Origin of the sequence: Acidithiobacillus caldus ATCC 51756, assembly GCF_000175575.2 — a bacterium.
Lineage (GTDB): Bacteria > Pseudomonadota > Gammaproteobacteria > Acidithiobacillales > Acidithiobacillaceae > Acidithiobacillus_A > Acidithiobacillus_A caldus.
On the sequence record NZ_CP005986.1, the window covers coordinates 1,012,325 to 1,127,667 of the forward strand.

At 61.7% G+C, this 115,343-nt stretch carries 87 protein-coding genes, 2 tRNA genes, 1 other RNA gene and 4 pseudogenes (2 of these 94 running past the window's edge); 42 read left to right on the forward strand and 52 right to left on the reverse strand.

What is annotated here, in order from left to right; translation table 11 throughout:
- The 5 genes and pseudogenes from ACAty_RS05110 to ACAty_RS05135 form a co-directional block, all read right to left on the reverse strand.
- A pseudogene (locus ACAty_RS05110) lies at positions 1-731 on the reverse strand (IS3 family transposase) (it extends 472 nt beyond the left edge of the window).
- 173 nt (positions 732-904) lie between these two features.
- Entirely contained in the window at positions 905-2,365 is a 1,461-nt protein-coding gene (locus tag ACAty_RS15795; protein WP_004871523.1) for a glycosyl transferase family 90, read from the reverse strand.
- 34 nt (positions 2,366-2,399) lie between these two features.
- Entirely contained in the window at positions 2,400-3,623 is a 1,224-nt protein-coding gene (locus ACAty_RS05125; RefSeq protein ID WP_038471708.1) for an ISL3 family transposase, read from the reverse strand.
- Positions 3,624-3,840: 217 nt separating this feature from the next.
- Positions 3,841-4,860 carry an IS5 family transposase gene (locus ACAty_RS05130; RefSeq protein ID WP_169737324.1) on the reverse strand — a complete coding sequence of 340 codons (1,020 nt, stop codon included), beginning with the start codon at positions 4,858-4,860 and terminating at the stop codon, positions 3,841-3,843.
- A 1,005-nt stretch (positions 4,861-5,865) separates the two neighbouring features.
- Positions 5,866-9,150 (reverse strand): glycosyltransferase, encoded by a 3,285-nt coding sequence (locus ACAty_RS05135; RefSeq protein ID WP_051620743.1) that lies wholly within the window; start codon positions 9,148-9,150, stop codon positions 5,866-5,868.
- A 150-nt stretch (positions 9,151-9,300) separates the two neighbouring features.
- Between ACAty_RS05135 and ACAty_RS05140 the strand changes: the two genes are divergently transcribed.
- Positions 9,301-10,563 carry an IS256 family transposase gene (locus ACAty_RS05140; RefSeq protein ID WP_004868469.1) on the forward strand — a complete coding sequence of 421 codons (1,263 nt, stop codon included), beginning with the start codon at positions 9,301-9,303 and terminating at the stop codon, positions 10,561-10,563.
- A 6-nt stretch (positions 10,564-10,569) separates the two neighbouring features.
- Here ACAty_RS05140 and ACAty_RS05145 read toward each other — a convergent pair whose 3' ends face one another.
- Entirely contained in the window at positions 10,570-11,070 is a 501-nt protein-coding gene (locus tag ACAty_RS05145; protein ID WP_038471713.1) for a glycosyltransferase, read from the reverse strand.
- Between the two features lie 178 nt (positions 11,071-11,248).
- Between ACAty_RS05145 and ACAty_RS05150 the strand changes: the two genes are divergently transcribed.
- Positions 11,249-12,205, forward strand: coding sequence for an IS5 family transposase (locus ACAty_RS05150; RefSeq protein ID WP_004871535.1), 957 nt, complete (start codon positions 11,249-11,251; stop codon positions 12,203-12,205).
- Positions 12,206-12,325: 120 nt separating this feature from the next.
- Here the strand turns inward: ACAty_RS05150 and ACAty_RS05155 are convergent, their stop codons facing one another.
- The 6 genes from ACAty_RS05155 to ACAty_RS05180 are packed head-to-tail and all read right to left on the reverse strand — an operon-like array spanning position 12,326 to position 17,794.
- Entirely contained in the window at positions 12,326-12,904 is a 579-nt protein-coding gene (locus tag ACAty_RS05155; RefSeq protein ID WP_038471716.1) for a DUF4214 domain-containing protein, read from the reverse strand.
- Positions 12,894-13,709, reverse strand: a complete 816-nt coding sequence (locus ACAty_RS16730; protein ID WP_051620744.1) for a class I SAM-dependent methyltransferase — start codon at positions 13,707-13,709, stop codon at positions 12,894-12,896. Before ACAty_RS16730 ends, ACAty_RS05155 begins: the two co-directional genes overlap by 11 nt.
- Before the next feature lie 10 nt (positions 13,710-13,719).
- Entirely contained in the window at positions 13,720-14,394 is a 675-nt protein-coding gene (locus ACAty_RS05165; RefSeq protein ID WP_038471719.1) for an ABC transporter ATP-binding protein, read from the reverse strand.
- On the reverse strand, positions 14,381-15,202 hold the full coding sequence (locus ACAty_RS05170) for an ABC transporter permease (RefSeq protein ID WP_004871538.1): 822 nt from the start codon (positions 15,200-15,202) through the stop codon (positions 14,381-14,383). The genes ACAty_RS05165 and ACAty_RS05170 overlap by 14 nt, the downstream gene beginning before the upstream one ends.
- Entirely contained in the window at positions 15,192-16,310 is a 1,119-nt protein-coding gene (locus ACAty_RS05175; RefSeq protein WP_004871540.1) for a hypothetical protein, read from the reverse strand. The genes ACAty_RS05170 and ACAty_RS05175 overlap by 11 nt, the downstream gene beginning before the upstream one ends.
- An 11-nt stretch (positions 16,311-16,321) precedes the next feature.
- Positions 16,322-17,794: a mannose-1-phosphate guanylyltransferase/mannose-6-phosphate isomerase gene (locus tag ACAty_RS05180; RefSeq protein WP_004871542.1), complete on the reverse strand. Its 1,473-nt coding sequence runs from the start codon at positions 17,792-17,794 to the stop codon at positions 16,322-16,324.
- Positions 17,795-17,916: 122 nt separating this feature from the next.
- Here ACAty_RS05180 and ACAty_RS05185 point away from each other — a divergent pair, with 122 nt between their 5' ends.
- The 3 genes from ACAty_RS05185 to ACAty_RS05195 are packed head-to-tail and all read left to right on the forward strand — an operon-like array spanning position 17,917 to position 27,563.
- Positions 17,917-19,086, forward strand: coding sequence for a polysaccharide biosynthesis/export family protein (locus ACAty_RS05185; RefSeq protein ID WP_226824177.1), 1,170 nt, complete (start codon positions 17,917-17,919; stop codon positions 19,084-19,086).
- Positions 19,087-19,090: 4 nt separating this feature from the next.
- Positions 19,091-26,230: a type I polyketide synthase gene (locus ACAty_RS05190; RefSeq protein ID WP_051620745.1), complete on the forward strand. Its 7,140-nt coding sequence runs from the start codon at positions 19,091-19,093 to the stop codon at positions 26,228-26,230.
- Position 26,231: 1 nt separating this feature from the next.
- The gene (locus ACAty_RS05195; RefSeq protein ID WP_004871549.1) at positions 26,232-27,563 is read left to right on the forward strand and encodes an aminotransferase class I/II-fold pyridoxal phosphate-dependent enzyme; all 1,332 of its coding nucleotides are present in this window, start codon (positions 26,232-26,234) and stop codon (positions 27,561-27,563) included.
- 30 nt (positions 27,564-27,593) lie between these two features.
- Here ACAty_RS05195 and ACAty_RS05200 read toward each other — a convergent pair.
- From ACAty_RS05200 to ACAty_RS05250, 11 genes and pseudogenes are all read right to left on the reverse strand, one after another.
- Positions 27,594-27,773, reverse strand: a pseudogene (locus ACAty_RS05200) (IS3 family transposase); the annotation flags it as partial.
- 135 nt (positions 27,774-27,908) lie between these two features.
- On the reverse strand, positions 27,909-28,316 hold the full coding sequence (locus ACAty_RS05205; RefSeq protein WP_004871553.1) for a type II toxin-antitoxin system VapC family toxin: 408 nt from the start codon (positions 28,314-28,316) through the stop codon (positions 27,909-27,911).
- Positions 28,316-28,558 (reverse strand): type II toxin-antitoxin system Phd/YefM family antitoxin, encoded by a 243-nt coding sequence (locus ACAty_RS05210; protein WP_004871555.1) that lies wholly within the window; start codon positions 28,556-28,558, stop codon positions 28,316-28,318. Before ACAty_RS05210 ends, ACAty_RS05205 begins: the two co-directional genes overlap by 1 nt.
- A 472-nt stretch (positions 28,559-29,030) precedes the next feature.
- A pseudogene (locus ACAty_RS05215) lies at positions 29,031-29,459 on the reverse strand (transposase); the annotation flags it as partial.
- A 53-nt stretch (positions 29,460-29,512) separates the two neighbouring features.
- Positions 29,513-29,977, reverse strand: a pseudogene (locus ACAty_RS05220) (transposase); the annotation flags it as partial.
- A 318-nt stretch (positions 29,978-30,295) separates the two neighbouring features.
- A tRNA-Lys gene (locus ACAty_RS05225) sits at positions 30,296-30,371 on the reverse strand.
- A gap of 91 nt (positions 30,372-30,462) precedes the next feature.
- Positions 30,463-30,906 carry a Fur family transcriptional regulator gene (locus ACAty_RS05230; protein ID WP_004871570.1) on the reverse strand — a complete coding sequence of 148 codons (444 nt, stop codon included), beginning with the start codon at positions 30,904-30,906 and terminating at the stop codon, positions 30,463-30,465.
- A 170-nt stretch (positions 30,907-31,076) separates the two neighbouring features.
- Entirely contained in the window at positions 31,077-33,281 is a 2,205-nt protein-coding gene (locus ACAty_RS05235) for a TonB-dependent receptor plug domain-containing protein (protein WP_004871572.1), read from the reverse strand.
- Positions 33,282-33,549: 268 nt separating this feature from the next.
- Positions 33,550-34,644, reverse strand: coding sequence for an NAD(P)/FAD-dependent oxidoreductase (locus tag ACAty_RS05240; protein ID WP_004871574.1), 1,095 nt, complete (start codon positions 34,642-34,644; stop codon positions 33,550-33,552).
- 13 nt (positions 34,645-34,657) lie between these two features.
- Entirely contained in the window at positions 34,658-38,233 is a 3,576-nt protein-coding gene (locus ACAty_RS05245) for a translocation/assembly module TamB domain-containing protein (protein WP_004871575.1), read from the reverse strand.
- Positions 38,233-40,014, reverse strand: coding sequence for an autotransporter assembly complex protein TamA (locus tag ACAty_RS05250; protein ID WP_004871580.1), 1,782 nt, complete (start codon positions 40,012-40,014; stop codon positions 38,233-38,235). The genes ACAty_RS05245 and ACAty_RS05250 overlap by 1 nt, the downstream gene beginning before the upstream one ends.
- Before the next feature lie 200 nt (positions 40,015-40,214).
- On the opposite strand from ACAty_RS05250, the gene ACAty_RS05255 reads away from it, so the two are divergent.
- From ACAty_RS05255 to ACAty_RS05310, 13 genes are all read left to right on the forward strand, one after another.
- A tRNA-Val gene (locus ACAty_RS05255) sits at positions 40,215-40,289 on the forward strand.
- A gap of 89 nt (positions 40,290-40,378) precedes the next feature.
- Positions 40,379-40,475, forward strand: an RNA gene (ffs, locus tag ACAty_RS15205) — signal recognition particle sRNA small type.
- Entirely contained in the window at positions 40,463-42,181 is a 1,719-nt protein-coding gene (gene dnaX, locus ACAty_RS05260) for a DNA polymerase III subunit gamma/tau (RefSeq protein ID WP_004871582.1), read from the forward strand. The genes ffs and dnaX overlap by 13 nt, the downstream gene beginning before the upstream one ends.
- A 22-nt stretch (positions 42,182-42,203) precedes the next feature.
- Entirely contained in the window at positions 42,204-42,527 is a 324-nt protein-coding gene (locus tag ACAty_RS05265) for a YbaB/EbfC family nucleoid-associated protein (RefSeq protein WP_004871584.1), read from the forward strand.
- 6 nt (positions 42,528-42,533) lie between these two features.
- Positions 42,534-43,133 (forward strand): recombination mediator RecR, encoded by a 600-nt coding sequence (recR, locus tag ACAty_RS05270; RefSeq protein WP_004871591.1) that lies wholly within the window; start codon positions 42,534-42,536, stop codon positions 43,131-43,133.
- Between the two features lie 26 nt (positions 43,134-43,159).
- On the forward strand, positions 43,160-44,377 hold the full coding sequence (locus ACAty_RS05275) for an ammonium transporter (RefSeq protein ID WP_004871593.1): 1,218 nt from the start codon (positions 43,160-43,162) through the stop codon (positions 44,375-44,377).
- A gap of 5 nt (positions 44,378-44,382) precedes the next feature.
- Positions 44,383-45,222: an NAD(P)H-hydrate dehydratase gene (locus ACAty_RS05280; protein WP_004871595.1), complete on the forward strand. Its 840-nt coding sequence runs from the start codon at positions 44,383-44,385 to the stop codon at positions 45,220-45,222.
- Between the two features lie 2 nt (positions 45,223-45,224).
- Positions 45,225-46,568, forward strand: coding sequence for an adenosylmethionine--8-amino-7-oxononanoate transaminase (bioA, locus tag ACAty_RS05285; protein ID WP_004871597.1), 1,344 nt, complete (start codon positions 45,225-45,227; stop codon positions 46,566-46,568).
- Positions 46,565-47,050 (forward strand): CBS domain-containing protein, encoded by a 486-nt coding sequence (locus tag ACAty_RS05290; RefSeq protein ID WP_004871598.1) that lies wholly within the window; start codon positions 46,565-46,567, stop codon positions 47,048-47,050. Before bioA ends, ACAty_RS05290 begins: the two co-directional genes overlap by 4 nt.
- Positions 47,047-47,535 (forward strand): tRNA (adenosine(37)-N6)-threonylcarbamoyltransferase complex ATPase subunit type 1 TsaE, encoded by a 489-nt coding sequence (tsaE, locus tag ACAty_RS05295; protein ID WP_004871600.1) that lies wholly within the window; start codon positions 47,047-47,049, stop codon positions 47,533-47,535. The genes ACAty_RS05290 and tsaE overlap by 4 nt, the downstream gene beginning before the upstream one ends.
- Positions 47,532-49,364, forward strand: a complete 1,833-nt coding sequence (gene mutL, locus ACAty_RS05300; protein WP_038471727.1) for a DNA mismatch repair endonuclease MutL — start codon at positions 47,532-47,534, stop codon at positions 49,362-49,364. The genes tsaE and mutL overlap by 4 nt, the downstream gene beginning before the upstream one ends.
- Positions 49,361-50,275 carry a tRNA (adenosine(37)-N6)-dimethylallyltransferase MiaA gene (gene miaA / locus ACAty_RS05305; RefSeq protein ID WP_004871602.1) on the forward strand — a complete coding sequence of 305 codons (915 nt, stop codon included), beginning with the start codon at positions 49,361-49,363 and terminating at the stop codon, positions 50,273-50,275. Before mutL ends, miaA begins: the two co-directional genes overlap by 4 nt.
- A 106-nt stretch (positions 50,276-50,381) precedes the next feature.
- Complete coding sequence (locus tag ACAty_RS05310) at positions 50,382-50,606, forward strand: hypothetical protein (protein WP_014002819.1); 225 nt, start codon at positions 50,382-50,384, stop codon at positions 50,604-50,606.
- A gap of 1,208 nt (positions 50,607-51,814) precedes the next feature.
- Here the strand turns inward: ACAty_RS05310 and ACAty_RS05315 are convergent.
- From ACAty_RS05315 to ACAty_RS05325, 3 genes are all read right to left on the reverse strand, one after another.
- Positions 51,815-53,170: a hypothetical protein gene (locus ACAty_RS05315; RefSeq protein ID WP_004871607.1), complete on the reverse strand. Its 1,356-nt coding sequence runs from the start codon at positions 53,168-53,170 to the stop codon at positions 51,815-51,817.
- Positions 53,171-53,259: 89 nt separating this feature from the next.
- Positions 53,260-53,520: a GlsB/YeaQ/YmgE family stress response membrane protein gene (locus ACAty_RS05320; protein WP_004871609.1), complete on the reverse strand. Its 261-nt coding sequence runs from the start codon at positions 53,518-53,520 to the stop codon at positions 53,260-53,262.
- Positions 53,521-53,617: 97 nt separating this feature from the next.
- On the reverse strand, positions 53,618-53,968 hold the full coding sequence (locus ACAty_RS05325; protein ID WP_004871611.1) for a YbjQ family protein: 351 nt from the start codon (positions 53,966-53,968) through the stop codon (positions 53,618-53,620).
- A gap of 143 nt (positions 53,969-54,111) precedes the next feature.
- Between ACAty_RS05325 and ACAty_RS05330 the strand changes: the two genes are divergently transcribed.
- From ACAty_RS05330 to ACAty_RS05340, 3 genes are read left to right on the forward strand one after another with little or no spacing between them, the layout of a single operon-like run.
- Positions 54,112-54,351, forward strand: coding sequence for a DUF3311 domain-containing protein (locus ACAty_RS05330; protein ID WP_004871612.1), 240 nt, complete (start codon positions 54,112-54,114; stop codon positions 54,349-54,351).
- Position 54,352: 1 nt separating this feature from the next.
- Positions 54,353-55,894, forward strand: a complete 1,542-nt coding sequence (mctP, locus tag ACAty_RS05335) for a monocarboxylate uptake permease MctP (protein ID WP_038471731.1) — start codon at positions 54,353-54,355, stop codon at positions 55,892-55,894.
- A gap of 57 nt (positions 55,895-55,951) precedes the next feature.
- Entirely contained in the window at positions 55,952-56,359 is a 408-nt protein-coding gene (locus ACAty_RS05340) for a group III truncated hemoglobin (protein WP_004871615.1), read from the forward strand.
- Here ACAty_RS05340 and ilvA read toward each other — a convergent pair.
- Genes ilvA through ACAty_RS05360 form a run of 4 tightly spaced genes read right to left on the reverse strand, consistent with a single transcriptional unit; the run spans position 56,330 to position 59,490 of the window.
- Positions 56,330-57,922: a threonine ammonia-lyase, biosynthetic gene (gene ilvA, locus ACAty_RS05345; RefSeq protein ID WP_004871617.1), complete on the reverse strand. Its 1,593-nt coding sequence runs from the start codon at positions 57,920-57,922 to the stop codon at positions 56,330-56,332. The two genes, ACAty_RS05340 and ilvA, sit on opposite strands and share 30 nt — an antisense overlap.
- Positions 57,919-58,320, reverse strand: coding sequence for a winged helix-turn-helix domain-containing protein (locus ACAty_RS05350; RefSeq protein ID WP_004871620.1), 402 nt, complete (start codon positions 58,318-58,320; stop codon positions 57,919-57,921). Before ACAty_RS05350 ends, ilvA begins: the two co-directional genes overlap by 4 nt.
- The gene (locus ACAty_RS05355) at positions 58,313-59,278 is read right to left on the reverse strand and encodes a YheT family hydrolase (protein WP_004871623.1); all 966 of its coding nucleotides are present in this window, start codon (positions 59,276-59,278) and stop codon (positions 58,313-58,315) included. The genes ACAty_RS05350 and ACAty_RS05355 overlap by 8 nt, the downstream gene beginning before the upstream one ends.
- The gene (locus tag ACAty_RS05360) at positions 59,275-59,490 is read right to left on the reverse strand and encodes a hypothetical protein (RefSeq protein ID WP_004871625.1); all 216 of its coding nucleotides are present in this window, start codon (positions 59,488-59,490) and stop codon (positions 59,275-59,277) included. Before ACAty_RS05360 ends, ACAty_RS05355 begins: the two co-directional genes overlap by 4 nt.
- Positions 59,491-60,048: 558 nt before the next feature.
- Between ACAty_RS05360 and ACAty_RS05365 the strand changes: the two genes are divergently transcribed.
- Together ACAty_RS05365 and pbpC are read left to right on the forward strand one after the other, a co-directional pair.
- Complete coding sequence (locus tag ACAty_RS05365) at positions 60,049-66,003, forward strand: alpha-2-macroglobulin family protein (protein WP_238323817.1); 5,955 nt, start codon at positions 60,049-60,051, stop codon at positions 66,001-66,003.
- A 36-nt stretch (positions 66,004-66,039) separates the two neighbouring features.
- Positions 66,040-68,424: a penicillin-binding protein 1C gene (gene pbpC / locus ACAty_RS05370; RefSeq protein WP_014002824.1), complete on the forward strand. Its 2,385-nt coding sequence runs from the start codon at positions 66,040-66,042 to the stop codon at positions 68,422-68,424.
- Positions 68,425-68,481: 57 nt separating this feature from the next.
- Here pbpC and ACAty_RS05375 read toward each other — a convergent pair whose 3' ends face one another.
- The 12 genes from ACAty_RS05375 to dapC all read right to left on the reverse strand — a co-directional run bounded on the left by ACAty_RS05375 (position 68,482) and on the right by dapC (position 82,463).
- Positions 68,482-69,660, reverse strand: coding sequence for an acetate/propionate family kinase (locus ACAty_RS05375; protein ID WP_004871634.1), 1,179 nt, complete (start codon positions 69,658-69,660; stop codon positions 68,482-68,484).
- On the reverse strand, positions 69,648-70,934 hold the full coding sequence (locus tag ACAty_RS05380; protein WP_004871637.1) for a dihydrolipoamide acetyltransferase family protein: 1,287 nt from the start codon (positions 70,932-70,934) through the stop codon (positions 69,648-69,650). Before ACAty_RS05380 ends, ACAty_RS05375 begins: the two co-directional genes overlap by 13 nt.
- Positions 70,935-70,946: 12 nt before the next feature.
- Positions 70,947-71,927, reverse strand: a complete 981-nt coding sequence (locus ACAty_RS05385) for an alpha-ketoacid dehydrogenase subunit beta (protein ID WP_004871639.1) — start codon at positions 71,925-71,927, stop codon at positions 70,947-70,949.
- A complete protein-coding gene (locus tag ACAty_RS05390) occupies positions 71,924-72,991 on the reverse strand; it encodes a thiamine pyrophosphate-dependent enzyme (RefSeq protein ID WP_004871643.1) in 1,068 nt (355 codons plus the stop codon). Before ACAty_RS05390 ends, ACAty_RS05385 begins: the two co-directional genes overlap by 4 nt.
- A gap of 1 nt (position 72,992) precedes the next feature.
- Positions 72,993-73,349: a carboxymuconolactone decarboxylase family protein gene (locus tag ACAty_RS05395; RefSeq protein WP_004871645.1), complete on the reverse strand. Its 357-nt coding sequence runs from the start codon at positions 73,347-73,349 to the stop codon at positions 72,993-72,995.
- A 26-nt stretch (positions 73,350-73,375) separates the two neighbouring features.
- Positions 73,376-74,902 carry a 2,3-bisphosphoglycerate-independent phosphoglycerate mutase gene (gene gpmI, locus ACAty_RS05400; protein WP_014002826.1) on the reverse strand — a complete coding sequence of 509 codons (1,527 nt, stop codon included), beginning with the start codon at positions 74,900-74,902 and terminating at the stop codon, positions 73,376-73,378.
- A 75-nt stretch (positions 74,903-74,977) separates the two neighbouring features.
- Entirely contained in the window at positions 74,978-77,407 is a 2,430-nt protein-coding gene (gene ppsA / locus ACAty_RS05405) for a phosphoenolpyruvate synthase (protein ID WP_004871651.1), read from the reverse strand.
- Between the two features lie 77 nt (positions 77,408-77,484).
- Positions 77,485-78,480: a sulfotransferase family protein gene (locus tag ACAty_RS05410; RefSeq protein WP_004871655.1), complete on the reverse strand. Its 996-nt coding sequence runs from the start codon at positions 78,478-78,480 to the stop codon at positions 77,485-77,487.
- A gap of 13 nt (positions 78,481-78,493) precedes the next feature.
- Positions 78,494-79,279 carry a septal ring lytic transglycosylase RlpA family protein gene (locus ACAty_RS05415; RefSeq protein ID WP_004871656.1) on the reverse strand — a complete coding sequence of 262 codons (786 nt, stop codon included), beginning with the start codon at positions 79,277-79,279 and terminating at the stop codon, positions 78,494-78,496.
- A complete protein-coding gene (dapE, locus tag ACAty_RS05420) occupies positions 79,276-80,424 on the reverse strand; it encodes a succinyl-diaminopimelate desuccinylase (protein WP_004871658.1) in 1,149 nt (382 codons plus the stop codon). The genes ACAty_RS05415 and dapE overlap by 4 nt, the downstream gene beginning before the upstream one ends.
- 3 nt (positions 80,425-80,427) lie before the next feature.
- A complete protein-coding gene (dapD, locus tag ACAty_RS05425; protein WP_004871662.1) occupies positions 80,428-81,249 on the reverse strand; it encodes a 2,3,4,5-tetrahydropyridine-2,6-dicarboxylate N-succinyltransferase in 822 nt (273 codons plus the stop codon).
- Entirely contained in the window at positions 81,237-82,463 is a 1,227-nt protein-coding gene (gene dapC, locus ACAty_RS05430; RefSeq protein ID WP_014002831.1) for a succinyldiaminopimelate transaminase, read from the reverse strand. The genes dapD and dapC overlap by 13 nt, the downstream gene beginning before the upstream one ends.
- Positions 82,464-82,551: 88 nt before the next feature.
- Between dapC and ACAty_RS05435 the strand changes: the two genes are divergently transcribed.
- Complete coding sequence (locus tag ACAty_RS05435; RefSeq protein WP_004871668.1) at positions 82,552-83,475, forward strand: DMT family transporter; 924 nt, start codon at positions 82,552-82,554, stop codon at positions 83,473-83,475.
- Here ACAty_RS05435 and gph read toward each other — a convergent pair.
- The 6 genes from gph to ACAty_RS05465 form a co-directional block, all read right to left on the reverse strand.
- The gene (gph, locus tag ACAty_RS05440) at positions 83,425-84,108 is read right to left on the reverse strand and encodes a phosphoglycolate phosphatase (RefSeq protein WP_004871672.1); all 684 of its coding nucleotides are present in this window, start codon (positions 84,106-84,108) and stop codon (positions 83,425-83,427) included. The two genes, ACAty_RS05435 and gph, sit on opposite strands and share 51 nt — an antisense overlap.
- Positions 84,105-84,824 carry a bifunctional 2-polyprenyl-6-hydroxyphenol methylase/3-demethylubiquinol 3-O-methyltransferase UbiG gene (gene ubiG / locus ACAty_RS05445; RefSeq protein WP_004871675.1) on the reverse strand — a complete coding sequence of 240 codons (720 nt, stop codon included), beginning with the start codon at positions 84,822-84,824 and terminating at the stop codon, positions 84,105-84,107. The genes gph and ubiG overlap by 4 nt, the downstream gene beginning before the upstream one ends.
- Positions 84,821-86,155 (reverse strand): TRZ/ATZ family hydrolase, encoded by a 1,335-nt coding sequence (locus ACAty_RS05450; RefSeq protein ID WP_004871679.1) that lies wholly within the window; start codon positions 86,153-86,155, stop codon positions 84,821-84,823. The genes ubiG and ACAty_RS05450 overlap by 4 nt, the downstream gene beginning before the upstream one ends.
- Before the next feature lie 53 nt (positions 86,156-86,208).
- Complete coding sequence (locus ACAty_RS05455) at positions 86,209-87,420, reverse strand: lytic murein transglycosylase (RefSeq protein ID WP_004871683.1); 1,212 nt, start codon at positions 87,418-87,420, stop codon at positions 86,209-86,211.
- Complete coding sequence (locus ACAty_RS05460; RefSeq protein WP_004871685.1) at positions 87,404-88,039, reverse strand: C40 family peptidase; 636 nt, start codon at positions 88,037-88,039, stop codon at positions 87,404-87,406. The genes ACAty_RS05455 and ACAty_RS05460 overlap by 17 nt, the downstream gene beginning before the upstream one ends.
- A gap of 121 nt (positions 88,040-88,160) precedes the next feature.
- Positions 88,161-88,910, reverse strand: a complete 750-nt coding sequence (locus ACAty_RS05465; protein ID WP_004871689.1) for a sulfite exporter TauE/SafE family protein — start codon at positions 88,908-88,910, stop codon at positions 88,161-88,163.
- 109 nt (positions 88,911-89,019) lie between these two features.
- Here ACAty_RS05465 and ACAty_RS05470 point away from each other — a divergent pair, with 109 nt between their 5' ends.
- On the forward strand, positions 89,020-89,892 hold the full coding sequence (locus tag ACAty_RS05470) for a pirin family protein (protein ID WP_226047567.1): 873 nt from the start codon (positions 89,020-89,022) through the stop codon (positions 89,890-89,892).
- A gap of 123 nt (positions 89,893-90,015) precedes the next feature.
- Here the strand turns inward: ACAty_RS05470 and ACAty_RS05475 are convergent, their stop codons facing one another.
- Positions 90,016-91,071, reverse strand: a complete 1,056-nt coding sequence (locus ACAty_RS05475; RefSeq protein ID WP_014002833.1) for an IS5 family transposase — start codon at positions 91,069-91,071, stop codon at positions 90,016-90,018.
- 170 nt (positions 91,072-91,241) lie between these two features.
- On the opposite strand from ACAty_RS05475, the gene ppk2 reads away from it, so the two are divergent.
- Positions 91,242-92,459: a polyphosphate kinase 2 gene (ppk2, locus tag ACAty_RS05480; RefSeq protein WP_004871697.1), complete on the forward strand. Its 1,218-nt coding sequence runs from the start codon at positions 91,242-91,244 to the stop codon at positions 92,457-92,459.
- On the opposite strand, the gene ACAty_RS05485 is transcribed toward ppk2, so the two are convergent.
- Positions 92,347-93,600 carry an NAD-dependent epimerase/dehydratase family protein gene (locus tag ACAty_RS05485; RefSeq protein WP_004871700.1) on the reverse strand — a complete coding sequence of 418 codons (1,254 nt, stop codon included), beginning with the start codon at positions 93,598-93,600 and terminating at the stop codon, positions 92,347-92,349. The genes ppk2 and ACAty_RS05485 overlap by 113 nt on opposite strands.
- Positions 93,601-93,822: 222 nt before the next feature.
- Between ACAty_RS05485 and ACAty_RS05490 the strand changes: the two genes are divergently transcribed.
- The 4 genes from ACAty_RS05490 to ACAty_RS05505 all read left to right on the forward strand — a co-directional run bounded on the left by ACAty_RS05490 (position 93,823) and on the right by ACAty_RS05505 (position 101,649).
- Complete coding sequence (locus ACAty_RS05490) at positions 93,823-96,126, forward strand: TonB-dependent receptor (RefSeq protein ID WP_004871702.1); 2,304 nt, start codon at positions 93,823-93,825, stop codon at positions 96,124-96,126.
- Positions 96,127-96,235: 109 nt separating this feature from the next.
- Entirely contained in the window at positions 96,236-99,157 is a 2,922-nt protein-coding gene (locus ACAty_RS05495) for a bifunctional YncE family protein/alkaline phosphatase family protein (protein ID WP_038471740.1), read from the forward strand.
- A 108-nt stretch (positions 99,158-99,265) separates the two neighbouring features.
- On the forward strand, positions 99,266-100,165 hold the full coding sequence (locus ACAty_RS05500; protein WP_014002140.1) for an IS1595 family transposase: 900 nt from the start codon (positions 99,266-99,268) through the stop codon (positions 100,163-100,165).
- Positions 100,166-100,278: 113 nt separating this feature from the next.
- Positions 100,279-101,649 carry an MFS transporter gene (locus ACAty_RS05505; RefSeq protein ID WP_004871708.1) on the forward strand — a complete coding sequence of 457 codons (1,371 nt, stop codon included), beginning with the start codon at positions 100,279-100,281 and terminating at the stop codon, positions 101,647-101,649.
- Between the two features lie 3 nt (positions 101,650-101,652).
- Here ACAty_RS05505 and ACAty_RS05510 read toward each other — a convergent pair whose 3' ends face one another.
- Both ACAty_RS05510 and ACAty_RS05515 read right to left on the reverse strand, forming a co-directional pair.
- A complete protein-coding gene (locus tag ACAty_RS05510; RefSeq protein ID WP_004871713.1) occupies positions 101,653-102,672 on the reverse strand; it encodes a glycosyltransferase family 4 protein in 1,020 nt (339 codons plus the stop codon).
- Positions 102,669-103,508 carry a UDP-2,3-diacylglucosamine diphosphatase gene (locus tag ACAty_RS05515; protein ID WP_004871716.1) on the reverse strand — a complete coding sequence of 280 codons (840 nt, stop codon included), beginning with the start codon at positions 103,506-103,508 and terminating at the stop codon, positions 102,669-102,671. Before ACAty_RS05515 ends, ACAty_RS05510 begins: the two co-directional genes overlap by 4 nt.
- Positions 103,509-103,756: 248 nt before the next feature.
- On the opposite strand from ACAty_RS05515, the gene ACAty_RS05520 reads away from it, so the two are divergent.
- The 12 genes from ACAty_RS05520 to ACAty_RS05575 all read left to right on the forward strand — a co-directional run.
- Entirely contained in the window at positions 103,757-104,539 is a 783-nt protein-coding gene (locus ACAty_RS05520; RefSeq protein WP_004871718.1) for a winged helix-turn-helix transcriptional regulator, read from the forward strand.
- Between the two features lie 111 nt (positions 104,540-104,650).
- Positions 104,651-105,337, forward strand: coding sequence for a MotA/TolQ/ExbB proton channel family protein (locus tag ACAty_RS05525; RefSeq protein WP_004871719.1), 687 nt, complete (start codon positions 104,651-104,653; stop codon positions 105,335-105,337).
- Positions 105,337-105,738 carry an ExbD/TolR family protein gene (locus tag ACAty_RS05530; protein ID WP_004871723.1) on the forward strand — a complete coding sequence of 134 codons (402 nt, stop codon included), beginning with the start codon at positions 105,337-105,339 and terminating at the stop codon, positions 105,736-105,738. The genes ACAty_RS05525 and ACAty_RS05530 overlap by 1 nt, the downstream gene beginning before the upstream one ends.
- A 44-nt stretch (positions 105,739-105,782) precedes the next feature.
- A complete protein-coding gene (locus ACAty_RS05535; protein ID WP_153801805.1) occupies positions 105,783-108,182 on the forward strand; it encodes a TonB-dependent receptor in 2,400 nt (799 codons plus the stop codon).
- Positions 108,183-108,282: 100 nt separating this feature from the next.
- A complete protein-coding gene (locus ACAty_RS15215) occupies positions 108,283-109,212 on the forward strand; it encodes an energy transducer TonB (protein ID WP_238323818.1) in 930 nt (309 codons plus the stop codon).
- Positions 109,098-110,063 carry an ABC transporter substrate-binding protein gene (locus ACAty_RS05550; RefSeq protein WP_238323826.1) on the forward strand — a complete coding sequence of 322 codons (966 nt, stop codon included), beginning with the start codon at positions 109,098-109,100 and terminating at the stop codon, positions 110,061-110,063. The genes ACAty_RS15215 and ACAty_RS05550 overlap by 115 nt, the downstream gene beginning before the upstream one ends.
- Before the next feature lie 2 nt (positions 110,064-110,065).
- Positions 110,066-111,664, forward strand: coding sequence for an ABC transporter permease (locus ACAty_RS05555; RefSeq protein WP_051620746.1), 1,599 nt, complete (start codon positions 110,066-110,068; stop codon positions 111,662-111,664).
- A gap of 12 nt (positions 111,665-111,676) precedes the next feature.
- Positions 111,677-112,780, forward strand: coding sequence for an ABC transporter ATP-binding protein (locus ACAty_RS05560; protein ID WP_004871734.1), 1,104 nt, complete (start codon positions 111,677-111,679; stop codon positions 112,778-112,780).
- Between the two features lie 3 nt (positions 112,781-112,783).
- Entirely contained in the window at positions 112,784-113,503 is a 720-nt protein-coding gene (locus ACAty_RS05565) for a COG4280 domain-containing protein (protein ID WP_004871737.1), read from the forward strand.
- Positions 113,500-113,676 carry a hypothetical protein gene (locus ACAty_RS16100; protein ID WP_014002844.1) on the forward strand — a complete coding sequence of 59 codons (177 nt, stop codon included), beginning with the start codon at positions 113,500-113,502 and terminating at the stop codon, positions 113,674-113,676. The genes ACAty_RS05565 and ACAty_RS16100 overlap by 4 nt, the downstream gene beginning before the upstream one ends.
- 28 nt (positions 113,677-113,704) lie before the next feature.
- A complete protein-coding gene (locus ACAty_RS05570) occupies positions 113,705-114,505 on the forward strand; it encodes a ribonuclease T2 family protein (protein WP_004871743.1) in 801 nt (266 codons plus the stop codon).
- A gap of 435 nt (positions 114,506-114,940) precedes the next feature.
- Positions 114,941-115,343 carry the beginning of an efflux transporter outer membrane subunit gene (locus ACAty_RS05575; RefSeq protein WP_193787416.1) on the forward strand. Its footprint extends 1,067 nt past the window's final position, so only the first 403 of its 1,470 coding nucleotides appear in the window; the start codon lies at positions 114,941-114,943; the stop codon falls past the right edge of the window.

Sequence of the window (115,343 nt, forward strand, 5' to 3'; positions counted from 1 at the left end):
CTTCCGGCTGAACCAGTCCACGACGGCGACGAGGTACTGAAATCCCCGGGCCATGGGCAGATAGGTCACGTCTGCGGACCAGACCTGGTTCGGGCGATCGATGGCCACGCCGCGCAGCAGGTAGGGGTACTTGGGGTGTTGTGGATGGGGCTTGCTCGTGTGCGGCCCAGGGGCTACGGCTGCCATACCGAGGATACGCATGGCACGGTGCACGGTTTTGAGATTGACCACAGCCCCCTCCGCCTTCAGCATCCGATGGATCTGCCGCCTGCCCATGAACGGAAAGGCCGTGTAGACACGGTCGATGGCCCGCAACAGGCGATCGTCCACCGGCCGGGGATGGGCACGGTAATAGATGGTACTGCGAGGCACACCGAGCAGCACGCACTGGCGGTGTACGGATATACGAGAATGGGCCCGATCGCTCATTTGCCGCCTCTCCCGATCCGGGACATGAGACCGGGCCTGGAGGCTAAAAAATCGCGCTCTACCTCCAGCTGGCCGATCTTCCGATACAGCGCCTGCACGTCCACGGACTCCTCAGGCTGGGTCCTTCCCCGCTCGAAGGCCGTAGCCGCGTGTTCCACCAGCTGCCGACGCCAAGCGTTGATCATAGTGGGATGCACCCCAAACTCCTGAGCCAGCTCTGCTATCGTCTTATCGCCCTGCAATGCCGCCAGAGCCACCTGCGCCTTAAACTCCGGCCTGTACTGCTTGCGTTTCCCCTTCATCTCCGACTCCTTGTTCAGAAGCCCAGAGCTTAACTCCCTGCCCAACTTTTGGGTGCCACTTCATTAATCCGCAACGCATCTACCGATGCGAGCGTGATGCAAATGCTTAATTTTAACGCAACAAATCGCACGCGTCAATTTGGTTCGCCGATAATTTTTTGAGCGCCTGCAATTTAAGAAAGCTCAATGGATATTTTAATGATAGGGCTTGATGGGTGCGAAATCCAACAGCCATTGACTGCTGACAAAATGGTCCCATCGAGAAATTCTATTCGGTAAGCCAGGTTTAACCGTGAGTAAGAATTGATTTTCAAACGGAACCCTTTGATATATCTGGATTGATTCCTAGTACCACAGAATTCTCCACCGAAACAGATATCCGAAACATCTCCTTCAATAAACATTACCTGGTATCTAATGTCAGACCATTTTAACGCAGCGCTTGCGGGATATATGCAAATACCCTCGATACAGTTGCCATCTCGAGATGAAATTTCTTGTTCTGGCCAGAACGAAATGTCTCCAATGTTTGAGATGTGAGCATCGATATCTAAATGAGCAGTTTTATTTAGTAATTTGCGATTCGAGTTATAAATATCGTCGGAACCACATATCAATGCTCTAAACTCATTTAAGACTGCCGCATAGTAGCGTTCGACGTTTGATCTTGTTAATAAGGACGAAAACAATGATGCCGAGTTTTCAGCAATTCTATTATATAGGACGTGGTTATGCTCGAACTCTGAAACAACTTTTTCGATGTCTGAATGTTCTTTAATTTCAATATAATTTACTCCTTCTTGTAAGGCTCTGTGGTAATAGCTGATCCAATCAGACCTATATTTTAATAACAATGAATTACTAAGCAAAGCAATAGCAACGCGAGACAGAGTCGGTCCATTTCCATCTACGGAAATGATATATTTGTATGCGAACTGCTCTTGCCACCCTATGTATCGCGGCTTGCAAAAATCAAATGATCTCAAGTATGCTTCTGTTTCGCCATTGTCGCACTGAACAATATTGGGAAGCCTGAAGATTACCTGATCGCTATTAGAAAAGTGCTTTGCTGCGCTTACGCGAACAGATGGATCGTTATCGATATTCTCTCTAGTATTTTGGCAGCCGCGGGTTTCTCTTTGATTGGTGCCCGTAGTGCTGCCAACGAATATTGCCATATTTATCTTTTCGAGAAACGTCAGTGGGTCAATAAACTGTCTTCGGTGATAGTAATTTTGTTCGAAAATCTCGAAATCCGGAACTACTATAACACCGAGCTGTCCAACTCTTTTATGAAAGCTAAAAATCGGAATATCACGATCGTCTGTCATATCTTCAAATTCATAGAATATTTTTAATCCTTGGATATTGATAAATCGCGCAATTCTTTGGAGCTGCGAGTGCACGCTGATAACGCGAGACTCAATGGCATCCCATTTGCACTCTTCTGGCTCTCGAGTCACTTCGTTATTAGCATCGATAGTGAATGCGTAAACGCTCTTAGATTGGAGTTGGGCATTTGCAGCCGCGTTGTAAAAATTTTGTGGCATTGACTTCAATAGTTCACCTGCACCAGCTATATCTTCCTTCATGAAATTAAGAAAGTCATCATAAGTCATAAAATATTTAGACATATAATATTCTCCTTGGTGTTGGTTCTTTGACGTTTCATGTGGGTATCCTGAGATCCAGTTTACCGAGGATCAGGTAGGTCATGTTGATAAAGTTATTGTGAGTGCTGTTGCCACGGGCTCTGGCCTTGGCCTTGGCAGATGGGATGGGGCTATTGAAGCCTTCCAGAATCCTGCGGGTGTCTTGACTCTCGAACCAGCGGAGCACCCCATCCCAGTGATTCATGAGGATGTAGACGACCTTGACCATTGGCGGTAATCCGCTGTCTTTGGCGTTTTCCACCCAGGCCGTGAGCAGGGTGGTGTCCTGGTGGCGATTCCGGACGGTGAAGATTTCTTGGAAGGTCAGGCGAAGCGGATAAGCCTGAGCTGTCTTGAGGTTCTGGTTCTTGAGGATCTCCTGGAGCCTGGCGCTTTGCTTGGCGGAGAGCTTTCCCAGGTTCTTGAGCCGAAGCCAGCGGCTCTTTTTCAGGTCGGGTTGTGAGAGGACTTCCCCCTTGCGCACGGCATCTACGGCCTCATTGACGAGCTTCAAGAGGTGGAAGCGATCGAAGGTGACCTGGGCGTTGGGCAGGTGTTCTGCGGCCCCTTTTTGGAAGGCTGGCGAGAGGTCCATGCTGACCTCCGTAATGGCCTTGGCGCTACCGCCATGGGCCTGCAGATCTTCGGAGAACTGCTCAAAGGTCTTGGCATCCTTGCCGGGTGTGGCAAAGAGCAAGCGCTTGGCCTCCAGGTCCACAAACAGGGTGATGTAATCATGGCCGCGCCGGCCGCTCGTCTCATCGACACCGACGGAATGGACATCGGACATACCTACGGCCTTGCGGGCCTTGGCGACGTAGTGATCGAGCACCCGCCAGAGTCGCTGGTCCGTCTCCCGCACCAGGCGGGAGACCGTGAATACCGGCATCTCCCGGACCATGGCCATGACGAGAGCCTCGAAAAGCAGCGTGAATCCCGAACCCTCCTGCGCCCAAGGGGCGGAAACCAAATGCACGCCGTGTTCCGGGCATCGGACCAGCGGTACCCGGGCATCGAGATAAGCCGCATGCTGGAAGAAGTCGAGGTGGCACCAGACCTTCTCCTGGGTGTCATAGACCGGACAATCCTGGCCGCAGACAGGGCACGGAAAACGACTGCCCTTGAGCAAGTTCACGTGCAGGTCCAGGCGCTTCTCCTCCAACGTGAATCGCACCTCGTCCACAACCCACGGCGGAACCAACCCCAACGCCAGAGCGAACAGTTGATTACCTTGGTCCATCCTCATCCTCAGCTCGCTGCCCTTCTCATAAAGCAATCATACCGCCTTACCCACTCAATGTGTCGAGGAGCCCCCATACCTCTGGGCACCTCGATAAACCCCAAAAATCAGACCACACGGCATGAAGAAACCTGTCGAGGCTCAAAAATGGACTTTTTGAGCCGTTTTCTCATCCTGTTGTAGGATTTTTTCCTCTATTTCCTGACCTCTGGACGCATTACGCCCCCAGAAAGGCCAAACGGCGCATGTTGTAGACCACTACCATCATGCCCATGGCGAAGGTGGCACGGGCCTGGCCGATGGTGCGGATCTGCTTGCCACCCCACTGGTGGATGGCGGCAAAAACATGCTCTACGCGTGCTCGGACCTTCGCGATGCGTCGATTCCGCCGCTCCTGGCAGGCCGAGAGTGGCTTGCCAGGCTTCGCTTTGCGCTGGATCTTTGGGCGATAGCCTTGCTCCCGTAAACGCTCCTCTCGATCGGCCCCAACATACCCTTTGTCGGCATAGATCTCCGCACTGGTGTTCCACTCGTCCAGCGCTGCTTCCAAGTGCTGGGAATCATGGACCTTGGCGGTGTCGGCAATCCAGGTCCGAACCAACTTGTGCTTGCGATCCACGCTCACGGTGAACTTGTAGCCGTGGTGGGACTTGCCATGCTTTTTGGTCCAGCTGGCATCGACGTCCTTCTGCCGCCGCTTGGCGGGCTTCCAGCCGGCGGGCATGGCATCCTGCTCCAAGACTTCTTTCTCTACCCGGGTAAAATGCTGCTTGGGGGCAGGCACCAAGGTGGCATCCACGATCTGCCCCGCACGAGCCTCCAGGCCATGAGCACGAATCTGTCGATCCAACTCGTTGAACAGGGCCGTGACTCCCTCTACCCCAATCCGATTCTCAAAGTTCCAGATTGTGGTCCGATCCGGAATATTGCGGGAATGCTCGAGGCCACAGAAGCGCCGGAAACTGCGACGATCCAGCAGTTGAAACTCGGTCTGCTCGTCAGAAAGGCCGTGCAAACGTTTGACCAACAAGACCCGAACCATCACCTCGGTAGGATAGGGAGGACGCCCACCCTTGGGCTGCTCTGGACGGGGAGCGATCTCCTCTACCGCCTGCGCCAACGCAGAGAAATCGACCACCGCCTCGATCTTCTGCAGCGGATCCCCAATGGTATCCATCTTCTGGACGTAACCGTCATCTGCCAACAGATCATTCGTCACCGCAGTCCTGCGAGCAATCATCCCGTCTATCCTGCTGCCATCTACCTGCCCACCATTTTACCAAAAACTCGGGCAGGATGGGGTTTTTCGAGGCGCCCCTCTATAATCGTTCTAGAAACAGAACTTCCAGGATCAATGCCAAATATTCCGTCATTGAAAGCCAAGTAATCATCTTGTGGGATATTGTGCGCCATCCATAAAATCTTTTATTTTCTCGCATTATAGACAGATTGCCTATAAAATCAAATGAAGTATTTTGAATTACTGAATCTGCAGCTATATAAATAATCCATCCTTTATATTCATCGTCAAAAAAGATCGCGCAAAATTTTTGTTCTGTTGTACGCGGCATGGTGTGCATAGCAGCCTCTTATAATTCCAACATAACCCCTGTAGGCCATGCCAATACTTTTGGCCACTCAAATATGTCTTTGTATTTGTACGGATCGCACGTTTGCACCACTGTGACCGAATTTTGAAATCCATCCTGAAGTTCTCCTGATATGGTAGCGTCAGCTATCCTCTGCCTGATCCATTCATAAAGGCGATCGTTTTTTTCTTTTAAAGATGATGATACTTCTAGCCTCCTATATTAAATAGTTGTTACGCTCAAATCAGTCTGTTTACCGCATACGTTAAGGGGTCATGAATAGATGTCGCCGATCCCAGAATGCGTTGCAATTCAATATACTCTAAGATCAGATTAGTTTCCTCGGAAACAAAAATTCGAATTTCATAATCTTTGCAAGAATCTCTTAATTCAAAGTGCTCATGAAGATCCAATCGGCTGGAGTTTTTAAATGGACTGTCTTTTTTAAAGATAATTGTTCTGGCCTGATCGCAAACAACGTCTAATACCTCTAGTCCGGTCACATTGTTCACTAAAGCCGATACTCGCACTTCATACTGTCCGGGCGGCAACTGAGTATAAGGGCCATGAAGTAAATGGCCAGCTTGTCCGTTCGTGCGAATGCTTTTACCGAAACAGGGGCCGACCTGCGAACGTAGTCTTGGGTCTGCGCCCTAGAAGCGTCGTACTCCATCTGGCAACCAAGATTTGTAGTGCTGCTTTTGTGGATGAATCGCTGAGAGCACCTGTTGTGCGCTTTGATGCCATGTTTGGATGGGCATTTCATCGCTGCGCGGTTGAGCGCCCTTCTTATACAAATCAAGCCAGGTTTGTACTGCCGTGGAAATAGCTTCTGGCGTGCGGTTGTTTTCAAAGATATAAGCGTGGTTTGCTGTCACTTCGCGGAATACGGGTATATCGCGCACGAGGAGCGGCAAGCCGTGTTTGGCGGCCTCGATCAGCGGCAGGCCAAAACCTTCGTCAAAACTCGCGGCAATGAGGCAGCTTGCTGCGGCGTAGACCTTCTCCAAATATTCATCGCTGATGCCATCGAGCCAGAACAGGCGCTGGCCGAGTTCAGGATGAGAGCGCAGAGCTAGCATGGTTTGCGGAATGTCACGGCGCTGCGCATCGGGCAGGGGTTTCCAGCCTTCTTTGCCGACGATGACGAGATTCGCGTCTACACCCTGCGCCCAGACTCGATCAAACGCCTGCAGGGTTTGTAGGTAGCCTTTGCGGGGCTCGATGGTGCCCACCATCAGGAAGGTGGTGCGCTGGGTAAACGCAGACAGCGTTTTTTCCGCATCGGATGGCAGCCCGCGTGTGGGAGCGCTGTTTTCCAGGTCAGCGCCGTGGTGGAACCAATCGATGCAGAATGGCCGCTCGCGCTTCTTTCCAAAAACTTGCAGCCATTCGAATAATTCGTCTGCAACGTGGCGCGATACGCAGATCGCTCCGTCGAATAGAGACATTGTCTCTAGCCACCGTTGCTGGTGTTGCGCGCTGCCCTCAGGAAAAACCTCGGGCAGGGTGACGGGCAAGAGATCGTGCACGACAAAATAAAGCCGAATACCTCGCGCGCTCCAATTCTTGAGAGTGCTCTCCTGGGTGGGAATGATGGATGGGCTGTAGTCAAGCCCTAAAAAGACATCGCCGTGCCATAACTGAATGGGCGCGTCTTCTGCCCAGTCATCGGGAATACCGAGAAACCGGCACATGAATTTTCTGGCATAACGAAACCCTGGCTGATCAGCTACTGCGTAAACCGGTTCGACATGCCAGGGTAAATCTTCGCTTAGCGCAATTTCGCGCAAAAGCGAGCGAGTCACTCGCTCGATACCGCTCCATAAATCCGTTTTTATGAGTGTGGAAACGTCGAGCAGTAACTGCGGCCTGCGCGGCCTGGGTGGAATGTTGTTGGAGAGCGCCGACGCAAAGGCGGGGAGTTCGCCTGGCACTAGATGTGGGGTGAGGCGGGGTAAGGTTTGCACCACGCCTTGCACGCCGAGATTCGCGTTGCGATACATGCGTTCGATCGCTTGAGCGTATTGATCAGCGCACTGACGCGGATTGTGTTTGGACAAGATGTGGGATCGAGCGCGCGCGCCGAGTTCGCTGCGAAGCGCCGGGTCTTTCCAGAGAGCGAGGAGTGCATCACGAAGCTGTGCGTCGGTAAACTCATCCGGCAGCATCCACACGACATCCTCAGGCGAATCGGCCATGGAACCGTGGGCGTTGATGATGGTGGGCAGGCCGTAATTCATACAGTCGAGCACTGTTCCCGAGGTTTCTCCTCGCGACAAGGTACGCAACTGCACCGCCACATCGGCTGCAGCAAGCCAGAGGCGGTAGGCGTCTATATCCACCCAGCCGGTGATGTTAATGCGGTTGTTTGCAGGGTTTTGCTCAATTTGCTCTAAAAGAGTTTTTCCGTAATCACCGCCATCATTTTCGCCAACGAAAACCAGTCGGCAGCGCGTGTCATTTGCGAGCGGCGATGCCAACCAGGCGTCGAGCAAGCGAGTGTTGAGTTTTGAGGGGCCGAGTACCCCAAAGCTACAAAGGATGAAACTCGTTTCAGAAATTCCGAGTTGTTTACGTGCAGACTTTTTGTCGATATGGTCTGCCGATGTTCGCAAATGCGGAATGAGTGCCCAATCGTTAGCAACTCGATCACCATAAAAGTTTTGAGCGAGGCGACGGGAAAAATCGGAGTGAATGATGACGCCAAGCGATTGATTCAAGACAGACAGATTACACGGCCATTCCCAGATTGCTTTTTCATTTTTGAAGCGTTGCAGTAGGGCCGGCCATCCATGAGAATGGTAAATATTCTTCGTCCAGTGCCTTCGATACTCTTGGCTCTCCTCCATGACCCAGCCGTAGACGCCGGACATGAAAAAGTCATGCAACACGATGACACCGGGGATGTCGGCAAGCAGGCCGAACATGAAAACATGTTTATCCGAGTTTCCGATTTGATAGAGAATGCGGTCGAACCCTGCGGCATGTTGGCGAAACCAGGCCACATCACGAATCGGCGCATTGGCCTGCACCCACGCATCAATGACCTCGGCCTGCTGCACAATCACGGTAATCTCGTAATGCCGCGCCAGTTCGGGTAAAAGCTCGGCAGCGTAGTCAGCAATGCCAGTTTTTTCGGGCGGTAGAGGGGATACAAAAGCTAGCCGCGGGCGTTGGGATAGCGGGAGCGTCATTTGTGGTTTTTTGTGAGAGCGGTGCAGCGCCTCAAGGGCTTGCCAAGCGCACTGCGCGCTGGCATTCCAAGAGAATTTTTTGGCCTGCTCTAAGCCGTGGCGCTCAAGTTCTTGACGGAACTCAGGGTTGTTAAGTACCTCTGCCATCTTCGCGCTTAGCGCGACATCGTCGCGTGGGGCGAACAGGGCATCTAAGCGTCCAATCACTTCGGGTAGGCTGGAGCTGTTCGCAGCGATAACAGCTTTTCCGCAGGCCATCGCTTCCAGTACTGGCAGACCAAAGCCTTCGTGCCATGAAGGAAAAACAAATAAGGTACAGGCGTTATACAGAAGTGCCAGATCATCATCCTGGACATAGCCAGTGAAAATCAGTTCGCTTTCGCGCAACCCTGCCTGTTGTGCGATGTTAAGAAGCTGCGGTTTCTGTTCTGCGACTTCCCATCCGACGAGAGTGAGTGCATAGGATTGACGCAACTTCGCAGGCAGAAGCGCGAAAGCGCGGAACAGACCGTCTAGATTTTTGCGATGATCGGCGCCGCCTGCATTCATTACAAAAGGTCGATCGATATTATACTTTCGCTTCAGGTATTCATTCTGCGCGGCGGTGAGTTTGATTGGTTGGAATCGATTGTCGCAGGCATTTTGAACGCACGCGATTTGCGTTGGCGGGAAATCGAGATAATCTATTGCCTCTTGCTTAGACGCCTCAGACACAGATAAAAGCAGTTCGGCGCGACGCAAATATTTAATTTTGCTATAGTACCATCGCGATACGGCTGAGCTATGCTCGAATCTGGTGTACGGGAGGTCTACAACTAGCTTGAGGAGGGTGGCGCACTGTTGCTAGAAAAGGGTTTCTGGATCCGATTCGCAACGAATGAGGAGTGCGCCATGCAAGAGAGTACTGGTTTCGACGGAGGAATGGGAGAGTTGGGCCTGAACATCGAGGGCTTATTGCGGCGGTCCGCGCGCCAGCTGATCCAACAGGCCATCGAGGGCGAGGTGCAGGTGCTGCTGGAGGAGTATGCCGCGGTACGCATGGTCGATGGTCGCCGGGCCGTCGTGCGGAATGGATATCTGCCGGAGCGGGAGATCCTGACAGCGGTCGGCCCCGTGCCTGTACAGGTCCCCAAGGTGCGAGACCGCTCCGGTTCGGGCGTGGTCTTCCGTTCTTCCCTGGTACCGCCCTACGTGCGCAAGTCGCGGACCGTGGCCGCAGCGCTCCCCTGGTTGTACCTGCACGGGGTATCGTCGGGACGGATGCACGAGGCGCTGTCTGTTCTCCTGGGCGAGGAGGCCAAGGGGCTTTCTCCGGCCGTGCTGGGACGCTTGAAAGTCGAATGGGCGCAAGAGCATGCCCAATGGCAGCGCCGGTCTCTACAGGGAAAACGCTACGCCTATTGGTGGGCCGACGGGGTCTATACCCAGCTGCGGGCGGAGGACGATCCCCGGATGTGTCTCTTGGTCATTATTGGCGTGACGGCCGAGGGCAAGAAGGAGGTCGTGGCGGTCACCGACGGTTTACGGGAGTCCAAAGCCTCCTGGCTAGAGATCCTGCGGGACTTGCGCGACCGCGGGCTGCAGGAGGCGCCACTACTGGCCATAGGAGATGGGGCGATGGGTTTCTGGGCCGCCCTGGACGAGATTTACCCACAAACCCGTCATCAGCGCTGTTGGGTGCACAAGACGGCCAACATCCTCAACGAGCTACCGAAGCGCCTTCAGGGGAAAGCCAAGGCCGCCCTGCAGGCGATCTGGATGGCCGACACCCGTGAAGCTGCGGAGAAAGCCTGGCAAGCCTTCGTGCGGGACTACCAGGCCAAATATCCCAGAGCGGTCGCAAAGCTCGAGAAGGACCGGGACGTGCTGCTGACCTTCTTCGACTTCCCGGCAGAGCACTGGCGGCATATCCGCAGCAGCAACGCCATCGAATCGACCTTCGCCACCGTACGGCAACGCAGCAGCCGCACTAAAAACTGTGTCTCTCGAGCCACTTTCCTTGGCCTGAGCTACAAGCTCATCCAGCAGGCAGAGAGACACTGGCGCGGGATTCAGCATCCGGAAAGACTGCGCGAGCTCTTTGCCGGGGTGACATTTGTCGATGGGATGCCTGCCAACGAAACCCGGCTGGATCCTCAACAGGACGCCGCCTGAATCGTGTTAGCAAATGCTCATACACCAATCTTGACCATAGCTCGATACGGCTGTGTCTTGGAGGTAAATATCGCGGTGGATTAAAGGGATAAGATCGTGCAGGGTAACTACCGTCGGAATGGTAGTCTGAAATGCATGTACACTAGTTACTGCCGCACCAACTATTCCTTCGAAGAGAGCAGGAATGAAAATCACATCTGGGTCGAAGCTTGCGTAAAACGCTTCGAGCATCACTTCCGCCGCGTTGCGACGGGCATCGTTGGCTGAGTCGTGGCCGCCAACAGGGCCGGCGACTTCGAAGACCCGAATGGCGTCGAAGGGCAGTAAGCCCCCGAACGCGGCGCGGATCGGTTCGATGGTTTCGGGATAGGCCGCGTTAAGCGCGAGGATGATTTCATGTTCGCCCCGCTGCCGCGCCATTTCCTTGACTAGCGCCATGGTATAGCGGCCAATGCCGCGAAAGCGGCTTTCTGTTTGCGCGCCCTGCATGTCAATAACGATAAGCATTTTCTTCCCTGTGGTCTAGTTTGTGGGCTGCCACTTATAGTTTCGGACTATTTGATCAAGAAGTTTGCTCGCATATTCCCCTGGTGCCTTACTACGATACTCGCGGCTTTCCATTAGGGAGTCTCTGATTTAGCCATCTGATACAATGGGCTGACCGAGTAGCGAGGAGATGCTATCCATGTCCGGACAGATAACCTTTGCCGAGGAGCCCAGCCTGTCGCGACGCCGCAAGCAGACCAAGCGAGAACGCTTTCTGGCCGAGATGGATGCCGTGGTTCCCTGGGCCAGGCTTGTGGCCTTGATCGAGCCGCACTACCCCAAGGGGGGCAGCGGCCGCAAACCTATGCCTTTGGAGCGGATGCTGCGGATCCACTTTCTCCAGCAATGGTTCGGCTACTCCGATCCGGGGATGGAAGAGGCCCTGTACGAGGTTCCTCTGCTCCGTCAATTCGTCGGTATCGACTTGGGTCGGGACTTCGTTCCCGATGAGACCACGATCCTGAAGTTCCGCCGCTTACTGGAGCGCCATGCGCTTGCCCAGGCCATCTTTGCCGAGGTGCAGTCCGTGTTGCAGGAGAAAGGGCTCTTGCTGCAGGAAGGCAAGACCGTGGATGCCACCTTGATTCACGCCCCGAGCTCCACCAAGAACCGAGACCGCAAGCGGGATCCAGAGATGAGTTCCACCAAGAAAGGGAATCAGTGGTATTTCGGGATGAAGGCGCATGTGGCAACGGATCTCCAAGGTATCGTACAGGCGGTGGACTTCACGGCGGCCAAGGTACCGGATCATCAGCGGCTGGAGGGGCTCCTTACCGGAGAGGAGTCGGTGGTCCTCGCTGACCGGGGCTATGACTATCCCCAGGTGCATGACACGCTGGTGGCCCGAGGCATACGGAACGCGGTAGCGCGGCGACGCTATCCTGGGCAGAAAACCGGCTTGGCGGCCCTCAAGCGCTACAACCGCGCCATTGCCCGGATCCGTGCCCGGGGAGAACACGCCTTCCGGGTGCTGAAGTGCCAATTCGGTTATCAGCGAACCAGATATCGGGGTCTGGCCAAGAACGGTGCTCAACTGACCACGCTCTTTGCCTTGGCCAATCTGTACATGCTGAGGAGATATCTCCTGGCCGCGTAGGGAGTGGTGTGCCCAATATCCAATAATTCTCCAGAAAATGGGGGAATTTGACGGATAAGTGACCTGATAGCAACGTGCTTAGGTCAATACTGGGGACAAGGCGCACCTTTTTAGGCTAGGTCAGAGCTTCCTTAGTGCTATTCGTAGCGCTTCTAGGGTTGGTAGTCGCGCGTGATGGGCAACAACCTCTTCGTTCTCTGGCTCACGCCCTAGAACGTCCAGAAAAGCATTGCACACGTCCTCTCGAGAGAGACGATGGTCAGCGCTTCCCTCGTGTGAGAGCTTAACTGACATTTCGCGAACATATTCCGAAAGCTTTAAGATTATCTCTTGCAAAGAGGTACAGATAGGAATCAAGCCAATCACGTTCTGGCGATGAGCAGCTTGTTCCATGCCGATCGATCGAATCGTACGTTCCAGTCGGCTCGCACGGCCAAAGCGTCCCCAAAGCCAATGATTCGATTTCCGAACTTGATTCACCAGTGATTTTAGACCCTGGACTTTATCGAATTGCTTACACTCAGTCGATAAGGCCAACTGGGTAACAACTTCTTCTTTGCTGTAGCCAACGGCTAATCTCCCCAAATAATACGCGAGGCCATGTTCATCCGGGTCGCGTCCGAGCAAGCAGCGATAGGCCTCTACGACAAACGTTTCACTATCCAGAATAAACAGCTCGTAGATGTTTTCAATCGCCATCTTTAGATCTATCTCTCTTCATAACTCGAGACTTTCTGGGAGCGTGTTCCAGGAGACTTCTGAGAGACTGATCGTAGCGCGACGCAAGTTCCCCCAAGGTTAGTCCCCATCGCCGTGTGAAGGCCTCATTGAATACAGACATTACTGCAGCTGGAGCTTCCTTTTGAGCGATAACTGCGTAATCGGGGCTAACTCCGGAGAGCACCTGCAAAAGCGAAGGAGAAGGCTCTTCTTGCAGTTTGGGATCTTCTTGGAGACGCGCGATATGCCATCGAGCGAATCCCACATACTCGACAAGAAACTCAAGCAAAGCTGGCGGGAGAGGTCGCCGATGGGTTGGATCCAGATAGAAGTTGCCACTGCCTAGCACGATGTTCTCGGGATTCGGTGTCTCGTAAATCAATAGACCCCCTGGCTGAAGCACGCGCAACACTTCCTCAGTCCAACGATGAAGCTCCTCGAAACCAATATGCTCGACCACATGAAAAGCCGTTACCAAGGAAAGACTCTCGTCTGTGCATTCTTGTAAGACATGAAGACCATCCTGCAACCGGACGGCTAGTCCCCTTTCTTTGCAAGCGGCGAGCATACCGCGGTCCAAATCCACGCCGCGAGCGCCAATCCCGAGGGTTCCGAGATATTCCAACCACTCACCCCGCCCGCAGCCCAAATCCAGAGCCCGAGGTTCCGAAGTAACCGCCATTATGGATTCCAGGAAAGGAGCGTATTGCTTCAAGCGCTCGATAATAAGCTCTCTCGAACCTCGGTGACGGTCCTCAAAGGCGCGGTAGAAAGATCTCGTCATCGACTAACGCTCATTGGAGGGCCTGATAGGCATCAATAGCCCCGTCCACGGTGTCAAAATGTTGCAATCTGCCGTTCTCCAGGAGTGCTGCCCGGTCGCAGTGGGCACGAATGATGTCCACACTGTGGGAGACGATGATCATGGCGCGGTCACCGCGGTTTTCGAACAGATCCCGATTGCACTTTTCTGTAAAGCGATGATCCCCGACGGCCATCACTTCGTCAATGAGATAGCAATCGAACTCTATGGCCATGGAGATGGCGAAGGCGAGTCTCGCCTGCATACCGTGGGAGTAGGACTTTACCGGTTCCCCAATATATGGACCAAGTTCGGCAAAGTCTTTCACGTACTCCAACATCTGGTGATAGTCAACGCCATAAACCCGGGCGATGAGTCGGGTGTTGTCCTTGCCCGTCAGGCTGCCGATAAACGCGCCACCAAAGGCCAAGGGCCAGGACAAGGACATCCCCCGCACAATCTCTCCGCTATTGGCCGACTCTGAACCGCTGATGATCCGCACCAGGGTCGATTTACCCGCACCATTACGTCCCAGGATGCCCAGTTTCTCTCCGGGGCGCAAGGTAAACGATATTCCGTCCAGAATCACACGCTCGTTGCGCCCATGGTTTATGGGGTAGCGTTTGACGATGTTGCACACCTCCAGATTCCCTTTAGCCGCCGCCATGCACCTTGACCCGCTTGATGGCTATCTCCGTCAGTGTGTATCCCAACAAGGTCATCGCAATGATGGCCGCGATGGTGTACGGAATATGGTAATACGTCGGCATCTGACTACCAAAGTAACCGTGATGAAAGTACTCCACCGCATCGATGAGGGGGAAATAGAGCAAATAATGACGATAGGGCTCCGGTACCAAGTACATAGGTATAAAAACCCCAGAGAAAGGCAGCATGAGGTAGAGGATGATGTGAGAGGTTTTCTCGATGGTTTCCGATAGTTCCGCCAGCGCCGCCATGATGAGCACGAAGGCAAAGGAAAACCAGATTACCAACAGGTAACCCATACCAAAGGCATACCAATTGGCCGGTAGATGGGTAACCCCGATAAAGGTAAAGATGGGATAGAGCACCATGAATGCGGCCGCACCACTGGCAAAGGTGAGGATGATGCGCGCGTAAATGATGTCCATTGGGCGAATGAGCTGGTGGTGGAGTAAGGATCGATTGATGTCGATGGCTTTAGTCACTCGGCCCGTGCCGTTACGCCAGAACAGTAGGGTGGGGTAACTCACCGCCAGATACTCCGCTGGGCTGATACCGTTGATGTAATCGGCCTCGATGTAGGAAAAGATGATCATCACACCGATGACGAACATGGCCGGCTCGGCAATGATCCAGAGTACGCCCAAGCCTTCGCGACCATACATGGTAATGGTTTCGCGCATCACCAATGCCCAAATGACGCGACGTTGGATGGCGAACTGTTTCCACAAGGATGCCTTGTGCTCGCGCCCTTGCAGCTCAGCGCTCATGGTGCTCCTTGATACCGCCAATGACTACGACCAGCACGCCCCAAATCATGAGGGATATCACCAGAGTCGCCAAGATCCCCTCCAGGCGCCGTGGTAACTGTGGAGCATCCGGCGCGTTGGGTGCACTGATGGTTTCCAGGTACAACTCCTGTTTTTGCGCCGTGATTCGCGCCTGTTCCAGGGCCGTCACCGCCGCTTCCAAGAGCTTCTGGGCGATGGCCTGATTCACCTGCAGGGTTTCATATTCTGTATCTTTGCTCGCCAACGATTGATGATCGCCGGTGATCTGGGCGTTGGCCGCTGCAATCTGGGTCTCCAGGGCCTGCACACCAGAGCGCAGGACGGGAATATTGGGGTTCTGCGGGGCGTGCGCAAGAATGGCCGCGAGCTGGGTCTTTTCCTGAATCAGCTGGTCCTGCAGCTTGTTTACCAGAGCCAGCTGCAACTGGGACTGCTGCAGTGGGCTGATTACCTGCTGGCCATTGCGGTAGCGAGTGAGGGCGACGGTGGCGGCGGCCAGGTTGGCCCGGGCTTGCTCGACGTCCTGACGGGCAAACTTGACCGCCTCCTCCCGGGCCCCGGCGTTGAGTTGGTTGACGATGGCTTGCCCCTTGGCCAGGAGGAAGCGGTTCATTTCCTGGGCCGCCTGGGGACTGTAGGCCTTGACCTTGAGGGTGCTGATGCCGCTGGTGGGATCCACGGAATCCGTGGTCATGCTCTGGTAGTAGCGCCACAGCCGCACCTGGTTTTTGAAGGGATGAAAGAGCCCACCGTAGCGGTCCAGCCAATCCACCCCCTGGGAATAGAGTTTGGCCAGATCAAAACGGCGATTGAGCGTCATCATGGCATCCCAGGAGGAGATATAGGCCATGATGGTTTGGGATGCGCTGCTGGAATAGCTTCCCTCCAGCCCGCTGATGAGGCTGGCCAGCCCGCCAGAACTGCTGAAATGCTCACCGGGGCTGTAGACCACATAGCGCGATTCGCTGATGTAGACGGGCGAGGCGATGAAGCCAAAGTACAAAATGGACAGACCCGTGGGGACGACGACCACCCAGACGAACAATTTGCTCAGGTTGCGAAACCAGTTCCAAATCGAGGACAGCAAACGGCTTTTCCTTATGGTGTGGGGGCCGAGGCCTCGACCCTCCCGTAAATGTCCTCAAAGCGGACGATGTCGTCCTCACCCAGGTAGGCGCCACTTTGCACTTCGATGAGCACCAAGGGGATGACCCCCGGATTCTCCAGGCGATGGGCCGTGCCGGCGGCGATGAAGGTGGACTCGTTGGTCATTACCAGGCGTTCATCCTTCCCGACAACCACCTTAGCCGTACCCGATACCACGATCCAGTGTTCGCTGCGGTGGTAGTGCATCTGCAAAGAAAGCTTTTCTCTGGGCTTGACCAGGATCCGTTTGATTTTGAAGTGTTCGCCTTCCTCGAGGACCGTATACGTGCCCCAAGGCCGATGCACGGTGATGTGGGTATCCGCCAGAGGGTGGCTGGACCCCTTCAGGCGCTCCACGATCCGCTTGACGTCCTGGTCTCGATCGCGGCGGGCGATGAGCAGGGCATCGGGTGTATCCACCACCAAAAGGTCCTCCACCCCCAGTAGCGCGGTCAAGCGCTCGGGGCTGTACACCACGCACTGGCGGCTGTCTTCCCACAGCAGCTCACCATGGCCGCGGTTGCCCTCGGAATCAGCGGGCAGGAGCTCACCCATGGCTTCCCAGGCACCCAGGTCGTTCCAGTCGAAAGTGGCGGGGACGACGGCGACCCGGTCGTGGGATTCCATCACGGCGTAGTCGATGGAGATATCCGGACTCTGGGAAAAGGCCTTGCCCAGCCACCAGGTATCGCCGTTGGCCTGTCCTTGCGCCCAGGCGGCAAGGGTGGCCTCGTGGACGGCGGGAGCATGTTCGGACATGGCCTGCAGAAGGTTTTTGGCAGTAAAGCAGAAAATCCCAGCATTCCAGAGGTACTGACCACCGGCTAGGTAGGCCTCTGCCGTCTCCCGATTGGGTTTTTCCAGAAAACGGTCCACCACAAAGCCGCCTTCCAGCGCCGCGCCTTGCGCGATATACCCATAACCCGTCTCGGGACGGGAAGGGACGACCCCAAAGGTGACCAAGTAGCCTTGTTGCGCAAGGCGTGCCGCCTTGCCCACGGCTGCACAGAAACCTGCCGCATCCTCGATGAGGTGATCGCTGGGCAAGACCAACAGTACTGCTTCCGGGCCCACTTGATCCTGTGCCCAGAGCGCCGCCGCCGCGATGGCTGCAGCCGTGTTGCGGGCTTTGGGCTCCAGTAGGTACTCCACGCGGTCCTCGTGATCCGCGCCCAGGGCCGACGCTATGGTGTCCCGTGATAGAAAATAGTAATCCCGATTGGTGACCATGAGTAGCCGGCCGCCGTGGGGTAGTGCCTGCACGCGCTTGAGGGTTTTGCCGAGGAGATTCTCGCCATCCGGAAGAGGAATGAAGGGCTTGGGTTGTTGAGTGCGCGACAGGGGCCACAGACGACTGCCGGTACCTCCCGACAGTATGACGGGGACGACCTGCGGCGAATGGCAATCTGACCCAGAAAAATGCATTGTGAAGTACCCGATCCGGCCATGTGCCTTGTAATGTCTGGGGTAGGACGGTACCATCGGCCATAAAATTGGTCAATATGCAAGACACTCTACGAACACCTACCGCCAAGGATAGACTGCGCTTGTCGAACATCAAGATCTGCTTCATCGCTCTCGGATTCGCACCCCTGTTGCTTAGCGGTTGCAGTGCTTACCTGCCGTACTCTGGTCCCCGCGCCGCACGCGTCGACAACGTCGAGCACAATCAAGAGTTGCGGGGCATTCGCCTGGTGGATGTGGATTATGGCCTTGCGCATCTGCTGCGTACCCGGATGGATAGTCCGGATATGGAGCTCCTGCAGGACTTCTCCAATCCCACGCCTTCTCTCTACACCGTGGGTCCTGGCGATGTGCTGGAGGTGCACATCTGGGAAGCGCCTCCGGCCATGCTCTTCGCTACAGGCTTGACGTCCACGAGCACGCCTTCGGGTTCCATGATGACCACCATTCCACCGCAGATGGTCAATGCCGGTGGCACTATTTTTGTACCCTTTGCTGGCCGTGTCCCCTGCGCGGGCAAGAGCACACAGGAAATCGCCGAAGAGATTCGCAGGGATCTCCAGGGTAAAGCCCATGACCCGCAGGTGGTGGTGAGCTTGGTCCGCAATCGGGCGCAAAGTATCTCGGTGGTGGGTAACGTCAAGGACAGCAAACAAGTACCCCTTGAGCCAGGTGGTGTGAGTATCCTCCAGGCCTTGGCGGCGGCGGGTGGCGTGGTCCAGCCCGTGAGTAAGGTGACCATACAGATATCCCGGGCCGGCCGGGTGCTGCGCCTGCCGCTGGAAAAGGTGATCAGTGACCCCGCAGCCAATATCTCCCTGCGCGCGGGGGATGTGGTCACGGCGCTCTACCGGCCTTTGCATGTGACGGTGATGGGTGCCACCCGCGAGACCAAGGAGATCGACTTTGAGGCCACCGGTATCAGTCTTGCCCGGGCGCTGGCGCGGGCGGGCGGGCTCAATGGTAATGAGGCCGATGCGCGGGCGGTGTACGTGTTTCGCATGGAGCCCCCGGAGCTGCTGCCCGACCTCGCCCGAAGAGGCAATCTGGTGGATGGCAAGGTCCCGGTGGTTTTTCGCTTCAACTTCAGCAATCCAGCCACCCTCTTTGCGGCTCAGCAATTTCCGGTCCAGAACGGGGATCTCATCTACGTGGCCAGTGCTCCGGTCACCGATTTGCAAAAGTTCCTGGGCCTGATCGTGCAGATCGTTTATCCCATTCAGGGCCTCACCACTGCTGGCGTCATCAAATAAATCCATGCCGCGTTTGCCATCCATTGCTATCATTGGGTACGCGACACGCTTACCCAAAACCTCCGACCCGCATTTTTGGGAAGATCTCCGCCAGGGTAAAAACCTACTCTCACAGGTGGAGCCCGACCGTTGGGCGCAATCCGCCTTTTGGCACCCGCGGCGCAGCCACCCGGGGACGTCCGTCACCTTCGCGGCGGGGAGTCTGGGCGACGTAGCGGGTTTTGATGCGGGCTTCTTTCGGATCTCGCCCCGTGAGGCGGTGGCCATGGACCCGCAGCAGCGCCTCCTGCTGGAAATGTCCTGGGAGGCGCTGGAGCGGGCTGGCTTGCGGCCCCGACGCCTGCGTGGCAGCAATACGGGAGTTTTTGTGGGGCTGGCGAGCACAGATTACGCCTACCGCAACGCCGATGATTTTGCCGCCATCGGCCCGAATTCTGCGACGGGAGCGACGGCCAGCATTGCCGCCAACCGCATTTCCTTTGTATACGATTGGCGTGGGCCAAGCTTTGTGGTGGACACCGCATGTTCTTCGGGCATGGTGGCTTTTCACCTTGCCTGTATGGCCCTGGCGCGCGGCGACTGCGATCTGGCGCTGGCCGGGGCCATCAATCTGCACCTCCATCCCTATGGCTTCCTGATTTTTTCCAAGGCCTCGATGCTCTCGCCTCAAGGCTTGAGCCGTCCTTTTGCAGCGGGTGCAGACGGTTATGTGCGTTCTGAAGGCGGCGGCGTTTTCGTCCTGAAACCCTTGGATCGGGCCCGCCGCGACGGCGACAGGATACTTGCGGTGGTGGTGGCCACGGGCATGAATACCGACGGCAACAAAAGTGGCATTACCGTGCCGCGGGCAGAAACGCAAGCGGCCTTGCTGGAGAAGGTCTACGCCCAGGCTGGTCTCGCGCCGGAAGATCTGCATTACCTGGAGGCCCATGGTACCGGTACGGCGGTGGGAGATCCCATCGAACTCGAAGCTATTGGTCTGGCCCTCGCGCGCCATCGCCGCCAGGCGCTGCCCGTGGGCTCCGTCAAGAGCAATCTTGGGCATTTGGAGACCGCCTCGGCCGTTCCGGGCTTGCTCAAGGCCATCCACTGCCTGCGGGAGCGGGAGATTCCACCCAGCATTGGCGCTGAGGAAATCAACCCCAAGTTGCCCTTGGATCGTTATCCCTTGGACATCGTTCGGGAACGGCGATCCTTACCCCAGGATGGGGTGCTGCACATCGGCGTCAATTCCTTTGGTTTCGGCGGCGCCAATGCGCACGCCTTGCTGCAGAGTCCGCCCCGGTGGCGGCGGCCTCAGCGAGTTGTTTGGAACCCGTCGCCCACGCCTACAGATGGCTGGCGTCCTCTCCTGCTGACGGGGGCGGAGGCCCAGGGCTTGCGGGCTTTGGCGGCGGAGCTTGCCGACTTTCTGGAGACCTTGAGTCGCCGGGACTTCGAGCGCGCTATTTACCAGCAGAATTTCCGGCGCGAGGCTTTGGGCTTTGGTGTTGCCTTCTGGTTCCGCAACCGCGATGACCTTGGCCTGCAACTGCGCCAGTTTGCCGATGGAGCGGAGGTGCCGGTCGTGGTGCGTCGCCCCGATTGGCGGGATGCGCGGGCTGCGGTACGCGGTGTGGTCCTCATCTATTCCGGAAACGGCTGTCAGTGGCCGGGCATGGGGCGCGCACTCCTGTCTCATCCCGTCGCCCGCGCGGTCGTAGAGGAAATCGACACCACCTTTGCTCCCCTTGCGGGCTATCGGCTGGTGGACGAGCTGCTCCGCGAAGATTCTCTCGATCTGTACGATTCCACTGCCCGGGCACAACCGGCACTTTTTGCCTTGCAGGTGGCGCAGACGCAATTGGCAGTGTCGTTCGGCGCGGAACCGTTAGCCGTCGTGGGCCACAGTGTAGGCGAGGTCGCGGCAGCATGGGCTTGCGGCGCGCTGACTCTCGCCGAAGCAGCGCGGGTAATTTACTACCGTAGCATTGCCCAGGAGCGCACCCGTGGCTTGGGGCAGATGACTGCCGTGGCCGTCTCTCCCGAGGTGCTGCCGGACCTGCTGCGGGCGGAGGGGTTGGACTCCGAGCTGCATCTGGCCGCCATCAACAGTCCGCGGGGGGTGACGGTGGTGGGGGCCGCGCAGGCCCTGGATCGACTGGAGCGTGTGCTCAAGACCCAAGGTATCGCCTGCAAGCGCCTGGGCTTGGACTACCCCTTTCACGGTCCCGCCATGGATTCCCTACGCGACGAACTGCGAAACCATCTCGCCAGCCTGCAGCCTAGAGCCGAGCGTATTCCGTTTTTGTCCACCGTGACGGGAAAATCGCTGCCTGGAACGTCCCTGGACGGCGAGTACTGGTGGCACAACGTCCGGGAACCAGTGCGCTTTGCGGAGGCGGCAGAGCGGAGTCTGGAGCAATCGCCCTATTTCTTGGAGTTGGGCGGTCATCCAGTGCTCCGTGGCTATCTGCGCGAGATTTTCGAACATCGGCAGTGCGAAGGACACGTCGTTGGCGCCTTGCGGCGCGGGCAAGGCGACGCAGTAGCGGCGCTGCGTCAGGCCGTGGGCGAGCTCTGGGCGGCAGGTCTCGATAAGGATCTGCAACGCTATTATCCCCAAGAGTTGCCACCGCTGGATCTGCCACCGTATCCCTGGCAGCGACAACGCTTTTGGCAGGAGCCCACCGCGGAATCCTATCGCTTGCTTCAGCGCGACCCCGTCCACGAACTCCTGGGCCATGCGCTTGCCCAGCATCCCCACACCTGGGAGCAAGTGCTGGATCTTGCCACGCAGTCCTGGCTCCGGGACCATCGCGTGGGAGACAGCGTGCTCCTGGCGGGCGCCGCATTCCTGGAAATCGTTCTCGCTGCGGGTCATGAAATTTTTCCCGAGAGCGAGGGGCTCTGTGTCGAGAACTTCGAGATTCTGGCTCCTTTGGTCCTGGAGGAAGAGCACAGCCGTATCTTGCGCACCCACTGGGCCGAGGGGTTGTTGCACCTGCGCTCCCGGGCCCAGATGGGCGATGGCTGGGTGGAGCATGTGCGTGCGGAGATCCGCCCCTTGGGGCACCAGCGTCCGCAGGCCTGGCCAAGCCTCACAGGTGGTGTGGACGTGGTGGACGCGCAGACCCATTACGTCCGCACCGCGCAACTCGGTTTGCACTATGGGCCGGCCTTCCGCACGGTGCGGGCGGGGAGCCGCCTGGGCGACCGGCTCGACGGTGCGTTGGAACGCCCGATGGACCAGTCTACTGGCCCCTTTTACCTGGATCCCAGGGTGCTGGACGGAGCTTTTCAGCTCTTCGTCGATCTTTTGGCCGACGACACGCAGCGCGAGGCCCTTCCCTATGTCCCGGTACGTATCGATCGCGTGGACTGGTGGGGAAGCGCGGAGCCTTTATCCTCGGCGCGACTGCATCTCTTGCGGCGTTCTCCCCACTCAGTGCTGGCGGACCTGCAGATGGTGAATACCAGCGGGCTGCTCTGCGTCCGCTGTGTGGGTTTACGCCTGCAGCAGGCCCGGCTGGCCGTCGAGCACGGACGACCACTCCCCCGTTATTTTGTCTCTCACCTGGAGCGCGTTCGCGCCCCCGATGCGCCCAGTGCGCTGGATGCGTCGGCACTGCACGAGGCTTTGGAGCATTTCTGGCGGTCCGATGCTCTCCTGTCACGTTGGCGTGAGGAATTCCTTCCCCTCCTGCAAAGCTATCTGGAGATGGGTGACGATCCGAACCGGACGCGTCTTTGGCGCACGCTTTTGGAGGACTACCCAGAGCACCTGGCATGGACGTTGGCCGTCGGGCGCGGCGCCAGCAAGGCTTGCGGCCTCGAAGTGGAAGCCGCTGGTTCAGTTTTCCTGGAGGATTGGCAAGCGCGGGATCTACAGTTATGGGCGCCGCGGATAGCGGCCTTTTTGGCCCAAACCCTAACGCAGCAGTTGGGCGAGGGATTCGCCTTTGACGATCTTGCGGTGGCGGAGTTCTGCGATGGCGGGTGGACGCTCCTGCCGCCCTTGGGCGCGGGGCATCCCCACTTGTCCCTCTGGGGGTTGCTGTCGGAGGCCTTGGAGGATGAGGCGTCGTGGCCCAGGGCGTTACTGGGTGAGATTCCGCAGGGTTTCCCCAAGCTGGATCTGCTCTGGGCGCAGCTGGCAAGCGAGCCGAGCGACCCCGGCGGCTTTCTCGATCGGATTGCCCCACTGCTGCGCCCGGGAGCTCTTCTGCTGTGCCTGGGTGTGGAGGCCGGATGGCTTGCTAAATGTTCAGGTATGGGGATAGCTCCGAGCGCCATGGATGCCTTGGGCGAATTGGCCCAGACCCGGGCGTGGACGGTGCATAGTCTTGGTGAGGGCTTGGGGCCGCGCATAATGATCCTCCAGGCTCCCGCGGCTGAGCGAGGGCAGACGCAGGACGATCGGCGGCGCATTCTGTACCTAGGGCGAGGGCAGGGTGCCTTGTTGTCGGCGCTGCAACGTCGCAGCCGGGTTCTGGTGGCCGAGTCGGGTGATTTGATCGATACCTCAGATGTCCCGTCGGCTGAAATCTGGATCCATGCGCCTGTTCTCGAATGCAGAACGGGATCCTGGACGGCGCATCTCGCGACGCAAACGATGCGCCTGCGGGACATCGCTCGCGTGTGCCGGAAGCAGGTTGGTGGATCGCGTCTCGACCTGCTGCTTCCCGGCGCCTTGCGCCCGCGAGGCAGACCTGAAGACCTGGCGGCGGCCGCCCTGGCCGCTTTTGCGCGCAGTCTCATCAACGAGTGGTCCGACCTCAGCCTACGCATTCTGGATCTCGATCTGGAACAGCCGGCAGCGGTCGAGGCGGCGCTTGCGGCCCTGCTTGACCCTGAGCCTTCGCGCCGGGAGCTCACTTGGGACGATGCAGGACGGTGTTGGATTCCGCGTACGACGGTCTATGGGTACTCCGAACCGGTGCAGGGTGATGGAGCACGCTTGATCACGACTCAGTCGGGGCAGTTGAAGTATTTGGCCTGGGAGACTTGCCCCGCCGACGCCCAATTGGCCTCTGAAAGTGTCGAGGTGGAGGTGGAGGCAGCGGGCCTCAACTTCCGGGACGTCATGTACGCTCTGGGTTTGCTCGGAGACGAGGCGCTGGAAGCGGGCTTTGCTGGCCCTGGCCTTGGTCTTGAGTTTGCCGGCACCATTCGCCGCGTTGGTGCCAACGTAACGGATTTTCGCCCTGGAGATCGGGTCTTGGGCTTTGGTCCCTACAGTCTGGCCAGCCGGGTGGTCACGCCGACCTTCGCCGTTGCCCCGCTTCCCGACGGTCTGGATATGGTGGCGGCGGCGGGCTTGCCCGTCGCCTTTTTCACGGCCTGGTATGCCCTGAAAACCCTGGGACGGCTCCAAGCCGGTGAGCGGGTGCTCGTCCACGGCGGAACGGGTGCGGTGGGCATGGCCGCCATCCAGATTGCCGAACTCCTTGGGGCGGAAATCTGGGCAACGGCGGGCTCCCCAGCCAAGCGCGATTTGTTGCGTTTGCTGGGCGTTGACCACGTCCACGACTCCCGCACTTTGGACTTTGCCGACGCGATCCTTGCGGAGACGTCGGGAGAGGGCGTGGATGTGGTGCTCAACAGCCTCGCCGGGCTGGCGATGGACCAGAGCTTGCGCCTGCTCCGCCCCTTCGGCCGCTTTCTGGAGCTCGGAAAACGCGATTTTTATGGTAATACCCGTTTGGGTTTGCGGCCCATGCGCCAGAATCTGCAATATTTTGGGATCGACGCGGATCAACTTTTGGCACAGTGTCCAGAGCGCGCCCGCGAGATTTTTAGCGAATGTCTTGCGCACTTTCACCGTGGTGAGTTACGTCCCTTACCGGCGTCCCGCTTCCCCAGTTTTGCCGTGCAGGACGCCTTCCGGTTTATGCAGCGCTCCCGACAGCTGGGAAAAATCGTCATCGATACGCGCGGGCCGCACCTGCCGCAACGCTCGCCTTTACGACCCGCGTCGCAACCCCTGCGGCTGGATCCCGAGGCGATCTATCTGGTCACCGGTGGAAATCGCGGTCTGGGCTGGCGCAGCGCACGACGCTTGATCGAACGTGGTGCACGTAAGCTGGCGCTCTTGAGTCGCAGCGGCGTACTTGCGCCGGAGGCCGGCGAATTTCTCGCGACCAATGCGCTCGAGGATTTGGAATACCGTAGTCTTGCCGTAGATGTGACCGATGCCTCGGCCCTGGAGAACTGCCTGCAGGACCTGGAGGCTTGGGGACGCATCGGTGGGATCGTACATGCCGCCGCCGTGATCGAAGACCAACTTGCCGAGGATTTGGACGCGGAGACGCTGCGCCGGGTGCTGGCCCCCAAAGTTGAGGGAGCCTGGGTGCTTCACCGTTGGAGTCTGCAGCGGGAGCCCGACTTTTTTGTGCTCCTTTCTTCTATCTCCAATCTCCTGGGTAATATCGGACAGGGCGCCTATCTCGCCGCCAACGGCTTTTTGGAGGCGCTGGCCGCGTTGCGCCGGTCCCAAGGCATGCCGGCGACGGTATTGCAGTTGGGTCCAGTTTCTGACGCGGGCTTTCTGACGCAGAACAATGAAACGCTGTCGCTCTTGGAGCGACGCTTGGGAGGCAGCGCCATTCGTGCCGAACAGGCTTTGGACGCGCTGGAGTTGGCCATCCACCGGGATATTCCAGTGCTTGCCTTAGCCGATGTGCGCTGGAATGGGTTGCGTGCCGCGCTCCCGTATGTGGATTCAGCCCGTTTTGTAGCGCTGGATACGGATATCGACGGCCATCAGGGACATTCCGATACGGATCTTGATTGGCGTGCCCGGCTCCATGGGATGGCCGCCGATGCCGCTCAACAGGAACTTGCCCAATGGATCGCTGAGGAAGTCGCCCAGATCTTGCGTCTCCACGCTGCCGACCTCGACCAGCGTAAAAAGCTCAGCGAATTGGGCTTTGACTCCCTCATGGGCATGGAACTGGCCCTTGCCCTGGAGGAGCGCCTCGGCATGCGTATTCCCAGTTTCATTCTCAGTGAAGCGCCCACGATCCATAGCCTGGCGAGTCGACTCTGGCACAGCCTGCAGGAGCAGCATCCTGCAGACGTGGAGGGTCAGGCGAAGGAGGCCCTCGCGCAAACCCACGGCGCGCTCGAGGAATATCGACGCACTGCAGCGCAGGTCCGTTGAGATGGCTTCCTCATCGCGATTGAGTTCCGAGGAGAAGCACTCGCTCCTGCAGCGAGGCAAGGCCTTGCTCCAGGGTCGGGTAGCCCCCGAAGATCCGGAGAACGATAATAATCCACTGGGGATTGCCGAGGACTTGGTGGACTTTCGCAAGCATCCGGGTTACCTGCAGGTTGCGCGGCTGCGGGAGGGGGGACGTCTCCTGGGGGTACAGAGCCCTTTCTTTCGCGTGCACGATGGGATAGCCGGGGCGCATAGCCGCATCGAGGGGCGCGAGGTCGTCAACTATGCGAGCTATAACTACCTGGATCTCGCCGGACATCCGGCGGTGATGAACGCCGCTCAGGCCGCCGTCGCGGAGTTTGGCACGACGGTATCGGCCAGTCGTATTGTGTCCGGCGAGCGTCCCTTTCACCGTCGGCTCGAGAAGGCTCTGGCAGAGCACTACGGGGTAGAGGATGCCGTTGCCTTTGTCAGTGGTCACGCTACCAATGTAAGCCTTCTGGGCCAGCTGCTCGGCCCGCGGGATGTACTGCTCCACGATGAATATGCGCACAACAGCATCGTCGTGGGTGCTCGCCTTTCCGGCGCGCAGCGCCTGCCTTTTCCTCATAACGATCTGGCACAGCTGGAGCATCTGCTGCGTACCCACCGTCGCCAGGCGGAGCGCTGCATAATTGCCGTCGAAGGGATCTACAGCATGGACGGGGATTACCCAGATCTCCCACGTCTGTTGGAGATCAAGACTCGTTACCGTTCTTGGCTCATGGTGGACGAGGCCCACAGTTTGGGGGTGCTGGGTGCAACCGGCCGAGGCGTGGCGGAGCATTTCCACGTCGATGCTCGCGACGTGGACATCTGGATGGGAACGCTGAGCAAGACCTTAGCCAGCTGCGGAGGCTACGTTGCCGGAAGCGCGGCGTTGGTGGAGCAAATTCGCTATCTGGCTCCTGGGTTTTTGTATAGTGTCGGCCTCGCTCCGCCCCTAGCTGCCGCAGCGGAGGCCGCCATGGCTGTACTCCACCGTGAACCGCAGCGGGTCCGAGTGCTCCACGACAACGGTGCCTACTTTCGAGAGGGCCTGCAGAGATTGGGCCTCGATACGGGTAGCGCCGTAGGCTATGCGGTTATTCCGTGGATCGTAGGAAGCTCCCTCAAGGCCGTGCGCTACTCCGCGCAACTTCTGGAGCGAAACATTAACGTCCAGCCCATACTATACCCCGCCGTCCCCGAGCAACGAGCCCGACTGCGCTTTTTTGTGAGTAGCGCCCACAGCCGCGGAGATTTGGACCAGACCATCGCGGCCATCCAGGATATCCAGAACGCGATGTCCTGAGGTGTCCTGGCAATAATAGACACTATCGTTTCAAGCGGCTGATCTCCAGTAGGACTGGGCGAAGACAGCCGGCGCCAAGTAACCAAGCCGTGAGTGGCGACGCTGGCGGTTGTAAAAAATCTCGATGTACTCCCGGATGGCCGCCTCGGCCTCTGTACGGGTTGCAAAGGGGCGATGATGCACCATTTCGTTCTTGAGGTTCCCCCAGAAGGGCGTGCTCCCCATCATAAAGGGCATCGTTGGGGCTGATGGTGCTGCCTTGGGGTGGCGTGTAGAGCCAGCCTCGAGATGCCAGGTCCGTGCAGATTTCGGTTTCTAGGGCAAATTCGTTGTGGATGGCCATAGTCAGGATTCCCAGGCGATGCAATCGACGAGAGGGGAATAGGGAACCAGGGCGGCGTCCGTGGTGAGTAAGCGGGAAGGCAGGGTCACGGCTTGGGCAACCAGAAGCCGGTCGAAGGGGTCCTTGTGGTGCCACGGAAGGCTGGCCAAAAGAAAGGTGTGGATGCTTTCCATGGGGAGTTCCGTAAAGCCCGTTTCCTGAGCCAATTGATAAATATCTTGGGGCTCGAAGTCAAAATCGGGGCGGCGGAGGGAAGATTTGATGGCAATCTCCCAGAGGCTGACGGCACTGAAAAGTATCGTGTGGTTGGGATCCGTCAGGATGGTCTGGGTGGTCTTGGGTAGGCGGTCTGGGGACAGCAGGCTGGCTAGCAGGACGTTGGTGTCCAGCAGCAGACGAGATGAGGGCATCAATCCGCAGATCCGGAAAACATGCGCAGAATTTCTTCCTGAGCCATTTGGTCCAAATCTTTGGGTAGGTGAAAACGTCCGGCACCCAAGCCCAACGTGCGGGGCTTGGTGGGTGTAGCAAGGGACACCAACCGGGCTACGGGTTTGCCGGAGCGGGCAATGATGATTTCCTCCCCAGCCGCCGCCTGATCCACATAGCGGGAGAGCTGGGTTTTGGCTTCGTGGATATTGACAATGGTCACGGTGGCGGTCTCCGATAGCGTAACTTGGTCTAGTTTAGTCAACCAGGGCAATAGTTGGCAATCAGACTTCCAGCAACTCTGTCATGCCACCGCTACCGCAGAGGAACTGGCGGTGCTACCTCAGCGTTGAGGCGGCCTGCACTTTGCTCGACGGAACGGCGGGCACGAGCTACCTTTTGCTGCAGGTAATCCCGGTAGCCTTGCTCAGCCCGCTGCTGGGCAATGTATTCCCGCAGCACCTCAGAGGCAGGTCGGTAGGCAGCATCGGCGGCGGCAAAAAACTCAGAGCTCTGGCTCCAGTTCCGAAGTGAAGCCAGAATGTTGGGCCATGTTCAGATCTACCGCCCTACAGAATATGGGAGCAGCATGTATCAGGTCGTGCAGGATGTCGGTCTGGCCACTTCACCGCACTCTACCATCGGAGCAATCAAATGAGCATCTCCCTCTGACTTGGTTACGCAACCAACTGACTTTCGGCGCTGGTGACCTGCTCTGCGGCAATGAGTCCTTGGCGATTGTCCATGAGCACATGCCCAAGATAGGCCAAGCGGGAAGCTTCGCCGGGCGCCTTTTTGTAGAGCCGAGCATCGGGGTCGGTCACCGAGGCGTGCGTCGTATTACGGCGCGACTGGCCGCGGAAATCGGAACCATCGCCCTCACGGTCCTCAGGATCTTTCGGCTGGAAGGATTTCTGCGAAGCCCAAGCTTCCAGCAGGGTGCCATCGACGGAGAAATGCTCTTCGGAAAGCAGATCACGATAGCGGGCCTGTTCCAACACGGAGCGGAAGCATTCCCGCACTGTCCCTTTATCCAGCAGCCGATCCCGATGCTTGCTGAAGACCGTGGACACCCAGACGTCGTCGTCCATTCCCAAACCCACAAACCAACGGAACAGCAGGTGTTCCGTTGGTGAGCTATGGTCAAGATTGGTGTATGAGCATTTGCTAACACGATTCAGGCGGCGTCCTGTTGGGGATCCTGCCGGGTTTCGTTGGCAGGAAGTCCATCGATAAATATCACCCTGGCAAAGAGCTCGCGCAGTCTTTCCGGATGCTGAATCCCGCGCCAGTGTCTCTCTGCCTGCTGGATGAGCTTGTAGCTCAGGCCAAGGAAGCTGTTGCGCGAGACGCAGTTCTTGGTACGGCTGCTGCGATGCCGTACGGTGGCGAAGGTCGATTCGATGGCGTTGCTGCTGCGGATATGCCGCCAGTGCTCTGCCGGGAAGTCGAAGAAGGTCAGCAGCACGTCCCGGTCCTTCTCGAGTTTTTCGACCGCTCTGGGATATTTGGCCTGGTAGTCCCGCACGAAGGCTTGCCAGCTCTTCTACGCCGCTTCTCGGGTATCGGCCATCCAGATGGCCTGCAAAGCGGCCTTGGCCCTCCCCTGGAGCCGCTTCGGTAGCTCGTTGAGGATATTGGCAAAACCAAGGAAAAGAACGCCGTCTGGCGGTCGCTTACTTAGCAAATGCTGATACACCCATCTTGACCATAGCTCGGTCCATCCCATGGAGATCTATTACGTGTCCAATTCGTGCAGAAACTAGAGCCAGCAAGGGTTAGAAAAGTTTTTGTCATGTTATGCCATATGATGTCATCCACAGCGCCAGCGCGCGAAAACTAGAGCCAGATGGGAATATTGTAGCCAGCATCTGGCGGGAGGCGTTGGCAGAACTAGAGCCAGACTAGAGCCAGATAAGCAAAAGGCACTTAGGTGATATTCCTAAGTGCCTGTTTTATTTGGTGGGTTGTGAGGGGATCGAACCCACGACCCGCTGATTAAGAGTCAGCTGCTCTACCAACTGAGCTAACAACCCGAGGCGTGAAATTATAAACGGCTGCCAGCAAAAATCAACACGGCCACCCCAGGAGCGCGCCCGCGGGCACCGACGCGCGTGCGCTGGGGTTTCAGGCGCGCGCAACGGTGCTGGAGTTCGTCTTACGCCGCAGACGGATGACGATGTCCACTTGCTGCAGTTCGGTGTCCTCGGGGAGATCCGGGAGGCTGCGCACCTGTAGATCGTGGGCCGGGATGTCCACCAACTCGCCGCTGTCCACGTAGTAGAAGTGGTGATGCGGGGAGACGTTGGGGTCATAAAAGACCTTGCCCGGTTCGACGATGACCTCACGTACGAGCCCATGTTCGGCGAAGATACCCAAGGTGTTGTAGACCGTAGCCTTGGAGACTACCGGGTAATCCGCGTTGACGCGTTGCATGATCTCTTCGGCGGACAGGTGAGCACAGGCGGAGAACAGCACGAAGCCGATCTCGACGCGCTGACTGGTGGGGTTGACCCCGGCGTCGCGGAGCACCTCAAGAACCTGCTGTTTGCTCGTAGCTGGATTCTGCATAGCTGTTCTCTCTTTACTTTTAAACCGATTGTAAGGCCAACCTTAACGAGACGCGCAGAAAAGATCAAGGGAAAGCGACGACGGCTGCGGGCAGGTCACCTTCCTCAGGACGCAGGACGCGACGGGGGAGGGTACACCTGGTGGCCGCACCCATCCCGCGTGCAGCGGCCCTAGAAGGTGTAGGAGACGGCCAATTGCACCGAGCGCCCCGGCCCGGGTACGGGCGTGCCGGCCATGAAGGGCCGCTGTCCCAGATAGGTACTGCCCAAGGGATCAAAATACAGGCGGTTGAGCAGATTCTGCAGGCGCAGGCTCGCCTGCCAGGGGCCGCGGCCATATTCCGTTGCCAGATCCAGCAGCGCATAGGCTCCTGTCCGTGGTTCGTTGCGGGTGGGATCCACTCGATTCTGGGCGGCCACCAGGGTTTCCTCCATGCGGTTGGTAAAGGCACCCCAGTGCTGTACCAGCGCCAGACGCAGGGTGGGCGGCGCAATCTCATACAGAGGTGTGTGCAGGGCAAGGTTGTCGCCCCGGGTGTAGGATCCTGCCGTCTCCAGGTCCCAATCCCCAGCGGTGCTGTGGTGCAGAACGGGCATCCTCGCACGGAAATCGACGCCATAGAGCGCGGCGCGCTGGTTTTGGAACTGCAGATAGACAAAACCGCTGGTCGCTGTGAGGTTGGCTGGCGTACAGGCACCACCCAGGGTAACCGGACAGCGCTGTACCCCAATGTAGTGCTCGATGTAGCTGTAGTGGGGCTGAATACGTAGTTCCCAGCCTTTGTTCGCACTCTGCCATTGCAGGGACAGGCTGGCCGTATTGGCGGTTTGGGGCTGTAAGGCGAGGTTGCCGATGTAGCCGTTACCATCGCCAAACCAACCGTTCATGAGCATGGCCATAGCTTGGCTCGACCAGGCATAGCGCTCGTAAAGGCCAGGGGCCTGACTGCGCCGCGATAGACCCAATTCCAGTTCCCACTGCGCATTGGGCCGGTAATCGGTGACGAAGCTCAGGGATCCCAGTGCAAAAAGCTCCCGGCGATGGGCGGCGTTGAATACACCGGGCTGGGACGTGGCCAGATCGGGATTTCCGTACATCATGGCGTTGTAGCCCTGCACGGGGCCGGTGCCTTGCTCGACGAAGTCGCCGCGCAGTCCCACCAGGCTGCTCCAATGGGCTGACCAATCCCGGTGCCATTGGGCATAGACGTGGTAATCGTCCTGCCGGGCGTGGTTCAGATTGACAAAGGTCAGCGGACCCATGGACTGCATCGCCATGGGCATGGAGGTGAGGTTGCGGGCGGGTGGCCAGCGGTCGTCCAGGTCCTCATGATCGTAGCCTGCCCCCACCTCCAGGGTGTCCTCCGGGTCCAGGTTCAGGCGCAGCTCCGAGCGCAGACCATTGTGCACGGCATTGGTCTGCATGGGCATATCCATGCTAGCACCGATCATTTTATCGGCGAGGAAATTCATGCGATGTAGGATGTGCTCTTGGTAGGCGCGGATGGACCATTTGCCCCAACCGTAATCGTGGGTGAAGTGCAGGTTTATGCCGACGCTCTCATTCTTGGTCATGTCCATGCGCGCGTTGGGAAAGGCTTGATAGGGGATATATTGGTAATTTAGGTGCAGGTCCAAAAAATTTGCGCCGCTTTTATGGGCTAATTGTAGACTTTGGTTACTGCTCAGGTACTGTGTCGATCCCACGATGTTCCCGGGAATACCGGGAATCGTTGGCTTGAACGGAGCTGCAGCGCGGTAATCGGATCCAGCGGAAACCGCGCCATCGTAGCGTACATAGGTCGTGCGGGTGGCGGCGTAGATGGCAGCGGAGCCACCGTGGATATTGCCGTTGCTCTGATAAAAGCTCCCCACGCGGCCACCCACGACGGGATTTTGACCGCTGGCGAAAAGCGCTTTCGGACTTTCCACCGCGATAGCGCCACCCATGGCATTGCCGCCAACGCTCACGGGTGCCACGGTCGGGTAGACGTGAATCTGGCCAATCTGGTTGGGGGATACGTAGGACAGTGGCGGATTCATGCCGTTGGCGCAAGCCGTGGGTGTGCGGACACCGTCCACACTCTGGACGATATCGCTGGCCGCAAAACCGTCGAGAACCGGAAGGCCAGATGCACCACCGCCCCGCAGAGCAGCAAAACCGGGCAGTTGGTTCAGGATGTCGAGGGTATTGCCGCCCGTGGCAAGCTCCGGGTGGAGGGTCTGGCCTCCGGGTGTCGAACTGGGGCGGTTCTGCACGTGCACTTCCACGACCAAGGGAGTGGATTCCTCCAGATCGCCGGCGGGCACTTCCTGCGCTCCCATGGTCAATACTCCGATCCCCATGGCCAGATACGTACGTCGTTTTAGGTTCATTGTTGGGCTCCCTGTTTTTTTTCAAACCTAAACTATTTTCAGGATGGTTTCAAATTAATAAATAACTACTATGAAATATACTATAATTATTTTTGGGATGTTCCGGCGAAAGATGAATGACTTCTTCGCGATCGCTGCGCTTGCATCGCGCGCGATGAGGAGTCTGCGAGTACCCAGTTTCTGGACAACGGCGAGGCGGACGATGCCGAACGGACGATCAACCTTTGCCGGAAATGGAGTTTTGTCGGGTGTGGTGACGGCGCCGTCCCTAGGACGGCATCACGGCAGGTGCTCTGGTCGGTTCCCCGAGGATCTGTTCCCGGAGAATGCTTGCGGTGGCGGGCGCCATGGTCAGACCGTAGCGGAAGTGGCCACTGGCGATATAGAGGCCAGAACCGTCGAAAACGGCGCCGATGAAGGGGCGGTTTTCCGGGCTCCCCGGCCGTAGTCCTGCCCACTGGCGCAGCACGGGGTAGTCTCGGGCGGGAGGAAAGAATTCGTGGATAAAAGCCAGGAGTTCCTCACGAATGGCTACGGTGCTGGATTTGTCGAAGCCCACATCCTCCGTGCTGCTGCCCACCAGGAGCAGCCCATCGCGACGTTGCACCAGATAATGCGGGCCGTGCAGCAGCAGGCTGGGAAGGGCGCCCGGTTCACCCTGCAGAAGCAGCATCTGACCACGCATGGGTTTGATGGGGAATTCAAGACCGGCATCCACAAGCAGTTGTCTGCTCCAGGCACCCGCCGTGACGATGGCGCGGGTAGAGGAAATCTCTCCCTGGTCGGTGACGATGGTACGCAGTTTGCCTGCGTCGTCGCGAACAAAGGCGCGGACTTCTGTTCCCGGGAAGAAGCGCACCCCGAGCTGTTGGCAGCGCCGATGCAATGCCTTCAGCAGGCGGGGGTTACGGACCTGCGCCACTTCCGGGCACCACAGCGCCCGTTGTCCGTGGCGCAGGCGAAAGTCGGGAAACTGGGCCGCGGCGGTCACACCGTCCCATAGGTGCCAGGTCTGCCCCTCGCCGGCGCCAAAGCCCACGGGGTCCGTGGGGAAGGGATGATCCGTGGACTCCAGGATCAGCAGACCGCTGGCCTGCCATTCGGGATCGATCCCGGTGTGTTCCAGCAGGCTCCTGGCCAGTTCGGGGTAGGCCGCCATCCCCGCCGCCGCCAGACGGCGCACTTCAGGGAGGTAGCGCCAGGGGTGGAGCGGGCTCAAGATGCCCCCACCAGCCCAGGATGCTTCCTGTCCAATCTGCCCGCGTTCCAGCACGCGCACAGCCAGTCCCGACTCCGCCAGAAACAGGGCGGAGACCAGACCGATAACGCCGGCGCCCACGATCACGACATCGTCGGTACGCACGCTGCCCTACCCACTAGAAATCGATCCGGTAGAAGATATTGGCGCCATTCTGGGTGCCGCTTTCGGTCTGCAGCTCGATGTTGCGCGTCAGACGGTAGCGTAGGCGGGCTACCGTACCCTGGCCGATGATGGACTGTCCCACACTCAGATAGAGGTCGGGGGTTATATAGCGACCCAGGGTGACCATGGCGCCCGACAGGGTGTTGCTGCCATTGGAGGTGACACCGAAGTCGAAGCCGCCCGGCCCGCCGTTGCCGTGGTTACCGAAAAGCGCAGAGCTGCCCGCCGAGAAGAGCTGGCCGGCAGCGGCGGAGAGCAGCGCGTTCTGGCTCTGGAGACCGGTACTGGGGGTGCCCAGCACCAGGTACGAGAGGATATCGCTCTGGGCCATGCTGGGGTCGGAGTACAGGCTGACCTGAGGATGGGTGAGGGTACCATTGACCTCGACACCGGCCTGAATGGGTCGGTTGTCCACGGCAAAGCTGTTGGAATTCTTGATGGTGCGCACGGCCAGGACATCCAGGGTCGCGGCATTGGGCGGGCCACGAAAGAGAATTGCGCCGCGTTCGAAGGTGAGGGAGTTGCCGTAGATGTCGTAGTGGCCATCCACCATGCGCAGGGTTCCGTCCATGCTCGGCGGCCCGCCGTTTTCCATGCGCACTTGTAGGTCGCCGGCAAGGCCCGCGCGCAGGCCACCGATGAGCACCTTGGCATCGTGGCCCAGGGACACGCGAATGTCCGCCGAGAGCGCTGGCCCGACACTGGGCTTCTTGGCATTCTTGACGTAGACCACGTCGCTGGAAGGCTGCGGTCCGCCGAAATCCGTGCCCAATATGCGGAGACGGTCGGTGTGCACCGAGCCCGCGATATCGATACGCTTGCTGTCGCCGCGTACCGTGAGATCCGGACTCACCGCTGCCTGCACTTGCGGCAGGTTCACTGCCGTGAAGCGGTTACCGCGAATACCCAGCTGAAAATGTAAGGCAGGTTGCCAGTGTACGGAGCCGGAACCCTCTATCTGGCCGTCGCCGGAATCCGCCTGAAGTCCATCGATGACCAGTTCCTGGCCATTTCCGCGCAGATCTGCCGCGATCTTGTGCACGAAAAGTCCGGCCTGGGGGGCGTAGAAAGCGAGATCACGGATCCTGCCGCTACCACTCCACTGCGGCTTGGCTACTTCGCCGCCGATGGTGAGATCAAGGTGCGCCGAGCCTTGGTCCTTGAATTGCAGGGGTTTCAGGGGGAGGGCGGCGAAGAGCGGGCCGGCGAGATCCGTGCGCAGAGTGCCCTGCAACGGCGCCTGTTTCTGCAAGGTGAAAGGTAAACGCAGGACCATGGGGCTTGCCAGGTGCAGGTGCATATTGCCGAAGCCGTGACCAAGCTCCAGGTCGCTCTGCAGCTGGAGTCCATCCGTCTGCCAGCTCAACTTGCCGACGAAGCGCTGGATGGGTAGAGACTTGGCGACGCGGTCCTGGTGCCAATGGAGCACGGTATCCTGCACCCGCCAGTCTGCCGTCAATGTGCAGCTGCCTTGGCATTGTCCCTTCAATGCGGCATCCCAGCGCCCGCGCACGCCGCCGTTCATACTGTCGTCGTGAAAGTCCAGAGGGATTTCGTGCAGCCGCAGATCCACCTTTGCCGGTCCCTTGGGGCCGGAATACTGGCCGTCGGCGTCGATGCGCGCGCCGTGGGCCCCATTCAGGCGGAAATTCTGGATGCTCGCCTGACCGCTGTTCTGCCAGAGCACTTGCGCTGGCTGGGCGAGTCGCCAGGGACCGATCTCGGGACCGTCCAGAGCCAGTGTCTGCAACTGCAGCCGCCAGGAAGCTGGGGTCTTTCGCAGTTCACCCGCAAGGTCGACGCGGTTGCCGGCGGAGCGGGCTTTCAATTCGGTGTGCAATGCCTGGAGGGGCCCCGTCGCCGCAAGCTCCAGATCCACCTGCCTTTTACCAATGTACAGATCTTCGACCTGCGCGTCGGCAGAGAGGATCTGGGCTGGCGATAGCGTGGCATGCAGCTGCGCCCGACGCAGGGATTCGCTGCGGTAATGCAGATCTTCGGCAAGCAGCTGGACCGAGCCATGCCAGGCCTTGCCCGTCCGGGCGAGCGTGGCCTGCAGTGAGCTGTGTCCGCGCGCACCCGGCACAAGACCCTGCCACTGTTGCACGTAAGCCGCAAGACGCAGGCCTTGCTGCAGGTTGCCAGAGCCGGTGAGTTTCACTCCGGGGCCGTAGAATCGGGCATCCCTGAGATCGAAGCCCGCGGCGCTGAACTGCACCCGTGCCTGTCCCTGGAGACTCTGGCGATGAATCTGGCTGGGCAGTAGCCGCAGCGTGCTCTGTCCCTGCCAGCCCGCTTTTGCCTTCACCGCATCCACGTGGAGCTCGGCGGAGATCTGGCCGGGGAGGGCGGGGTCGAGGCGCTGCGTGGGTAATTCCTGCAGCCGCAGGTCGCCGTGCAGGGCCAGGTGGGGTTTGAACTGTAGCTGCAGCTGCGCTCGCAAGAGCGTTCCGCCAAGAATCGCTCCCTTGTAGCGCACGTCGAGTTGTTGCGCCGTACCCTGCAACTCCGTCTGCAACCGGGCGATGCCGGGAGCGGCAATGAGTTGTACGCTACCTGCGTAGTGCTGCGGCGTTCCACGCAGGTGCAGGGAGAGAGCAACGTCCGCACCCTTCAGGGGTTTTCCCTTCAGGGGCGGGCGAATTCCGGTGAATTGCCCGGCAATCTGGTAGTCGCCGTGCAGCGTCTGCGGCAGGTCCACACGCAGCTCGCCGTGGACAGGACTGGTCAGAGCGGGGGTGTGCAGCAGAATGTGGCCGAGTTCGAGTCGCGTGGGGGCCATGAGCAACGTGCTGGTCAAGCTTTCCGTAAGCTTGCCGCGGCGGTAGGCGACTTCTAGAGGTCCACCGATCCCGCGCCTGCCTTGGGACTTCCAGTGAGTCTTCAGGACGATTTCGGTCGTGCCGGCAGCGCGGCTAGCTGGTGGAGAAAAATGCGCCATCAGGGACAACCGGCGCGCCCAGATGCCGACGCTGGCATCGGCTTGCAGCTGTCCCTGGGGCAGTGTTGCGGCGAGTTTGTCCGCCAGCAGCCAGCCGTGATCCCAGCGCAATTCACGCCAGGAGGCGGAATCCAGCCGAAAGGGGGCGGCACTGCCCTGGATCACGCTGAGCTGATGAATGGCGGCATCGGGGAGGGACAGGGTAAAGAGCCTGGTCCACAGCGGCAGGACGGGCCAGTCGAGGCGCAGCGCAGTGTTACTCGCCGCTGGTGGTGGGAGTTCCACCTGCGCGGTCTCCAGCCGCAGGTGGGAAAGGCGCAACTCCCCGGTCAGCAGATCCATGGGGTGACCGCGCCAGGACAGACGCTTGGCGGCGATGTGCAGATTCGCGCTCGCGTAGCGCAGATCGTGGGCGTCGAGGCCCGTCATGAGGGTCCCCCGCAGGCTGCTGTAGTGTAACCCCGGGACCTGCTGCAAGGCCCAACGGGCACCACTCGGTGTGAACAAGAGCCAGAACAGGAGTGCCAGGAGGGTCGCCAGAGGGAGCAGGAATCCCGCGAGCAGCCACTGGAGCAGGCGTGCCCGCATCAGAGTCCGAACCCCACGGAAAAGGCGATGCGTACGGCGGGCGCCTTGGGGTTGACCAGAGGGTGGGCCAGTTCCAGGCGGATGGGGCCAACGGGAGAAAACCAGCGTACTCCCAGACCGACATCCTGGAGTACCCGAAAATCCGCGGGGCTGTCAAAGGCGTTGCCGGCATCGTAAAAGGCAATGATGGCGATGTCCTTGGTAATGAAGCGCTGCAGATTCGCGCCCACCACAGCGAGATAACGACCACCCTCCACCTGACCGTTGCCGGCGCGGGGTCCCTGCGAAAGGTAGGCGTAGCCCGGCAGACTGTCCTGTCCGCCGGCAAAGAAGCGGAGGTTGGGGGGCAGATCGCCAATGGGTCCGGAGACCTGCAAGGCCCCGATACGGGCACGCAGCCCGGCGGCCCACAGGGGAGCCAGACGGGTATCCCATCGTCCACGCGCAGAAAAGCGCAGAAAATTGGTGGTACTTCCCAGAACCTTGCTGCTGCCCTCTACTGTCGCCGTGAGGGAATAACCGGAAATGGGACGAAGGATATTGTCGTAGTCGCTCAGGGCGAAATTGATGGAGGGATAGATGTAATGTGAGTTGTTGGACTGGCTGGCAACGGTATAGTTGGCCTGTTCCAGATTCATCAGGATACGCACGGTTTCCGTGCGGTTGGGGTTGGCGCCGTGGCCGATCGTCCATTGCCGACCAATGTTTGCCGTCAGGGCATTGTTGGTGTAGACATTGAGCACCTCATTTTGAAAGGCGGCATTGGCGAGGTATTCCGATCCCAGCGTTTTGCCCACAGGCCAAGTATAGGCAAAGCCGATGTTGCGGGTTTTCTGTGCTACCGTGGCGTCGATCTTGAGGTGCTGGGCGGCATCGAACATATCGTAGTTGTCGTAGCCCAGCACCCCATTGACGCCGATATCGGTGCTGTAGCCGACCCCCACCTTGAAATGCTGGGCAGGAAGGCTCTTCAGGCGCACGGCAATGGGGACCTTGCCGTTGGCCGCCTCCTTGGTCAGGCCGGTTACCGATACCGCCGAGAAGCGGTCGGCATTGCGCAGATTGCTTTGGGACACGGCCAAGGCCTCGGGCGAATACCAGTCCCCCGGGGCAATACTCAGATAACGGGTGATGAACCAGCGTGGATAACGATCGGCTCCTTCTATGCGGATATCGCCCACCTTGAAGCGCTCCCCGCTATTGAGCCAGAGGTAGATATCGGCCCAATAGGCATCGCGGTCCATCAGAATTTCGTGACGCTGATATTGTGCTTGGACATAACCGCGGGCGTGGAGCAGTTCCAGCGATTTATCTTTCCATTCCTCGTAGAGGACTTGATCGAGCACCGCGCCTCGCTTGAGCGGGAACTCGTTCCAGCGCTTTTTGAAAGCCGGGTCTTCTGCGGCTGGACCCTGTAGACGAAGGTCGATGTCACGCAGAACGATGGGGCGGCCGGCGTGGACGTCGTAGACCACCTCATAGGAATCCCCCTCCAGCGCTATTTCCCTGCGGGTCCAGGTGGCGGCGTAATACCCATAGGCCTCGAGGGCCGACTTCAGGCGCAGATCTTCGGAAAGCAGCAACTCTTCGCGGCGTGCGCCCTTGCCGTCGTAGGGGATGGCGGGGAGCGCCTTGTTGAGCAACTCGCGCAGGTGCGCATCGACCCCGATCACCCGAAAATGCAGACGATCGTCAGCGCTGGCCGTCGCCGAAAACCCCAGTAACAGGAGCAGTAGTCCCAGTCGCGCCCGTCCGAGGCTATCGTGCTTTCGTGTCGCCATCGTTCCCGTTGCCACTCCCCTGCTCGCGCAGAACGCCGCCCAGCGTCTTGGCCGACCTTCATTGTCACCAAAAGCGCGCGCTCAAGTCCAGCCGAGGGGCTGGGCAAGCCACGGGGTCTGGACCACCGGAAGATTCGTCGGGCGATTGACCCTCCGCAGTGCTGCTGGTAGATTACTGCCCTTGCGCACAGACGACGATCGGGCGGTTAGCTCAGCGGTAGAGCACTGCCTTCACACGGCAGGGGTCGCAGGTTCGAACCCTGCACCGCCCACCAAATACTCCCCGATTCCTGCGCACTGTGCCTTGCGGTTTTGCCAGGCGCAGGTCTCAACTCTACAGAGTCATGATATCTATGGCGACAAAGATCGGTCCCCTCGCAGTGGTACGTGGTGAACCCCGTCAGGCCCGGAAGGGAGCAGCGGCAGCCGCCGATCCAGGTGCCGGGGTGTGGCTGGTTGGCGTCGCCACCCATTTCCGCCCGTGACGGTTCGTCCCTACCTGGCTCTGGCTCGGCGCTGGCGCCCGCAACGTTTCGAAGATTTCGTCGGGCAAGAAGCCGTTGTCGCGGCCTTGCGGCATGGCCTGGACTCGGGGCGCGTGCACCACGCCTTTCTTTTCACCGGTACCCGCGGCGTGGGCAAGACCACGCTCGCCCGCCTGCTTGCCAAATCCCTCAACTGCGAAGAGGGTGTCAGCAGTAGGCCCTGTGGCGAGTGCAGCGCCTGCCGTAGCATAGCCAACGGTAATTTCGTGGATTTACTCGAGGTGGATGCCGCCAGCCGCACGCGCGTCGACGAAACCCGGGAGCTGCTGGACAACGTCCAGTACGCACCGACGGTGGGCCGCTACAAGGTCTACCTCATCGACGAGGTGCACATGCTCTCCAGTCACAGCTTCAATGCTTTGCTGAAGACTTTGGAAGAGCCGCCGGAGCACGTCAAATTCCTGTTGGCGACCACCGATCCGCAAAAACTTCCCGTCACCATTCTGTCCCGCTGTCTGCAACTCCAGTTGCGGCGGCTGGAACCTGCCCGCATACGCGAGCGTTTGCGCACGATTGTCGACGCCGAGGGGATTGCGGCGGAGGACACGGCTCTGGAGCTGCTTTCCCATGCCGCCGACGGCAGTTTGCGCGATGCCCTCAGCCTTCTCGATCAGGCCATCGTGCATGGCGCCGGCACGGTGGCCGCCCAGGCGGTCCGAGACATGCTGGGAGTGGCGCCAGAGGCGGTCGTCTGGAGTCTGGTGACGGGATTGTTGCGCGACGATGGGCCGACCGTGCTTCGCCTCGTGCAAGAACACATGGATCTGGGACAGGATCCCGCGGGGCTTTTGGATGCGGTCATCGAAGCGCTGCATCGACTGAGCCTTGCCCGCTATGTGGAGGACGTGCGGCGCGCCTTGCCGCCGCCCTGGGATGGGGGTGCGTTACCCGATGCCCTGAGTCTGCAGGCGTTTCACGCGATACTGTTATCGGCACGGAGAGATTTCTATCTGTATCCGGATGGCCGTATGGCTCTGGAGATGGCCGTCCTGCGGGTGCTGGCCTTCCGCGAGGAGGACGGGGATGGCGGCCAACCCGGGGCCCCCAAAGCGCTCGCCCAAGAACCTTCGGCGGCGGCAGAGGAGCTTGGGCGAAGCGCATCCGTATCGCCTCGTTCCGGTACGCAGCCCACGCGGGACGCGGGGCCCATATCCGGGCGACAACCGTCGGAGCAGGCGGCACCTCCGCCAGCGATGGCCGAAAATGCGGCAGCACGCTGGGCAGAGATCTTGCCTCAACTAGCGCTCAGCCCTATGCTCCGGGCGTCCTTTGGCCATACGCGGGCGACGCGTTGCGATGTCGAGCTCGTGGAGCTCTGGGCCGAGGCCGGTCACCTGGAATTCTTGCGTGCCGAGATGGATACGCTCGCCGTCGCGCTGGAGAGTTTCTGGGGGCGGCGCCCGCAGTTGCGCCTGGACCTGCTGGCCGGTGAGGACGCGGTGGATACCGTAGTGGGTGCCCGGGAACGCGCAGCAGCGGCGGATCGGCAACGTCTGCACGAACGGGTGCATCAGGATCCAGAGGTGCGGGAATATCTGGAGACTTTCGGCGCGAAGGTGGTGGCCATTCGCAGGATAGGGGACGCCGACGCGGGTCCGTCGGAGGCGTTCGGGGCATCGTGAGCAATGGGATCGGAGGGGTGAAATGAAGGGTGGTCTCGGCAACATCATGAAGCAGGCGCAGCAGTTGCAGGAGCGCTTGCAGAAGGCGCAGGAAGAGTTGGCTCAGGTAGAGGTACAGGGACACGCCGGTGGTAATCTGGTGGAAGTCACGATGACCTGTCGCAATGACGTGCGCCGGGTGCGCATCGACCCCAGCCTGCTTGCGGAGAACGATCCGGAAATGCTGGAGGATCTCATCGCAGCGGCGGTGAACGATGCGTTGCGCAATGCCGAAAAGACCAGCGCCGAGCGGATGTCGGCTCTGACCGGTGGAATGAACATACCCGGTTTGAATCTACCCTTCTGACACGGCATGTCCGAAAGCCCCAGTTTCACCGCCTTGACCAGGCTGCTGCGCCGTCTACCGGGGGTCGGCCCGCGTTCGTCGCAACGTATCGCCTACGATCTCCTGATGCGCAAGCGCGAGCTCATGCCAGCCCTGGCCATGGCGCTGCAGGCCGCGCACGAGCATATCCGTTCTTGCAGCCGGTGCAACAACCTCTGCGAGGCGGAGCTCTGTGCCATCTGCAGCGATACCCAGCGCCAACGTGAGCTGCTCTGTGTGGTGGAATCGCCCGTGGACCTGGCGGCCATCGAGGAGTCGGGCGCCTATGGGGGCGACTATTTCGTGCTCATGGGGCATCTCTCGCCCCTGGACGGGATCGGGCCGGAAGACCTGCACATCGACCGTTTCACGGCGCGTCTCGCCGAGCCCGGCCTGCGCGAGGTCATTTTTGCCACCAATTCGACCCTGGAGGGAGAAGCCACTGCCCAGTTTCTGGCTGGCTATGTCCCGGCAGGAGTGCGCAGCAGTCGCATCGCCCGCGGGATTCCCATGGGTGGCGAACTGGAATACGTCGATCGCGGTACCCTGGGGCGGGCCCTGCTGGGGCGCCGCGACCTCGAAGAATAATTCCTGACCCATCGGAGCTTTGTCCCATGACCCACGCCGCTGCCAGCCTTCCCGGTGCCAATGTTTTTTTCCTGCTCATGGGAGCCATCCTGGTGCTCGCCATGCACGCGGGCTTTGCCTTCCTGGAGCTTGGCACCGTGCGGCGGCGCAGCCAAGTCAATGCTCTGGTCAAGATACTGAGCGACTTTGGTATCTCGACCATCGTCTATTTCTTCATCGGTTTTCACATTGCCTACGGCATCAGCTTTTTTGGCAATGTGGCCAGTCTTACCGACCATGGGCACGGCTTCGAGATGGTCCGATTCTTTTTCTTGTTGACCTTTGCCGCGGCGGTACCGGCCATCATTTCCGGGGGAATTGCCGAGCGCGCCCGCTTCGTGCCCCAGCTCCTGGCTACGGCCTTTTTGGTCGGTCTGGTCTATCCCCTCTACGAAGGTATCGTCTGGAATGGAAACTTTGGCATCCAGGCCTGGTTCAGTCAGGTTTTTGGCGCTCCCTTTCATGACTTTGCCGGTTCCGTGGTGGTACACGCCATGGGTGGCTGGATGGCGCTCGTGGCCGTTTGGTTGTTGGGGCCACGCCGCGGACGCTATGGCAAGGACGGCAGCATCCATCCCATGCCGCCATCCAACATTCCATTTCTTGCCCTGGGCTCCTGGATCCTCATCATCGGCTGGTTTGGTTTCAATGTGATGAGCGCGCAGCGGCTGGAGGCGGTACAAGGTCTGGTGGCCTTGAATTCCCTCATGGCATTGGTGGGAGGGATGCTCACCGCCCTTGCCTTGGGTCGGGGGGATCCCGGCTTTGCCCATAATGGTGCCCTGGCTGGCCTGGTGGCCATCTGTGCCGGCTCGGACGTGGTGCAGCCCATCGGGGCGCTGGTCATCGGCGGCATTGCCGGTGCTATTTTCGTCTACCTCTTTACCCTGGTACAGCATCGCCTGCGTCTGGATGACGTCTTGGGCGTGTGGCCCCTGCACGGGGTCTGTGGCGTCTGGGGAGGTATCGCGGTGGGAATCTTTGGCCTGCGCGTCTTGGGAGGAGCCGGTGGGGTCAGTTTCGGCGCGCAGTGTGCCGGGACGCTGTTGGGCGTGCTCATTGCCCTGCTCGGCAGTGCCATCGTCTACGGTGCCATCCGCCGTTTCATCGGTATCCGGCTGGATCCCGAGGCGGAATTCATGGGCCCGGACCTTGCCATTCACCATGTGGGTGCCTATCCTGAGGCCGACATCGAGAGAGCCTGAGTTTGGTGGAACCACCGGCAGTATCTACCCTGCGCTGGCCGGATCTGGCGCCTTTGCCAAAACGCCCGTCGGCGGCCCACAAGGGCGACTTTGGTCACGTCTTTGTGGTGGGCGGCAGCCGTACCATGGGTGGTGCCCTGGCGCTGGCGAGTCTGGCGGCCTATCGTGCTGGCGCCGGTCTGGTCACCGCAGTAGGGCAGGCGCAGAGCCAGATCTACCTTGCCGCTCAGCTACCGGAAGCCACCTGGTGGGACTGGCCGGCCCACTTTCGTGACCTGCCCGCCAAGGCGGTCCTGGCCGTCGGCCCCGGTCTGGGTCAGGGGCTCGCCAGTCACGACCTGGTTCGCGAAATCGGAAGCCTGACGGTACCAGCGGTGTGGGATGCCGATGCCCTGAATATTCTGGCGCGCCTCGGCCCGAAGCTGTGGTCGCAACCCGCCCAACGCCTGGCCACACCCCATCCCGGGGAGGCCGCCCGGCTGCTGCAGACCAGCACAGCCGCGGTGCAACGGGACCGGGTCGGCGCCATTCGTGCCCTGGCAGCATGCTACGGCGGCATCTGGATCCTGAAGGGCGAGGGCACCCTGATCCTGGGAGCGCAGGGTCTATGGCGGTGTCCCCTGGGTAATCCCGGCATGGCCACGGGGGGCAGTGGGGACGTGCTTACCGGCCTCTGTGCCGGTCTGCTGGCCCAGGGGATACCGGCGGAGGAGGCGGCCCGGCTGGCCGTCTGCGTACACGCCCGCGCTGGCGACCTGGCCGCGCACAAGCTGGGTGAGGCGAGCGTCTTGGCCGCCGACATCCTCGCACATATTCCCGATGCCTTGCGAGAGCTTGCGGCGTGACGATGGACCTCGAGACCCTACGCGCCTGGGATCGGCGCTACTTCTGGCATCCTTTCACGCAGATGGCGTGCTGGGGCGATGACGATCCCTGGATCATCGTCGAAGGTCGCGGCAACTACGTCTACGATGCCCAGGGGAGGCGCGCCCTGGATGCCATTGCCAGCCTGTGGTGCAATGTCCATGGACACCGGCATCCGCGTCTGGACGCGGCCCTCGTGGAGCAACTCGGCCGCATCGCCCACAGCACCGTTCTGGGTGCCAGTCACCCCGGTGGTATCCGTCTTGCCAGTGCTTTGGTGGAGTGCACGCCGGCCTCCCTGCAACACGTGTTTTTCTCGGAGGACGGCGCCGAGGCGGTGGAGATCGCCATCAAGATGGCGGCCCAATACTGGATCAATCGCGGTCGCCCGGAAAAGAGCCTGTTTCTGACCTTGGACAACGCCTATCATGGCGACACCGTGGGAGCGAGTTCCTTGGGCGGATTCCCGCTTTTTCACGCGGTCTATGGCCGTCTGCATTTTCCCACCCGGCGTTTGCCGAGCCCTTACGCACTCACGCAGGCCGAGGGCGATGCCGGACGCGGGCTCGACGCCTGGCTCCAGGCGCTGGATGCGCTCATGGAGGAGGAAGGCGGGCGCACTGCGGCACTCATCCTCGAAGGGGGGGTACAGGGAGCGGCGGGGATACTACCCTATCCGCCGGGTCTGCTGGCGGCGGCAGCACAGCGTTGTCGGGCGCACGAGGTTTTGCTCATCGTCGATGAGGTGGCCACGGGCTTTGGACGCAGCGGAACCCTCTTCGCCTGCGAACAAGAAGGGGTGGAGCCCGATCTGCTGGCGCTGGGTAAGGGCATCAGCGGCGGTTACCTGCCTCTGGCGGCCACGCTGGCCAGCGAGGATATCTATCAGGCCTTTCTCGCACCCTTTGCCGAGGCCAAGCAGTTCTACTATGGCCACACCTACACCGCCAATCCCTTGGCCTGCGCCGTTGCCTTGGCGAGCCTCGAGCTTTTTGCCGAACCGCAGCTGCTTGCCGGTGTGCGCGAGCGCATCGCCACCCTGTCCGCAGGTCTCGCGCGTTTTGCCGAGCTTCCCTACGCGGCGCCCGCGCGTCAGTTTGGGCTCATGGCGGCCGTACCGCTGCGCGATCCGCACAGCGGTCAGGCTTTTCCCTACGGTGACCGGCGTGAGTATGCGGTATGCCGCCGTGCGCGGGATCTGGGCGTCTACCTGAGGCCCTTGGGCGACAGCATCGTCATCGTGCCGCCACTGTCGGTGACAGCCGAGGAGATTCACACTATCCTCAGGGTATTGGATAACGCCATGGCCGAGGAATGCGCCCGATGACTGCTGCCCCTGGAACCGCTGCCCCGAAGACCGCCGCAACCATCATGACCCGCGAGGTCGTCCACGTGGCCGAGGGCGACGACGTCCAGGTCGTCGCCAAGCGTTTGCTGGAGTCGGGACATCACAGCCTGCCGGTATTGGACCAGGACGGCAGGGTGGTGGGGATGATCGGCGAGCGCGATCTCATCGATGCCCACCGCCAGATCCATCTGCCCACCGTGTTGTCGCTGCTGGACAGCGTCATCCCCATCTCGGGTTGGCGCGAATACGAAGAAGAACTGCGCAAGGCGACGGCCGTGACGGCGCTGCAGCTGGCCACCCCCAAACCCGAGGTCGCCCACCTCGGCGATAGTGTCGAGAGCCTCGCCGACCGGATACTCAAGCGTAATCTCCACGCCCTCCCGGTGGTGGACGACGGCGGTCATCTGCTGGGTATCGTCAGCCGTTCCGATATTCTGAGGGCCCTCATCCAAGGATCATGAGCCGCTGGCGTTGGTCCTGCCTCGAGGATACCGGCGCCTTTGCCGCCGCTCTGGTGGCGGCTGGGCCCATTCCTGCCGTCGTTTACCTTCATGGTGACCTGGGCGCCGGCAAGACTACTCTGGCTCGGGAAATAGTGCGTGCGGCGGGCTACCGTGGCGTGGTCAAAAGTCCCACCTACACCCTCCTGGAGGTTTATCCCACGCCTCTTGGGCGCATCCTGCACCTGGATCTCTACCGCCTGGGCAGTGACGATGAACTGGAATTTCTGGGCCTGCGCGATTACCTGGACCAGCCAGCCTTGTGGTTGATCGAATGGCCTCGTCCGGGGGCAGCGGTCCTGCCGCCGGCGGATCTCGAGTGTTTCTTGTGTCTGGAGCCCGATGCGCGTCATACCCTGACGGCGCGCGCCGCCAGTCCTTCGGGGGAGGGCCTACTGGGGGCGCTGACGCGGGCGTTACCACCGGAACCTGGAGGTCGAAATTGACGAGAAATCGCATCCGCGTGCTGGAGGCGACGGTGGCCAATCAGATAGCCGCCGGTGAAGTGGTGGAGCGACCGGCCTCGGTACTCAAGGAGCTTCTGGAAAACAGTCTGGATGCCGACGCCCAGCACCTGCGCATTCGTCTGGAGGAGGGTGGCCTGAGCCTGCTCGCGGTGGAGGACGATGGCATCGGCATCCCCGCGGAGGAACTGCCCTTGGCCCTCGAGCGTCATGCCACGAGCAAGCTCCGCTGTGCTGAGGATCTGCAACGGATCGCGAGTTTTGGCTTTCGCGGGGAGGCACTGCCGGCCATCGCCTCGGTGGCTCGTCTGCGCATCCAGTCGCGACCAGCCGAGGCGGGGGCTGCCGTGCAGATCGAGGTCGAGGGCGGACGAGTGCTCTCGTCGCAGGTTTGCCCGCGAGCGCCGGGAACGACGGTGGAGGTGCGGGATCTCTTCTTCAATGTTCCGGCGCGACGCAAATTTCTTCGCAGCCCGACGACGGAGTTGGGGCGGATGCAAAAGGTGCTGCGCCAGACGGCGCTCGCGCATTTTGCCGTGGGTTTCGAGCTGATTCAGGGAAGCCGGATTCTGGCGCACTATGCTCCCGCGGCATCCGAAGCGGCGCAGGATGCGCGGGTAGGGGAGATCCTGGGCACGGATTTTCTGGCCAACTCCCTGCGTTTTGCCGAGGAGGACGGTGAACTGAGAATACGGGGCTGGCTGGGTCTGCCCACCTACAACCGCCCGCGCGCCGACGAGCAGCATTTTTTTGTGAACGGCCGCCCCGTGCGCGATTCTGCGCTGAATCATGCCCTGCGTGCCGCCTATGCCGACGTACTCTACCAGGATCGCCACCCGGTGGCGGTCCTGTATCTGTCCATGCCGCCGCACTGGGTGGATGTCAACGTGCATCCTGCCAAGACCGAGCTGCGTTTTGCCGATAGCCGCCGGATTCACGATTTTCTTCGCCACGCCATCCGTAGCGTCATTGCCCACGAAGCCAAGCCGAGCCGACCCTTGGCGGGAGCGACAATCGTCCCTGAGGGGCAGGCGGTGGCGAGTCGTGGTCCCGGCGCCAATGCTGGTATGGCACCTGGTGGTGAAAGCAACGCGGCGCAGTGGCGCCTCTCCGGCCGTTCTGCGGCCAGCACCCTGGCAGAGCAGGCCGGGCGTTATTGGGAGCAGGTCGTAGCCCCTGCATACGCAAGCGAGAGTGACGCGCGGACGAAAACGGTAGTACCGACGGACCAGGAGCAGATGGAGGTCACCGCGCCGCCACTGGGTTACGCCATTGGTCAGGTGCATCAGCGCTTTATCGTTGCCGTCAATGCCCAGGGCCTGATCCTGGTGGACCAGCACGCGGCCCATGAACGTATTCTCTATGAGCGGCTCAAGGCCAGACGGCCCGACGAGCGCAGCCAGACGCTGCTGCTGCCCCAGGTGCTGTCCCTGACCGCCACGGATGTCACCCGCCTCGACGAGCGCGCGGCATGGCTGGAGGCCGCGGGTTTCCAATGGACTGTAACGGGACCACAGCACATCCATATCCAGGCGGGTCCGGCGGACATTCCCAGCGCGCAGTATCCAGAACTTTTTCAGAGCTACCTGACGACCAGCTTCGCCGAGTTTCGGGACAGTGACGCCTTCCTCGCCGAGCGCGCCTGCAAAATGGCCATCAAGACCAATCACCCGCTGAGTCTGGCCGAGATGAACGCACTCTTGCGTCAGCTCGAGGCCTGCCCACGCTACAGCCAGTGCAATCATGGGCGACCTACCGTCGTGGAGATGCAGCTGGCAGAGCTAGACAGGCTTTTTCTGCGCGGTCGATGATACCCACGCTTTTCCTCATGGGTCCCACGGCCAGCGGCAAGACCGATCTTGCCTTGGCTCTGGCGGATCTTTTGCCCGTGAGCATCATCAGTGTCGACTCCCTACTGGTCTATCGCCACTTTGATTGCGGCAGTGCCAAGCCGTCTTTGGCGTTGCGTGCGCGCTATCCCCACGCCCTCATCGACATCCGTGAGCCGGAGTCCGTCTACTCCGCCGGCGATTTCTGCCGCGATGCCCGGATTGCCATCGACCTGGCCCGGGCGCAGGGGCGAATACCCGTACTGGTGGGCGGCACGGGCCTTTATTTCCGGGCCTTGGAGCGGGGCATTGCCGAGCTTCCTGGGGCGTCCGCCGAGTTTCGCGCAGGGCTCTCGGCGCGCGCTGAACGGGAGGGCTGGCCCGCCTTGCACGCCGAGCTCGAAGCGCTGGATCCGGCGCGGGCAAGACGCATAGATCCCCACGACCGTCAGCGTATTCAGCGGGCCCTGGAGATCCACCGGCTCGGTGGCTCAACGCAGTCTGGCTGGAGCCGCGGACTGGACGGGCCGATCCTCAAGGTGGCTCTGTGCCCACCCCGGGCCGTGCTGCACCAACGCATCGCGATGCGCCTCGATGCCATGCTGGCATCGGGTTTTCTGGAGGAAGTGGAAAGGCTCTACCACCGCTATGGAGAGCAGGATCTGCCCGCCATGCGTGCTGTGGGTTATCGCCAATTCTTTTCTTGGCGGCGCGGCGAAATAGATCTGGAAGCAGCGAAACGGCAGGCGCTTGCCGCAACGCGCCAGCTTGCCAAACGCCAGGAAACCTGGCTACGCGCGGAAGTTCTGCAGGCGCGGGTCGATCCGCGCTCGAGCGACGCGGCGGCGCAGATACTGAAGCTCCTGAAGGAGGCCGGCACCGAGGGTGTCTGAGGATGTCATCAAAACGCACCGGCGAACCTTGTCAATCGACGATCTTTGCGCGAATCTGCGCGCTTAACCTGCAAGGCAGATCACGCAACCGTATCGGGACACGCCCATGGCAAGAATATCGGATGGACTGGAATTAAAGGAAATTCTTCGCACCATCGGCACCGCGCGCACGCCCTTGGGTGGAAGCATGAAGATGATAGCGCTGTACCTGGCATTCATCGTCTCGCTCCTCGTACCCATGGGCGTTCTCCTGATCTATTGGCTGTGGAGGCATGGGTCGAAGATACAGGAAGAACGCAGAACGCTGGGTCTGAAGGACTGGGTGGTATAAATGGAACGGCCCCGGAAGGGGCCGCTTCATCGGCGTTACGGCGGGCCACCAGGCCCACCAGGGGGAGGTCCGCCGGGTCCCCCAGGAGGAGGCCCACCGGGTCCACCGGGAGGAGGCCCACCAGGCCCACCGGGAGGAGGCCCACCAGGCCCACCGGGAGGAGGCCCACCAGGCCCACCGGGGGGAGGCCCACCAGGCCCACCGGGAGGAGGCCCACCGGGTCCACCGGGAGGAGGCCCACCAGGCCCACCGGGAGGAGGCCCACCAGGCCCACCGGGAGGAGGCCCGCCAGGCCCACCGGGTTGCCCCGGCGGAGGTGGGGGCGGGGCACCCGGTGGAGGCGGAGGCGGCGGTGCCACCCCCAGCGCACTGAAAAAGGCCCCCGGTGGCGGTGGTGGCGGTGCGCCGGGCGGTGGGGCTGGTGGCGGTGGTGCGCCGGGCGGAGGCGGAGGCGGCGGTGCGGGATAGTACTCGTAGTAGACCTGTGGGTAGTAGTACCACAACTCGTATTGTGCGTAGAGCGGCGGCGAGTACCAGGAAACATAGGGCTGTGGCGGCGCGAGGTAGTAATACTGTGGATAATTCGAGAACCCTACGCTGTATCCGGGCCCTCCCAGATTCAAACTGAAATCCAGGGGGTCTGCCTGCGCTGCGGTGCCAACGAGGAAGCCCGTGGACAGCATGGTCGCAATGAGGATTCGGTGTTTGCGGTACACGATTTTTCTCCTTCAGGGAAGGTATCCCCGTTTGTCGGCAGCGTCTGCCCATCGGTGCCAGCAGACCTGCCAATATGCACAAAGCAATTTTTACGCCATAGCCTGGTTGATGGTCCGGACGCGGATTGCGGGTGCTTTTGCGCGGTATGCGGGTGGTAGTCCTGTGGCCAAGTGTCGACAGTTATTCTGCACGGTTCACCATGGATGGTCTCAGCAGACGGCTAAGCATCTGTCCGTAAAGTGAATTATCCGCGGGCGTGCAGTGCGCGACAAGCGACGGTGCGGCAAGGCCAGGCCGAAGTCCAAAGATGCACGCGTAGTGGGTATGCGGGGATGAATGCCCTGCGTGTTCACCTTCCCGCGCTTCTGGCTTTTGCGTGCCATCCGCGTGCAGCACCCGCTTGCCTTATCCCAGGCTCGCGGTTACGGCGTTTGGTAAGGGGCGCGCAGAGACGGCCAAGGGACGTCCTGGCGGTCACCCGAGCGCAGCCCTCAGAGCAGATTGCGTTCCACCACCACCTCAGAGTAGGGATCGCCCATGGCCACACAGCGCGTCTGATGACCCCAAAATCCCTCCTTGGAGCGATTGACCTGGTAGTAGAACTCCAGGGTGAGATCCGGCTTTTGGGTGATGTCGGCGGTGTAGAGCAGGTTCATCAAAGAGGCGGCGATCCCAGTCATCAGGTAATCGATGGGGTGCTCGGAGCGCCCAAAGGCACGCAGGTGTCCGAGGGATTCGTACGGGTACCAGGCCCGCAGCACGAGGCGCTCGTTGGGGATGATCTCGGCAATTCGCCACACGCCCCAGCCCAGGGCATTGATGCAGGCGACGATGCCCGCCAGCCAGTCTTCGCGCTGACGTAGTTGGGGTACCACCAACTGGTACCAGGGGTCGGAGCGCATGATGCCGCCCATGGTGTTGAACCCACAGATGTGGCCGGCCTCGATGAGCAGGGTGCGGGCGAGCGCGTGACCTTGCAGGTGACTGAACTTATCCTTGTAGAAAAAGAGGCTGGGATATTCGTACCAGAGCATCTCGCCCAGGTACTTGTGGGTGCGCAGCGCTTCGGCCAGGGCACGCTCGAAGCGGAAGGACACGAGGTTGTAGTAGTCGGCATAGTGACGGGTCAGGGTCACCCCGAAGGCCGGTACGAGGCCCTGCTCGTCGCCCACCAAGGGCAACGAAGCCACCGCCGCGATGATGGCATCTTCGTCGACGTGCAGGGCAAAGCTGCGCTCGGGCACGGCTTCGGCGCCCTTCGGAAGTTCTGCCGGCGCAGGTTGCCGCGTGTCCAGCGGGAAGCGCTCCGGCGGTTCTGCCGGGAAGAGCAGAAACTGACTCTGAGTGCCACCCATGGAGATAGGCTCTTCCCCGGTGCGGCTCGCGATGCGACCGCGGATGGCGGTATCGAGACTGGCAGCGACGGCACCAACGGCAAAGCCGAGGTCGAAGAATTCCCCGGGTTTACGCCGCGCCCCGTAATTGAGACGCAGTGCGCAACCGTAGTGGGAGTGCTGCTCGGACAGGCGCAGGGGGGCAGGCGTAAGGCCGCCGCTGGCGGGAGCCAGGTCGAGATCACCAAATCCGCAGTAACGGTAACGTTCACTCGCTGCAGCAAGGCGCTGAGCTGTCGTCCAGTCCGGATGCTTCCGAAACAGGGCGCTCATCTGGCGATGGGCGATCTCTGCTGCCGAATCCTGCAGGATAGGCTCGTGTTGGATGTAGTGGCAATCCTCCACCACGAGTTGCAAGAAGCGATTGTAGTGGTTGCAGTGGAAGACCATCGGCTCGCCGTCGAGGTGAACGATGCCGGTGTGGGGGTCGCGTTGGGCTTGGCAGGAATACATGAGCGCTCCACGGCGTGAGATACATCCCTATACATAGAACGCCTTGGGGAAAAGACCAAGCCCCCTTGGCCTTTTCCCGACAGTAAAGCTCAGGCTCGCTTGATGAGCTTGATGATGAAGAGCAGCACGGCCGCGCCGATGGTGGCAACCACGATGGCACCGATGATCCCGGCACCGAAGAGTCCCGCTAGTCCAAGGGCCGTCAGCAGGAAACCACCGACGAAGGCGCCGATGATACCAACCACGATATCACCGATGAGGCCGAAGCCCCGGCCACGGATGAGTAAACCGGCAAGCCAACCAGCAACGGCACCGATCAGCAGAAATACGATAAAGCTTGCAATGCTCATGCTATCATCCTCTACGAGTGCTGGTGGAAAAATAAGCTTACGGGATTGCCCATGTCGAAACAATGTGTTCTCAATGCGTTGCTGGCTTCTCCGTGGATCATGTCGATATGGGAGTAACCACGACGGCGGTGCCGTAGGCGGTAATTTCGTTCATGGCCTGACCTTGTCCCGAGTCGAATTCACCCGAATCGAAACGCATGCCAAGGACAGCGTTCGCCCCCAGACTCCGGGCATGTTCCGCCAGTGCGGCGAGGGCATCGTCACGATTCTGATTGATGAGTTGGGTAAAACCGCTCTGTTTGCCGCCGAATATGGCGCGCACGCCACCGAGGAAATTGCCGACGATGGTACGCGAGCGCACACTGGTACCGTAGACGGGGCCGATGACGCGGGCAATGGTGTGTCCCGGGCAGTCGTTGATGGTGAGGATAAGGACGGAATCGTTCACTTGGACCTCCTTTGCTGTGGGGCTCGCCTATCAGTGTAAAGCCTTTTGTGCGGCAACGCGTCCGTTTTTCCCTTGTCTTGAAAGGGGCAAATGGCCTACCGTAGTCACTGCATACGTATCCGGAACTCTACTGTGGATCACCCATGAACGACACGAAAACATCGCCCCTATCGCGACATCCGCACCGTTTGCGCTGGCTGGATATGGTCCTGCTGGCCATTCCTTGCGTAGCGGTTCTCATGGTTCCTTTTTACAATCGAGTTGAACCAGAGCTCTGGGGAATTCCGTTTTTTTACTGGTGGCAGCTGCTGTGGGTGCCGCTCTGCAGTGTTTTCCTGGGCGCGGTTTATTGGCGCCTGCGCCGTCGCCGCCGCGGATCCTGACATGCACTTTTGGACCATAGGGGTGTTTTTGGCTTGTTTTGCGCTGGTGACCTGGATCGGTTTGCGCGCCGCCCGTTGGCAAAGTGGCGATCTACGGGAGCTGCACGAATGGGGCCTGGGTGGTCGACGCTTTGGTAGGTGGATAACCTGGTTTCTTATCGGTGGAGACCTCTATACCGCGTACACCTTCATAGCCGTTCCGGCCCTGGTTTTTGGTGCCGGTGCCCTGGGTTTCTTCGCCTTGCCCTATACGGTGCTCGTCTATCCCCTGGTTTTTGCCATCCTGCCGCGCTTGTGGGCGGTGGCACATCGGCACGGCTTTGTCACCGCTGCCGATTTCGTCGCTGGCCGCTACGACAGTCCGCTGCTGGCCTTTGCCGTGGCGGCCACGGGCTTTATCGCCACCATGCCCTACATCGCCCTGCAGCTAGTGGGGATTCAGGTGGTTATTGCCGCCTTGGGTTTATCCACGGGGCCGGGCTGGTTGGGGGAGATTCCCTTACTGGTCGCCTTTGCGGTGCTTGCGGTTTTTACCTATCTCAGCGGCTTGCGGGCCCCGGCCATGATCGCTGTTGTCAAGGATGTGCTGGTGTACATCACCATCTTCGCCCTCATCGTCGTGCTGCCCATGAAGCTCGGCGGTTTTGCCGCCATCTTTGCCAAGGTTCCCGTAGATCATCTCCTGCTACCGGCAGCCCACGGTGGGCAATTGGGTTTGCAAAGCTTTTATGTGACGCTCGCGCTCGGTTCGGCCATGGCACTCATGTTCTACCCCCACGCGACCACGGCCGTGCTTTCGGCACGGGGCACCGAGGTTCTCCGCTGGAATTGGGTCTTCCTGCCCGCCTATTCCCTCGTACTTGGCCTCGTCGCGCTGCTGGGCTTCATGGCGCAGGCGGCGGATCTGCCCAAACTGCCGGACCTGGCACCGTACTTTCAGAGTTTTGGCCCGCAATTTGCCATGCCTGGCCTACTCCTGCACTTCTTCCCGCAGTGGTTCGCGGGCTTGGGGCTCGCGGCGGTGGCCATCGGCGCCCTGGTGCCTGCCTCCATCATGTCCATAGCGGCGGCCAATCTTTTCACCCGCAATCTCTACAAGGCGTACCTGCGCCCCCAGTGTTCGCCCCACGAAGAGACCCAGATGGCGAAATGGATGTCTCTGGTGGTGAAGTTCGGGGCGCTCCTGTTCATACTTTTCCTGCCCCTGCAATTTGCCATCCAGCTGCAACTCATGGGGGGTATCCTCATCCTGCAGACCCTGCCCGCCATTGCCGGTGGGCTGTATACGCGCTGGTTCGATCCCCGTGCCCTGCTCGTGGGATGGCTGGTGGGTATGGGTTGGGGTATCTGGGCCTTGTCCCTGACAGGGTTCCAAAAGTCGGTCTATACCCTCCATCTCGGCAACTGGAGTATCCCGGCCTACGTCGGGATTTACGCCCTGCTGTTGAATCTTGGGCTGGCGGTGTTGGTCACCCTTGGCCTGCGCCTGGCTGGGCGTGCCCATCGGCGGGATGCTACGAAGATGCCGGACTACCTGGGCTAGGGCCTTTGCTGCAGACGGCGTAGAATGGAGGGGTCGACTAGCTGGGAGTGCCTTGCCATGGCCAACGATCCTTCCGTCCTGCCCAAACGCCGCCTCGAGCCCCTCTGCGACAAGATCGGGCTGCCCACCATTCGCGCGGTGGTGGACGATTTCTATGAGCGTATCCAGCACCATCCGACGCTGGCGGAGCCCTTTTCCGTGGTCGCCGACTGGGATCTCCACAAGGAGCGCCTCACCCACTACTGGTGGACGGTCATGGGTGGGCTACCCTACCGTGACTTTCGCTATGCCCTGGGCGACAAGCACGCGCCCCTCGGGCTCAGTAACGCGCTGGTGGACGACTGGCTGGCCCTTTTTCAGGAGACCATGACCGACCATCTGGAGCCCGATCTGGCGCGTCGCTGGCAGGGCATGGCTCAAGGCATCGGCGAATCCCTACGCTTGATGTTCGCCCGCGACCACTAGGGACGGGGTAGAGCACGGCTGGGAGTCCGCCGCTTCGCCGTCCGCATCGCCCTGGTCCAGGAAGAATCGATAGGCAAGGTTTTCCGTCTCTTCGGCGTAGGGTAGATTCAGGGATGCGAGCATCCGCGCAAAATCCTCGGCCTCGCTGGGGTCCACCTCGAAACCCGCCAGCACCCGGCCAAAGTCGACACCGTTGTTGCGGTAGTGGAAGAGGCTGATGTTCCAGCGCCCACCGGTCTTCTCCAAAAAATCCATGAGCGCGCCCGGTCGTTCCGGAAATTCGAAGCGAAATACGCGCTCGTGCCGTGCGGCGCGGGCGTGGCCGCCCACCATGTGGCGGATGTGCAGCTTGGCCAATTCGTCGTCCGAAAGATCCGAGGCGCGATGCCCCAAGGCCTGTAGTCCGCGCAGGAGATTTTGGGCATCCTCGCGGTCGCGCACGGCCACGCCCACGAAGATCTGGGCCTCGTCGCGCCGGTGCAGGCGATAATTGAACTCGGTGATGACACGCTCGCGACCGATGGCAGCACAGAAGGCGCGGAACGCACCGGGCTGCTCCGGGATGGTCACGGCAAACAGGGCTTCGCGGTTTTCGCCGATCTCGGTGCGCTCGGCAATGAAGCGCAGTCGGTCGAAGTTCATGTTGGCACCGGAGAGAATGGCCACCCAGGCACCGCGGGATGGCGCTGCCTCGGCGGCTTTGCGCTTGAGGCCAGCAACCGCCAAGGCCCCGGCGGGCTCCATGATGCTCCGCGTTTCTTCGAAGACATCCTTGATGGCGGCACAGATCTCGTCGTTGCTGACCCGGACGATCTCGTCCACATACTGACGGCACAGGGCAAAGGTGTGTTTGCCCACCTGGCGCACGGCAACACCATCGGCAAAGATGCCCACCTGATCCAGAGCAATGCGCGTATCCGCCTGCAGGGAACGGTACATGGCATCGGCCTCGAAGGGCTCGACACCGATGATGCGCAGTTCCGGCACGATGGCCTTGAGATACGCGGCGATACCTGCGATGAGACCTCCGCCGCCGACGGGTACGAAAATGGCGTCCAGACCCTCGCCGTGCTGGCGCAGTATCTCTGCACCCACCGTACCCTGACCGGCGATGACCAGTGGATCGTCGAAGGGGTGGATGAAGACCATGCCGGTCTCTTCGATCAAACGGTTACAGTGCAGCTGGGCGTCGGAATAATTGTCGCCGTGCAGGATCACTTCGGCACCGGCATTGCGCACCGCTTGAATCTTGATGTCGGGGGTGGTGCGCGGCATGACGATGACGGCATCGATCCCGAGGCTGCGGGCTCCCCAGGCGACACCCTGGGCGTGGTTACCGGCACTGGCGGCTATGACCCCCCGTGCACGCTCCTCGGCGCTGAGGTGCGCCATGCGGTTGTAGGCTCCGCGAATCTTGAAGCTGAAGATGGGCTGCAGATCCTCGCGCTTGAAGAGCACCTGCCGCTGCAGTCGTGCCGAGAGCTTGGGTGCGGCCTCCAGGGGGGTCTCCCGAGCGACGTCGTAGACACGACTGCAGAGGATTTCGCGGAGCAGATTTTTCACGCGGACGGGTCCTCCGTGCTGGCCGGAAGTGGCCCATCGGGTCGCAGCAGGCGGCGAAAGTCGTCCATATCCTCCTGCAAGACGGCTTGTGCCTTTTGTTCCATGGCGGCATAGCGACGCAGTACATCCATACCCAGAGGGGTCAGGCGGGCACCACCCCCGCGGCTGCCCCCCGTTGCCGTGCCCACCAAGGGTTCAATGAAGGAGCGATTCATGGTGTCCACCAGAAGCCAGGCACGGCGATAGCTCATGCCCATGGCGCGCGCTGCCGCGGATATGGATCCGTGCTCGCGGATTGCGCGCAGTAGTTCGGCCTTGCCCGGCCCCATGGCGATGGCTTCGGCGAGGAGGATGCGAAGCCGTGGCGCATTGCTGTGACTGTGTTTACCCTTACTCATGGTGCAAGTGTCCCGCAAAAAACGCGATGAGGCTCTCGGCGAGCCAACGGAGGTGACCCGGAAAAGTGCCACTGACGTAGCCCACATGTCCGCCATGATCGGTTATACAGGGCGTAACCGTGGGGCTTTTGGGCCAGGAGCGGACGCTATCCACCGGTACGATAGGATCATTGGCGCTGTGGAGCAACCAAGTGGGTACGGCGATGTCCTGCAGTACCGGTCCGGCAGAAGCTTCGCGCCAGAAGCTCAGGGCATCGGCGAAGCCGTGGACCGGAGCGGTGAAGGCATCGTCGAACTCGCGCAGGCTGCGGGCCTTGCGAACCGCCTGCCAGTCGGCCATCTGTGGAAAACGGCGGCGGTAACGGCCCATACTGGCCTTCAGGGTGCGCAGAAAGAAAGCGGCATAGATCCGGTTCTGTGGCGCATCCAGGTGCATTGCCGTGGCCGTGAGATCGATGGGCGCACAGACGGCGGCGGCGGCGCGCAAGGGCACGGCGGCCCCGTCCTCCCCCAGATACTTGAGGAGCACGTTGCCACCCAGGGAAACACCGGCGGCAAAGCGTATGCGGTCTGGAAAGCGTTCCGCCAGGGTGGCCATGATCCAGCGCAGTTCAGCGCTGTCACCGGCGTGGTAGGCGCGCGGTCGCAGATTGTCGAGGCCACCGCAGCCGCGAAAATTCACCAGAGCGCCATTCCAGCCGCGGCGGCCAAGGCACTCGGCAAAGGCGCGCGCGTAGTGACCACGGCTGCTGCTGGCAAGGCCGTGGAAGAGTGCGACGATGGGTGCGTCTGCGCGACCGTCGATCCAGTCCACGGCGAGGCGGTCGGCGTCGGGCGTAGTCCAGATCTCCCGCCGATACTGCGGCCGGGGTGCGCGAGCCAGGAAGGGCGCCCACAGGGTCTCACCGTGGCCGTTGGGCAGCCACCGGGGAGAGCGGAAGGCGCAGGGAGGATTCAATCCTCGACGTAAGCGTCGTGATCGCGGAGGAAGACTTCCAGCTCTTCGATGCAACTGCCGCAACCGCTTCCGCAGCCGGCATGGACCATCAAGAGCTCCATGAAGGGCAGGGGATTGGCCCGTTGTTTTTCGAGAATCTCGTTGAAGGTGGCCGCCGAGCAGCAGCAATAGGGACTATCGTCCTGCTCCAGAGCCTGAGGATTGGCTGGCATAAGATTAATGAAACCTCTTCACGGACTTTGAGGGTGCAAGCGCGTGGAACACGCGGGCTACCGGCAATGTATACATGCCGTTATTTTGCTTGTCCCGGCGCCCATCCGCAAGGGCGGGGACGGCGGCAGGCCGGCCCTTGACGCCGGAGCAGCGCGTCCATTACGCTACATCGCAAATATATGAGGGAGCGAAGACGTGCCTACCATGGTTGCAAGGTCTGTCCTGTCGGGCCTTCGTGTTTGGCGTTGTGCCGAGGGGCTCCAGTATCGGTGCATACGGGTTATGGGCGATGCGCCTCTTTCTGCCCGATTCTCGGCAGGGCCACCGTCGCTTTGCACTTCGCATGAGTCCCTGTTTTCGATCCTGTATCCAATTTCCGCCCGTGGTCGGCGGAGCACGCGCTCTGCGCGGCCCACTGACCCTGTGCCGCGTTCGTGTTGGCCGTCTGCGGCCGCCTTTGGATTTGCTTAGGGACGAGGAAGGGGGCACCGCGCGTGGACGAACAGCAGAAAAGATCTCCAGATTCCGTAACGCCCGAGGGTCCGCGTAGTGCGGGCGTGGGAAGAATCCTCCGCCGCTTCTGGAATGGGCTGAAAAGCCTGTGGATAATGCTTTTCGGGCAGATCCACTGGATCGGACCGCGGTGGCTCCAGAAGCTCTGGCAGGGGCTTTGCCGTCGGCCCTTTACCGTCGCGGTGGTGGCGTTGCTGTTGCTGGCCATGGGTTTCGGCGCCGAGCGCGGTTATCGTTGGTATAGCCACCGCCCGCAAGTAAAGGGAGTCACCGTCCAGATACAGGCGCCGGAGGTGACGAACTATGGCAAGACGCCCGTGGAAGTCCATCCGCTCATCCTGCGATTCTCGGAGTCGGCGGCGCCCCTCGCCCAGGTAGACAAGGTCGCGGGCCCGGGCCTCGAACTACAGCCGCGCATTGCCGGCCAATGGCGCTGGGAAGGCGATGATCGGCTCAGCTTCACGCCGCAAGCGGACTGGCCCGTCGGACAAAAGTTTCGCCTGCGCATCGACGCGGAAAAGGCCCTGCGCCGTGGTGCGCTCCTGAACAAGACGCGCTACGAGTTCCGCACCGAGCCTTTCGGCTACCGCATAGAGAAGGAGGAGTTCTATCAGGATTCCGAAAATCCCTTGAACAAGTCGGCACTTTTCACGCTGAAGTTCAATTATCCCGTCGCTCCGGAGAGTCTCGCCAAGGCCGTCCACCTGCAACAACAAGTCCCCAGTGCGCGCTGGAAATATCTTTTCCGGCCCGGCGCGAAGGTGCCCGCCGTCATCACCTACGATGCCCGCGGACTCCAGGCCTTCGTGCGCTCGGAACGTCTGCAGACACCGGTGGACAGCCAGAAGCTGCGTTTGACCGTCGACAAGGGAGTGCGCAGCCAGCGCGGTGGGCCAGCGACGACCGAACCGCAGGAGGGTGAGGTCACCATCCCAGGCCTTTACAGTCTGAGCCTGAGCGAGGTGAAGCTTACCCTCGTGGACGACGAGCAGGGTATCCCCCATCAGACGCTGCTGGTGGAGAGTAGTTCGCCGGTGCTGGGCAAGGATCTGCAGAAGCAGACGCGCGTCTGGTTGTTGCCGGCGACGGATGCCGACGGGAGAGAGCACCGATACTGGTCTGCCTCCGAGGTGTCGACGGAGGTGTTGCAGCGTTCGACGTCGCTGAATCTGGATCTGCAGCCCACCGAGCGGGATGCTGACACCCTTCAGGCGTTCCGCCTGCAAGCGCCGCCGAGGCGCAGTCTGTTCGTGGAGATCCACTCCGGCCTGGTGGCTGCGGGTGGCTACCAATTGGGACGCTCCGTGACCCGGACCGTGTCGGTTCCGGATTACCCCAAGCTCCTGAAATTCATGGGCTCCGGCGCCCTGCTGACCCTCGGCGGTGACCGCAAGGTAACGGTGGTGGCGCGTAACCTCCCGGGGGCACAGATGCGCATCGGCCGCCTACAGCCCGAGCAACTCCAGCATCTCGTGGCCCTCAATCGCGGGGATTTCCAGAACCCGCGCCTGGAAATCGGTAGCAAACACCTGGTCGCGCGTTTTCACGAGGAGGTGGCTCTGCCTTCGGATGATCCGGGTCAGCTGCATTACCACGGTTTCGACCTCGGCCCCTACCTTGCCCGGAACGGTCGGGAGCACGGCGTCTTCCTGTTGGAGCTCGCGTCCTGGAATCCCCAGCAACCCAGGGTCTGGCCCGGCGATTCCGATGCCTTCGAAGGCAGCGCCTACCACAGCGAGCGATCGGATGGAGACAGTCGTCTGATCGTCATTACCGATCTTGGCCTGCTGGCCAAGCGTAACGCTGACGGGAGTTGGGAGGTCTTCGTGCAATCCCTGGCGAAGGGTCAGCCAGTGGCAGGGGTGATGGTACAGGTCCTGGCGCTCAACGGCGAGGTATTGCGCAGGGCGACGACGGGCGCGGACGGGCATGTGCATTTCCCGGAACTTTCCGGCTTCTACGACGAGCAACGCGCCGTAGCCTTCACAGCGATGACCGGCGATGGCTCCGATTTCTCCTTTTTGCCCATGGACCGCAGCGATCGCGAGTTGGATTACTCGCGCTTCGACGTGGGTGGTGCGCCCAATGCGCGCGATGGCGGGGAGCTGAGCGCCTTCCTCTTTTCCGATCGCGGACTGTACCGCCCTGGTGAACGCATGCACCTGGGGATCATCCTGCGCACGGCCGATTGGCACGGAGATATGAGCGGCATGCCACTGGAGATACGTCTCAGCGATGCCCGCGGTCGAACCGTCGCCCGCCAGAAGCTCCGCGCTGACGCCGATGGCTTCCTGGAGTGGGACTACCGCACGGTGGACAGTGCGCCGACAGGCACCTGGACGGCCGAGCTCTATCTCACGAAAGAGGACACGGAGCAGCGCCTGGGCTCCACCACCGTGCAGGTCAAGGAATTTGAGCCGGATCGGACGCGGACGCGCCTGGCCTTCGTCCCGGCCCAGGCCAAGGGCTGGGTCAAGCCCGGTGGACTGAAGGCCGAGCTGCAGGCGGACACGCTCTACGGTACTCCTGCCGACCACCGGCGCGTGAGTGCCAGCCTGCAACTGCGGCCGGCGGTGCCGGCCTTTGCGAGCTGGGCGGACTACCGTTTCTCCGATCCGCGCAAGGCCAAGGAGGGCTATTCGGAATCCCTCGCCGACATGCAGACGGACGACTCAGGCCGGGTGATCTTCCCGGTGGACCTATCGGGCTTTGCACCAGCAACCTACACCCTGGATCTCTACACGCAAGTTTTCGAGCCGGGCAGTGGCCGTAGCGTGGCGGCGAGGGCGACCACCCTGGTATCCAGCGCCGACTACCTGGTGGGCATCAAAACCACGGATTCCCTGGATTTCATAGCACGCGGAGCCACCCGTAAGGTGGGGATCGTCGCCGTGAACCCGCAGCTCGAGGCCATTGCCGTGGAGGGCCTGCGGGCAAAGATCGTCGAAGCCCGCTACGTTTCGGTGCTTACCAAGCAGGACTCTGGGGTCTACAAGTACGAGTCCCGACTCAAGGAAACGGAGCTGAGCAGCACGCCATTGAAGTTGCCGAAAGGGCCGCTGGCATTTCCGTTGCCGACGGACAAACCCGGAACCTTCGCCCTGATCCTCGAGGATCGCGATGGTCGCCGTCTCAATCGCGTCGACTACATGGTGGCGGGCAATGCCGATCTGAGCCGCTCCCTGGAACGCAATGCGGAGCTGGAGCTGCGCCTGGACCGCAAGGATTACGCACCGGGCGACCAGATTGCCGTGTCCATTCGCGCCCCCTACGCCGGTAACGGGCTCATCACGATCGAGCGCGACAAGGTGTATGCCTGGACCTGGTTTCATGCCGGTGCGTCTGCGTCCGTTCAGCACATTACCGTGCCCGAGGGGTTGGAGGGCAATGCCTACGTGAATGTGCAGTTCGTCCGTGATCCATCGTCGGCAGAGATCTTCACCAGTCCCCTGAGTTATGGCGTCGAACCGTTTTCCGTGGATCGTTCGGCGCGCACCCAGCCTCTGCAGATCCAGGCAGCGCAGCAGATCAAGCCGGGACAGACCCTGGATTTGACCGTCAAGACCGCTGGTAAGGCTCAGGTGGCGGTCTTTGCCGTGGACGCAGGTATTTTGCAGGTGGCCCACTACCGTCTGGAGAATCCTCTGGATTACTTTCTGCGCAAGCGCATGCTGGACGTGCAGTCGGCGCAGATCCTCGATCTGATCCTGCCGAGTTTCCGCCAGTTCACGGCAGCCAGCCACGTGGGTGGTGACGAGGACGCCAGTCGTGGTCAACTGCTCAATCCTTTCAAAGGGAAACACGAGGTGCCAGTGGCCTGGTGGTCGGGGATCGTCACCGTGGACGGCAGCCGGCGGTTCCAATATACCGTGCCCGACTCTTTCAACGGCGAGCTGAAGCTCATGGCCGTGGCGGTGACGCCGGAGCGCATCGGCATCGCCGAGAACCACACGACGGTCCGCGGCGATTTCATTCTGAGTCCCAACGTTCCACCAGCCCTTGCCCCCGGCGACCGCTTCGACGCCAGTGTGCAGGTGGTGAACAATCTCCCCGCAGGCACACCGGGCGGGAATGACCTGCGGGTAGAGCTGCAGGTCGGGCCGGGCCTTGCCCTCGATGGTGCAAAGATCCAGCAATTGCGTCTTGCGCCGGGACAGTCCAGCCTCGTTCATTTTCCGGTGCAGGCGCTACAGCGCTTGGGGCCCAGCGAACTACTCTACCGGGTATGGACAGGCGAGCGCGCAACCCTGAGAAAGGTAGCCATCTCGGTGCGCCCGGCAGCGGCTCGGCTGACGGAGCTGCGCTCGGGCCGACTCAAGCCGGGGCAGACGGAGATCGTCAGTCCCCTGGAGGAATTTTTTCCAGAGCGCTCTGCGCGTCTCGCGGCCATGTCCTTCTCGCCCATGGTGTTGGCGCGTGGTCTCACCAGCTATCTGGACACCTATTCCCATTACTGTACAGAGCAGTTGATATCGGCGGCGACTCCGGCCCTCATAGCGGCACAGCACCCAGAATTTGCCCTGGATGCGGCTGCGGCCAGCCAGGCACCGCAGCGCATTGCCCGCATGCTCGAGACTCTGGGCAACCGACAGAACGGCGAGGGGGGCTTTGGTGTGTGGACGGCGACGCCGGTGGCCGATCCTTTCGTCTCTACCTACGCCGTGGACTTTCTCCTGCAGGCGCGCCAAAGCGGACTCTCGGTACCCGCCGACATGCTGGACCGTGGCCTCGCCTATCTGCGCCACATGGCGGCCGACGATGGCCTCGGGTCCCTACCCGAGTTACGGGCACGGGCCTATGCCATCTACGTGCTGACGGCTTCGGGACAGGTCACCAGCAACCTCATCGCCGGCGTCCAACAGCGTCTGCAGAGCGCCTATCCGGCGGTCTGGAAACAGGATCTGGCCGCGGCTTACCTGGCGGCGTCTTATCAAATGCTCAAACAGCAGGAGACTGCGGATGATCTCATCCGTGGACCCTGGCAGGCTTTCCTCAAGAATGCCGAGGTGGGCAACGATTGGGGTTATGCCTACTACGACGATCCCCTCATTCGCCGGGCCCAGACCCTTGCCATCGTCGAACGCTACTTCCCGAAACTCGCTGCGGGACTGTCTGTGGAACGTTTGGACGGCATGCTGAAACTCGTCGACGACAATCGCTACAATTCCCTGTCCTCCGCGTTGACGCTGCTGGCGCTGACCAATCTGCCGGCAGGGGCCGTACCGCCCAAGGGCTTGGCCATGGCACAAAGCGCCGAGGCAGGAAAGGATGGACCCTTTAGCGCCTTTGGCGAGATCCAGGGCGTCCTGCTTCGGGGTAGTCTGAGCCCGAGGAGCCGCGCCTTGCGCTTGAGCTACGCCAAGGGCGAAGGGGATAAGCACCCGGCTTGGTTCAGCCTGAGTCAGTCGGGGTATCCCCGGGCGACCCCCACCAAGCCCCTACGGGAAGGCATGGAGATCCTGCGCGAGTATCGCGACGCCCAAGGGCGGCCGGTGCAGAGTCTGGAATTGGGTCAGGAAGTCACCGTGCGCATTCGTTTGCGTAGCCTCAAGGACAGCGTGGACAATGTGGCCATCGTCGACATCCTCCCCGGAGGTTTCGAGGTGGTGAGCGGACCGGCCAAGCCCACGGTCGCCAGCGCGGTAAGAAGCGATGCCCACGAGGCAGACGATGGCGATTCTGGGGACGAGGCTGAAACGCAGGATACGCCAGAGTCCGAGGGCGACGGCCTGGCCCAGCCGGGTACGACCCTGACCCCGGAATATGTCGATATACGTGAGGATCGTGTGCTGCTCTATGCGCGCGCAGAGCCAAAGGCAAAGGAGTACATCTATCGTATCCGACCGACGAGCGTGGGCCGTTTTGCAACGGCCCCCATCTACGCCGAGAGCCTATACAATCGCCGGCAACGGGCGTACGCACCGGCCGGTGCGGTGCTGCAGGTGAAAGCGGTGAGCGTCGGCGCGAAGCCAAAGGCGCCGGCTCCAGCCAAGCCCTGAGGCCCGGCTTGGGCTGGTGTGCGGGAGAGCGCGGTCGTGACTGAGCGGCATGGTCATGGACGCTGGTGGGTGATGCTTTTCCTCGTCGCTGCGCTGCTCTGCGGCGGTTATGTGCTGCGTCACGACCCCCTGCGCGGTACCTCGGACCTGCGGGACTGGCGTGCGCAGTCCACCCTGCTGACCGATCGGCATGGGCGTTGGCTGCGTCTCACCCTCGCTCAGGATGAGCAATACCGACTCTGGACTCCCTTGGAGCGTATCGATCCTCGCCTGCGCGAGGCGATTCTCATGAAGGAAGACCGCTATTTCTATTATGAGCCGGGCTTCAATCCCTGGAGCTTGCTGCGTGGTGCCTACCGCACCTATCTTCGCCATCGGCATCCTCAGGGTGGATCCACGATCACCATGCAGCTCGCCCGTCTCCTGTGGAATATCGACACGCGCGATCCCCGAGGAAAGTTGCGCCAGATTGCCTACGCCCTGGACCTGGAGCTCCATTTCAGCAAGGCACAGATCCTTGAGGCTTATCTCAACTACGCGCCCTTCGGTCGCAACATTCAGGGGGTTGGGGCGGCAAGCCGGATCTATTTCGGTCACGGTGTCGAAGGTCTGAGCTTGCCGGAGCTGTTGACCCTTGCCGTTTTACCCCAGGACCCGGGGCAGCGCGGCCGCATCGACCGGGACGGAAATGCGGCGTTGTTGGCAGCACGTCAGAGACTCTATGCCAAGTGGCGCGAGCATCATCCCGTGACCGCCGCCGAGGACGCAGCGCTGCGTTTGCCCATGGCGTTGTCCAGCGTCGCGCAGTTGCCCTACCATGCGCCTTGGTTTGTGGATCAGGTGCTCCAGGAAGAGCGGACCCGCGCCCTGCTCCGGCAGGGGGGGCTGCCGTCGGAGCTGCACACCAGTCTCGATCTGGCCATGCAGCGGATTGTCGAGGGACAGCTGCACGCGTTCGTGCAGGAGCAGCAAATAAAAGGTATTCGCAACGCCGCTGCCCTTTTGGTAGACACCCGCGATATGGGTATCCGTGCTCTGGTGGGCTCCGCCAATTTCTTCGACGCTGCCATTGCCGGCCAGGTGAACGGCACCCTGGGCAAGCGCTCTCCCGGCTCGACCCTGAAACCTTTCATTTATGCCCTGGCCTTTGATCAGGGCGTGGTGATCCCAGCGACGGTACTGCGCGATGTGCCCACTGCCTTCGGTCCCTACACTCCGGAAAACTTCGACAGCCGCTTCGAGGGGCCCATTACCGTCACCGATGCACTCATCCGCAGCCGCAACATTCCCGCGGTGGATGTGGCCGCGCGTCTGCACCACCCGAGTTTTTACGATTTTCTCCGCGCGGCCGGTATCACCGGGCTGGCACCGGAGTCTCACTACGGCCTAGCATTGGTGCTGGGAGGCGGAGAAGTCACCATGCAGGAACTGGCCACGCTCTACGCCTTACTCAACAACGACGGACGGCTGCGCCCTCTTTCGCTACTGGCGAAGAACGGTACCGACCAGAGCGCGGGACCACGTCTACTCAGTCCTGAGGCCAGTTATCTGGTCCTCGACATACTGCGGCAGAATCCGAGTCCCCTGGTGGCGCCCACGGGCCAGGCCCGGGATCTGCCGGTGGCCTGGAAAACCGGTACCTCCTCGGGCTTTCGCGATGCCTGGAGTGTGGCGGTGTTCGATCACTACGTGCTGGTGGTCTGGGTGGGCAATTTCGACGGTACCGCCAATCCTGCCCTCATCGGTGCCGAGGTGGCGGCACCCTTGCTCTTTCGCACCATTTACGCGCTGCGGGCCAGTGGCGTGGGTCTTGAGCGCGCGGCGACACCCATGCCGCCGCCGCGTCTGCGCCGCGTCGACGTTTGTCTTTCCAGCGGCGCCCTGCCAACGGTCTGGTGTCCGCGCCGGGGTAAGAGCTGGTTCATCCCCGGAGTTTCCCCCATCGCCGTGGACAGCGTGTATCGGCCCATCTGGGTCGACCGTCGCAGCGGCCGCGCCGTCTGTCCTCCCTACGACCCGCGGCGCCACGAACTGCGGGTCTACGCCTATTGGCCCAGTGAGCTTCGCCAGGTGTTTGCCCAGGCCGGTATTCCCCGCGCGCGGCCGCCGGCGCCAGCGGTCTGTGGCAGCGCCGGCGCGGCGGTGGATGGCTCAGCGCCGCAGATTCGCAGTCCACTGCGGGGCTTGACCTATCTTTTGGGCCCCACGGGCGGCGAGCAGACGCCCTTGCATCTCAGCGCCGATGCCGACGGTGACGTCGCCCGTTTGTATTGGTTTGCGGGCAGCACGTATCTGGGCCAGAGCGCCAGTGGGCAGAGTCTGGAGTGGCGACCGCAGCGCCCCGGCACCTACCGTCTGCGGGTGGTGGACGACCGTGGTCGTGCCGATTCGCGTACCGTACAGGTGGCTCTGCGACCTTGAAGGTGCGGCTGACCCCGGCGGCAATTGCCCAGGGCTGCGCTGCACCTTGGCTTTGGATCAGACGATCTGGGCGATATCCTGGGTGTGGCGGGCAATGGTGAGGTCTTCGTTGGTGGGGATCACCAGGACTTCCACGGGGCTGTCCGCCCGGGAGATGCGCCGGCGAGATTCGCCATTGGCCTGTGGGTCGAGGCGGATGCCCAGATCCTCCAGGGGGCGACAGATGGACCAGCGCAGGGGGGCGGCGTGTTCGCCGATACCGCCCGTGAAGACCAGGCGATCGAGACCGCCGAGGACGGCCATGAAGGCACCGATACCCTTGCGCACGCTGTAGGCAAAAATCTCCAAGGCCTGGGCCGCGTGCGCGTTCTGCCCCCGTTCGGCCAGCAAGGTTTGCACGTCGCCGCTGACTCCGGAGATACCCAGCATCCCCGAGAGGCGGTTGAGAAGGCGCTCCAACTGTGGTCCGGTGTAGCCTTTTTCGGCAATGAGGTAAAGTAGGACGCCGGGGTCGAGATCGCCGCTGCGCGTCCCCATGACCAAGCCCCCGGTGGGCGTGAGCCCCATGCTGGTGTCCAGGCAGCGACCGTCGGCAATGGCGGCGAGACTGGCACCATTGCCGAGGTGGGCGACGATGAGGCGTCCGCGACCGCCGTCCGTCAGCTGGGAAAGGATGTACTCGTACGAGAGGCCGTGGAAGCCGTACTTGCGTACGCCTTCGTGCCAGAGGTTGCGGGGTAGGGGGAAACGGGCGGCGAGCTCGGGGATGTCGCGGTGGAAGGCGGTGTCAAAGCAGGCGACCTGGGGGATTTCGGGCCAGTGGCGCCGTACGGCTTCGATGGCGGCGATTTCGGCTGGCAGATGCAAGGGCGCAAAAGGTAAAGCCTCGCGCAGATCCTGGAGGACACGCTCGTCGACACGAATGTGATTCGTGTGCCGGGGTCCGCCGGCGACGATGCGGTGTCCGACGGCCGCCGGTGGCGGGTAGGAGAGGCTTTCCAGGCTGCGGAAGAGCGTGGTCAGGGCAGCATTCGCGTCGGGGAAGGGGGCCTGTTCCTCCCGCCGCTCCTCGTTGGGGGTCTGAATCCAGAGCCGGCCCACACTCTGACCGATGCGCTCGATGGCACCTTCGGCGAGGCACTGGCCCGAGTCGGCGACGGGTACGGCATAGACGGCAAACTTGAGGGAGGACGAGCCGCTATTGATGCACAGGACCGTCGAGCCTAATCCAGCCACTGGACCTGCTCCAAGCGTTCCGCCAGTCTCCCGAGAAAGCGGGCGGCATCGGCACCGAAGATCACCCGGTGGTCACAGCTCAAGGTAAAGTCCGTTTGCCCCTGGGTGTCGCTGGCGGATACCGCCAGGATGGCAGAGGCCCCACTGGGGACTATGGCGTTGAAGTGCGTAATGTGGGGGAAAACGCCCAGATTGGAGAGGTAGAAGGTCGCCCCTTCGTAATCCTCCGGCGCCAGACGTCCTTTGCGGGTCTTGCCGAGGAGAATCCGCCAATCCTCCGCCAGCTCCTGGAGGGGACGACGGGCGGCGTCCCGCAGGACGGGGGTGACCAGCCCGTCGCCCGTATCCACGGCGATGCCGACATCGACGCGCTCGCGCTGGGCGAGCCCCGCCGGCGTCCAGACGTGGTTGAACCAGGGATCTTCGGCGACGGTGAGGGCGCAGGCCCGAGCCAGGGCGAGGGTGAGACTCACTTTGCGTGCTTTGGCCCGCTCGTGGAGGGTTTGCAGGGCGAGGCGGGAGCCGATCTGGAAAGTCGGGGTATGGAGCGTGGCCGTCATGTTGCGCGCGACGGCCGCCCGCATGGGCCGCAGCCTCTCCAGTCGGTGTGGAGGCCCGTAGCGCAGGTCGGGTTCGGATCCGGCCATGGCCGCGGCAAGGACTTCCGCCCCGTGTATTCGACCGTCGGGGCCGGGACGCAGGTGTTCCAGGTCGACACCCAGATCCCGGGCCAGGGCTCGGGCGTAGGGCGAGGCTGGCACCCTGGGGGAGCCCGTGGATCGCGATTCCGCCGGTGCCGATGCGGCGGGGCTGAAATCGTCGGTCCCGGACAGGTTCGTGGCGACTGGGGTGGAAATGGCGGCCGGCGTGCCGTTCTGCACATCGGTGGCGACCTCGGCGGCCGCCTTTGCCGGCGCGGCTCTGGGCGAAGCCGGATTGGTGCTCTCGGCAGCACTGTCCGCCTTTGGCGTGGGCGCAGGAGTTTCGGTTGCGGACGTGGTGCGGGCATCGGTGGCCTCGGTTTTTGCCGCTTCCTGCGAATCGACGATGTAGGCAATGGTCTGGCGTACGGGAATGTCCTCATCCACAGGCGCCAGGGGACCCGCCAGAAAACCGTCGGCAAAGGCTTCGACGTCCAGAATCGCTTTGTCCGTTTCCACCTCGGCGATGGCTTCGCCTTTCTTGACGGGGTCCCCTACGGCCTTGTTCCAGCGCACCAGGCGTCCAGTTTCCATGGTGTCCGACAGCACCGGCATGGTAACGGCCTGTTTCATGATCCGTGCTCCTTATTGCGGTGACAGCAGGGCTTTGGCGGCGGCAAGGACATCGGCGACTCGCGGTATGGACGCCGCCTCCAGCTCGCCGTTGAAGGGTGTTGGTAGGTCCAGTCCGGCGACGCGCGCCACCGGGGCATCCAGCCAGTAGAAGCAGCGTTCCTGAAGCGTTGCCGTGAGCTCAGCGGAGGCGCCGCCAAAACGGGGGTCTTCGGTGAGAATGAGGGCGTGGTGCGTCTTCTGCACGGAGCGTACACAGCTGTCCCAGTCTATCGGCGCCAGACTGCGCAGGTCGATGATTTCCATGTCGATGCCGTCCTTGGCCAACTGCTCCGCCGCCGTTTCGGCCACAGCCACCATGCGCGAATAAGTGATGCAGCTGAGATCGGAACCCGGTCGCCGACAAATCGCCTGGTGCATGGGCGGTGCGGGAAGGTTTTCGTCTACCTCACCCGTCGTGAAATAGAGGAGCTCGTGTTCCAACACGAGGACGGGCTCCTCGCTGCGGATGGCTTGGCGCAGTTGCCAGTAGGCATCCTGGGGCGTGGACGGGACAACCATACGCACGCCCGGTACCCCCATGAACATGGCTTCCAGACGTTGGGAATGCTGGGCTCCCAATTGCCGCGCCACGCCGCCGGGCATCCGCACGGTGAGGGGCATGGGGAACTGGCCGCCGGACATGAATGGGATCTTGGCCGCCATATTGACGATGGCATCCATGGCCAGGAGGGCGAAGTTGATGGTCATGATCTCCACCACCGGACGCAATCCCAGCATGGCCGCACCCACGCCGAGGCCAGTGAAGCTGTTTTCGGAGATGGGGGTGTCGCGCACCCGCCACTCCCCATACCTGGCCAATAGCCCCTCGCTCACCCGATAGGTGCCGCCATAGAGCCCAACATCCTCGCCCAGGAGGAAAACGGCGTCGTCCTCCCGCAATTCGGCATCCAAGGCGCGGTTCAGCGCTTGCCAGTAGCGCATGGTGCTCATGCTTTCCCCCCTTCCAGGAGCTTTTCGTAGCGGCGATTGCCCAAAAACGCCGCCCAGGCATCCTCCATCGTCGGTGCCGGACTCTGGCGGGCAAAGTCGCGGGCAGCAGCGATTTCCTCGGCAATCTCTTGCCGCAGCCGGGCCAGGGCGGTTTCGTCCAGGTGCCCTTCACGGTAGCATCGATCGCAAAAGCCTTGGATGCAGTCCGTGCGGGCTGCGGCCAGTTCCTCCTTTCCTGGGTAGCGGAACTCCACGCCGCGCAGGGTGGCGGCGATGGGGTCGTTGGCTTCGTAGGCTTGCACCTCGACGGCGGGGCGGTAGCTGCCGGGATCGGCCATGGAGTGGCCGCGATAGCGATAGGTTTCCATCTCCAGGAATTGGGGACCATCGCCGGTGCGGACTCGCGTCAAGGCGCGGCGGGTGGCCTCGAAGACGGCCAGGACCTCCATGCCGTCCACCTTTTCGGCTGGGATACCGTAGGCGCAGGCCCTTTTGTAGACCTCCGTCAGCGCCGAATGGCGGTGGATTTCCGTGCCAATCTGGTAATGATTGTTTTCGCAGACGAACAGGATGGGTAGTCGCCACAGGGCAGCCATGTTCAGGGATTCGTGAAAGGTTCCCTGATTGACGGCACCGTCGCCGAAGAAACACAGCACGGCCTCGGGCAACCGGCGGTAGGCCACGGCATAAGCTGCCCCCAGGGCGATGGGAAAGGTCTCGCCGACAATGGCATAGCCGCCGAGAAAGCGCCGTTCCCGGTCGAAGAGGTGCATGGAACCGCCCATACCGCCGCTTATGCCCGTCTTTTTGCCCATGAGTTCGGCAAAAATGGCGTGGGCGGGGATTCCGCGGACCAGGGCGTGGACGTGCTCACGGTAGGTGCTGACCACGTAATCGCCGGGCTCGGCGGCATGAAGCACTCCCACCGCCACGGCCTCCTCGCCGGGATAGAGGTGCAGAAAACCGGCGATTTCCCCTTGGGCGTAGGCCTGTGCCGCCGCTTCCTCGAAGGCGCGGGCGCGCATCATGTCGCGTAACATGGCGAGTAGCGAACTGCGGTCCATTTCAGACTCCCGTCCCCGCCGTCGGGGCGAATTCGTCCAGGGCGCGGGTGAGGGCAACCAGATACATGAGCGCCGGACCGCCGTGCATGAGCACGGCCTGAAAACCGGCACTCATGATCTCGTCGCGGCTGGCCCCGGCTTTTACGGCCCCCTTGACGTGTAAGGCAATGCACCACTCGCACTGGGCTGCCACGGCGAGGGCGACATTGATGAGCTCTTTTTGGGCGAGGCTTAGGGCCGGATTGCCCTCGGTCTTGCCCATGAACGCGAGGAACGCATTGATTTCCGAGGGATACTGCGCCTTCAGGCGCTCCGTGAGGTCGGCGACTTCGTGGATGCGATCGTTCATGCTGCCCATGCTGTCTCTCCTGGTGACCTACGCGCCTAATCCGGTTGACGATTGAGGAGGATACTTTTGCCGGTCATCGGCTCCGGTACCGGTAATCCGAGCAAATCGAGCACCGTGGGCGCGAGATCCGCAAGCCCCCGGCCGATGCCCAGGGTCGCGCCCGGCACACCCATGAGCAAGAAAGGCACGGGATAGACGGTGTGCTGGGTGTGGGGCTCACCCGTCAGGGGATCCACCATCTCATCGCAATTGCCGTGATCCGCCGTGAGGATGACGCGATAGCCGAGGCGCAAGGCCGCCTGTGCCACCCGGTGAAACTGAAGGTCCAGGGTCTCCACGGCGCGCAGGATGGCGGGGATCTTGGCCGTGTGCCCGACCATATCGCCGTTGGCGAAGTTGACGAGGACGAAGGCGTGCTGCTGGGACTCCATGGCCTGGATGACCCGATCGGCCACCGCCGCGGCGCTCATTTCCGGCTGGAGATCGTAGGTGGCCACCTGTGGGGAAGGGATGATCTCGCGGTCCTCCCCGGGGAAAGGCTCCTCCCGTCCGCCGTTGAAAAAGTAGGTGACGTGGGCGTACTTTTCCGTCTCGGCGCAGTGGAACTGCCGCAGTCCCGCGTCGGCGATGACTTCCGCCAGAACCTGATAAGGGAATTCCGTGGGAAAGAGCACGGGAAAAGGATAGTCGTCGTTGTAAGGGGTCATGCACAGCACCGGGCGCGGACCTTCCGCGCCCCGGTCGAAATGGCTGAAGTCCGGCATGCCCAGGGCCGCGCTCAATTGCCGCATCCGGTCGGAACGGAAGTTGAAGAAGAAGACAGGCTCCCGGGGCCCGATCTTGGCCGCTTCCACGTCGCCGATGAGGGTGGGCTGGATGAATTCATCCCCTTCTCCCCGCTGCCAGGCGGTGTGGATGGCGCTCTCGGCGTCGGGGGCATGCTCGCCCTCGCCGTGGACATAGGCGCGCCAGGCTTTTTCCGTGCGTTCCCAATGCCCGGCCCGGTCCATGGCGTAGTAGCGGCCGATGACGCTGGCGATGCGTCCTTTACCGAGTTTCTGGAGTGCGGACTCCACCTGCCGGGCAAAGCCGTCGGCGCACTGGGGCGCCGTGTCCCGGCCATCGCTGATCAGGTGCACCACGGGCTCCATTCCTCCTTTGACGACGAGGGGAAGGATCCCCAGGAGATGGTCGATATGGGAGTGGACGCCGCCGTCAGAGACCATACCCACGAGGTGCAGCCGCTCGCCCGGGCGCAGGAAATGCTGCCAGGCCGGCAGCTGGTCGAAGCTCCCATCCTCCAGCGCGTCGGCGATACGCACCAGATCTTGTTTGAGGATACGACCGGAGCCCAGGGTCAGGTGTCCCACTTCCGAATTGCCGAATTGGCCATCGGGCAGGCCCACGGCACGACCGGAGGCCTGCAGCGCGGTATGTGGGTGGCTCGCAAAATAGTGGTCCAGATGCGGGGTGCGGGCTTGTGCCCAACCGTTGAAGGCACGATTGGGATTGAGGCCGAAACCATCGAAAATGACGACCAGCACGGGCCTAGGTTCTGTCACAGCAACTCCTTGTCGACACGAAAAAGCCATCACCGCCGTGCGCTGCCGGACTGGATGCCGCGGCAGCGGTGGTTCTCAGGATCGTGGCGCCGGTCCCGAGCGACCGAGCTTTTTCTCCACCTCCAGCACGTGCAGGGTGGTGGTGAGCACGGTATCGGGATTGAGGCTCATGGACTCGATTCCGATCTGGACCAGGTACTCAGCGATCTCCGGGTAATCCGAGGGCGCCTGTCCACACAGGCCGGAGTGGATGCCATTGCGTCGACAGCCCTCCACGGCCAGACGGATCATGGCCCGCACCGCCGCGTCGCGTTCGTCGTAATCGAAGGCGACGATCTCGGAATCGCGATCCACCCCAAGGGTAAGCTGGGTGAGATCGTTGCTGCCAATGGAGAAGCCGTCGAAGCGCCGGGCGAATTCGTCTACCAGGATCACGTTGCTGGGGACTTCGCACATGGCGTAGACCTGCAGTCCGTTCTCACCCCGGCGCAGACCGTATTCCGCCATGCGCGCCAGGACCGCATCCGCCTCTTCCAGGCGGCGCACGAAGGGCAACATGAGGATGACGTTGACAAGGCCCATGTCTTCCCGCACCCGTCGCATGGCCATGCACTCCAGGCGGAAGCCCTCGGCATAGGCAGGGTGGGCATAGCGGGATGCACCGCGAAAACCGAGCATGGGATTTTCTTCGTGGGGCTCGAAGCCGCGTCCGCCCAGAAGGGCCGCGTATTCGTTGGATTTGAAGTCGGACATGCGCACGACGACGGGTTTGGGATAAAAAGCGGCGGCGATGGTGCCGATGCCCTCGGAGAGTCTCTGAATGAAGAAGTCCTCGCCGCTGCCAAAGCCCCGCAGGAGTCGCTGCACGGCGTCCCGCTCGCGGGCATCCTCGACCTTTTCCGGGTGGAGCAGCGCCATGGGATGGGCCTTGATATAATTGCCGATGATGAACTCCATGCGCGCAAGGCCCACGCCGTCGTTGGGCAGATTACGGATCTGGAAGGCGAGATCCGGATCCCCCAGATTGATCATGATTTGGGTGGACGGTCGCGGCAGATGCGCGAGGTCGGTGCGCCGCACCTCGAAGTCCTGACGTCCGGCGTATACCCGACCGACATCCCCTTCGGCGCAGGAGATCGTCACCTCGTCACCGTCGTGCAGAAGCTCGGTAGCGCCGGCAGCACCCACCACCGCCGGGATGCCGAGTTCGCGCGCGATGATGGCTGCGTGGCAGGTACGCCCGCCGCGGTTGGTGACGATGGCAGCGGCTTCTTTCATGATGGGTTCCCAGTCCGGCGTGGTATTGTCTGCCACCAGGACGTCACCGTGCCGAAAGGTATCGATCTCGCGGATGTCGCGAAAGACGCGGACGCGGCCGGTGGCGATCTTTCCGCCCACCGCCCGACCCTCCACCACCACCTTTTCCGGTCGCGACTGCAGGCGATATTCCTCCAGCACCTGTCCTTTCTGCTGCGATGCCACCGTCTCCGGCCGCGCCTGTACCAAGTAGAGCTGGCCATCGAGACCATCCTTGGCCCATTCCATGTCCATGGGCCGCGATTCGCCCACGTGTTTGCTGTAGTGTTCCTCGATGATCATGGCGTATTCCGCCAGCTGCAGCACGTCGGCGTCGTCGAGGCAGAAGCGTTCCTGCTCTTCGGGGCTGGTGTCGATGTTGCGGGTGGTATGGCGATCGCCGTCGTCGGCATAGACCATTTTCAGTTTCTTGCTCCCCAGGAGCCGCCGCAGCACGACCCGCTTGCCCTGCCGAAAGGTCGGTTTGAACACATAGAATTCGTCGGGATTGACGGCTCCTTGCACGACATTCTCACCCAGCCCCCAGGCCGCGGTGATGAAGACCACGTCGCGAAAACCCGTTTCCGTATCCAGGGAGAACATCACCCCGCTGCTGGCGAGGTCCGAGCGCACCATCTTCATGACGCCAACGGACAAGGCCACATGAAAATGGTCGAAGCCCTGCTCGGCACGATAATGAATGGCGCGGTCCGTAAACAGGCTGGCAAAACAGCGCCGGCAGGCATCCAGCAGCTCGGCATCACCGCGTATGTTGAGGTAGGTCTCCTGCTGACCGGCAAAGCTGGCGGTGGGGAGATCCTCCGCCGTGGCCGAAGAGCGCACCGCCAAAGACAGTGTATCGCCGTATTCCCGTTGCAGCTCACGGTAGGCCGCAAGAATCTCCTCTTGCAGGGGCGCTGGCAGAGGAGCGGCGTAGACGATCTCGCGGGCCCGGGCACCCGCGCGGGCGAGGGCGTCCACGTCGTCGGGATCGAGGCCGTCCAGGCAGGCGTGCAGGGCGTCCCAGGCGCCCGCCGCATCGAGCGTTGCCCGGTAGGCTTCGGCAGTGATGGCAAAACCGTTGGGGACGCGTACTCCCTGGCTACTGAGCTTCTGGTACATTTCACCCAGGGAGGCGTTCTTGCCGCCTACCGAGGGGAGGTCATCGATGCCGATTTCCCGGAAAAAACGCAGGTACTGGTAGGCCAAGGGAGTCTCTCCTCAAATTCCGAGTCGTGTCTCCTATTCACCATAGTCCACGAAACCACCCGCGGCAAGCCGGATTTTCAGGAGCGGTCGGGTAGTTCCAGACCCTCCATGGACTCTTGTCGGGGTTCGGCGGCGCGTTCTTCCCGCTGCCAGGAAAGACGCAGCTCCGGCAGGGGTCGCCCCAGCAGCTTCTCCAGGCCACGAATCTCTGGCTCGTAGAGGCGCTGCAGAAAAGCCCGCGCCCGCGGATCCATGGGCGGCTTTTCCCCCGCCCGCAGGAAGACGTGCTGCCACAGATATTCCCCCCAACGCTGTGGAAAGAGGTGTTCGCCGATATAGCGGCTCCAGGGTGAGGCGGCCAAACGTCGCGCCCATTCGCCCCGGGGCTGACGATGGGCATTGTGCGCCAGATGCAGATCGATGCCGTCGATGGGGGCAGGATCTATGCCCAGAAAATCGGCGATGTCCAGCAGGACCGCGCGGGCGTCGCGCTTGAGCTCCTCCAACAGATAGACCCGTACCTGCTCCGGACCAAAGAGCTCTCGGTAGCGTCGAACCTGGTCCAGATACTGCCCTAGTTCGACGTAAAGCTGGGACACGCCCCAACCCTTGTCCGGTCGTTGCCAATCCCGCAGCAGGATGGTGTAGAAATCGTCGTTGACGACACCCTCCCGGAAATCCATGAGGTATTGCGAGTAGGCGCGCTGCACGGGATCGCGCAGGAGGATGAGGATGCGCGCTTGCGGCACGTCGGCACGGATGCGTTGGGCCGCCTGCGCAGACCAGAGGTAGGAGGGGCTGGCGTCGCCACGCCAGGGATAGCCGCCGGCATGGGCATAAAGTTTGGCGTAATCGTCGGCATCGGCAACATACTGGATGAGGTGAGCCTGCTCCGGCGCGGGTTGGGGCCGGGTGTAAAAATGCGGCTCCTTCATCTCCGGGAAGAATATCTGGGGATGCTGACGCAGGTAGGCGTAAAGCGAGGTGGTGCCGCACTTGACGGCGCCGACGATGAACAGGTTCGGCAGGGTTGCCGCAGCCTTGCACGACGCTGCCCACGGCCGAGAGATCATGGCTGACGCGAGGTCACTGCTGGACCACCAGGACTTGTGCCGTACCACTTTGCCGCAGCCGGGCGCCGAGGGCCTCGGCGACGCTGGGATTGGCCAGGGGGCCGATCTGGACGCGATAGAAGGTCACACCGCGCACCAGTCCGGGCACGATGAGGAGCGGGCCGATTCCTGCCGCCTGCAGGCGTTGGCGTTCGCGGATGGCAAGGTTGAGCTGCTGAAAGGCGCCGGTCTGGAGGAAGATCTCTGCTGGCTTACCGGCCGAGGGGTTGGGAGCAGTCGTCGTGGTGGTGGCCGGGCTTGGTGCAAGGGCCTCGACACGGACCACCGCCGTTCCCGAGTGGATCATGTCCAGGACCTTGGCGGCACCGTAGGAGAGATCCAGGAGGCGGCCATCCACAAAGGGACCACGATCGTTCACCAGAACCTCCACACTGCGTCCGTTGGCCAGATTGGTGACGCGCACGCAGGTGGGTAAGGGCAGTTCGCGGCTGGCAGCGCTGAAAGCCTGAGGCACGAAGGGCGTTCCCATGGAGGTGACGGAACCCGACTCCCAGCCGTACCAAGAGGCGGTCCCGCTCCGATCGTAGCCATCGGCCGTGGTCAGCGGCTGATAGCGACGGCCGTTCACGACGTAGCTGCGGTTGTAGGGGGCATCGGGCTTGGGCGTCGCCGCATGACAGCTGCCCATGGAGGCAGCGGCGGAGATCGACCCAAGGGGTGGGGTCATCCGCTGCGCGCAGCCGCCAAGGACCAGGATCCCTGTGGCCGCGAGCGAAAAGACCTGGAAAGCACGCTTCACGCCGCGGTCCCGACCAAGAGCTCCTCCAAAAGCCCCTGGTAGATGGCGGCCAGATCCTCGAGCTCCGCCAGTTCCACACACTCGTTGACCTTGTGGATGGTAGCGTTGCGCGGACCCAGCTCCAGCACCTCACCGCCCAATTGGGCGATGAACCGTCCGTCGGAGGTCCCTCCGCCCGTGGACAACTGCGCTTCTCGACCGAGCCGTCGTTGGAGGACTCTCTGGGTGGCGGCCACCAGTTTCCCGGGGGGCGTGTAAAAAGGCGGTCCCGAGAATTGCCAGTCCAGCTCGTAGTGCAGGCCATGCCTGTCCAGGAGATCCACCACGGCCTTTTGCAAGGACTCGAGGCTCGAGGCCGGGGAAAAGCGGAAGTTGAACTGCAGCTCCAACTGCCCGGGGATGACGTTGGTCACGCCGGTGCCGGCGTGGATATTGGAGATTTGCAGGCGGGTTGGCGGAAAATCGGGATAGCCGTCATCCCATTCCTTCTCCACGAGTTCCGTCAGTGGTCGCAGGGCGCGGTGGATGGGATTGTCCGCAAGTTCCGGATAGGCGACGTGCCCTTGCTGCCCGAGGATCCGTAAACGGGCGTTGAGGGAACCGCGCCGACCGTTTTTTACCACGTCCCCCAGGCGTTCTGCGGAGGAGGGCTCACCCACTAGGCAATAATCCGGCCGGATCTGCCGCGCCGCCAAGTAGTCCACCACGTGACGGGTACCGTGGGTGGCCACGCCTTCCTCGTCGGAGGTGATGAGAAAAGCGATACGACCAGGATGCCGTGGGTGTGCGCCGACGAAGTCCTCCACGGCCACGAGCATAGCCGCCAGGCTGCCCTTCATGTCCGCTGCCCCGCGCCCATAGAGAACGCCATCGCGCAGCTCGGGGGTGAAAGGATCCGTCGCCCAGGCCTCGCGCGGGCCAGGCGGTACCACGTCCGTGTGTCCGGCAAAACAGAAGATGGGACCGGACTCGCCGCGTATGGCCCAGAAATTTTCCACGCCACCGGCGGGCAAGGGGGTGACGGTGAACCCTATCTGCTGGAGTCGTTCCGCCATCCAGGTCTGACAGCCCCCATCCTCGGGGGTCACCGACGGGCGCGCCATGAGGGTTTGGGCATAGCGCAGAACGCGCTGGCGCTGGTCCATGAATCAGATCTCGCGCAGCAACTGGTTGATTCCCACCTTGCTCCGGGTCTTGGCATCCACTTTCTTGACGATGACCGCGCAGTAGAGACTGTGGCTGCCGTCCTTGGCCGGGAGATTGCCCGATACCACTACCGAGCCCGCCGGCACTCGCCCATAGAGGATTTCGCCTGTCTCGCGATCGAAGATCCGGGTGCTGGCGCCGATGAACACCCCCATGGAGATGACCGAACCCGACTCCACGATCACTCCCTCCACCACCTCGGAGCGCGCGCCGATGAAGCAGTCGTCCTCGATGATGGTGGGATTGGCCTGCAGAGGTTCCAGCACGCCGCCGATGCCGACGCCACCGGAGAGGTGGACGTTCTTACCGATCTGGGCGCAGGAACCCACCGTCGCCCAGGTGTCGACCATGGTACCTTCATCCACATAGGCGCCGATATTGACGAAGGAGGGCATGAGCACACAGTTGCGGGCAATATACGCCCCCTTGCGCACCGTCGCGGGCGGCACCACACGAAAGCCGCCAGTCCGAAAATCGTTGCTGTTGTAGTCGGAAAACTTGCCCGGTACCTTGTCGAAATACTGGGTCTCGGCCCCCGGAATGCGCACATTGTCCTGGAGGCGAAACGACAGGAGCACGGCCTTCTTGATCCACTGGTGGGTGTGCCATTGGCCATCGCGTTTTTCTGCGACCCGCAGCACGCCCTTGTCGAGACCCTCGATGACCTGACCCACGGCGTCGCGCAGCTCGTTGGGAGCATTGCGCGGGCTGAAGCGATCCCGCTCTTCCCAGGCGCCTTCGATGATTTCCGCTAACTGTGCCACGCTGACTCCTTTTCTTGCGACGATGCGTGAGGGCGATTATCGAGAAAACGGCGGATACGTTGCAAACCCTCGATGCATTCCGCTTCACTGCCTACCAGAGCGATGCGCACGCGGTCGTGTCCGGGGTGCAGCCCGTGCGCCTCGCGCGCCAGATAGGCTCCCGGCAGGCAACGGACGTGCTCGGCAGCGTAGAGCTCGCGGGCAAAGGCTTCACCATCACCCACCTCGGGCCAGAGATAGAAGCCGCCATCGGGCAGCTGGATGTCCAGGTGCTCGCCGAGGATGTCGCGGGCAGCGGCAAACTTGCGCGCGTAACTGCGCCGGCTCTCGACCACATGCTCCTCGTCGCTCCAGGCGGCGCGTGAGGCCGCCTGAATGAAGGGCGGCATGGCCGCGCCAAGATAGGTTCGGTAGCGCAGAAACTGGGCCAGGATGGCAGGATCGCCGGCGACGAAGCCGCTGCGCGCACCCGGTATGCTGGAACGCTTGGACAGGCTGTGGAAGCTCAGCACGGAGTCGAGGCTGCCCGTTTGGGCGGCCACGCTCAGCACACCCGTGGGTGGCCCGCGGAAATAGATCTCGGTGTAGCACTCGTCGACGGCGAGCACGACGCCGAAACGCCGCGCCTGACCGACGAGCCAGGCGAGCTCCTCGCCGCCCAGCGCGGCACCGGTGGGGTTGTGGGGCGAGTTCACGTAGAGCAGGGCACTACGCTCCCAGACCGACTCGGGAATGGCCCGAAAATCGGGCTGACCGCTGCCTGGATCGCAATTCAGGTAGTGTGGCTTTGCCCCGGCCAAAAGTGCCGCCCCCTCGTAGATCTGGTAGAAGGGATTGGGCATGAGTACCAGGCTCTTGACGTCCTGGCACGGATTTATCACGGTCTGGGCGATACTGAAGAGCGCCTCGCGGGTGCCATTGACGGGCAGGATGCAGCGATCCGGATCGAGGAAACCCGTGGGCAGGGTAAAGCGACGGCTCGTCCAGGCCGCGATGGCCTGGCGCAGGGCGGGCTCACCCAGGACCTTGGGATATTCCGCGAGGCCCTGCTGGAGCGACGCCGTCAGCGCCCTGGCCACGAGCTCGGGAGCCTGTTGCCGCGGCTCACCGATGGAAAAATCCACCAGGGGCAGGGCGGGCGGGCGCACATCCTGGAGTAGCCGACGCAGGCGCTCAAAGGGGTAAGCCTGCAATGACGCAAGGCCCGGATTCATGCCACAATCCTCCGCCATGCTCGACCGCCGCCCGCCAATGTCGTTCATCATGGGTCCAAGTTTGGTGCAGAAAGGAGTCCTCTGACAAGTGTCTGCCGAGCCGCTTCCGGAATCACCGCGCCACTTGGCCATCGCTGCGCTGGTTTTCGGCGCCGCCCTGTGGGGTTGCTTCTGGTGGCCATTGCGCTTTTTCTCCAGCCAGGGGCTGGCGGGTCCCTGGCTGATCGCCGCTGTCTACGTCGTCCTTGCAGCGCCGACGCTGGCGCTGGTGCGCTGGCGCCGGCTGCGCTGGCGGCGCGATGGCAAAGTGCTCGTGGCCCTTGCCCTGCTGGGCGGCTGGACCAATGTGGCCTTTTTGCTGGCGCTCTTTCACGGCAGTGTCGTGCGGGTGCTGTTGCTTTTTTATCTATCGCCCGTATGGTCCCTGCTGCTGGCCTGGCTGCTGCTCAAGGAACCCCTGGGGTGGCGCGGCATATTGGCTGGTGCCTTGGCCATGGCGGGCAGTATTCTGGTGGTGGATCACGGTGCCGCAGGACCGTGGTCACCCCTGGATCCGGACGATTTCCTAGCGGTCAGTGCCGGTCTTGCCTTTGCCGCCAGCAACGTCCTGCTGCGCGGCAATCGGAGTGTCCCGGATCGCGAGCGGGCCGTGGCCATCTGGTGGGGCTGTGCGGCCCTTGGTCTGGGTGTGGCGGCATTCGCACCCTGGCCGACCCACATCAGCGGCCAATGGTGGCTGCTCCCAGTCTTTGCGTGGCTCTGGGTAGGCGGCGCCACCGCCGCGACCCTCTACGGTGTGGCCCGGCTGCCCGTGAGTCTGTCGGCGGTGATCATGCCCGTGGAGATCCTCTTTGGTGCCGTATCGGCCTGGCTCCTTGCCGCTGAGACCGTTTCCGGCTTCGAGTTTCTGGGCGGTCTGGCCATCCTCACCGCCGCCTGGTTGCAGATGCGCAGACCGACGCTACCAGGTCCCATCGCCACCGACGCTGGCGGCGAAGAGCCGGGTGACTAGATCTTCGCTGCGGGGAATGACGGCATCGGCGCCCCAGGAGGCTATCGCCTCACCACCACCATAGCCCCAGCCCGCTGCCCAGGCCGTGCAGCCGGCGGCGTGGGCAGCCTCGATGTCCCGGCGATCGTCGCCCAGGTAGAGACTGTGCTGGGGGAGCACCGCCAGGGTTTCCAGAGCGTGGCGCAAGGGTAGGGGATCGGGCTTGCTGCGCGCCGTGGTGTCGCCGCTGACTACCACGGCTGGGGCTACCGGCAGGGGCAGGGCCGCCAGCAGGGCAGCCGTGAGATAGCCGGGCTTGTTGGTGACGATGCCCCAGGGAATGCCGCGTGCAGCCAGGGTGACCAGGCATTGCGCGACCCCCGGAAAAAGACGGGTGCGGGTGGCGATGTCGGCCTCGTAGAGGGCAAGAAACTCCTCGCGCAAAGCCTGAAACTCGGGTTGCGGCGGCTCTACCCCGAAGGCCTCTCGCAGCAGGCCACGCGCGCCCTGCGAGGCAAAGGGGCGCAGTGCCGCAACGGCAGGAGCGCTGCGCCCGCGACGGCGACACAGCTCGGTGACGGCGGCGATGAGGTCGGGAGCCGTATCCAGGAGGGTGCCGTCCAGATCCCAGAGGACGGCATGCCAGGGCGTCACGCCGAATCTACCCTGCGGCTGCGACAGAGATAATTGACGCTGACGTCGTCCACCAGGCGAGCGCGGCCACGGATGGGGTCGTAGTGCATGCCCTTGAGCTCCTCCAGCTGCAATCCTGCCGTCCGGGCCATGTCCAGGAGTTCGCTTGGGCGGATCAATTTCTCGTAGTCGTGGGTACCCCGGGGGATGAGGCCCAGCACATACTCGGCGCCCAGGATGGCCAGCAGATAACTCTTGGGGTTGCGGTTGATGGTGGCAAAGAAGACCTGCCCGCCCGGGCGCAGCAGCTTGGCACAGGCACGGACGACGCTCTGGGGCTCCGGCACGTGCTCCAGCATCTCCATACAGGTGACGACATCAAAGCTCCCGGCAGCCTCAGCGGCGAGATCCTCGACGGCAATGGCGCGATATTCCAGGGTCTTGGACAGATCCTGGTCTCCTTGCTCGGCATGCTTGCGTGCCGCTGCCAGAGCGGACTCCGCCAGGTCCACGCCGAGGACCTTCGCTCCGGCCCTGGCCATGGCCTCGCTGAGGATGCCGGCACCGCAGCCCACATCCACCACCCGCAGGCCCTCCAGACGACCACCGCAGCCGCGCCGGATGAATTCCAGCCGCACGGGATTGATCTGGTGCAGAGTCCGAAGAGGACCCTTGTCGTCCCACCAGTCCTGCGCCATGGCGCCAAACTTTTCGATTTCCGTGGAGTCTACGTTCACGCCTGCCGATCCTTTGCAGCGATACGCCGCGCCCATGTCTGTGCCTGTGCCCTGAGACCCGGCCAGTCCAGCCGCGTCCATCTGCCCTCGTTCACCAGCAATTCGCCATTCACCCACACGTGGCTCACCTGATCGCGTCCGGCGCAGTAGACCAGCTGGGATATGGGATCGTACAGCGGTTGGGTGGCCGGGTGATCGAGGTCCACGGCAATGCAGTCCGCCAACTTGCCGATTTCCAGGCTGCCGATACTATCGCCCCAGCCACAGGCCATGGCCCCGCCCAGGGTAGCCGCCTCCAGGGCCACTGCCGCCGCCAGAGCCATCGTATCGCCGTCCCGGCCTTTGGCCAGGAGTGCGGCTGTACGCAACTCGCCAAAGAGGTCGAGGTCGTTGTTACTGGCGGCACCGTCGGTGCCGATACCAAAGGGAATGCCACGCGCCTGCCATTGGGCCACGTCGGCGATACCGGAACCGAGCTTCAGATTGGACTCCGGACAGTGCGCAAGGCGCAGGCCGCGTTGCGCCACGAGATCCAGATCCTCCGTCGTCAGCTGCGTCATGTGCACGGCGAGAAAGTGCTCATCCAAAAGACCCAGTTCGTCCAGCCGCTGCAGGGGCCGCCGTCCGTCTTGGGAAAGAGCATTTTCGACTTCCTGCGCCGTCTCGTGCACGTGCATGTGCAGAAAAAGCCCATGGCTGCGGGCAAGCGCCTTCGCTTCACGCAGCGCGTGGTCGGGGACCGTGTAGGGCGCGTGCGGAGCGATACTCTGGCGAATCCGCGGCAAGTCGCGCAGCTGCAGGATCTGCATTTCCGCACGCCGGAGTGCGTCGCCGGCGTCCCGACTCTGCGCCGTCGGAAAATCGATCACCACCTGGCCCAGACTGGCACGGATGCCGCTCTCCACCACGGCCTGCGCCGCCGCTTCGGGATAGAAATACATGTCGTTGAAGCAGGTGGTGCCGCCGCGCAGCATCTCGGCGATGGCCAGCCGGGTTCCCGTGGCGACAAACTCCGGCCCCACGAAACGCCCTTCAGCGGGCCAGATGTGTTGCTCGAGCCAGGTCATCAGCGGCAGATCGTCGGCAAGGCCGCGCAGCAGGCTCATGGCCGCGTGGGTGTGGCTGTTGACGAGCCCCGGCAGGAGCACATGATGGGGAAGATCGATCCAGCGGGCAGAGGGGTAGCGCGCGCGCAACTCGACCTGCGGACCCAGATCGCAAATGCGCCCCTGGCCAATGGCCAGCCCGTGCTGCTCCAGAACCCCGTGGGGGCGGATGGGGACAAGCCACGGCGCCGCCAGAACGTACTCTACGACGGTCTTTTCGGACACGACACACTCCCAGCGGAAGATGCTACACACTGTAGCACAGCCGGCGTCCCTTCTCAGCCGCGAATGCGCCCCAGGGCCTCGGCGTAGGCCCAGACCGTCGCCGAGTAATACACACTCGGATTGTAGCCCATGATGGCGTAGAAATTGGGATAGGCCAGATAGTAGTGCGGCCCGGTACGACCTTCGAGGCGCAAAAGACCCACCCGGGTGTCCGCCGGAAGCAGCGCGTGGCCGCGTTCCGGATACACGCCCAGGCGAGCCAGCTGGGCCAGGGTGTAGTCCGGTCGTGTCGAGGTTTCCGGCGCGCTTCCCCGGGAAATCAGCGCCGGAACCAGCACCGGTTGCCCCGGCTGCCAGCCGTGGGCGCGGAAAAAGTTAGCGGTGGAGGCCAGCACATCCGGCACGGATTGCCAGAGATTGGGCAAACCCTCTCCGGGAGGGTCATTCCAGACGACGCCATACTTCAGATAGCTGCTGGCCAGAAATTGCGACATACCCATGGCCCCGGCGGGCGACCCGCGCAGCGCGCTCACGGGACGGCCCAGTTTTTCAGCGAGTTTCAGGGTCTCTGCGGTCTGCGCCAGAAAGAAGGCACGGCGGGGCTTCAGGGCCAGGCTGAGACTGAGATTGGCATCCAGCACCGGAAAATTGCCCATGAAGGATCCAAATCCGGTCTCGATGTTGAGGATGCCCAGGAGAATGGGCGGTGGAACCCCGTATTTTTCCGCTACGTCCTCCAGAATACGGCGGTGCTCGCGCCAAAAGCGCACGCCGCTGTCGAGGCGTTGCGCGCTCAGGAAGCGTTCGCGGTAGCGCCACCAGGGCAGCGGCGCTTGGGGAACGCTGCTGGGCGGTGGCGGGCTCATCAAACTCACGGCCCGCGAGTCATAGTGAGCGCTCTGCAGGGCCGGAATGACCAGCGCGGCCGGCAGACCGTAATGCTGTTGGAGGATGCAGGCAAAGCTGCGCAGGTCGTCCTGATAGCGCTCGGGAAAGCCCGGGAAGCGCAGATCCGCCGGACAGTAGGCCGATGCCGGCGCGAGCTCTGCGGCGCTGGACTGGGCAGTGTCGTGGGCGGGTGCAGCGGGCACAGCCGCGGTCGCTACCGATGCCGCGATTGGTGCCGCCGGTGCGCTGGAGTTGACCTGTGTTGCACATCCCGACAGGGTCAGGATACCGGCCAGAACGCCAGCGGACATCCACCGACGCCAGGAATCGTGGCCAGCGGCGCTGCCGCCGCGGGGGTCTTCAGCGGTTGAGTACATGGCTATCCCGGGCGGTCATGGCCAGCAACTCCGGTGGCATGGGCCGGCGCACGCCGTCCAGACGACTGGACCAGTAGGGATTACGCAGGCTCTGAACGGTGATGCCAGCGCGCGGATTGAGGGCGCTGACAAACTGGTCCCCGCCGATATAGATACCTACGTGGGAGTAGGGGCGCCCAAGGGTGTTGAAGAACAGCAGATCGCCCTTTTGGATGTGGGACAGGGGGACCGCCGGCAGGGCCGCCGCCTGGGCTGCTGCCGTACGCGGCACCTGCACCCCGGCCTGGCCCAGGACGTACTGGATGAGTCCGCTGCAATCGAAGCCACCAGCGCGACTCTCGCCTCCCCAGACATAGGGTTTGCCAATCTGGGCGATGGCGTTGACCAGAACGGTATCCAGCACCGTCGCCTCGCGGTGACTTTCCTGGATGTCCGGCCGGTAAGCGTAGCCTCTGCTGGACAGCGTATTCGTATACCCGCCCGAGGAAACGGCGCTGCCGGAAAGGTCCGTGGCGCAGCCTCCCAGCAGAAGCCCGGCGCTGGTCAATAGCGCCAACGATACACCGATACGAAAATCCGGCCGTCTCCAGTCCGGCCGTGCTGCGGTCTGTGATACCATGGGCACTCTGCTCCAGTTTCTCCCTCGGGTGGATTTTTAGAGCAAAAAACCCAATAAGGCAAGAGCTTAACCCGAGACACTTCATCCATCGACTTAAATCACCGATCTGCCGCGGGTCGATTCAGAAAAACCACAGGCGGACGCCCATGGCGAGGATCACCACCGTCACCACGATCTTGATCCACATCTCGCCGTGCCGACCCAGGGTCAATCCGCTGGAGAAGTGCGCGCCAAGGATGGCGCCGGCGCCGACGCAGCCGCCCAGTAGCCAGTCCACTTGGCCAAGCCACAGGAACACGAGCAGAGAGGGAAGGGTATAGGTAGCGATGATGAAGGTCTTGTGCGCGTTGATCTTCGGCAAAGGCAGGTCGAGAAAGGCGCGCAGGACGAAAATGAAGAGAAAACCGATGCCCGCCTGAATGAATCCTCCGTAGAAGCCCAGCAGCAACATGGCCGGGTAGATGCCCCGCGGGTGGTTCTGCGGCAAGCTGTGCAGCCGGCGTGCCAGATCCGGCGGCAGGTAGAGGGTGACGGCGCTGAAAGCCAGCACCACGACCAGGATCTTCTGGAACAGGGCCCCGCCCAGATGGATGCTGGACCAGGCGCCGAGGATGGCTCCCGGCAAGGTCCACAGCGCGAGTTTGGCGCCAACGCGCGGTTCCACCAGGTCTTTTCGCAGAAAGCGGCGACTGGCCAAGGCGTTTTCCGCCAGGATACCGATGCGATTGCTGGCATTGGCGACCCCCGGGCTCAGCCCTGCAAAGATCAGGAGGGGCAGGGTGAGCGCCGAGCCGGCACCAGCGAGGACGTTGACAAAACCCGCCACGAGGCCGCCGCCAAAGAGCAGAGGGTATATCCACCAGTCGTGCATCGGTCTGCGTTTTTTGCCGCTAAAACCCCGAGTGTAGACGGCCCGCTGGACTTGTCCAAAATCCTGGGCTGTCCTAGCATGGAACGACGAGCTTTGCGGGGTGGATACCATGGAAGGGAATGCGCACACGGCCGTTGGATCGCAGGGGGTCGGGCGCCCTATAGAATCCCTGCACCCCGGTCGGGTGACCAAGGACGGTGCCGGTGTGGTTCTGACGCGCCTTTTGGAGTCTGGCTTGCAGCGCCGGCTCGATCCTTTCCTGATGCTCGACCTTTTCGGCAGCGATGTGCCCGAGGACTATCTCGCGGGTTTCCCCACCCACCCCCACCGGGGCTTCGAGACCATTACCTATATGCTGACGGGGCGCATGCGCCACGCGGACAGTGCCGGTCACAGTGGGGTCATCGAAAGTGGCGGCATGCAGTGGATGACGGCGGGTCGCGGCATCCTGCACTCCGAGATGCCGGAGCAGGAAAGCGGGCGGATGGCGGGTCTGCAACTCTGGCTGAATCTGCCCGCGCGGGACAAGGACACCCCGCCCTGGTACCGGGACTTCCGGGCCGAGGAGCTACCCCGCTGGCGGGAACCCGGCGGGGCCTATGACGTGGTGGTGTTGGCGGGCCGCTATCGTCACCTGCAAGGTCCCGTCGCCCGTCCCACGACGGACCCTTACCTTCTGGACCTGCGCTGGCAGGATGCAGCGGATATTTTCGTGGAACTTCCGACTACCCACGTGGCCTTCGCGGTTCCCTACCAGGGCACGGTGTCGGCGCAGGGGAAGGTGATACCGACGGCGCACCTAGGGATTTTCGCGGACGATCCCGAAAATCGCGGCGTCCTGCTGAGCGGCGAGGCCGGTAGCGCTGCCTTGATGGTTGCCGGTCAGCCGCTGCGCGAACCCATCGTCCAATATGGCCCCTTCGTGCTCAACAGTGACGAGGCGATTCGCGAGACCCTAAGAGGATGCGGAAAAAATCCGTAGAAACGCCGAGGCGCTATCCGATTTGGTCAAAAATTGCGGAATAGGCAGCCCTATCAGGCCTGTTTTGCCCGCTGTTGCAGTCTTTTTTGGGGCCATTTTCGGATTCCAGACGCAGTACTCCCATCAGGCCACCCCCAATCGCACCATGCGGACCAGGTTGTAGGCGACAGTGACCAAGGAAAAGTGCAGACCGACCCGTTCCAAGCCACGGAATCGGGTTTTCCGCATCCCTCCCACCGTCTTCATCCAGCCGAAGATGGATTCTATCCGCCGCCGGACGTGGATGCTCATGGCATAGCCCCAGTGGCGAGTAGTCCGGGCATCGATGGCCGAGCCTTTCCGCTTGCGGGCTACATGAGGGGTCACATTCCGATCCCGGAGATTCTGGACGAAGCCGTGGCGGTCATAGCCCTTGTCGGCACCGAGGGTGATGCGCTGGTTCCCGCCCAGATCGTCCACGAGTTGGACGGCGGCGTCGACTTCCGCCGTGCCGTCGGCGGTGGTGACCTGCTCTCCGGCAATGAGCCCGTGGCGATTGTCCATGAGCACATGCCCAAGATAGGCCAAGCGGGAAGCTTCGCCGGGCGCCTTTTTGTAGAGCCGGGCATCGGGGTCGGTCACCGAGGCGTGCGTCTCGTTACTGCGCGTCTGGCCGCGGAAATCGGAACCATCGCCCTCACGGTCCTCAGGATCTTTCGGCCGGAAAGACTTCTGCGAAGCCCAAGCTTCCAGCAGGGTGCCATCGACGGAGAAATGCTCTTCGGAGAGCAGATTCTGGCCGCGGGCCTGTTCCAGTACGGATCGGAAGAATTCCCGCACCGTCCCGTGATCCAGCAATCGATCCCGATTCTTGCTGAAGACCGTGGGCACCCAGACGTCGTCGTCCATTCCCAAACCGACAAACCAACGGAACAGCAGGTTGTAGTTGAGTTGCTCTATCAGCTGCCGTTCCGAGCGGATGCTGTAAAACACCTGCAGCAGTAGCGCCCGCAGGAGAAACTCCGGTGGAATGGAGGGGCGACCGTAGGTCGAGTACATCGTGCTGAAGTGGCTATCCATCTCCGCCAGGGAGCGATCCACGATAGCCCGGATCGCTCTCAGCGGATGGTCTTGGGGCACCCGTTGCTCCGGGGAAACGTAGCTGAACAACCCTTGGGTCTCTACCTTCGCTCCACGCATCTTTCCAACCCCCGCTGTACCATTTCGCCCAGTATACCACCGACTTTTTCATCACCGTCCTAAGGCTCTATCGCAGCGGCGATTTTCCGCCGGCGGAATTATAGCTCGGCAGGTGTCACAAAACGGTCACAATGTTGCGCTAGACTAGGGATTTTGCCCCGGAGAGCAGCATGCAGCGCAATCGTCCCGATGAACTTTCCAGCAACCCCCAAGAGCTGCTGAACGCGGAGATGCCGTCCTCAGGTCCGGAAGCGCCTCGGCCCATGAACGCGGGGGATCTGCCGCCGGACCTCGATGCCGAGGGCATCGGCGAGTTTGTCATTGCCGACGCCGTGGAGATGGCGCAGGAGCACCAGACGGCGGTTCTGGCCGACCAATTACGGCGCGCGGGAGCAACCCGGATCGATGCCGATACCCTGGCCCAGGCCGCTCAGGCCGCCGCCTCGGACCTCAGTGCCGACGACCTGGAGTATGCCGAGCGGCGCCTGCGTGAGCCCGAGGACCGCGTCGACGATACCCTGAATCCCGGTTGGCGGCACGGTCAGTATCCCTACCGGTACCGCATGACACGCCGCCAATACGAGCGCCAGAAATATGGCCTGCAAGTGGAATTGCTCAAGCTTCAGGCCTGGGTCAAGCAGACGGGACAGCGGGTGATCGTGGTTTTCGAGGGTCGCGACGCCGCCGGCAAGGGTGGCACCATCAAGCGCTTCATGGAGCACCTCAATCCCCGTGGGGCGCGGGTCGTGGCCCTGGAAAAACCCTCGGAAAAAGAGCGCGGACAATGGTACTTCCAGCGTTATGTGGAGCAATTGCCCACCGCCGGTGAAATGGTATTCTTCGACCGCTCCTGGTACAACCGGGCCGGCGTGGAAAGGGTCATGGGTTTCTGCAGCGAATTGGAATATCAGGAATTCATGCGCCAAGCTCCGGAATTCGAGCGCCACCTCGTCTATAGCGGTATCTTTCTCATCAAATTCTGGTTTTCCGTGACCCGTGAAGAGCAGAGGCGCCGCTTTGAGGAGCGTAAGCGGCATCCTTTGAAGCAGTGGAAATTATCGCCCATGGATCTGGCCTCCATGGATCGCTGGGACGCCTACACCCAGGCCAAGGAGACCATGTTTTTCCACACCGATACGGCCTATGCTCCCTGGACGGTGGTCAAGTCCGACGACAAGAAGCGGGCGCGCCTGAATGCCATGCGGCATCTGCTCCAGACCTTACCCTACGACGACAAGGACGTCGTCGCCATCGGTGAGGTCGACCCGCTCATCGTCAGTCGTGCTGCCGTTCGCTATGGACAGGTGCACCCACAGGATCTGAATCCCTTTCAGGTGGGCACGACGCCGTCTGCGGACGCCAGCGCGAGCGCGCTGGAATCTTCGTGAGATCGCAGCGATGACGGTAGCGGGCAGCGACTTCGGACACCTCCGCCAGTAGCCCGGCGGATAGGGTGATGGGTGCCAGCCCAAGGTTCTGCAGGCCCTGATTTTCCACCTTCAGTTCGTTCTCGTCCTGTTCCTTGCGCGGATTGTCCACAAAGTCGATGGGTGCGCCCGTGAGTTCGTGGATCAACCGGGCAAGATCGCGGATGCGGTGGGTTTCCGTGGTCTGGTTGAAAACGCGCACGCGCTCACCCGGTGCCGGCGGGTGGGCGATGGCCAGTTCGATGCAGCGCACCGTATCGCGGATGTGGATGAAGGCACGCGTCTGCCCACCGGTGCCGTGCACCGTCAGGGGGTGGCCCACCGCCGCCTGCATGACGAAGCGATTGAGCACGGTGCCAAAATCGCCGTCGTAATCGAAGCGGTTGATGAGCCGTTCGTCGCAGCAGGTTTCGGGTGTTTCCGTGCCCCAGACGATTCCCTGGTGCAGGTCGGTGATGCGCAAGCCGTCGTTTTTGTTGTAGTAGTAGAAAAAGAGCTGATCCTGGGTCTTGGTCATGTGGTAGATGGAGCCCGGATCCGGCGGATACAGAATCTCGGTCTCGACGCTGTCGTTACCATCGGGCGAGAGCAGCCGGATCTTCTGATAGCCCTCGGGTAACTTGAAGCGCGAGGTCTTGTACCCATAGACGCCCATGGTGCCCAGGTGTACCAGATGGCAATCCGTCTCCAGACCCACCTCCACCATGGCACAGAGGACGTTGTGGGTGGCGTTCAGATTGTTGTCCACGGTGTAGAGTTTGTGGCGCGGCGACTTCATGGAGTAGGGCGCCGAGCGCTGCTCCGCAAAGTGGACGATGGCCTCGGGTCGCCATTGGGCCAGCAGATCGCGCAACTGCCCATAGTCGTGGGCGATGTCCAGGGCAGTGAAGGCGATCTCCCGCCCACTGTGCTCCTGCCAGGCCTTGAGTCGCTCGCTGAGGGGCCGAATGGGGGTAAGGGACTGCACCCCCAGTTCCTCATCCTGCCGCCGGCGAACCAGGTTATCGACGATGTGGACCTCATGGCCCTGGGCCGAAAGGTGCAGGCTGGTGGGCCAGCCACAGAAGCCATCCCCACCCAGAATCAAAACCCGTTTACTCAAGATCACTCTCCTCGAACCCTTGGCTCGGCGCGAGCCCAAGGGCCAAAGATAGAACGTTTTGCCGGCCAAAACCATGCGTGCGGGCGCCGGACCATAGCCCTCGGACGATTGCCAGCGAGCCGATGTCCGCTGCAAATATCATAAGTTTGTCATAAAACCTTCATCATAATGTCACAATAAGCTGCTAGGCTTTCCTCATTCTCTCCACAGGAAGCCAGCCCCATGAAGCATCCCACAGCTCTGCGTTGTCTGTCTTCGGCGGTCCTTGCCAGCCTTTGGCTGGTGCCGGCGAGTATCCTCGCCGCCACCGCCGCTAGTGACGGTGGAATCGATATCGGTGAAGTGAGTTCCTCTACCAACGCCGCGGGTACGGCGGCGGCCCGGGCCAAGGCTCTGCGCGAATCGCCGGAAAACCAGGTCCAGATTACCCATCAGCAGATCCGCGACCTGGTCCAACCCGGTGGCAGCATCGTCACGGCCCTCAGCGCGGCTCCGGGAGTGCAGGTGAAGGGTTACGGTTCAGGCAACGGTGCTTCCCGCTATCAGATTCGCATCAACGGTATTCAGGTAGGCTTTGCTCTGGCGCCCGGTAATCCAGAGAAGAACGGTCTCTCGGTACTCTTCGATGGCGTTCCCATGAACAACCCGCTGGCGCAGTACGACGGCTGGGAGAGTTCGGAAACGCCCATCTCCTCCATTTTTGCCAATATTCACGTGACCCAGGGGCCGGGCAATCCCGATCACCGTTGGTACGACAGCATGGGCGGCACCATCAACCTCATCCCGGTGGAGCCGACGGCAAAGGCTGGCGCCAGTCTCGATCTCGGTGGCGGCAGTTTCGCTACCTATTCGGCATCGACCATGCTGCAGACGGGATCCATCAATGGCTGGCGCAGTGAACTGGGCGGTGGCTACACCCGCAGCGCCGGCTTTCGCACCGGACCCTACCACGCCCCCAATCAGGCCGAGGCCTTCTTTGCCAAGACCATCAAGGACTTCCATGGTGGCCATTTCAGCGCCGGCTTTTTCTTCAGCCACACCCAGGAATTTCGGCCCCTCTACATCCCCGCAAGTCCCATCCCGGGAGTAACCACAGGGGGATACGGACAACCCGGCGAGTTGCTCAGTCAGGGAACGACGGGTTATTACTACACCGTCCCCACCAGTCAGTACTTCAAGAACGACACCGCCCACATGTACCTCGTGTATGCGCGGCTCATGGTGCACCTGGCGCAGCGCCTCAGCGTCGACAATACCCTCTACTTCCGCAGCGGCTATCGCCACCATTACCGGGTGAACGATTATTTTCCGCACACCGTGAATACCGAAGACTTTACCGGCACCACCCGCACCATTGGCGATCGTCTGGCCTTTCACTGGAATCTGCCCATGAATTCCGTGCGTTTTGGCGGGTACTATCAGCACAGCCGCTACGAGAGCCTCTATTACGGCTACAATCCCGCGGTCCTCGCCAGCAGTGCCAGCAAGCCTCTGTTTGCAGCGGATTATTACGATTACTGGGATGGTGCGACCGCGTTCCTGCAGGACGATTTTCATCCCATCTCAGCCCTGCATATCACCCCGGGTCTGCAGCTAATCAACTACCACGTCCAGTTTGTGAACAATTCCGAGGCCGCCATTCCACCCGGTTCCACCCCGGTGACCTATAAGGCCGGGAACAACGACAACAGCTACACCAAGCTCGCGCCCAGCCTCGGCATCAATTACCGTATCCTGCCGGGTTTGCACGCCTTTGCCATCTGGGCCAAGAATTTCCAGACGGCGCCTGCCGCCGCCTACGGCAATTACCAGCAAGCCACGGTGGAGGTGCCCAAATCGCCCACGGACATCAACAGCTATATCGGTGGACTCAAGTGGCACATGGGTGCCTGGCAGGCGCAACTGAGCGGCTTTCACCAGCATTTGGGCAATGCCGTCATTGCCACCTTTCTGCCCTCGGATCTCATCAGCAAGTTGGATCGGGTCAGCGCCATCTACAACGGTGTCAATCTGCTCCTACAGTATGGCAAGGGCCTCGGCTTTTTCGCAGGCACTCGGGATACCATCCAGCATGCCTACTACCCGAGCTATCTACCGGCTGGTGGCAGCCCCGTGATCGACGCGCGCATGCCTGGAACGCCGACGCTGATCCTGGGTTTTGACGCAGGCTACCGCTGGTATGCCGCCAATACCCGCTTTGCGGTGCGCCTGAGCGATCAGTACGCCTCTTCCGTGACGACCTTCAACAACAACACCAATCTGCCGGACCCGACGCGCCTGCCCGGATCAGCCTACAACATCGTCAATCTCGGTCTGTCTGCCGATACCCTGGCTTTTGATTCCATGATCCCGGGGCTGAAGAGGGTGGGGGTGAGCCTGATGATCGATAACCTCCTCAACCGCAAGTACAACAGTCAGGGCTATATCACCAGTGGTGGCGAGTATGGGCCCAACAGTCAAGGCGCCATTCTGGTCATTCCCGGTGCGCCACGCGCAGTCTACGCCTCCTTCTCCGCCAGTTTTTAAGGATTGTACGGTAGTTCTCCTCCTCAAGAGCCTTGCGTCCCCAGGGACGCGTTTTTTCTGAGCACAGGACGGGCCTGTGCTCAGAAAAATCGAACACGAGGAACTAAGAATGAAGGCTTGGACAAAAGGCGGACATTGGATGTACCGGCGGCCCTTTTCGCGCCGTCCCGCGGCGCTCCTTGCGGGTGTGGTGGCAATCTTGACCACGGCAACGCCCATGGCCTTTGCCGACCCTGCCCTGGTGGCTCAACCGATGCAGATAACGGCGGCCAATCGGAGCGAGTTTACCGGCATTCTGCCCACCTGGCGGCGGGTAACCCCCGTGGGTACCGTGGTGAGCACCCCCAATTTCCCCACGCAGGTGGCCGTGGCGGGTGACCGCATCGGGGTGCTGGCCAACGGTGCGACGCCCTTTCAGACCATCACCTGGTTTGATCCCCATCTTCAGCGCTTGGCCCGCTTTGCTGCCCTGAGCAAGCCGGTGCCGCCCAAGCCCGTGGCCTTCGCAACGCCGGGCGGCACGGCCATCGCCATCGACCCCGAGCACACCGGTGCGGCGGGGACGGCCTACGCCACGGCGCAAACGGCGTCGGTGTTGCAGAAAGAGGCCGAGGATAGCCTCAAGGCGGAATCCAATCCCCAGGCGGTGGCCACGACCACCCTGGGCAAGGCCGATCTCTTCCAGGGCCTCGTCGCTGGTCCCGATGGGCGCTGGTATGCCACGGGTGGCGCCGCCGACGCCGTCTATGCGCTGCAGGTGCATGCGGGCAAGGTCACCGTCCTGCGCAGTTATCCGTTGCACTGGCAGAGCTTTCCCAAGAGTCAGTATCCCTACGTCTATCAGGGCAATCACCGCCAGAAGCCGTGGCTGTTCTATCCCGATTCCGTGGTGCTCGGGCCGCACGACAAGCATCTCTACGTGACCGGCATGCTCGCCAATAGCCTTGCCCGTATCGATCTCGTCAGTGGCAAGACCGATTACCTCAATGTCGGCCCCTATCCCTTTGCCGTGGTCCTGGCGGATCAGGGAAAGCGGCTTGTGATCAGCGACTGGGCCGGCGACGGGGTGACGGTGGTGGATCGGCAGGGCTTTCGGGTGCTCGGTCGGGTGCGCACGGCGCCACCCCTTGGGCCGCACAGTCGCGCCGCCGGTGCCCACCCCACGGCCATGGTGGCAGCGGCCGATGGCCCCGATGTCTGGGTAGCCGATGCCAACAGCGATGCCGTCGTCGAGATCGACAGCGAAACCCTGAAGCCCGTGCGGGTGCTGGCGGACAGTCCCTATCCCGACGCCCCACCCGGCAGTTATCCCGATGCCCTGGCCCTTTCCGACGGCAAGCTCTTCGTTGCCAATGCCGGCAACGACGACGTGGCGGTCTTCGCCGCCAAGTCGGGCAAGCTTGAAGGCCTTATTCCCACCGCCTGGTACCCCACGGCTTTGGCCGTTCACGGCCATTACCTGTACATCACCGCCGGCAAGGGCTTTGGCACCGGACCCAACCTGCAGTGGCAGTACATCGGCAACATGATGCATGGGCTCCTGCAGCGCGTGGATCTGGACGAACTGCCCGAAAAGCTTGGGCATTGGACCGACCTGGCCCTCGCCGACGACGGTTTCAGTGCAGCGCAGCGGCAGGCCCTGGCGGAGCAGAATGCCAAGACGACGGATTTCCTGCGTCGCCACATCCACTATGTGGTCTTCATCCTGCGGGAGAACAAGACCTTCGACGAAGACTTCGGCGACTATCGGGCGGCGGGCTCCTGGGCCGATCCGCACTTCGACCTGTACGGGCCCAAGGAACTGCCGAATCTGTACCATTGGGCGGCGCACAACGTGCTGTTCGCCAACTTCATGGCCGATGGTGAGGTCACGGCCCAGGGACATCAGTGGACGGACGGCGCGTCGGACTCCGATGTCGTGCAGCGTCTGTGGCCAGAGTACTACTCCAGCCGCGGCCTGCTCTGGAATGCCGGTCCCGGGGGGTCCTCCAGCCTCAGTCCCGGCGCCCCCGGCAGTCACGACCCCTACCAATACAACCGCCGGTCGTTGGGGCATTACACCAATCCCTGGATGAGCTATCCCGAGCGCCTCTACCTCTTCAACGATCTTCTCGCGCACGGCGTCTCCTTTGAAGACTTCGGTGAGAATCTGAGCCGCAGTCGCGATGGCGTCATCCGCAAGGCCCTTTTGGCGCACGTCGACGCCACCTATCCCGGCTGGGACCGGATGCTACTGGACGGGACGCGGGTAAAAGCGGCCATCCGCTGGCTGCGCGCCCATTCCGGCAAGCGCTTTCCCCATTTCATCTTCATCTGGATTCCCGACGATCACACGGCGGGCCTGGCGCCCTGTTACTACAGCCCCGACTACTACGTGGCCGACAACGACCACGCCACGGCCCAGTTGCTCCACTATCTGGCTAGCACGCCTCAGTGGCGACACATGGCCGTCTTCCTGACCGAAGACGATGCCCAGTCGGGCGCGGATCACATCGATGCCCACCGTACCTTTGCCTTGGCCATGGGGCCCTGGGTCAAGGGCGGGGATCTGGACACCGCACCCCTCTCCCAGGTGAACATCGTCCGCACCATCGAAGCCACCTTCGGCCTGCCGCCCATGTCCCAGTGGGATGCCAATGCAGAGGTCATCTCCGGCATCTGGCGCGATCGTCCGCGCAAGGACCCCATGCCGGTACTGCCCATGCAGGTAGCCGTCCAGTTCAATGCCGGGAAATGCAGCCGGCAGTTGCTGCTGCGCCGTGAGGCGGGCGCCACCGGTAACCTTCCCACGGCGGCTTGGCTGAAGGCCCACACGGACCCCCACGGTGCCACGGTGGCCCTTGCCGCCAGCGCTAGCTACACGCCCACGAGTCTGCTCAGGGTGCCGGGACCGGAGCAGTTGCGCCAGGAGTGGATCGCGAGCAAAGGGCAGCGAAGCTATCGGGACTTCGAGGCCTATTTGCGCCAGTATGCCGCCGCCCACGGTACCACGGTAGCGAGCTTCGAGGCCAATGAGGGGAAACTGCAGTGAGGCTCTGGAGCTTTGGCGGCGCCGATTGTCATCAAACTGCATGCCTCTGAATCATTCTCAGCAATCAAGCTCTAACTCTCTGTGAGGCATAGAGAAAGGAGGTCTGAGATGAAAGCTGAAGCGACGAACCTCTTGCAGTGGCAAGCGCGGTTTGGCACGGAAGAGGCCTGCTTGGAGGCGCTGAAACAAAAGCGCTGGCCCGAGGGGTTTCGATGTCCGAAATGCGGCCATGACCGCGGATACTGGATCGCCGGACGAAAACTCTTTCAGTGCGGGCACTGTCGCCATCAGACCTCGGTGACGGCCGGCACAATTTTTCATTCGTCCAATGTGCCCCTGGTGCAATGGTTCCTGGCCATCTATTTGATGGCGAGCGACAAGGGCGGATTGTCCGCCCTGCGGCTGTCGAAGCAGATTGGGGTCTCCTGGATCACGGCTCACCGGATGTTGCGCCGCATGCGCCGCGCCATGGGCGATCGCGACAGTCTGTATCGCTTGGAAGGGCTGGTAGAGTTGGACGATGCCTTTGTCGGTGGACGCCGGTCTGGGGGGAAGAGCGGTCGAGGGGCCGAAGGCAAAACACCGATCTTGGTTGCCGTGGAAAACCGGGGCAAGAAGGCGGGCTTTATTGCCATCGAGACGACGCCTTCGGTCTCTGCCGACCGGATTCGCGAATTCGCGCGGCGACGCTTGCGCCCCAAGCAACCTACCCGCACCGACGGCTTAATAGCGCTGCGAGTTCTCGGAGAGAGCCAAGAGCATGAGGGGCGCGTGACCAAACCGCATCAGGTGGACGAGTGGTTGCCGTGGGTACACATCGCCATTGGTAACCTCAAGGCCTTTCTTTTGGGCACATTCCATGGGGTATCCGGCAAATATCTGCAGGAATATCTGAACGAGTTTGTCTATCGCTTCAATCGCCGTTTCTGGGAGCCAGAACTGCCCCTGAGGTTGCTCAATGCCTGTATGGAACATATCCCGGTCCGGCTTGTTGCTGAGAAAGGTTAACAGGCATGTCAAACTGTCACAATGCGTCTTTATACTGGATGAGAAGACGACCGTCGCGTGCGCCGGAAGCTCGAGCGCGCCGCACGCAGCCATAGCAGAGGAGCCACTGCCGCATGAGTGCCGTATTCACCACCCTCGATGAGCAGTCCATCACCCGCCGGCACCGCCGCGTCCTTTGGGCCTCGGGCCTCGGGATCTTCCTCGATGGCTACGATCTCAGCATCATGGCCATCGCCCTCATCGTCCTCAAGGATCAGTGGCACCCCAGTTCTGCCGCCCTGGGCCTTTTGGGGACTGCGGCCCTGGTGGGTGCTCTGGTGGGGGGACTTCTGGGCGGCCCCATCGCCGATCGCTTTGGCCGCAAGACCATCTACCTCATCGATATCGCGGCTTTTTTCTTTGCGGCACTGCTCTCGGGTTTCGCCTGGGATATCGCTTCCCTGGTGGCCTTCCGCTTTTTACTGGGCCTTGGGGTGGGCGCCGATTATCCCCTGAGCTCCACCTATATGGCGGAGTTCATGCCCAAGGACCGCCGTGGGGCGGTGATGACCTGGATCTTTGGTTTATGGATGGGCGGAGCCGTGGTCTCGAGCCTCGTCGGCCTTGCCCTCCTGCACACGGGACCCGACGCCTGGCGCTGGATGTTGGCCTCGGGCGCGCTGCCCGCCATTCTGGTCTTGTGGATGCGGCGCAATCTGCCGGAATCGCCGCGCTGGTATCTGCGTCGCGGACGGGTAGCGGACGCCGAGCGGGTCGTGGCCTGGCTCGCTCCGCAACTCTCGGCAGCCGAGCGGCGCGCAGCTCTGGAGGAGACGGCCGCTGCCATGGAGGGGGCACGGCGCCACAGCTGGCTGGACCTCTTCGGTAAACGTTACCTCAAGCTGACCCTGTATGCCTGCATTCCCTGGTTCATGATGGACGTCATGGGGTACGCCTTAGCCATTTTCCTCCCCCTCATGCTCCTGCATCTGGGTCTCAAGACCAACGAACAGGCGGTGATCGGCAATACCCTGTTCAGTCTTGCCTTTGTCATCGGCTGGATTCCCTTGGCCCTGCTCATCGACCGGATCGGTCGCCGCCGCGCCCAGATCATCGGTTTTTTGGGTGACGCGCTGGGTCTTGGGCTCGTGGGGGTACTGCTGGTAGCCTTGGGTGAACCGCCTTTCTGGGCCGTGGCCACGGGTCTCTTGCTCTTTCAGATCAGCAATAGCTTTGGCCCCGGAACCACCACCTGGATCATCCCGACGGAGCTCTATCCGACGGAGCTGCGCGCCAGCGGCCACGGTTTCGCCACCGCCGTCAGCCGACTGGGCGCAGCCACCAGTGTGTTCCTGCTGCCCACCATCCAGGCGACCCTGGGCGAAGCGGGCTTGCTCTTCTTGCTGGCCGGCGCTGGCGGGGTTGGCGTCGTGACCACCCTCTGGCTCGGTAACGAGATGGCGCGCGAATCCCTGCCCGAAAGCCTGGCGCGCAAGGCGGCCTGAGTCCTAGTGCCGGCCCCGGGCCGGTACGAGGTTGCCCAGGAATTCTCGGGTACAGCCAGCCCAGTCGTAGACCATCGCGCGTTCCCGACAGGACTCCCGCGACAGCTCCAGGGCCGCCAGCGCCGCCGTGCGCAGATCGGCATCGAGGATGCCGTTGATGCCATTGCGCACGGTGGCCAAGGGACCTACCACGGGATAGGCCGCCACCGGTACACCGCAGGCATTGGCCTCGAGGATGACGAGACCCAGGGTATCGGTGCGGCTGGGGAAGACCATGACATCCGTAGCCGCCAGATGGCGGGCGAGATCCTCGCCCTGGCGCATCCCCAGCCAGTGCACGTCGGGATAACGGGACTGCAGTTCCGCCGCCTGCGGCCCGTCACCGATGACCACCTTGCTTCCGGGCAACTGCAGGCGCAGGAAATCCTCCACATTCTTTTCCACCGCCACCCGCCCGAAATACGCATAGACCGGACGCGGAAGGTCCAGGATGGCGTGCCGTTCCGCCTCGGGGAGTGGGCGAAAGAGCGTGGTGTCCACGCCGCGGCTCCAGAGTGCCAGGCGGGTAATGCCACGGGCACGCAGGTCTTCGGCCAAGGCAGGGTTGGAGACCATGGTGTGGGCCGCGCCACCGTGAAACCAGCGCAGAAAGGCGTAACTCAAACCCAGCGGCACCGGCGCCCGTGCCGCCAGATATTCGGGAAAGCGAGTGTGGAAGGAGGTGGTGAAGTCCCAACGCCGACGCTTGCAGTAGAAGCGTGCCGCAAGCCCCAGCGGGCCTTCCGTGGCGATGTGCACGGCGTCCGGCTGGAAATCGCCAAGCAAGCGCTTAATCGAGGCGTAGGGGCGTAGGGTCAGGCGAATTTCGCGGTAGGTGGGGCAGGGCACGGTACGCTGGCCAAGACTGTTGACCACCAATACCTCGTGGCCCATCCGCTGCGCCTGTGCGGCGGTTTCGCTGAGGGCACGCACGACACCGTTGATCTGCGGATGCCAGGCGTCCGTGACCAGCGCGATCTTCACGCGACGACTTCCTCATCCAGCGCCACGCTCTGGGGGTCGAGCAGCGGCCGCTGGTCCACGGGTAATCCGTCCGGGCCCCAGTGCACCAAGTGCATCTGGCCGTCAAAGTCCTCCACCAAAGCGGTGCAGCTCTCCACCCAATCGCCGTCGTTGAAGTATTGGACACCGGCCAGATTCTTGATTTCGGCGTGGTGGATGTGGCCGCAGACCACACCATCGTAGCCCGCCTGATGACAGCGCAGGGCAAGGAACTGCTCGTACTGGCTGATGAACTGCACGGCTTTTTTGATGCGGTGTTTGACGAAGGCGCTGAGGGACCAGCGGCTGCGGATGCCCAGCAGACGATTGAGGCGCTGATGGTAACGGTTGAGGGCGAGCAGGAGTCCGTAGCCGCGATCGCCCAGGCGGGTCAGCCAGACGGCGTAGCGGGCGCTGACATCGAACTGATCGCCGTGGGTGACCCAGATGCGGCGACCATCGGCGGTTTCGTGCACGCAGTCGGTAACGATGCGGATATCCCCGAAGTGCAGACCGCCGCCCTCGGCCTCCAGCAGAGAGTGCAGAAAGCCGAGGATGGGGTCGTGATTGCCCTGGACATAGACCACCCGAATGCCATTGCGTGCCTGCCGCAGGATCTTCTGGATTACGGTGCTGTGGGCACTGGGCCAGTACCAGCGTCGCCGCAGTGCCCAGAGATCGATGATGTCCCCCACCAGATACAGGTGTGCGGCGCGGTAGTGGCGCAGAAAATCCAGCAGGGCCTCGGCCTGGCAACCCTTGGTTCCCAGATGGATGTCGGAGATGAAGATACTTCTGCAGTTGGCGGTTTCGAGCATGCTTGGGGCATTTCCAGGGGTGCCGACATCGGGAAAAGTCAAAACGTTACCTGCTTCCACGGCGATTATAGGATGCTTGGCACAAAAAAGTCTTCCCCGAAGTCTGTAGGCGACAAGAATCCTCCCCTCACTGTCATCATTTTGTCATAAAAGGTTCATAAAGCTGTCATATTAGCGGGGTATCCTTGGAGCGTTGATCGAAGCTTCGTCGGCTCGACCTGGCCTGCGACCCCGAGAGGAACCCTGCCATGCTGTATGCCTTTATTGCTGGAACCCTGCACCATGCCGTCCACCTCGGTGATGCCCTCGCTCTGCTCAGCGCGGTGCGTTGGGACGAGATGGACCCCCTCTATCGTGCCCGCACCCTGCTCTTTGGGCAAGCGCCGGAAATAGATGGCTTGACCCAGCGCCTGCGTCGATCCGGTGCTTTTCCCCGCCGTGCCACCGACCGCAAGCTCGTGGCTGAAGTCTTGCGCGACTGGCGCCCGCAGCTGCTCATCTTGTTGTCCTGGCAGGGAGATCTGGCGACGGATCTGCGTCAGTGGCTGGCGGGGCCGCAGGGGGAAAATCTGCGCGTCCTCGCCCTGGGTCCGGAAGGCGACGATCAGGCCATGGCCGCCCTGGATGCCGGGGTACACGCCTATCTCACCTATCCCCTCAGCGAAACCCTGCTCATCGCCCAGGCCAGCGCCCTACTGCGCGGCGGCCAGGGCTGGGAGGGCACGGCCGTGGAGATTCCGGGAGTGCTGCGCATCGACCCCATGGCGCACCGCATCTGGGTACAGGAGCAGGAGCTACAGCTCAGTCGTCGCATTTTTCGCCTTTTTCACTACCTTGCCCTGCACCCCGGACAGACTTTTTCCGCCGCAGAGATTGCTCATCACCTCAGCGATGGGCGCAAATTCGTGCAGGAAAATACTATCGCTGCACAGATCCATCGTCTGCGCAAAGCGCTGGAAGCGGCAGGTGCGGATATCTGGCTGGAAACGGTCCATGGCTTCGGTTATCGCCTCAGCGTTCCGGCGAGCTGATTCTTCTTGTCATGCATTTGTCATAATAATGTCACAAAAATGTCATATAAGCTTCATAATACTGTCATATTCCAGTGTTAGGATTTGCTTTCCACAGCGAGGGAAAAATCCATGGACTTTTCATACATCATCCATCTGGCCAACTATTCCGAAGGTGTCCTCTACGTCCTGGCGGCACTGCTGCTGGTAGAGCTCGCGGTCATGGTCGACCGTTTCTGGTATCTGCGCCGCACCATCGTGCGCGGCGACGCCATCGTTCATGAAGTGGCCAATCAAGGCCGACTGAATCGGGAACAACTGCATGAGCTCGCCCAACGGGCCGGGGATCTGCCCGAGGGGGTACTCCTGCGCATGGCCGCTGCCCACGCCGGCCAGGTCAAAGGTGAGGCCCTCGCCAGCCGTCTCGAGGAATCCGTCATCACCCTGGCACCCAATCTCGATCGTCGCCTCTGGCTGCTGGACACCATCATCACCCTGGCACCCCTGTTGGGTCTGTTCGGTACGATCATCGGGATGTTCCATGCCTTCCACGTGTTGGCGGCTCCTGGGCACGCGCCGACGGAAGTGACGGGTGGTGTCGCCGACGCCCTGGTGGCGACGGCCTCGGGGCTCTTCATCGCCATCCTGGGACTGCTCGCCTTCAACGGGTTTAACAACCAGGTCCGCCAGATCCTGCTGCAGCTGGATTCCGTCAAGACCATGCTCATCAACCGTATGGACGGTCAACCCATGCTCAATCCCGAGGGCGATGCGGACGTTCATACCGCCGAGCTGCCGCGGATGGCGAGGGTCGGCTGATGGAGCGGCGCTACTTCGAACAACGCAAGGGGCGGGTGGAGATCATTCCCATGATCGATATCATGCTCTTTCTGCTGGTGTTCTTCATCATGATCACCTTGCAGATGATCCCCGATCAGGGCCTCAACCTGCAATTGCCCAAGTCCAGCGAAGCCAAAGCGCTGCCGCGTCCGCACTACACCATCAACATTGAAAAAGATGGCACGGTGGACGTGAAGGGCAAGCACTACGACCTTGCCGGGCTGCAGAGCATGCTCGCCCACGATGGCGACCCGGCCAAGACCGAAATCACCATTGCCGCTGACAAGGCCGTACCGTTTCAGGACTTCATCCACGTCATGGATGCCTGCCAGAAGGCCGGGGTCAGCGATATCGGCATTGCCGCCAAACCCAACGGCTGATCGCCGGTCACTTCAACCGCCACAAACCAAGAAGGAGAGTAAACGTGTCTAACCGCAATACTATCGCCACTGCTCGTGTGCATGCCGGGCACGGCACGCCGAGGTCCATGACCCCGTCGCCTCTGTTCCTCGCCCTGATGGGTGCAATGTTCTGTCCCACAGCCTTCGGTGCGGACCTTGGCAGCGCCACGGCGCCAACGCAGTCCGCCGCCGTGTCCGTGGGCGAGGTGAGTGCCGCTGCCGCAGCGGAGTCCTATCTGGGAAGCGCGCAGGCGCAATCCCTCACCCAGAAGCACAACTTCAATTCCGGCCAATCCATCAAGGTGCTGGGTAAGGAACAGATCGCAGCCGCTGGCCCTCTGGGTGGCAGTGCGCAGGCGCTCTCCTACGCGCCGGGTGTGGGTGTCACCAGTTACGGAAATACCGGGGCAACCAAGAACTCCATCAGTATCAATGGAATAAAGCAGGGTTACGGCGGCTTTTCCGGTGGCCAGATCGATGACGGCAGCCTTTCGGTGACCTTTGATGGCGTACCCATGGTGGATCCGGGCACTGGCCTGTGGGAATCACCACAAGTGCCGCAGACGGGAATCCTGCAGGGCATCAACCTCACCTACGGTCCCGGTAATCCGCAAAACCGCTGGTACAACAACATCGGCGGGCAGATCGACTTCGTTCCCCTGCAGCCCACGGCCAAACCCGGTGGCGACATCAAGCTGACCTACGGCAATTACGATTCCAAGAACATCGTGTTCAACATCCGTACGGGTAGTATCGACGGTTGGTCCACCATCATCGCCGGTGGCGCGGGTTCGTCCCAGAGTTATCGCCAGAGTCCCGATGGTTTCAATAACCCCAGCTACAGTTATGCCTGGTTCCTGAAAACCCGCAAGACCTTCAGCAACGGCGATTTTTCCGTGGGAGCCTACCTTGCCAAGGGATCGGGCTATCGGCCCGTGCCCATCCCGGTGAATCCCATCAATGGCGTGACGCTCACCGGTGCGGCAGGATCCCCCCTGTACAGTCAGACTACCACCGGCTTTTATTCCTCGCTTCCCAAGGGCATCTGGTACAAGCAGGACAGCAACAGTACCTGGTTGATCTACAGCAAGCTCAATGTGGCTCTGGACAAAACCTGGGGCCTGCACAACATGGTGTGGTACCGCCACGGCCATCGTCTGCACTTCCACTACAATAATTACGGCCTGGGCAATCCGTCCAATCTCTACGAGTACAATAACCCCCACGATGCCGTCTACGGCGACAAACTGTGGCTCAGTGCCAAGCTGCCCTACAACGACGTGAGCTTTGGTGGCTATTTCCTGAATAGCCGGTATAACACCCGCAACGCCTTCTACAATCCAGCGGACGGTGGCACGCGCTTTGTTCCCAATGCACACTATCGCAGCGACTACTTCGATCAGACCTTCCTGGCGGCCTTCCTGCAGGATCGCATCAGCCCGCTGAGCAATCTGCACATTACCCCAGGGATACGTTTCATCAACCTGCAGACCCACTACACGCCAGCAGGTCAGACGGACTTTGCCCAAGCCTATGCGCTGTATCCTAAGAACGACCAGGGACAGTTGCCCGCGGCCAATACCAGCTTCACCAAGGTAGAACCCTCGGTGGATTTCAATTGGCAGCCGCTCCATTGGCTGGCGGTATTCGCAAGCTATGCCCAGGCCTACAAGGAGCCGCAATTTGGCGGCGGCGGTGGCCTGTTCCAGAAAAAAGCGCCCATCTACAATCTGGAAAAGGGTGCGGATTACAATGCCGGCGTCAAGGTACATTTTGACAACGCGCCGTACCTGCACCACTTCCTGGCTACGGCAAGCTTCTATCATCTGCACTACACGAATCAGTACATTCCGCTTTATGACGCCAACGGTAACTACATCGGCGACGCCAATGGCGATTCGATCTACCAGGGTGTGAATATCGCCATCGAAGACGACATCCTGTACAACCTGCACGTTTTTGCCAATGCCAACTTCGAGAAGGCAACCTTCGATCACTACGTGACGAGTGGCGTCAGTTACGATGGCCTGCCCGTATCCAACGTGCCCAACAAGACCTTCAACATCGGTACGAGCTATCGCTACTACCTCTCGGGCATACTGCTCAAGCCCAGCCTGTGGTACCAGTATGTGGGCGCGCAATCCTTGTTCGACAACAATGCTGGCGCTCCGAGTACGACCAAGATGCCGGGCTACGGTACCGTCAATCTCGGTCTGCACGGCACGGTTCCCATGCAGGGCAGCGTGCCCATGTTGAAGACCGTCGACTTCAGTGTCGATATCCTCAATATTGCCAACAACCACTACAACGAGTTCGAGTACATTACTGGTGGTGGTCTATTGGGCGGTGATTCGGCGGGCCAGATTCTGGCGCTCCCGGGTGCACCCTTGACCGTATACGGCAGTATTTCTGCACATTTCTGAAAACCCATGGCAATGGCATCTGCGGATGCCACTGCCTGCCTTTGGGATTTTTCCGCGAGATTGCAAAGGCAGGCTGGGCCAAGATGGAGGTAAGCAGTCCATGAGTGTCACCGTAAACAGCGCCGGAATGCCACCGCGCGGACCCCATCGTCAGGGCTATTTTGGTCGCGGTCTGGTCATCGCCGCGCTGTTGGAGGCGGGGCTGATCATGGCCCTGGTCTGGGTCAGTAACCAGAAGGCGCCGCCGCCGCCCAAACCCAAACGAATTGCCATCCACATGGTGCAGCCGGCGCCGCCCAAACCCAAACCCAAGCCGGTTCCGCCCAAGCCCGTGGTGCAGCCTAAACCCAAACCGGTGCCAAAGCCCGTGCCAAAACCGGTGCCGCAGCCCAAGCCGCAGCCGGTAGTCCATCACATTCCGAAGCCGAGCCCCAAGCCGCTGGTGGCCAAGACGCCGGCGCCCACGGCGCCGGTGGTGCCGCCAAGCCCGCCGGTGACTGCGCCGCCGCCACCACCACCGCCGGCGCCGAGCCCCTCGGCCCAAAAGGCGGCCCTGGCGGAGTACGCGGCTCTGGTACGCGCGCGGGTGCAGGCCGACACTCGGGTTCCGGAGGCGGTACGCCTCATGCACTTGCGGGGCACCGCCATCGTCGCCTTTGAACTGACCCCGTCCGGTCGTCTGGTGTCGGCACAAATCGCGCAATCCAGCGGCATCAGCGCCATCGACAAGGCGGCCCTGGCAGCGGTGGAGAACACCAGCTACCCGCCTTTTACCAAGAACATGCCCAAGCACACGATGCGCTTGACGTCGAGGTGCACCTCTCGGCAGAGAGTGGCGGGTGACACGTCCAAAATGGAAGGTATATCGTGCGCAAACTCATCTGGATCCTCATTCCCTTGCTCATCGTCGTGGCCGTGTGGAGTTTCTGGCCGCGCCAGAAGCCAGGTCTCGTCTTCTACAGCGCCGTCAGTTACGGTCCCATGCTCGCCCAGGCCTTCACGAAGGAGTCGGGCATTCCGGTACGGGTAGTGGAGATGTCCACGGGGGCATTGCTGGCGCGCGTCTCGGCCCAGGGCAACAATCCCCAGTGGGACGTGGCTTGGTTCGATGGCGCCTCGGCGGCAGCCGGCCTCCAGCGTGCGCACCTGGTCGCCTCGGGTATCGTGCCCAGGGATATTCCCTGGACAGATCTCGGGAAGTCCCTGATTCCGGCAGATGGTGCCTGGATTCCCACGGGCTATACCCTGGCGGGTGTGTTCCTGCACCCGGCCAAGCGTCCTGCTCCCGCCACCTGGGACGATCTGCTGCAGGCGCGCTGGCGTGGGCGCTTTGCCATGAACAATCCGGCCATTTCTGGTCCTACCTATCCGCAGGTGGCGGGGTGGCTGTACAGTCATGGAGGCTGGCCAGCGGGCCAGAGCTTCCTGCTGGCCCTGAAAGCCAATGGCATGCAGGTCTATCCCAAAAATAGCAATACCATTCACGCCCTGAGCCAGGGTGAGGTCGATCTGGCCATCGTGCAGTCGTCGGCGGCCTATGCCCTTGCCGCGGAGCAGCCAGGCCGGTGGGCAGTGAGCATCCCGAAGTCGGCAGTGCTGCTGCCGCGCGTGATGGTGTTTGCGGACCATCTCAGTGCCAAGCAGCGGCGTGACGCGGCAGACTTCGCCCGTTTCATGCTGAGCCCAAAGGCGCAGGAGCTTGCCATGCGCAAGGGCGCGCCGGACGGTTATTACTGGCCCATCACCCGCACTGCTCCGACAGCGGATCCGGGGATGGCCAGCACCCAGTCCTTACCCTTGATCAATCTGGATCCGGCTTTCTGGGGTGCGCGGGAGAGTGCCATCAACGCCTGGTTCAGCAGCCACATCCTGGGGCAGTGAGGGTGAGTGTGCGGCGTTATCGAGGCATCCTGCGCACCCTGCCGGTGTGGCTGATCATCCTGATCTTTTTTGTTTACCCTCTGGGGCGATTCCTGCTTTTGCCCTGGTTTCCCCATTGGGCGCCCGAGAGCCTCGGGGCGGCCTCCTGGCCCAGCGATGGCTGGGCGGCTTTGCGCAACTCCGTGGTGCTGGCCATTGCCGCCGCCGGCTTGGCCGCGGCCTTGGGTACTTTCTGGGCCTGGGCCATGGAGCGGCGGCGCAGTGCCTGGCATCCTTGGTCCGAGGCGGTGCTCTGGCTCATTTTTCTGATGCCCAGCTATCTCCTTACCACGGGCTGGGAGATCCTGTTCGCTGCGCCGATTCTTCGCCACGGCTTCTTGCACGACGGGTTCTATAGCCCTGTGGGTATCATCGTCCTGCTCGCCGCCAAGGCGCTGCCCTTTGCCATCTTCGTGGTGCGCCCGCTCTGGGCTGCCCTGGGCCACGAACTGACGGAAGCCATGCGCATCTTTGCCGTTCGTCCGGGTCGGGCGGTGCGGGTATTTCTGCGCTTGGCCATACCCGTTGCCTCCGCCGCCACCGTGGTGTCCTTCATCGAGAGTGTCCAGGAATTCGGCATTCCGGCAACCCTCGGGGCACACCTGCATCTGCCGATCCTGACCTATTCCATCTACGCGGCCCTGAGTACCTCGCCCCTGAATTTCGTGGGTGCGTCGCGGCTTGCCTTGCTCCTGGTGGTTCTCGCATTTTCTGGGGCGCTGGTGCAGATCGCGCTGCAAAGGCGCTTTGGCGCGGTGCTCGTGCATGCACAGGTCCGGCATCGGCTTCCCGCGCGGCCGAAACGATCCGAGGCCCTGGTGATTGCCGCGATGAATCTGGTGGTGGGTGTACTGGTCCTCGTCCTGCCCATGTTGGCCATCGTCCGCTCCGCTTTTCAGGGCGGCGTGTCGGCATTGCGTATGGCCGACTGGGACCCGGTCCTGCACTCCCTGGGCTTTGCCCTCCTGGCAGCATCCCTGGCCATCCTGCTGGCCTGGCTGTTTGCACGCAGCCTGGTCTCCGGCGGCGTCGGTGGACGGGCCATGGACGTGTTTTCCATGGGGAACATGGCCGTACCCGGACTGGTACTGGGGGCGGCCTACATCATGGCCTTCAACCTGCCCGGCTTCTCCCTCTACGGCGGCAGTCTCCTGCTGATTCTGGCCTATACGGCGGCTACCGCGCCCATGCTCACCCGCCTTTTGCAGGCGCCCATGGCCCAGCTGGATCGGTCGCTGGGGGATGCCGCTCGCATCCACGGGGTATCGGCCTGGGTCCGCTGGCTGGACATCGATGCGGCCCTGTTGTCGCGGCCGCTGGTGCGCGGCTGGCTTCTGGCCTTTGGCACGGTGATGTTTGAGCTGCCGGTATCGGAACTCCTTTACCCGGCGGGCAAGACGCCCTTGGGGGTTGCGGTACTCGCCCTGAACAACGGTGAGCATTTTGCGGCGGCGGCGCGCCTTGCCCTGGGCGGTTTGGCGAGCGTGGCTCTGGTTACGGTGGTGGTGCTGGTGCTGCTGCGTTTTGCACTCCCCGATTACCGGATGGCTGTGACACAATAGGAGGCGAGCGGTATGGCGACGGCAAGGGAGTGGGTGCCAGCGGTGGGTGCGGCGCATGCAGGAGAAGCCAGCGACGGTGCGGCGGCGCTTCTGGAAGTGCAGGCCTTGCATCTGCGCTTGGGGCGAAAGACGATTCTGCGCGGGATCGATCTCCGCTTGAATCCGGGCGAGGTCGTGCTACTCATCGGTCCCTCGGGCTCGGGCAAGAGCAGCCTGCTGCGCGCCATTGCCGGGCTCGAACCCCTGGAAAAAGGCCGTATTCGGCTTCAGGGAGACCTGTTGGACGATGGCCGCGGTACGGCGCTCAGCCCCGAGCAGCGACGGATGGCCATGGTTTTCCAGGAGCACGCCCTGTGGCCGCATCTGACGGTGGAAGAGAATGTCCAGTTGGTCATTCCCGGGCGTAGCGGGCGCGAGAAGACGCGCGCGTTGCTCGAGCGTATGGGCATCGCCCAGCTCGCCAAGCGCCGACCCCACGAGATTTCCGGTGGGCAGCGCCAGCGGGTGGGGCTCGCGCGGGCCCTGGCCGTGGCTCCCAGCCTCATGCTCATGGACGAGCCGCTGTCCAGCCTCGATGTGGAGTTGCGCGAACAATTGCGTTTGGAGATTCGGCGCTGGCTGCGGGAGTTGGGTATCGGTGCCTTGATCGTCAGCCACGATCCCGACGACCTCTGGCGTCTGGCGGATCGGGTCGTGGTCCTCGCCGATGGCCGTGTCGTCCAGGACGGTTCGCCCCAGAACCTCTACGATCACCCGCAACTGCCCTGGATCGCACGCTTCACCGGCGCCCAAGGGCCTTTCCCGGCGCGCTGGGAGGATGGCATGCTGGACTTCGCTGGACAGGGGCTGAAACACCCGGGCTTTGGTGGCGCCTCTGGCTCGGGTTGGCTCTTCATCCGACCTGAGCGTGTGGAGATCCGGGGCGAGGCCCAGCGGGGGCTTGCGGCTGTGCTGCGCCATTGTGCCTTTGAGCGCGGCCACTATCGCAGCTACTGGGAGCTCCCGGGTTTGTCCGATACTTTGGTCGCCCTATCCAGCAGTGCGCCGCCGGCGCACGCGCGCCTGTGGGTCGACCCACAACAGCTTTTCTTTTTTCCACGATCTTCACAGGAGTGAATTATGTCGCCCTGGCAAATCGTTACGGCCACTGGTCTTGCTGCCATTGTCGAATGGGTCGAGGCCTTCACCATCGTCCTCGCCGTCGCCCTGACCATTGGCTGGCCACGGGCGCTGGGGGCGAGCATCGCCGCCATCCTGACCCTCGTGGCCATGACCGTGGCCGGCGGCAGCCTCTTGCTGGCGGGCATCGATGTCCTCTGGCTGCAGGCGGTGGTGGGCATCTTCCTGCTCTTTTTTGGTAGTCGCTGGTTGGCCAAGGCCATTGCCCGCGCCTCCGGGCGGGTGCCCCTGCACGATGAGGAGAAGGCCTTCGCCAAGACCCAGGATCGGCTACGCGGCGATGTTTCGGCGGCTTGGCTCGTAGCCTACAAGGGCGTATTGCTGGAGGGGCTCGAGGTATGGCTCATCGTCATCGCCCTGGGAGCGCAGACCCACACCATGACCCTTGCCGCCGCTGCCGCCGCCGGCGCCCTGGTCCTGGTCGCCCTGGCGGGGGGCATCATCCATCGCCCCCTGCGACGGGTTCCGGAGAACAGTATGAAGTTCTTTGTCGGTGCCATGATCACGGCCTTCGGCAGCTATTGGACTCTGCACGCCCTGGGTCTTGCTTGGCCCGGTGAGGACGCCGCCATCCCGGTGCTGGTGGCCTTTTATCTCTTGACTGGTATGCTTGCCGTACTGCTGCTGCGGGCGAACAAGGTACGCGGGGTGGCGGCATGAGAGCCTTGTGGAAAACCCTCTTTGGTGACCGCTATACCGTTGCCGTGGTTCTGCTGACCCTGGTCCTCAACTATGCCCTCTTGCGCAGTCCCTGGGCATACGTGGCAGCATACACCTTTCCCGCCATCCTCATGGCGGGTATCGTCTGGATGGCTTGGCGACAAGGAGAATGACGTGCGCCATAAAAAGGAAGGGAGCGTAATGGCTTGGATGCTGGGGCTCGTGCTGGGCCTGCTGTGCTGGTTTGGTCCTTTGACGGCTTGGGCCAAGGAAAACGTCCCGCCCGCTGCCGAGATGCGCTTTCAGCACTACACCTTTGCCCTGCTGTGGCAACCGGGGGTGTGCAAGGCCTGGAGCGATGTGGGCGCAAGCTGCGCCCATATGGGTCCGCGTTCGCGGGCTAGTCGGGAGTGGAGTCTGCACGGTCTTTGGGCAAGCCGGCCCGAGGTTCTGGTGCGTCAGCAAGTACCGGATGAGACCTGGTGGAAATACGGCTGCAACTGGTTCGAGCCGGGTCGTCCGCCGCTTCCCCACGACTCCTGCAGCGCCCTACCGGCCTTGAAACTCTCGCCCGCCACGGAAAGTCGTTTACGCGAGCACATGCCCATGACCAACAACTGTCTGGATCGGCATGAGTTTTACAAGCACGAGGTTTGCTTTGGATCCAGCCCCGATGCCTATTTCACCCAGGCCCTGAATCTCTTGGACAAGGTCAATGCCAGCAGTTTCACCGCCTTCGTCCGCGACCACCGCGGTGAGTGGGTACGTCGCGATGCCTTGTTGCGTGCCTTTGCCGATGCTTTCCATGGCCACAGCGATGCCCTGGAGTTGCGCTGTGAGCAACCCGATGGCGCCCGCGGTGGACCCAGGCGCGAGGGTACGGTGTTGACGGAAGCGTGGATCACCTTGCGCGCCGATAAAGTTGCCGACTTCCCGGCGCCGGATAGTCTGATGGCCGGACGCAAGGGGAATTGCGCGCGCCTAATCCATATCCTGCCCTGAGATCTTGTCCCAAGCTGGGCAAGGAAGAACCAGCGCGACCGACGCCGGCGGCGCCGCATGCCTTTGGCGCTGGCGCGGCGGCTCGATCCGCCACCCAAGGTGTTTGCGACGAGACCTGCGGAGAACCGCTGCCCGTCGGCGGGCAGCATCGCGGTTGCCACCATCGCGGTCGCCACCATCGCATGGGGATGCGGAATGGCTCACGTTTGGGACGATCCCGCGGCAGGCTGTTGTTTGGATCTCGAAACGCGGATGCAGAGGACGCTTGGGCCTCGTCGGTGCTACACTCGCGCCAAGGTTTGGGCCGCTGTTCGAGAACCAGGTGATTGGCTGGACGTCAATATCGTATGTGTTTGTCGTGGACACGAGGGTCCACGGCCTGCACCAGTTTAGCGTGCGTGCGGGCCGGTTACGCGAGTGTGGTGGGCAGTGCCGATGTTTGGTGAGCGGCAGATTGTGGCAGTGAAGTTCCGACCACATCATCTCATGCCCGCCCTCTTTCTGCTCCTCACCGGCTGTGCGGGCTTGCCCAAGTATCTCCCCCGGAACGGCGACGCCACGGCTCTGCCGAAAATGGCACGCCCCGCGGGCATGACCACCATCCCCTGGCCGCGCGCGCGTTGGTGGCAAGCTCTACGGCAACCGGCCCTGAATACCTTGGTGGCGCAGGCCCTTGCCCACAATCCCGACCTACGGGAGGCCAGTGCCCGGGTGCTGCTGGCCGAGGCCCAGGTGACGGCGGCCCATTCCCGGTTGCTGCCCCACTTTCAGCTCGGTCTGGCCTTTACCCAACAGTACTTTTCGGCCCAGGGGCTGCACCTCAGCGCCAACGGTACGG

Excerpts from the sequence above, each read along its gene's own strand:
- ACAty_RS15795 (WP_004871523.1), bottom strand. The coding sequence starts at position 2,365 with ATGTCTAAATATTTTATGACTTATGATGACTTTCTTAATTTCATGAAG.
- ACAty_RS05125 (WP_038471708.1), bottom strand. The coding sequence starts at position 3,623 with ATGGACCAAGGTAATCAACTGTTCGCTCTGGCGTTGGGGTTGGTTCCG.
- ACAty_RS05140 (WP_004868469.1), top strand. The coding sequence starts at position 9,301 with ATGCAAGAGAGTACTGGTTTCGACGGAGGAATGGGAGAGTTGGGCCTG.
- ACAty_RS05145 (WP_038471713.1), bottom strand. The coding sequence starts at position 11,070 with ATGCTTATCGTTATTGACATGCAGGGCGCGCAAACAGAAAGCCGCTTT.
- ACAty_RS05150 (WP_004871535.1), top strand. The coding sequence starts at position 11,249 with ATGTCCGGACAGATAACCTTTGCCGAGGAGCCCAGCCTGTCGCGACGC.
- ACAty_RS05155 (WP_038471716.1), bottom strand. The coding sequence starts at position 12,904 with ATGGCGATTGAAAACATCTACGAGCTGTTTATTCTGGATAGTGAAACG.
- ACAty_RS16730 (WP_051620744.1), bottom strand. The coding sequence starts at position 13,709 with ATGACGAGATCTTTCTACCGCGCCTTTGAGGACCGTCACCGAGGTTCG.
- ACAty_RS05165 (WP_038471719.1), bottom strand. The coding sequence starts at position 14,394 with ATGGCGGCGGCTAAAGGGAATCTGGAGGTGTGCAACATCGTCAAACGC.
- ACAty_RS05170 (WP_004871538.1), bottom strand. The coding sequence starts at position 15,202 with ATGAGCGCTGAGCTGCAAGGGCGCGAGCACAAGGCATCCTTGTGGAAA.
- ACAty_RS05180 (WP_004871542.1), bottom strand. The coding sequence starts at position 17,794 with ATGCATTTTTCTGGGTCAGATTGCCATTCGCCGCAGGTCGTCCCCGTC.
- ACAty_RS05190 (WP_051620745.1), top strand. The coding sequence starts at position 19,091 with ATGCCGCGTTTGCCATCCATTGCTATCATTGGGTACGCGACACGCTTA.
- ACAty_RS05195 (WP_004871549.1), top strand. The coding sequence starts at position 26,232 with ATGGCTTCCTCATCGCGATTGAGTTCCGAGGAGAAGCACTCGCTCCTG.
- ACAty_RS05205 (WP_004871553.1), bottom strand. The coding sequence starts at position 28,316 with ATGCCCTCATCTCGTCTGCTGCTGGACACCAACGTCCTGCTAGCCAGC.
- ACAty_RS05230 (WP_004871570.1), bottom strand. The coding sequence starts at position 30,906 with ATGCAGAATCCAGCTACGAGCAAACAGCAGGTTCTTGAGGTGCTCCGC.
- ACAty_RS05235 (WP_004871572.1), bottom strand. The coding sequence starts at position 33,281 with ATGAACCTAAAACGACGTACGTATCTGGCCATGGGGATCGGAGTATTG.
- ACAty_RS05245 (WP_004871575.1), bottom strand. The coding sequence starts at position 38,233 with ATGCGGGCACGCCTGCTCCAGTGGCTGCTCGCGGGATTCCTGCTCCCT.
- ACAty_RS05250 (WP_004871580.1), bottom strand. The coding sequence starts at position 40,014 with ATGGCGACACGAAAGCACGATAGCCTCGGACGGGCGCGACTGGGACTA.
- ACAty_RS05265 (WP_004871584.1), top strand. The coding sequence starts at position 42,204 with ATGAAGGGTGGTCTCGGCAACATCATGAAGCAGGCGCAGCAGTTGCAG.
- recR (WP_004871591.1), top strand. The coding sequence starts at position 42,534 with ATGTCCGAAAGCCCCAGTTTCACCGCCTTGACCAGGCTGCTGCGCCGT.
- ACAty_RS05275 (WP_004871593.1), top strand. The coding sequence starts at position 43,160 with ATGACCCACGCCGCTGCCAGCCTTCCCGGTGCCAATGTTTTTTTCCTG.
- bioA (WP_004871597.1), top strand. The coding sequence starts at position 45,225 with ATGGACCTCGAGACCCTACGCGCCTGGGATCGGCGCTACTTCTGGCAT.
- ACAty_RS05290 (WP_004871598.1), top strand. The coding sequence starts at position 46,565 with ATGACTGCTGCCCCTGGAACCGCTGCCCCGAAGACCGCCGCAACCATC.
- tsaE (WP_004871600.1), top strand. The coding sequence starts at position 47,047 with ATGAGCCGCTGGCGTTGGTCCTGCCTCGAGGATACCGGCGCCTTTGCC.
- miaA (WP_004871602.1), top strand. The coding sequence starts at position 49,361 with ATGATACCCACGCTTTTCCTCATGGGTCCCACGGCCAGCGGCAAGACC.
- ACAty_RS05310 (WP_014002819.1), top strand. The coding sequence starts at position 50,382 with ATGGCAAGAATATCGGATGGACTGGAATTAAAGGAAATTCTTCGCACC.
- ACAty_RS05315 (WP_004871607.1), bottom strand. The coding sequence starts at position 53,170 with ATGTATTCCTGCCAAGCCCAACGCGACCCCCACACCGGCATCGTTCAC.
- ACAty_RS05320 (WP_004871609.1), bottom strand. The coding sequence starts at position 53,520 with ATGAGCATTGCAAGCTTTATCGTATTTCTGCTGATCGGTGCCGTTGCT.
- ACAty_RS05330 (WP_004871612.1), top strand. The coding sequence starts at position 54,112 with ATGAACGACACGAAAACATCGCCCCTATCGCGACATCCGCACCGTTTG.
- mctP (WP_038471731.1), top strand. The coding sequence starts at position 54,353 with ATGCACTTTTGGACCATAGGGGTGTTTTTGGCTTGTTTTGCGCTGGTG.
- ACAty_RS05340 (WP_004871615.1), top strand. The coding sequence starts at position 55,952 with ATGGCCAACGATCCTTCCGTCCTGCCCAAACGCCGCCTCGAGCCCCTC.
- ACAty_RS05350 (WP_004871620.1), bottom strand. The coding sequence starts at position 58,320 with ATGAGTAAGGGTAAACACAGTCACAGCAATGCGCCACGGCTTCGCATC.
- ACAty_RS05360 (WP_004871625.1), bottom strand. The coding sequence starts at position 59,490 with ATGCCAGCCAATCCTCAGGCTCTGGAGCAGGACGATAGTCCCTATTGC.
- ACAty_RS05380 (WP_004871637.1), bottom strand. The coding sequence starts at position 70,934 with ATGAAACAGGCCGTTACCATGCCGGTGCTGTCGGACACCATGGAAACT.
- ACAty_RS05385 (WP_004871639.1), bottom strand. The coding sequence starts at position 71,927 with ATGAGCACCATGCGCTACTGGCAAGCGCTGAACCGCGCCTTGGATGCC.
- ACAty_RS05390 (WP_004871643.1), bottom strand. The coding sequence starts at position 72,991 with ATGGACCGCAGTTCGCTACTCGCCATGTTACGCGACATGATGCGCGCC.
- ACAty_RS05395 (WP_004871645.1), bottom strand. The coding sequence starts at position 73,349 with ATGGGCAGCATGAACGATCGCATCCACGAAGTCGCCGACCTCACGGAG.
- ACAty_RS05410 (WP_004871655.1), bottom strand. The coding sequence starts at position 78,480 with ATGATCTCTCGGCCGTGGGCAGCGTCGTGCAAGGCTGCGGCAACCCTG.
- dapE (WP_004871658.1), bottom strand. The coding sequence starts at position 80,424 with ATGGACCAGCGCCAGCGCGTTCTGCGCTATGCCCAAACCCTCATGGCG.
- dapC (WP_014002831.1), bottom strand. The coding sequence starts at position 82,463 with ATGAATCCGGGCCTTGCGTCATTGCAGGCTTACCCCTTTGAGCGCCTG.
- ACAty_RS05455 (WP_004871683.1), bottom strand. The coding sequence starts at position 87,420 with ATGTACTCAACCGCTGAAGACCCCCGCGGCGGCAGCGCCGCTGGCCAC.
- ACAty_RS05460 (WP_004871685.1), bottom strand. The coding sequence starts at position 88,039 with ATGGTATCACAGACCGCAGCACGGCCGGACTGGAGACGGCCGGATTTT.
- ACAty_RS05465 (WP_004871689.1), bottom strand. The coding sequence starts at position 88,910 with ATGCACGACTGGTGGATATACCCTCTGCTCTTTGGCGGCGGCCTCGTG.
- ACAty_RS05470 (WP_226047567.1), top strand. The coding sequence starts at position 89,020 with ATGGAAGGGAATGCGCACACGGCCGTTGGATCGCAGGGGGTCGGGCGC.
- ACAty_RS05475 (WP_014002833.1), bottom strand. The coding sequence starts at position 91,071 with ATGCGTGGAGCGAAGGTAGAGACCCAAGGGTTGTTCAGCTACGTTTCC.
- ppk2 (WP_004871697.1), top strand. The coding sequence starts at position 91,242 with ATGCAGCGCAATCGTCCCGATGAACTTTCCAGCAACCCCCAAGAGCTG.
- ACAty_RS05490 (WP_004871702.1), top strand. The coding sequence starts at position 93,823 with ATGAAGCATCCCACAGCTCTGCGTTGTCTGTCTTCGGCGGTCCTTGCC.
- ACAty_RS05495 (WP_038471740.1), top strand. The coding sequence starts at position 96,236 with ATGAAGGCTTGGACAAAAGGCGGACATTGGATGTACCGGCGGCCCTTT.
- ACAty_RS05500 (WP_014002140.1), top strand. The coding sequence starts at position 99,266 with ATGAAAGCTGAAGCGACGAACCTCTTGCAGTGGCAAGCGCGGTTTGGC.
- ACAty_RS05505 (WP_004871708.1), top strand. The coding sequence starts at position 100,279 with ATGAGTGCCGTATTCACCACCCTCGATGAGCAGTCCATCACCCGCCGG.
- ACAty_RS05515 (WP_004871716.1), bottom strand. The coding sequence starts at position 103,508 with ATGCTCGAAACCGCCAACTGCAGAAGTATCTTCATCTCCGACATCCAT.
- ACAty_RS05520 (WP_004871718.1), top strand. The coding sequence starts at position 103,757 with ATGCTGTATGCCTTTATTGCTGGAACCCTGCACCATGCCGTCCACCTC.
- ACAty_RS05525 (WP_004871719.1), top strand. The coding sequence starts at position 104,651 with ATGGACTTTTCATACATCATCCATCTGGCCAACTATTCCGAAGGTGTC.
- ACAty_RS05530 (WP_004871723.1), top strand. The coding sequence starts at position 105,337 with ATGGAGCGGCGCTACTTCGAACAACGCAAGGGGCGGGTGGAGATCATT.
- ACAty_RS15215 (WP_238323818.1), top strand. The coding sequence starts at position 108,283 with ATGAGTGTCACCGTAAACAGCGCCGGAATGCCACCGCGCGGACCCCAT.
- ACAty_RS05560 (WP_004871734.1), top strand. The coding sequence starts at position 111,677 with ATGGCGACGGCAAGGGAGTGGGTGCCAGCGGTGGGTGCGGCGCATGCA.
- ACAty_RS05565 (WP_004871737.1), top strand. The coding sequence starts at position 112,784 with ATGTCGCCCTGGCAAATCGTTACGGCCACTGGTCTTGCTGCCATTGTC.
- ACAty_RS16100 (WP_014002844.1), top strand. The coding sequence starts at position 113,500 with ATGAGAGCCTTGTGGAAAACCCTCTTTGGTGACCGCTATACCGTTGCC.
- ACAty_RS05570 (WP_004871743.1), top strand. The coding sequence starts at position 113,705 with ATGGCTTGGATGCTGGGGCTCGTGCTGGGCCTGCTGTGCTGGTTTGGT.